General features: G+C 69.0%; 82 protein-coding genes and 2 pseudogenes (2 of these 84 cut by a window edge). 58 read left to right on the forward strand and 26 right to left on the reverse strand.

Annotated features, from left to right (window positions below; translation table 11 throughout):
• The 5 genes from RTK35_RS09890 to RTK35_RS09910 form a co-directional block, all read left to right on the forward strand.
• On the forward strand, positions 1-1,250 hold the 3' portion of the coding sequence (locus RTK35_RS09890) for an ABC transporter ATP-binding protein/permease (protein ID WP_044399638.1). Its footprint begins 559 nt before the window's first position; only the last 1,250 of its 1,809 coding nucleotides appear in the window; its start codon lies off the left edge, out of view; its stop codon occupies positions 1,248-1,250.
• Between the two features lie 136 nt (positions 1,251-1,386).
• Complete coding sequence (locus tag RTK35_RS09895) at positions 1,387-2,937, forward strand: DUF3369 domain-containing protein (protein ID WP_236214250.1); 1,551 nt, start codon at positions 1,387-1,389, stop codon at positions 2,935-2,937.
• Positions 2,934-4,598: an ATP-binding protein gene (locus RTK35_RS09900; protein ID WP_316907887.1), complete on the forward strand. Its 1,665-nt coding sequence runs from the start codon at positions 2,934-2,936 to the stop codon at positions 4,596-4,598. The genes RTK35_RS09895 and RTK35_RS09900 overlap by 4 nt, the downstream gene beginning before the upstream one ends.
• 12 nt (positions 4,599-4,610) lie before the next feature.
• Complete coding sequence (locus RTK35_RS09905) at positions 4,611-5,363, forward strand: transporter substrate-binding domain-containing protein (protein WP_316907888.1); 753 nt, start codon at positions 4,611-4,613, stop codon at positions 5,361-5,363.
• Between the two features lie 70 nt (positions 5,364-5,433).
• Positions 5,434-6,045, forward strand: a complete 612-nt coding sequence (locus tag RTK35_RS09910; protein WP_316907889.1) for a LysE family translocator — start codon at positions 5,434-5,436, stop codon at positions 6,043-6,045.
• An 89-nt stretch (positions 6,046-6,134) separates the two neighbouring features.
• Here RTK35_RS09910 and gcvT read toward each other — a convergent pair whose 3' ends face one another.
• From gcvT to RTK35_RS09935, 5 genes are all read right to left on the reverse strand, one after another.
• On the reverse strand, positions 6,135-7,259 hold the full coding sequence (gene gcvT, locus RTK35_RS09915) for a glycine cleavage system aminomethyltransferase GcvT (RefSeq protein WP_316907890.1): 1,125 nt from the start codon (positions 7,257-7,259) through the stop codon (positions 6,135-6,137).
• 73 nt (positions 7,260-7,332) lie between these two features.
• Positions 7,333-8,709 (reverse strand): L-serine ammonia-lyase, encoded by a 1,377-nt coding sequence (locus tag RTK35_RS09920; protein WP_316907891.1) that lies wholly within the window; start codon positions 8,707-8,709, stop codon positions 7,333-7,335.
• A gap of 154 nt (positions 8,710-8,863) precedes the next feature.
• Positions 8,864-11,731: an aminomethyl-transferring glycine dehydrogenase gene (gene gcvP, locus RTK35_RS09925; protein ID WP_316907892.1), complete on the reverse strand. Its 2,868-nt coding sequence runs from the start codon at positions 11,729-11,731 to the stop codon at positions 8,864-8,866.
• A 12-nt stretch (positions 11,732-11,743) separates the two neighbouring features.
• On the reverse strand, positions 11,744-12,118 hold the full coding sequence (gene gcvH / locus RTK35_RS09930) for a glycine cleavage system protein GcvH (protein ID WP_044399613.1): 375 nt from the start codon (positions 12,116-12,118) through the stop codon (positions 11,744-11,746).
• 508 nt (positions 12,119-12,626) lie between these two features.
• Positions 12,627-14,150 (reverse strand): sigma-54-dependent transcriptional regulator, encoded by a 1,524-nt coding sequence (locus RTK35_RS09935; protein ID WP_044399610.1) that lies wholly within the window; start codon positions 14,148-14,150, stop codon positions 12,627-12,629.
• Between the two features lie 198 nt (positions 14,151-14,348).
• On the opposite strand from RTK35_RS09935, the gene RTK35_RS09940 reads away from it, so the two are divergent.
• Genes RTK35_RS09940 through glgB form a run of 3 tightly spaced genes read left to right on the forward strand, consistent with a single transcriptional unit; the run spans position 14,349 to position 20,140 of the window.
• Positions 14,349-16,349 (forward strand): alpha-1,4-glucan--maltose-1-phosphate maltosyltransferase, encoded by a 2,001-nt coding sequence (locus RTK35_RS09940; RefSeq protein ID WP_316908049.1) that lies wholly within the window; start codon positions 14,349-14,351, stop codon positions 16,347-16,349.
• A gap of 10 nt (positions 16,350-16,359) precedes the next feature.
• Positions 16,360-17,961 carry a putative maltokinase gene (locus RTK35_RS09945; protein ID WP_316907893.1) on the forward strand — a complete coding sequence of 534 codons (1,602 nt, stop codon included), beginning with the start codon at positions 16,360-16,362 and terminating at the stop codon, positions 17,959-17,961.
• A complete protein-coding gene (glgB, locus tag RTK35_RS09950; RefSeq protein ID WP_316907894.1) occupies positions 17,954-20,140 on the forward strand; it encodes a 1,4-alpha-glucan branching protein GlgB in 2,187 nt (728 codons plus the stop codon). The genes RTK35_RS09945 and glgB overlap by 8 nt, the downstream gene beginning before the upstream one ends.
• A 49-nt stretch (positions 20,141-20,189) precedes the next feature.
• Here glgB and RTK35_RS09955 read toward each other — a convergent pair whose 3' ends face one another.
• The gene (locus tag RTK35_RS09955; protein ID WP_316907895.1) at positions 20,190-20,690 is read right to left on the reverse strand and encodes a DUF3203 family protein; all 501 of its coding nucleotides are present in this window, start codon (positions 20,688-20,690) and stop codon (positions 20,190-20,192) included.
• Positions 20,680-21,054 (reverse strand): Rho termination factor N-terminal domain-containing protein, encoded by a 375-nt coding sequence (locus RTK35_RS09960; RefSeq protein ID WP_316907896.1) that lies wholly within the window; start codon positions 21,052-21,054, stop codon positions 20,680-20,682. The genes RTK35_RS09955 and RTK35_RS09960 overlap by 11 nt, the downstream gene beginning before the upstream one ends.
• Positions 21,055-21,259: 205 nt before the next feature.
• Between RTK35_RS09960 and RTK35_RS09965 the strand changes: the two genes are divergently transcribed.
• Together RTK35_RS09965 and RTK35_RS09970 are read left to right on the forward strand one after the other, a co-directional pair.
• Positions 21,260-21,652: a DUF2513 domain-containing protein gene (locus RTK35_RS09965; RefSeq protein ID WP_142008639.1), complete on the forward strand. Its 393-nt coding sequence runs from the start codon at positions 21,260-21,262 to the stop codon at positions 21,650-21,652.
• 15 nt (positions 21,653-21,667) lie between these two features.
• Positions 21,668-24,133 carry a glycogen/starch/alpha-glucan phosphorylase gene (locus RTK35_RS09970; RefSeq protein ID WP_316907897.1) on the forward strand — a complete coding sequence of 822 codons (2,466 nt, stop codon included), beginning with the start codon at positions 21,668-21,670 and terminating at the stop codon, positions 24,131-24,133.
• Between the two features lie 12 nt (positions 24,134-24,145).
• On the opposite strand, the gene RTK35_RS09975 is transcribed toward RTK35_RS09970, so the two are convergent.
• Both RTK35_RS09975 and RTK35_RS09980 read right to left on the reverse strand, forming a co-directional pair.
• The gene (locus tag RTK35_RS09975) at positions 24,146-24,529 is read right to left on the reverse strand and encodes a hypothetical protein (RefSeq protein ID WP_316907898.1); all 384 of its coding nucleotides are present in this window, start codon (positions 24,527-24,529) and stop codon (positions 24,146-24,148) included.
• An 84-nt stretch (positions 24,530-24,613) separates the two neighbouring features.
• Positions 24,614-25,528, reverse strand: coding sequence for an AraC family transcriptional regulator (locus RTK35_RS09980; protein ID WP_316907899.1), 915 nt, complete (start codon positions 25,526-25,528; stop codon positions 24,614-24,616).
• 106 nt (positions 25,529-25,634) lie between these two features.
• Between RTK35_RS09980 and RTK35_RS09985 the strand changes: the two genes are divergently transcribed.
• From RTK35_RS09985 to RTK35_RS10005, 5 genes are read left to right on the forward strand one after another with little or no spacing between them, the layout of a single operon-like run.
• Positions 25,635-26,195 carry a carboxymuconolactone decarboxylase family protein gene (locus RTK35_RS09985; RefSeq protein WP_044399592.1) on the forward strand — a complete coding sequence of 187 codons (561 nt, stop codon included), beginning with the start codon at positions 25,635-25,637 and terminating at the stop codon, positions 26,193-26,195.
• A 30-nt stretch (positions 26,196-26,225) separates the two neighbouring features.
• Complete coding sequence (locus RTK35_RS09990; protein ID WP_316907900.1) at positions 26,226-27,302, forward strand: acyl-CoA dehydrogenase family protein; 1,077 nt, start codon at positions 26,226-26,228, stop codon at positions 27,300-27,302.
• Positions 27,299-28,135: an ABC transporter ATP-binding protein gene (locus RTK35_RS09995; RefSeq protein ID WP_044399587.1), complete on the forward strand. Its 837-nt coding sequence runs from the start codon at positions 27,299-27,301 to the stop codon at positions 28,133-28,135. Before RTK35_RS09990 ends, RTK35_RS09995 begins: the two co-directional genes overlap by 4 nt.
• The gene (locus RTK35_RS10000; protein WP_165666720.1) at positions 28,101-29,300 is read left to right on the forward strand and encodes an ABC transporter substrate-binding protein; all 1,200 of its coding nucleotides are present in this window, start codon (positions 28,101-28,103) and stop codon (positions 29,298-29,300) included. The genes RTK35_RS09995 and RTK35_RS10000 overlap by 35 nt, the downstream gene beginning before the upstream one ends.
• A complete protein-coding gene (locus tag RTK35_RS10005; RefSeq protein ID WP_044399579.1) occupies positions 29,297-30,046 on the forward strand; it encodes an ABC transporter permease in 750 nt (249 codons plus the stop codon). The genes RTK35_RS10000 and RTK35_RS10005 overlap by 4 nt, the downstream gene beginning before the upstream one ends.
• Positions 30,047-30,059: 13 nt before the next feature.
• Here the strand turns inward: RTK35_RS10005 and RTK35_RS10010 are convergent, their stop codons facing one another.
• The 3 genes from RTK35_RS10010 to RTK35_RS10020 all read right to left on the reverse strand — a co-directional run bounded on the left by RTK35_RS10010 (position 30,060) and on the right by RTK35_RS10020 (position 32,839).
• Positions 30,060-31,247, reverse strand: coding sequence for a GGDEF domain-containing protein (locus RTK35_RS10010; protein WP_316907901.1), 1,188 nt, complete (start codon positions 31,245-31,247; stop codon positions 30,060-30,062).
• An 86-nt stretch (positions 31,248-31,333) separates the two neighbouring features.
• Complete coding sequence (locus tag RTK35_RS10015) at positions 31,334-31,831, reverse strand: methyltransferase family protein (protein ID WP_410478642.1); 498 nt, start codon at positions 31,829-31,831, stop codon at positions 31,334-31,336.
• Between the two features lie 78 nt (positions 31,832-31,909).
• The gene (locus tag RTK35_RS10020; RefSeq protein WP_044399570.1) at positions 31,910-32,839 is read right to left on the reverse strand and encodes a carbon-nitrogen hydrolase family protein; all 930 of its coding nucleotides are present in this window, start codon (positions 32,837-32,839) and stop codon (positions 31,910-31,912) included.
• 85 nt (positions 32,840-32,924) lie between these two features.
• Here RTK35_RS10020 and RTK35_RS10025 point away from each other — a divergent pair, with 85 nt between their 5' ends.
• The 14 genes from RTK35_RS10025 (at position 32,925) to RTK35_RS10090 (ending at position 46,238) form a co-directional block, all read left to right on the forward strand.
• Positions 32,925-33,851 carry a LysR family transcriptional regulator gene (locus tag RTK35_RS10025; RefSeq protein WP_074972074.1) on the forward strand — a complete coding sequence of 309 codons (927 nt, stop codon included), beginning with the start codon at positions 32,925-32,927 and terminating at the stop codon, positions 33,849-33,851.
• Position 33,852: 1 nt separating this feature from the next.
• Positions 33,853-34,749, forward strand: a complete 897-nt coding sequence (locus RTK35_RS10030) for a LysR family transcriptional regulator (protein ID WP_316907902.1) — start codon at positions 33,853-33,855, stop codon at positions 34,747-34,749.
• A gap of 108 nt (positions 34,750-34,857) precedes the next feature.
• The gene (locus RTK35_RS10035; protein ID WP_074972077.1) at positions 34,858-36,063 is read left to right on the forward strand and encodes an MFS transporter; all 1,206 of its coding nucleotides are present in this window, start codon (positions 34,858-34,860) and stop codon (positions 36,061-36,063) included.
• A gap of 123 nt (positions 36,064-36,186) precedes the next feature.
• Positions 36,187-36,450: a hypothetical protein gene (locus RTK35_RS10040; protein ID WP_069565791.1), complete on the forward strand. Its 264-nt coding sequence runs from the start codon at positions 36,187-36,189 to the stop codon at positions 36,448-36,450.
• 72 nt (positions 36,451-36,522) lie between these two features.
• Positions 36,523-37,446 (forward strand): pyridoxal-phosphate dependent enzyme, encoded by a 924-nt coding sequence (locus tag RTK35_RS10045; protein WP_316907903.1) that lies wholly within the window; start codon positions 36,523-36,525, stop codon positions 37,444-37,446.
• Positions 37,447-37,545: 99 nt separating this feature from the next.
• Positions 37,546-38,382: an AraC family transcriptional regulator gene (locus RTK35_RS10050; RefSeq protein ID WP_316907904.1), complete on the forward strand. Its 837-nt coding sequence runs from the start codon at positions 37,546-37,548 to the stop codon at positions 38,380-38,382.
• A 47-nt stretch (positions 38,383-38,429) separates the two neighbouring features.
• On the forward strand, positions 38,430-39,023 hold the full coding sequence (locus RTK35_RS10055; RefSeq protein ID WP_107331124.1) for a LysE family translocator: 594 nt from the start codon (positions 38,430-38,432) through the stop codon (positions 39,021-39,023).
• An 80-nt stretch (positions 39,024-39,103) separates the two neighbouring features.
• Complete coding sequence (pcaQ, locus tag RTK35_RS10060; RefSeq protein ID WP_316907905.1) at positions 39,104-40,048, forward strand: pca operon transcription factor PcaQ; 945 nt, start codon at positions 39,104-39,106, stop codon at positions 40,046-40,048.
• Positions 40,049-40,174: 126 nt separating this feature from the next.
• Positions 40,175-40,897, forward strand: coding sequence for a protocatechuate 3,4-dioxygenase subunit beta (gene pcaH, locus RTK35_RS10065; RefSeq protein ID WP_044399542.1), 723 nt, complete (start codon positions 40,175-40,177; stop codon positions 40,895-40,897).
• Positions 40,898-40,909: 12 nt separating this feature from the next.
• Complete coding sequence (gene pcaG / locus RTK35_RS10070) at positions 40,910-41,515, forward strand: protocatechuate 3,4-dioxygenase subunit alpha (protein WP_316907906.1); 606 nt, start codon at positions 40,910-40,912, stop codon at positions 41,513-41,515.
• Between the two features lie 13 nt (positions 41,516-41,528).
• Positions 41,529-42,596 carry a cell division protein ZapE gene (gene zapE / locus RTK35_RS10075; RefSeq protein WP_233473234.1) on the forward strand — a complete coding sequence of 356 codons (1,068 nt, stop codon included), beginning with the start codon at positions 41,529-41,531 and terminating at the stop codon, positions 42,594-42,596.
• A 2-nt stretch (positions 42,597-42,598) separates the two neighbouring features.
• On the forward strand, positions 42,599-43,528 hold the full coding sequence (locus tag RTK35_RS10080; protein ID WP_074972087.1) for an AEC family transporter: 930 nt from the start codon (positions 42,599-42,601) through the stop codon (positions 43,526-43,528).
• Between the two features lie 245 nt (positions 43,529-43,773).
• Positions 43,774-44,616 (forward strand): IclR family transcriptional regulator C-terminal domain-containing protein, encoded by an 843-nt coding sequence (locus RTK35_RS10085; protein ID WP_044399529.1) that lies wholly within the window; start codon positions 43,774-43,776, stop codon positions 44,614-44,616.
• 272 nt (positions 44,617-44,888) lie between these two features.
• Positions 44,889-46,238 carry an MFS transporter gene (locus RTK35_RS10090; RefSeq protein WP_044399527.1) on the forward strand — a complete coding sequence of 450 codons (1,350 nt, stop codon included), beginning with the start codon at positions 44,889-44,891 and terminating at the stop codon, positions 46,236-46,238.
• A gap of 7 nt (positions 46,239-46,245) precedes the next feature.
• Here RTK35_RS10090 and RTK35_RS10095 read toward each other — a convergent pair whose 3' ends face one another.
• The 4 genes from RTK35_RS10095 to RTK35_RS10110 all read right to left on the reverse strand — a co-directional run bounded on the left by RTK35_RS10095 (position 46,246) and on the right by RTK35_RS10110 (position 51,877).
• On the reverse strand, positions 46,246-47,646 hold the full coding sequence (locus tag RTK35_RS10095) for an efflux transporter outer membrane subunit (protein ID WP_316907907.1): 1,401 nt from the start codon (positions 47,644-47,646) through the stop codon (positions 46,246-46,248).
• Positions 47,643-49,607 carry a MacB family efflux pump subunit gene (locus RTK35_RS10100; protein ID WP_316907908.1) on the reverse strand — a complete coding sequence of 655 codons (1,965 nt, stop codon included), beginning with the start codon at positions 49,605-49,607 and terminating at the stop codon, positions 47,643-47,645. Before RTK35_RS10100 ends, RTK35_RS10095 begins: the two co-directional genes overlap by 4 nt.
• A complete protein-coding gene (locus RTK35_RS10105) occupies positions 49,604-50,734 on the reverse strand; it encodes an efflux RND transporter periplasmic adaptor subunit (protein ID WP_074972096.1) in 1,131 nt (376 codons plus the stop codon). Before RTK35_RS10105 ends, RTK35_RS10100 begins: the two co-directional genes overlap by 4 nt.
• Positions 50,735-50,854: 120 nt before the next feature.
• A complete protein-coding gene (locus tag RTK35_RS10110) occupies positions 50,855-51,877 on the reverse strand; it encodes a FecR family protein (RefSeq protein WP_316907909.1) in 1,023 nt (340 codons plus the stop codon).
• A gap of 178 nt (positions 51,878-52,055) precedes the next feature.
• Between RTK35_RS10110 and RTK35_RS10115 the strand changes: the two genes are divergently transcribed.
• The 6 genes from RTK35_RS10115 (at position 52,056) to RTK35_RS10140 (ending at position 59,626) form a co-directional block, all read left to right on the forward strand.
• Positions 52,056-52,535 carry a sigma-70 family RNA polymerase sigma factor gene (locus RTK35_RS10115; RefSeq protein ID WP_044399498.1) on the forward strand — a complete coding sequence of 160 codons (480 nt, stop codon included), beginning with the start codon at positions 52,056-52,058 and terminating at the stop codon, positions 52,533-52,535.
• A gap of 112 nt (positions 52,536-52,647) precedes the next feature.
• Positions 52,648-53,982 (forward strand): lysine N(6)-hydroxylase/L-ornithine N(5)-oxygenase family protein, encoded by a 1,335-nt coding sequence (locus tag RTK35_RS10120; RefSeq protein ID WP_074972101.1) that lies wholly within the window; start codon positions 52,648-52,650, stop codon positions 53,980-53,982.
• A gap of 59 nt (positions 53,983-54,041) precedes the next feature.
• On the forward strand, positions 54,042-56,294 hold the full coding sequence (locus tag RTK35_RS10125; RefSeq protein WP_269473709.1) for an acylase: 2,253 nt from the start codon (positions 54,042-54,044) through the stop codon (positions 56,292-56,294).
• A gap of 224 nt (positions 56,295-56,518) precedes the next feature.
• The gene (locus tag RTK35_RS10130; RefSeq protein WP_182850206.1) at positions 56,519-56,938 is read left to right on the forward strand and encodes a hypothetical protein; all 420 of its coding nucleotides are present in this window, start codon (positions 56,519-56,521) and stop codon (positions 56,936-56,938) included.
• Between the two features lie 293 nt (positions 56,939-57,231).
• Complete coding sequence (locus RTK35_RS10135; RefSeq protein WP_316907910.1) at positions 57,232-58,623, forward strand: hypothetical protein; 1,392 nt, start codon at positions 57,232-57,234, stop codon at positions 58,621-58,623.
• A gap of 139 nt (positions 58,624-58,762) precedes the next feature.
• On the forward strand, positions 58,763-59,626 hold the full coding sequence (locus RTK35_RS10140; protein WP_044399492.1) for a LysR family transcriptional regulator: 864 nt from the start codon (positions 58,763-58,765) through the stop codon (positions 59,624-59,626).
• Positions 59,627-59,635: 9 nt separating this feature from the next.
• On the opposite strand, the gene RTK35_RS10145 is transcribed toward RTK35_RS10140, so the two are convergent.
• Together RTK35_RS10145 and RTK35_RS10150 are read right to left on the reverse strand one after the other, a co-directional pair.
• The gene (locus tag RTK35_RS10145; protein ID WP_316907911.1) at positions 59,636-61,726 is read right to left on the reverse strand and encodes an alkaline phosphatase family protein; all 2,091 of its coding nucleotides are present in this window, start codon (positions 61,724-61,726) and stop codon (positions 59,636-59,638) included.
• 98 nt (positions 61,727-61,824) lie between these two features.
• Positions 61,825-63,003 (reverse strand): CBS domain-containing protein, encoded by a 1,179-nt coding sequence (locus tag RTK35_RS10150; protein WP_316907912.1) that lies wholly within the window; start codon positions 63,001-63,003, stop codon positions 61,825-61,827.
• Between the two features lie 230 nt (positions 63,004-63,233).
• On the opposite strand from RTK35_RS10150, the gene RTK35_RS10155 reads away from it, so the two are divergent.
• The 4 genes from RTK35_RS10155 (at position 63,234) to RTK35_RS10170 (ending at position 67,121) form a co-directional block, all read left to right on the forward strand.
• Positions 63,234-63,950 carry a biotin/lipoate A/B protein ligase family protein gene (locus RTK35_RS10155; protein WP_172433848.1) on the forward strand — a complete coding sequence of 239 codons (717 nt, stop codon included), beginning with the start codon at positions 63,234-63,236 and terminating at the stop codon, positions 63,948-63,950.
• 249 nt (positions 63,951-64,199) lie between these two features.
• Positions 64,200-66,278 carry an LTA synthase family protein gene (locus tag RTK35_RS10160; protein ID WP_410478643.1) on the forward strand — a complete coding sequence of 693 codons (2,079 nt, stop codon included), beginning with the start codon at positions 64,200-64,202 and terminating at the stop codon, positions 66,276-66,278.
• Between the two features lie 151 nt (positions 66,279-66,429).
• On the forward strand, positions 66,430-66,681 hold the full coding sequence (locus RTK35_RS10165; protein WP_172433846.1) for a hypothetical protein: 252 nt from the start codon (positions 66,430-66,432) through the stop codon (positions 66,679-66,681).
• 131 nt (positions 66,682-66,812) lie between these two features.
• Complete coding sequence (locus RTK35_RS10170) at positions 66,813-67,121, forward strand: DUF2892 domain-containing protein (protein ID WP_044399468.1); 309 nt, start codon at positions 66,813-66,815, stop codon at positions 67,119-67,121.
• 70 nt (positions 67,122-67,191) lie between these two features.
• On the opposite strand, the gene RTK35_RS10175 is transcribed toward RTK35_RS10170, so the two are convergent.
• A complete protein-coding gene (locus RTK35_RS10175) occupies positions 67,192-67,746 on the reverse strand; it encodes a hypothetical protein (protein ID WP_044399465.1) in 555 nt (184 codons plus the stop codon).
• Between the two features lie 232 nt (positions 67,747-67,978).
• On the opposite strand from RTK35_RS10175, the gene RTK35_RS10180 reads away from it, so the two are divergent.
• The 5 genes from RTK35_RS10180 to RTK35_RS10200 all read left to right on the forward strand — a co-directional run bounded on the left by RTK35_RS10180 (position 67,979) and on the right by RTK35_RS10200 (position 71,522).
• Positions 67,979-68,680: a DsbA family protein gene (locus RTK35_RS10180; protein ID WP_172433845.1), complete on the forward strand. Its 702-nt coding sequence runs from the start codon at positions 67,979-67,981 to the stop codon at positions 68,678-68,680.
• A gap of 10 nt (positions 68,681-68,690) precedes the next feature.
• Positions 68,691-69,080 carry a nuclear transport factor 2 family protein gene (locus RTK35_RS10185; protein WP_074972158.1) on the forward strand — a complete coding sequence of 130 codons (390 nt, stop codon included), beginning with the start codon at positions 68,691-68,693 and terminating at the stop codon, positions 69,078-69,080.
• Between the two features lie 144 nt (positions 69,081-69,224).
• Positions 69,225-69,584: a response regulator gene (locus tag RTK35_RS10190; RefSeq protein ID WP_074972160.1), complete on the forward strand. Its 360-nt coding sequence runs from the start codon at positions 69,225-69,227 to the stop codon at positions 69,582-69,584.
• Entirely contained in the window at positions 69,584-70,186 is a 603-nt protein-coding gene (locus RTK35_RS10195) for a chemotaxis protein CheC (protein WP_139233677.1), read from the forward strand. Before RTK35_RS10190 ends, RTK35_RS10195 begins: the two co-directional genes overlap by 1 nt.
• Position 70,187: 1 nt before the next feature.
• Complete coding sequence (locus tag RTK35_RS10200; RefSeq protein WP_044399442.1) at positions 70,188-71,522, forward strand: ATP-binding protein; 1,335 nt, start codon at positions 70,188-70,190, stop codon at positions 71,520-71,522.
• Here the strand turns inward: RTK35_RS10200 and RTK35_RS10205 are convergent.
• A complete protein-coding gene (locus RTK35_RS10205; RefSeq protein WP_172433844.1) occupies positions 71,507-72,184 on the reverse strand; it encodes a DUF6901 family protein in 678 nt (225 codons plus the stop codon). The two genes, RTK35_RS10200 and RTK35_RS10205, sit on opposite strands and share 16 nt — an antisense overlap.
• 120 nt (positions 72,185-72,304) lie before the next feature.
• Between RTK35_RS10205 and RTK35_RS10210 the strand changes: the two genes are divergently transcribed.
• From RTK35_RS10210 to RTK35_RS10225, 4 genes are read left to right on the forward strand one after another with little or no spacing between them, the layout of a single operon-like run.
• Entirely contained in the window at positions 72,305-73,591 is a 1,287-nt protein-coding gene (locus RTK35_RS10210; RefSeq protein WP_236214549.1) for an ATP-binding protein, read from the forward strand.
• Complete coding sequence (locus RTK35_RS10215) at positions 73,584-74,933, forward strand: HD domain-containing phosphohydrolase (RefSeq protein WP_208275782.1); 1,350 nt, start codon at positions 73,584-73,586, stop codon at positions 74,931-74,933. Before RTK35_RS10210 ends, RTK35_RS10215 begins: the two co-directional genes overlap by 8 nt.
• Before the next feature lie 4 nt (positions 74,934-74,937).
• Positions 74,938-75,480 carry a response regulator gene (locus RTK35_RS10220; RefSeq protein WP_044399431.1) on the forward strand — a complete coding sequence of 181 codons (543 nt, stop codon included), beginning with the start codon at positions 74,938-74,940 and terminating at the stop codon, positions 75,478-75,480.
• Positions 75,480-77,123, forward strand: coding sequence for an EAL domain-containing protein (locus tag RTK35_RS10225; protein WP_316907914.1), 1,644 nt, complete (start codon positions 75,480-75,482; stop codon positions 77,121-77,123). Before RTK35_RS10220 ends, RTK35_RS10225 begins: the two co-directional genes overlap by 1 nt.
• Before the next feature lie 73 nt (positions 77,124-77,196).
• Here RTK35_RS10225 and RTK35_RS10230 read toward each other — a convergent pair whose 3' ends face one another.
• The 4 genes from RTK35_RS10230 to RTK35_RS10245 all read right to left on the reverse strand — a co-directional run bounded on the left by RTK35_RS10230 (position 77,197) and on the right by RTK35_RS10245 (position 82,975).
• Positions 77,197-79,791, reverse strand: a complete 2,595-nt coding sequence (locus RTK35_RS10230; RefSeq protein WP_316907915.1) for a TonB-dependent receptor — start codon at positions 79,789-79,791, stop codon at positions 77,197-77,199.
• Between the two features lie 691 nt (positions 79,792-80,482).
• Positions 80,483-81,508 carry a FecR family protein gene (locus RTK35_RS10235; protein WP_410478644.1) on the reverse strand — a complete coding sequence of 342 codons (1,026 nt, stop codon included), beginning with the start codon at positions 81,506-81,508 and terminating at the stop codon, positions 80,483-80,485.
• Entirely contained in the window at positions 81,505-82,026 is a 522-nt protein-coding gene (locus tag RTK35_RS10240) for an RNA polymerase sigma factor (protein ID WP_279801826.1), read from the reverse strand. The genes RTK35_RS10235 and RTK35_RS10240 overlap by 4 nt, the downstream gene beginning before the upstream one ends.
• 67 nt (positions 82,027-82,093) lie before the next feature.
• Complete coding sequence (locus tag RTK35_RS10245) at positions 82,094-82,975, reverse strand: formate/nitrite transporter family protein (protein ID WP_316907917.1); 882 nt, start codon at positions 82,973-82,975, stop codon at positions 82,094-82,096.
• 133 nt (positions 82,976-83,108) lie between these two features.
• On the opposite strand from RTK35_RS10245, the gene RTK35_RS10250 reads away from it, so the two are divergent.
• The 3 genes from RTK35_RS10250 (at position 83,109) to RTK35_RS10260 (ending at position 86,258) form a co-directional block, all read left to right on the forward strand.
• Positions 83,109-83,852 (forward strand): AAA family ATPase, encoded by a 744-nt coding sequence (locus RTK35_RS10250; RefSeq protein ID WP_044399406.1) that lies wholly within the window; start codon positions 83,109-83,111, stop codon positions 83,850-83,852.
• Positions 83,853-83,883: 31 nt separating this feature from the next.
• A complete protein-coding gene (locus RTK35_RS10255; RefSeq protein WP_142008736.1) occupies positions 83,884-84,315 on the forward strand; it encodes a hypothetical protein in 432 nt (143 codons plus the stop codon).
• A gap of 272 nt (positions 84,316-84,587) precedes the next feature.
• Positions 84,588-86,258 carry a methyl-accepting chemotaxis protein gene (locus RTK35_RS10260; RefSeq protein ID WP_316907918.1) on the forward strand — a complete coding sequence of 557 codons (1,671 nt, stop codon included), beginning with the start codon at positions 84,588-84,590 and terminating at the stop codon, positions 86,256-86,258.
• Here RTK35_RS10260 and RTK35_RS10265 read toward each other — a convergent pair.
• Both RTK35_RS10265 and RTK35_RS10270 read right to left on the reverse strand, forming a co-directional pair.
• Positions 86,191-86,556 carry a cyclic-phosphate processing receiver domain-containing protein gene (locus RTK35_RS10265; RefSeq protein ID WP_316907919.1) on the reverse strand — a complete coding sequence of 122 codons (366 nt, stop codon included), beginning with the start codon at positions 86,554-86,556 and terminating at the stop codon, positions 86,191-86,193. The two genes, RTK35_RS10260 and RTK35_RS10265, sit on opposite strands and share 68 nt — an antisense overlap.
• Positions 86,557-86,560: 4 nt before the next feature.
• On the reverse strand, positions 86,561-87,070 hold the full coding sequence (locus RTK35_RS10270; RefSeq protein ID WP_316907920.1) for a hypothetical protein: 510 nt from the start codon (positions 87,068-87,070) through the stop codon (positions 86,561-86,563).
• Positions 87,071-87,221: 151 nt separating this feature from the next.
• Here RTK35_RS10270 and RTK35_RS10275 point away from each other — a divergent pair, with 151 nt between their 5' ends.
• The 7 genes and pseudogenes from RTK35_RS10275 to RTK35_RS10290 all read left to right on the forward strand — a co-directional run.
• Positions 87,222-88,625, forward strand: a complete 1,404-nt coding sequence (locus RTK35_RS10275) for an aspartate aminotransferase family protein (protein ID WP_316907921.1) — start codon at positions 87,222-87,224, stop codon at positions 88,623-88,625.
• Between the two features lie 115 nt (positions 88,626-88,740).
• Positions 88,741-89,400, forward strand: a complete 660-nt coding sequence (locus RTK35_RS30510; protein ID WP_410478651.1) for a thioesterase II family protein — start codon at positions 88,741-88,743, stop codon at positions 89,398-89,400.
• Positions 89,401-89,534: 134 nt separating this feature from the next.
• The gene (locus RTK35_RS10280; RefSeq protein ID WP_316907922.1) at positions 89,535-101,978 is read left to right on the forward strand and encodes a non-ribosomal peptide synthase/polyketide synthase; all 12,444 of its coding nucleotides are present in this window, start codon (positions 89,535-89,537) and stop codon (positions 101,976-101,978) included.
• 97 nt (positions 101,979-102,075) lie between these two features.
• Positions 102,076-104,730: pseudogene (locus RTK35_RS30515) on the forward strand (amino acid adenylation domain-containing protein); the annotation flags it as partial.
• 69 nt (positions 104,731-104,799) lie between these two features.
• Positions 104,800-106,548, forward strand: a pseudogene (locus tag RTK35_RS30520) (condensation domain-containing protein); the annotation flags it as partial.
• A gap of 13 nt (positions 106,549-106,561) precedes the next feature.
• Positions 106,562-113,011 carry an amino acid adenylation domain-containing protein gene (locus RTK35_RS30525; protein WP_410478645.1) on the forward strand — a complete coding sequence of 2,150 codons (6,450 nt, stop codon included), beginning with the start codon at positions 106,562-106,564 and terminating at the stop codon, positions 113,009-113,011.
• Positions 113,011-115,343 carry the beginning of a non-ribosomal peptide synthase/polyketide synthase gene (locus tag RTK35_RS10290; protein WP_316907923.1) on the forward strand. It continues 9,991 nt past the right edge of the window, so the window shows 2,333 of its 12,324 coding nt (coding positions 1-2,333); the start codon lies at positions 113,011-113,013; its stop codon lies off the right edge, out of view. The genes RTK35_RS30525 and RTK35_RS10290 overlap by 1 nt, the downstream gene beginning before the upstream one ends.

Here is a 115,343-nt window from a genome sequence, read left to right on the forward strand (position 1 = left end):
GTGCCCTGGTGTCGCTGGTGGCCTTCACCGGCATCCTCTGGGGCCTGTCGGCACCGCTGACGGTGGGCGGGGTGGAGATCCCCCGGGCGATGGTCTTCGCGGTGTACATCTACGTGATCATCGCGACCTGGATCGCCTTCCGCCTCGGCCGGCCGCTGATCCGGCTGAACTTCCTCAACGAAAAGCTCACGGCGAACTTCCGTTATGCGCTGATGCGCCTGCGCGAGTACGCCGAGAACGTGGCCTTCTACCAGGGCACCGCCATCGAGCGCGGCACGCTGCTGGGTCGCTTCAGCGCGCTGATCGGCAACGTCTGGGCCATGGTCTACCGGAGCCTGAAGTTCGACGGCTTCAACCTGGTGGTCAGCCAGGTGGCGGTGGTCTTCCCGTTCATTCTCCAGGCGCCGCGCTTCTTCAGCGGGGCGATCAAGCTGGGTGACGTGATGCAGACCTCCCAGGCCTTCGGCCAGGTGCAGGATTCGCTGTCGTTCTTCCGTACCTCCTACGACACCTTCGCCCAGTACCGCGCGACCCTGGACCGTCTCACCGGCTTCCTCGATGCCAACCAGCAGGCCCGCGAGCTGCCCAAGGTGGACACCCATGAGGCCGCCGATGGCCTGCGCATCGAAAGTCTCGACGTGCTGCGCCCCGACGGGCACCGCCTGCTGGCCGACCTGGCGCTGGAGCTGGTGCCGGGCCAGGCGCTGCTGATCAAGGGGCCCTCGGGCAGCGGCAAGACCACCCTGCTGCGGGCGCTGGCGGGGCTCTGGCCCTATGCCGAAGGCACCGTGTACCGCCCCGGCGGGCACCAGGCGCTGTTCCTCTCCCAGCGCCCTTACCTGCCCCTGGGCGACCTGCGCACCGCCATCGCCTACCCCAATACCGCCGTGGCCGAGGATGACGAACGCCTGAAGCAGGCGCTGCGCCAGGTCAACCTCGCGCACCTGGCCGAGCGCCTGGAACTGAGCCAGGACTGGACGCGCATCCTCTCCATCGGCGAGCAGCAGCGCCTGGCCTTCGCCCGGGTGCTGTTCAACCGGCCCCGTGTGGTGTTCCTCGACGAGTCCACCTCGGCCATGGACGAAGGCCTGGAGCACGCCCTCTACTCGTTGCTGCGCGAGCACCTGGACGAGACGCTGCTGGTCAGCGTCGGCCACCGCGCCACCCTGGCGCAGTTCCATACCCACCGCCTGGACGTGGACGGGCAGGGCGGTTGGGCCCTGCGCGAGCAGGCCGGCGACCTCGCCTGACCCCTCGCGCCCCGGGAGTCAGACGGCTTCCGGGGCGTCCTAAGGCCGCCGCGCAGCGGCTTACACGCAAAAAATCCAGTCACTCCATCCGGGCCGTCTATGCTGCTGGCATTGGGCCTTGTCCAGGATGAGTGCTATGGACTTCTTCGCCGATTCTCCCTCCTCAACCCATTCACCGCCGCCTGCTCCCCGGCCGATCCCGCCGTGGTGCGTGCTGGTGGTGGACGATGATGCCGAGGTACACGCCGTCACCCGGCTCGCCTTGAGCGGCTTCGAGTTCCAGGGGCGACCCCTGGAGCTGGTTCCCGCCTATTCCGCCGCCCAGGCCCGTGACATTTTCAAGTCACGGGACGACATCGCCCTGGCGCTGATCGACGTGGTGATGGAAACCGAGCACGCCGGGCTGGACCTGGTGCGCTACCTGCGGGAAACCTGCAACAACCGCATGACGCGCCTGGTGCTGCGCACCGGGCAGGCCGGCCAGGCGCCGGAGGACCGGGTCATCCGCGAATACGAGGTGGATGACTACAAGGAAAAGACCGAGCTCACCACCCAGAAGCTGCGCACGCTGCTGTATTCAATGCTGCGCTCGTACCGCGACCTGGGGGTGATCGAGGCCCAGCGCCGGGGCCTGAGCCATGTGCTGGAGGCCTGTGCCAAGGTGCAGAACGCCGCGACCCTCAAGGTGTTCTCCTCCACGGTGCTGGAGCAACTGACCACCCTGCTGCATCTGGGACAGTCGGCGCTGTACTGCATGGTCTGCCCCGGGGAAGGGCACGAACAGACCCGCACCCTGGCCGCCACCGGCGAGTTCCACAGCTACCAGGCCGACGACTCGCTGCAAACCCTGCCTGGTGATGTCGCCGAGCGCTTCCGCCAGGTGCTGGAGGCCAAGGCCTCGTGCCACTACGACGACGCCTACGTGCTCTACCACAGCAACGAGCGCGGCGGCGCCAGCCTGCTCTACGTCACCCACCTGGAGCCGCTGAGCGAGCTGGACCGGCAGTTGCTGGAAATCTACATGCGCAACGTGGCCATCACCTTCGAGAACATCAACCTGCTGGAAGACCTGCAGGAAACCTCCAAGGAGCTGGTCTACACCCTGGCCAACGCCGTGGAGGTGCGCAGCAAGGAGACCGGCGCCCACGTGCAGCGCGTTTCGCTGTTCAGCGAAATGCTGGCGCGGCTCTACGGCCTGCCGGAGCGCGAGGTGTACCTGATCCAGCATGCCTCGCCGCTGCATGACATCGGCAAGGTGGCGATTCCCGACGCCATCCTGCACAAGCCCGGCAAGCTCGACCCCGACGAGTGGGTGGTGATGAAGAAGCACGTCGACTATGGCGTGGCCATCCTACAGCGCTCCCGCCGGTTGCTGATGCAGGTGGGCGCGCAGATCGCCGGCAACCACCACGAGCGCTGGGACGGCAACGGCTACCCCCAGGGCCTGGCCGGGGACGCCATTCCCCTGTCGGGGCGGATCATCGCCCTGGCGGATGTCTTCGACGCCCTCTGTTCGCGGCGCGCCTACAAGGAGCCCTGGCCCCGTGAGCAGGTGCTGGACCTGATCCGCTCCGAGCGTGGCCGGCATTTCGAGCCGCAACTGGTGGATCTGCTGCTGGAGCACCAGGACGCCTTCTTCGCCATCCGTGACCAGTACCCTGACGACCCGGACGAGCACCATCCATGACCGCCGCGCCACCTGTCGGCCCCGAGCAAGGCCAGGTCGTGGTCGGGCGCAGCCTTTCCGCCAGCCTGCTGCGCCTGACCCTGGTCTGTGCGGTGGCGCTGGGCCTGGTGGTCAGCCTGGTGCAGATCGCGCTGGACTATGAGCGCAGCCGTGACCTGCCGGACGCGGACGTGCAGGCCCTGTTCGGCCTGGTGCGCGACCCGGCCACCACCGTGGTGTTCAGCCTCGACCAGAGCACCGCCGACGACCTGCTCAAGGGCATGCTCGAGCAGCGCGGCGTGGTCGGCGCACGGATCATGCTGCCGGAAGGCAAGCTGTTCGCCGACCGTTCCCGCAGCCTGACGCAGACCGAAGGCCGCGCCCTCAACGACATGCTGTTCGGCATGACGCGCCACTACCAACTGCGCCTGTCCACCGAGAAGCTCGGCATCGGCGCTGCCGGTTGGCTGGGTGACCTGCTGGTGGAAGTGGACACCTTCCCCTACGGCGGCGAGTTCCTCCACCGCGCCGTGGTGACCCTGGTCAGCGGCCTGGTCTACGCTCTGGCCATCTCGCTGATCCTGCTGCTGATCTTCTATATCTGGGTCACCCGTCCGTTGCGCCAGCTGATCTTCTCCATTGCCCAGGTGGACATCGCCGCCCCGGAGAACGCCCGCCTCAGCGAGCCCGCCGGACACGCCGAGAACGAGATCGGCGTGCTGGTGCGCGCCACCAACCAGCACCTGCAGGCCCTGGGTGACAACCTGCGGCAGGTGCGCGAAGGGGAGGAGAAGCTCAAGGCCTACTCCGACCAGCTGGAGTCCACCGTCGCCGAGCGGACCCGCGAGCTGACTGAAAGTGTGTGCCAGCTGCGCGAAGCCCAGGGGCAGCTGATCCAGTCCGAGAAGCTGGCGGCACTGGGCGGCCTGGTGGCAGGGGTGGCCCATGAGGTGAACACCCCGCTGGGCATCGCCGTCACCGCCTCCTCGGTGCTGGGAGAGGTGCTGGGCGAGTTGCAGAGCCAGTTCCAGGCCCAGACCCTGACCAGCGACGCCTTCCGCAGCCTGCTGCAGCGCGCCCAGGACAGCAGCACCATGCTCGACCACAACATCGGCCGCGCCGCGCGGCTGATCGCCAACTTCAAGCAGACTGCCGTGGACCAGGTGTCCGAGGCCCGCTGCCAGTTCCAGGTGCGCCAGGTGCTGGAGGCCCTGATAACCAGCCTGCACCCCGAGACCCGCAAGGTGCCGGTGGAACCGGTGCTGGACTGCGACGCCGAGCTGACCATGCAGAGCCTGCCCGGCGTGCTCACCCAGGTGGTGGCCAACCTCATCATGAACAGCGTGCGCCACGCCTTCTCCGAGACCCAGGCCGCGCGAATCGTCCTGTCCCTGAAGGCTGAGGGCGACGAGGTGCTGCTGGACTACCGTGACAATGGCAGCGGCGTACCGGCGGAGCTGCACGAGCGCATCTTCGAACCTTTCTTCACCACCAAGCGCGGCGAGGGTGGGACCGGCCTGGGCCTGAACATCGTCTTCAACCTGATCACCCGCAAGCTCAATGGCCGGTTGAAGTTCGAGTCCGCTCCCGGTGCCGGGGTGCACTTCCAGATCTGGATGCCCCGCGAGCTGCCGAGCCAACTGGTGGAGGCCAATGGCGGGCCCGCCGGCCCGCGCCAATAGAGGAGGGGCGTGATGAAAGCATGGCTCCTGGCAGTCGTGCTGGCTGCCTGTGTTGGGCCGGTGGCGGCCGAAACGGTGGTGATCGCCGCCGAGGACGACTGGGCACCTTATTCTTCCAAGCGTTTCGACAGCAAAGAACCTGAAGGCTTTGCACCGGAGCTGGTGCGCGAGGCGTTCGCCACCCAGGGCGTGGCGGTGCAGTTCCTCACCGTGCCGTTTTCCCGCTGCCTGCTGCTGGCAGAGGAGGGCAAGCAGGCCGTGGCCTGCTTCGACGTCACCATCACCGACGCCAACCGCGACCAATACGTCTGGCACCCGACCCCGCTGTTCAAGGAAGGCCTGGCCATCTTCGGTCGCGCCGACGAACCCCGGCAGGACCTGAAGACCGCCGACCTCGACGGCCACAGCGTCGGCATCACCAACGGCTACACCTACCCGACGGCCTTCATGGAGAACCCGGCCATCGAGCGCTTCACCGCCAACTCCGATGCGCAGCTGCTGCAGATGCTGGCGGCGGGGCGTGTCGACTACATCCTGATGAACACCATGCCCGGCTTGATGCGCATCCAGCAGAGCGGTGAGTTTCGGGGCAGGGTGAAACAGGTGGGGTTGATGCAGGAGGATGGCTTCTGGCTGGCCTTCTCCAAGGTCAACCCGGATGGGGCGCGGCTCGCGGCTGTGTTCGAGAAGGGCCTGCAGGCGCTGCGCAGCACGGGGCGCTACCAGAAGATGCTCGCCGACTTCCAGCAGCGCTACCGGGAGTGAACGCCGGCCTCGCGCAGCCCAGGGCGGCTCGCTAGACTGGCGCCTCGCGCCTGCCCTGGAGCCCCACCCGATGGCCTTGCATACCTGGTTGATCTACCTGCTGGCCGTCCTCGGCCTGTCCCTCACACCCGGCCCCAACGCCTTGCTGGCACTGTCCCATGGCGCCCTCCATGGGCACCGTCGGGCGCTGTTCACCATCAGCGGAGGCGCGCTCGGCTTCGCCCTGCTGATGGCGCTGTCCATGTTCGGCATCGGCGCGCTGCTCAAAGCCTCCACCCAGGCACTGACCCTGCTCAAGGTGGCCGGCGGCCTGTACCTGATCTGGCTCGGCATCCAGCTCTGGCGCTCGCCCGGCATCCAGCTGGACGCCGGCACCGAGGTCGGCCGGCGCAGCAACCTCAGCCTGTTCCGCCAGGGCATGTTCTCGGCTCTGTCCAACCCCAAGGTGATCCTGTTCTTCGGCGCCTTCGTCTCCCAGTTCCTCGACCCCGCACGGCCCCTGTGGCTGCAGTGCGTGGTCATGACCCTGACCTTCGTGATCATCGAATGCGTGGTGGAGTACCTGCTCGCCCGCCTGGCCCACCGCGTCCGCCCCTGGCTGGCGCGCAGCGGCCGGCGCTTCAACCAGGTGTGCGGCGGGCTGTTCGGGATGGCGGGGCTGGCGTTGCCGCTGACGCGCTGAGGCGAGGATAAGAAAAGGCGGCGGTAGACCCGCCGCCTGAAGGCCCCGGGCCGGCGAGGGGCCGCCGGTGGGGCATCGAGGGTAAAGCGTCAGCCGCGGTAGTAGCGCTGCGGCACGAAGGGGGTGCGGGCGACCTTCATGGGCACGCGCTTGCCGCGCACCATGGCCCAGACGTCGGTGTCCAGCGTGGCCTTGTCGGCGGGCAGGTAGCCCATGGCCACGGGGCCGCCCAGGCTGGGGCCGAAGCCGCCGCTGGTGACGCGGCCGATCACCGCGCCGTCGGCATCGACGATTTCCGCGCCTTCACGCACCGGTACGCGTTCCTGGGGCAGCAGCCCGACGCGCTTCTGCGCCACGCCATCGCACTGCTGGGCGTAGATGCGCTCGGCACCCGGGAAGCCGCCGGCGCGGGCGCCATCGGCACGGCGCACCTTGGAGAGGGCCCAGCCGAGGCTGGCTTCGATGGGGGTGGTGGCGCTGCTCATGTCGTGGCCGTACAGGCACAGGCCGGCTTCCAGGCGCAGCGAATCGCGGGCGCCGAGTCCGATGGGCTGGACTTCGGGCTGGGCCAGCAGGGTACGGGCGAGGGCCTCGGCCTTGTCGGCGGGCACGGAGATCTCGTAGCCATCCTCGCCGGTGTAGCCGGAGCGGCTGACGTAGCACTCCACGCCTTCCAGGCGCACGCTGCCGAACTGCATGAAGGTCATCTTCTTCACTTCCGGGGCCAGGCGGCCCAGCACCTCGGCGGCAGCCGGGCCCTGGAGGGCCAGCAGGGCGCGGGCCTCGAACAGCGGTTCGATCTCGCACTGGTCACCGATGTGCTGGCGCAGGTGGGCCAGGTCCTGGTCCTTGCAGGCGGCGTTGACCACCAGCATCAGCTCGTCCGGGGCCAGGCGCGCCACCATCAGGTCGTCGAGGATGCCGCCGTTGGCATCGGTGAACACCGCGTAGCGCTGCAGGCCCACCGGCAGGTCGATGATGTCCACCGGCACCAGGGTTTCCAGGGCCTGGCCGGCGTCGCTGCCGCGCAGGCGGATCTGGCCCATGTGGGAGACGTCGAACAGCCCGGCCTGGTCGCGGGTGTGCAGGTGTTCCTTGAGCACGCCCAGGGGGTACTGCACCGGCATGTCGTAGCCGGCGAAGGGCACCATCTTCGCGCCGAGTTCGAGGTGCAGTGCGTGCAGCGGGGTCTTGGCGAGGGTTTCAGTGGTCATTCCGTCTTCCTGTAGGTGCGCCGCGCGCACCGATTGAGGGCCCGTGGGCGCTGGGCGCCCGACGGACCGGCACTCAGCATTCGATGATGTTCACGGCGAGGCCGCCGCGAGCGGTTTCCTTGTACTTGCTCTTCATGTCGGCCCCGGTCTGGCGCATGGTGCGGATCACCTTGTCGAGGGAGATGAAGTGCTGGCCGTCGCCGCGCAGGGCCATGCGTGCGGCGTTGATGGCCTTCACCGAGCCCATGGCGTTGCGTTCGATGCAGGGCACCTGGACCAGGCCGCCGACTGGGTCGCAGGTCAGCCCCAGGTTGTGTTCCATGCCGATCTCGGCGGCGTTCTCCACCTGTTGCACGCTGCCGCCCATGACTTCGCAGAGCGCGCCGGCGGCCATGGAGCAGGCCACGCCCACCTCGCCCTGGCAGCCGACTTCGGCGCCGGAGATGGAGGCGTTCTCCTTGTAGAGGATGCCGATGGCGGCGGCGGTGAGCAGGAAGCGCTCCACGCCCTCGTCATTGGCGCCGGGGACGAAGCGTGCGTAGTAGTGCAGCACCGCCGGGACGATGCCGGCCGCGCCATTGGTGGGCGCGGTGACCACGCGCCCGCCGGTGGCGTTCTCCTCGTTCACCGCCAGGGCGTAGAGGTTGACCCAGTCCAGCACCGTCAGGCTGTCGCGCAGGGCGGCTTCCGGGCGCTCGCTGAGCTGGCGGAACAGCGCGGCGGCGCGGCGCTTGACCTTGAGCCCGCCGGGCATGATGCCCTCCTTGCGGCAGCCGGCCTTCACGCAGTCCTGCATCACCTGCCAGATGCGCTGCAGCCCGGCGCTGGTCTCCTCGGGGCTGCGCCAGGCCTTCTCGTTCTCGCGCATCAGCGCGCTGATGGAGAGGCCGCTGGCGGCGCAGTGGGCGAGCAGTTCCTTGCCGGTCTTGAAGGGGTAGGCGAGGGGCGTCTGGTCCTCGACGATGCGGTCGCGCCCGGCGGCCTCGTCGTCCACCACGAAACCGCCGCCCACCGAGTAGTACTCGCGGGCGCGCAACTGCAGGCCGGCCGCGTCGAAGGCGCGGAAGATCATGCCGTTGGGGTGGAAGTCGAGGGGTTTGCGGATCAGCGCCAGGTGCTCCTTCTCCACGAAGCGGATGGCCTTCTCGCCACCCAGGCGCAGCTCGCCGCTGTCGCGGATGGCCTTCAGGCGGGCCTCCACGGCTTCGGTGTCGACGGTGTCCGGTTGCTCGCCCTCCAGGCCGAGCAGCACGGCCTTGTCGCTGCCGTGGCCCTTGCCGGTGGCACCCAGGGAGCCGTACAGCTCCACCTTGAGGCTGGTGGTGCTGGCCAGCAGGTGCTCCCGCCGCAGACCCTCGACGAAGCGGGCAGCCGCCCGCATCGGGCCGACGGTGTGGGAGCTGGAAGGGCCTATGCCGATCTTGAACAGGTCGAAGACGCTGAGGGACATGGTGTCGCTCCTGAGCCTGGTTCGTGCTCGTTGTTATTGGGTCAGCGTAGACACTCGGGGTGGCCGGGCCGTGCGGCCCGACCGTTGAAGCGCAAAGGTGTGCGTGGGAGCGAATTCATTCGCGAATGAACTCGCTCCCACCTTCACGGGCCGGTCAGGCGTCCTGGTAGGCCTCGATGGACGGGCAGGCACAGACCAGGTTGCGGTCGCCATAGACGTTGTCGACCCGGCCCACCGGCGGCCAGTACTTGCCTTCCACCAGGGTGGCGGTCGGGTACACGGCCTGTTCGCGGCTGTAGGGGTGGGCCCACTCGCCGACCAGCTCCGCCGCGGTGTGCGGAGCGTTCTTCAGCGGATTGTCCTCGGCGTCGAGCGCGCCGGTCTCCACGGCGCGGATCTCGTTGCGGATGCGGATCATGGCGTCGCAGAAGCGGTCCAGCTCTTCCTTGGACTCACTCTCGGTGGGCTCGATCATCAGCGTGCCGGCCACCGGGAAGGACATGGTGGGGGCGTGGAAGCCGAAGTCGATCAGGCGCTTGGCCACGTCATCGACGCTGATGCCGCTGCTGTCCTTGAGCGGGCGCAGGTCGAGAATGCACTCGTGGGCCACCAGGCCGTTGGTGCCGGTGTAGAGCACCGGGTAGTGCTCTTCCAGGCGACGGGCGATGTAGTTGGCGTTGAGGATCGCCAGCTGCGAGGCGCGACGCAGGCCGGCGCCGCCCATCATGCGGATGTACATCCAGGTGATGGGCAGGATGCTGGCGCTGCCGAAGGGCGCGGCGCTGACCGCGCCTTCCTTGCGCACCAGATGGCCGTGGCCGGGCAGGAAGGGAGCCAGGTGGGCCTTGACGCCGATCGGGCCGACGCCCGGGCCGCCACCGCCGTGGGGGATGCAGAAGGTCTTGTGCAGGTTCAGGTGGGACACGTCGCCGCCGAACTGGCCCGGGGCGCAGAGGCCGACCATGGCGTTCATGTTGGCACCGTCGATGTACACCTGGCCGCCGTTGGCGTGGATGATCTCGCAGATCTCGCGGATGCCTTCCTCGAACACGCCGTGGGTGGAGGGGTAGGTGATCATGATCGCGGCGAGGCGCTCGCGGTGCTCTTCGGCCTTGGCCTTGAGGTCGGCGATGTCGACGTTGCCACGGGCGTCGCAGGCGGTGACCACCACGCGCATGCCGGCCATGTTGGCGGTGGCCGGGTTGGTGCCGTGGGCCGATTGCGGGATCAGGCAGATGTCGCGCTGGTCGTCGCCACGGCTCAGGTGGTAGGCGCGGATGGCCAGCAGGCCGGCGTACTCGCCCTGGGAGCCGGCGTTGGGCTGCAGCGACACGGCGTCATAGCCGGTGGCGGCGCAGAGCATGGCTTCCAGCTCCTGGGTCAGCTGCTGGTAGCCCTGGGACTGCTCGGGCGGGGCGAAGGGGTGCAGGTTGCCGAACTCGGCCCAGGTGATCGGGATCATCTCGCTGGCGGCGTTCAGCTTCATGGTGCACGAGCCCAGCGGGATCATGCTGCGGTCCAGGGCCAGGTCCTTGTCGGCCAGCTTGCGCATGTAGCGCATCAGCTCGGTTTCCGAGTGGTAGCGGTTGAACACCGGGTGGCTGAGGATCGGCGACTGGCGCAGCAGGGCGGCAGGCAGGCGGCTGGCGGCGGTGCCGGCCAGGGCGTCGAACGCCGGCATGGCCTGGCTGTCGCTGAACAGCGCCCAGAGCTCTTCCACATGGGCCTGGGTGGTGGTCTCGTCCAGGGACAGGCCCAGGCGCTGGTCATCGATCTCGCGCAGGTTGATGCCCCGGGCGCGGGCCTTGGCGTGCAGCTCGGCGGTACGGGCGCCGGTGGCCAGGGTCAGGGTGTCGAAGAAGTGCTGCTGCTCGACGCTGTGGCCCAGCTGTGCCAGGCCCTCGGCGAGGATGGCGGTGAGCTGGTGCACGCGCTTGGCGATGCGGGTCAGGCCCTGGGGCCCGTGGTAGACGGCGTACATGCTGGCGATGTTGGCCAGCAGCACCTGGGCGGTGCAGATGTTGCTGGTGGCCTTCTCGCGGCGGATGTGCTGCTCGCGGGTCTGCATGGCCAGGCGCAGGGCCGGCTTGCCGTGGCGGTCGATGGACACGCCCACCAGGCGGCCCGGCATGTCGCGCTTGAATGCATCGCGGGTGGCGAAGTAGGCCGCGTGCGGGCCGCCGAAGCCCAGCGGCACGCCGAAGCGCTGGGCGCTGCCCAGGGCCACGTCGGCGCCGAACTCACCGGGCGGGGTCAGCAGGGTCAGGGCCAGCAGGTCGGCCGCGACCGCCACCAGGGCGTTGGCGCCGTGCAGGCGCTCCACCAGGTCGCAGTGGTCATGGATGTCGCCGTCGGTGGCGGGGTACTGCAGCAGCGCGCCGAAGTAGGCGGAAACGTCGCTGATCTCGCGCTCATCGCCCACCACCACCTCGATGCCCAGGGGCTCGGCGCGGGTGCGCAGCACGTCCAGGGTCTGCGGGTGGCAATGACGGGAGGCGAAGAAGGCGTTGCTGGCCTTGTTCTTCGACAGGCGCTTGCAGAAGGTCATGGCCTCGGCGGCGGCGGTGCCTTCGTCCAGCAGGGAGGCGTTGGCGATCGGCAGGCCGGTGAGGTCGCTGATCAGCGTCTGGAAGTTCAGCAGGGATTCCAGGCGGCCCTGGGAGATCTCCGGCTGGTAGGGGGTGTAGGCGGTGTACCAGGCCGGGTTTTCCAGCAGGTTGCGCAGGATCGGGCTCGGCGTGTGGCAGGGGTAGTAGCCCTGGCCGATGTGGTTGCGCAGCAGCTGGTTCCTGGCGGCAATGGCCTTGATGGCCGCGAGGGCTTCGGCTTCGCCCTGGCCGGGCAGGGCCAGGTCGAGCACGCTGCTGTCCTTGATGGACTCTGGGATGACGCTGGCGGTCAGGGCCTCCAGGTCGCTGTGGCCGAGCAGGTCCAGCATGGCTTGGATGTCGGCCTCACGCGGGCCGATGTGGCGGGCGATGAACTCGTTGGCGGTGTCGAGGGAACGGGTCTGGATGGGCATGGCGGGTGTTCCTCAGGCGTTCTTCACCAAAGCATCGTAGCCGGCCTGGTCGAGCAGGCCATCCAGTGCACCGGCATCGTCCAGGCGCATGCGGAAGAACCAGGCCTTGCCTTGCGGGTCCTCGTTGACCTGCTCGGGGGTGTCGGGCAGCTCGCCGTTGACTTCCACCACCTCGCCGTCCAGCGGCATGACGATGTTGCTGGCGGCCTTGACCGACTCCAGCACGGCGACTTCCTCGCCCTTGGCGTAGCGTTGCAGTTCGGGGAGTTGAACGAAGACCACGTCGCCGAGGGCGTCCTGGGCGAAGTCGGTGATGCCGACGGTGACCAGGCCGTCTGCGTCCAGGCGCAGCCATTCGTGATCAGCGGTAAAGCGCAATTGGCTCATTGGTAACTCCTCGATGCGGTGGCCCGGTTCTTTGCCGGGCGCTGATAGGGACCCCCGGCACGGAGCGTCGCCCCGTGCTGTCTGGGCGCCTCATAGCAAGGCGGATGCCATCGAATAAAAATTCAATAAAAACAAATAGATAGGATGTTTTATTGATGTGAAATCTTTTCGTGCGTGTAGCGAAATCGCTACGGCTCTCGCGGTGACCGACCGGCCATGTGCGCGCAATCCAGGCGTGATGGGGCTTCCAAAGGATTTGTTGCGAATTCGCTACGCTGTAGCGAAATCGATACGTTCTCATAGTAATTTAAATAAAATACAATAAAAACAATTAGATAGGATGATTATCTAATGTGGATTATTGGATTGGAGCGCTGCGAGCCCCCGAGGCTGCCAGGCGCGCGCTCGCAGCCCCAGGCAGGCGGCCGCCAGCGGAGGCGAAGGTCGCTCTTGAATGGTGGTTTTATTACTTGAAAATCAATCGCTTACGATTGATTCGCAAGGTCGTTCACGCGTTCTTGCCCGGGATGCCGTACTTGCGCAGACGGTGGGCAATGGCGGTGTGGGAGGTCTTGAGCCGGGCGGCCAACTGGCGGGTGGAGGGGTAGCTGGCAAAGAGCTTCTCCAGCAGGCCGCGCTCGAAGTTCTCCACGGCCTCTTCCAGGCTGTTCACTTCGCCGTCGCTCTGCCGGGCCACGGCGGTGCCGGCGATGTCCAGGTCGCCGATCTCCACGATGTTGCTCTCGCAGATGGCGGCCGCACGGAAGATCACGTTCTGCAGCTGGCGCACGTTGCCCGGCCAGCGGTTGCCCAGCAGCGCCGGGTAGGTGCCGGGCGCCAGCCGGCACGGCGGCCGCTGGATCTGGGTGCAGGCCTGCTGCATGAAGAAGCGCGCCAGCAGGAGGATGTCCTGCTCCCGCTCCCGTAGCGGCGGCACGTCCAGGCTGAGCACGTTGAGGCGGTAGAACAGGTCCTCGCGGAAGCTGCCCTCGGCCACCATCTTCTCCAGGTTGCGGTGGGTGGCACTGAGGATGCGCACGTCCACCTTCACCTCGCGGTCGCCGCCCACCCGGCGGAAGCAGCCATCGCTGAGGAAGCGCAGCAGCTTGGCCTGCAGGTAGGGCGACATCTCGCCGATCTCGTCGAGGAACACCGTGCCCTGGTTGGCCAGCTCCAGCAGGCCCGGCTTGCCGCCGCGCTGGGCACCGGTGAAGGCGCCCGGGGCATAGCCGAACAGCTCGCTCTCGGCGAGGTTCTCCGGCAGGGCCGCGCAGTTCAGCGCCAGGAACGGCTGGTTGCGCCGGGCGCTGACGGCGTGGCAGGCCCGGGCCACCAGCTCCTTGCCGGTACCGGTCTCGCCGGTGATCAGCAGGGGCGCATCCAGGGCCGCCACCCGCAGGGCACGGGCCTTGAGGGTGCGGATGGGCTGGGAGTCGCCCAGCAGCGAGTCGAAGCCCTCGGCGTGGTCGTGGTGCAGGGCCGAGAGCCGCTCGCCGATGCGGTTGGGCAGGTAGAGGGTCAGCAGTGCCCCGGTGAGGCGCTCGCCCTCGTTGATCGGCACCGCGTCCAGCAGCAGCGCCTGGCCCTTGAGCTGGATTTCCCGCAGCGGCAGGCGGAAGCCCTGCTCGCGCAGCACCTCGTGCAGGCTCTCGTCGCCGAACAGCTGGGCCAGGGTGATGCCGGCCGGCTCCTCGCCGTACAGCGCCACCAGCGCCGGGTTGGCCAGCAGCACGCGGCCATTGCCGTCCACCGCCAGCACCGGGTCGGTCATCGCCGCCAGCAGCGCATCCAGCTGCAGGCGGTGGCGCTGGCCGGGGAGGATGTCCACCACCGTCACGTCCTGTACGCCGTGCACCTTGTGCAGGGCCTCGCGCAGCTCGTCCAGCACCTCGGGGCTCAGGGTCGGCGCGTCGATGTAGACGTTCGGCGGCACCATCTCCACCGCATCCAGGTTGAGGTTGCGTCCGCCGAGCAGGGCGAGCACTTCCTGGGTGATGCCGACGCGATCGATGAAGGTGACGTGAATGCGCATGGAAACCGGGCCGTACGAAGGAGCGGGGATTATGCCGCTCCCGCCGGGCCGGAGCCATGCCCGGGTGGTGCCGGGGTGGCGCAATCAGTTCGAACTTTACCGACGGCCCGGGCTCGGAACTAGCAGATTCCCGCCAACCGGCGCGGCCGTGGGTCGGCCCGCTACGCGCCGGCCACAAGGAGCCCGTCCATGTTTCCCATGCACCCTGCCGAATCCGTGGCGCGCCTGACCGGCGCGCTGTCCCTGGAAGAAGCCCTGGCCTGCCCGCGCATCGCCATCGAGGCGGTGGAGCCAGTGGTGGATGGCGGCCGTTTCGCCGCCAAGGCCATCGCCGGCGAGCCGCGCACGGTGAGCGCGGTGATCTTCGCCGATGGCCACGACAAGCTGGCGGCCCACCTGCTGTGGCGCGAGTCCCGCGAGGCCCAATGGCAGCGGGAGCCCATGCAGCCGCTGGGCAACGACCACTGGCAGGCCCGCTTCGTGCCGCCCGGTGTCGGCCGCGTGGTGTTCGCCGTGGAGGCCTGGTGGGACCTGTACGCCAGCTATTGCGACGAACTGGCGAAGAAGCACGCCGCCGGCGTCTCCATCGCGCTGGAGCTGCGCGAAGGAGTGGCCCACCTGGAGCGGGTCGCCGCCCAGGCTCCGCCGGAGCAGGTGGAAGCGCTGCGCACGCTGATCGAGGCGGTGGAGGCCACCCAATCGGTGGAGGAGCGCGTGGCGCTGCTGCTGGCACCGGAAACCCGCGCGGCCGTGGACCGGGTCCAGGCCCACCCGCACCGGGTGTGCAGCCCGTTGTTCCCCCTGGAGGTGGAGCGCAAGCGGGCGGAGTTCGCCAGCTGGTACGAGCTGTTCCCGCGCTCCGCCGCCAACGATGGCCAGCGCCACGGCACCTTCCTCGACGTCATCGAGCGGCTGCCGGCGATCCAGGCCATGGGCTTCGACGTGCTCTACTTCCCGCCCATCCACCCCATCGGGCGCACCCACCGCAAAGGGCCGAACAACGCCCTGGAGGCCGGCCCGGACGACCCCGGCAGCCCCTACGCCATCGGCAGCGCCGAGGGTGGGCACGAGGCCATCCACCCCCAGCTCGGCAGCCGCGACGACTTCCTCGCGCTGGTGCAGGCGGCCCGTGAGCACGGCCTGGAGATCGCCCTCGACTTAGCCATCCAGTGCTCCCCCGACCATCCCTGGCTGGCGCAGCACCCCGGCTGGTTCAGCTGGCGCCCCGACGGCACCATCCGCCACGCCGAGAACCCGCCGAAGAAGTACGAGGACATCGTCAACGTCGACTTCTATGTCCGCGAGGCCCAGCCCGACCTCTGGCTGGCCCTGCGTGACGTGGTGCTGGGCTGGGTGGCGGCGGGCGTCACACTGTTCCGCGTCGACAACCCCCACACCAAGCCGCTGCCGTTCTGGGAATGGCTGATCGCCGAAGTGCGCGGTCGCCACCCGGAGGTGATCTTCCTCGCCGAGGCCTTCACCCGCCCGGCGATGATGGCGCGCCTGGGCAAGCTGGGCTTCTCCCAGAGCTACACCTACTTCACCTGGCGCACCACCAAGGCCGAGCTGGCCGAGTACCTGCTCGAACTCAACCAGCCGCCGCTGCGGGACTGCTACCGGCCCAACTTCTTCGTCAACACCCCGGACATCAACCCCTTCCACCTGCAGGGCCAGGGGCGCGCGGCGTTCCTCATCCGTGCCGCGGTGGCGGCCATGGGCTCGGGGTTGTGGGGGCTGTATTCCGGCTTCGAGGTCTGCGAGTCCGCCCCCGTGCCCGGCAAGGAGGAGTACCTCGACTCGGAGAAGTACCAGCTGCGCGCCCGGGACTACCAGGCGCCCGGCAACGTCGTCGCCGAGATCGCCCAGCTCAACCGCATCCGCCGGGAGAACCCTGCCCTGCAGAGCCACCTCGGCCTGCAGGTCTACAACGCCTGGAACGACCAGATCCTCTACTTCGGCAAGCGCAGCGCCGACGGCGACAACTTCGTCCTGGTGGCCATCAGCCTCGACCCGCACCAGGCCCAGGAGGCGCACTTCGAGCTGCCGCTGTGGGAGATGGGCCTGCCCGACGACGCCATGACCCAGGGCGAGGACCTGATGAACGGCCACACCTGGACCTGGCACGGCAAGGTCCAGTGGATGCGCATCGAACCCTGGCGCCTGCCATTCGGCATCTGGCGCATCCGCCCCCAGGACTGAGGACATCGCCATGCCCAGGCCCGAACCGGCTCCCGCGACCCCGCCCGACCTGCCCACCCTGACTCTGGACGGCAGCCTGGCCGACCTCCCACCGGCTGCCCTGGAGGCGGCCCTGCAAGGCTGGCTGCCGAGCCGCCGCTGGTACCCCGGTACCCGTGCCGATGCCGCCCGGCTGCTGTACCTGTTGCCCTGTGGCGACGCAGAGCTGCCGGCCGTGCTGGCGGAAGTGGAGGTGCCCGGCGACCCTGCCAGCTACCCCGTGCCCCTGGTCTTCGTGCCGTTGGAACAGGCCGCCGGCGCCTCCGATGCCCTGCGCGGCGCCGTGGCCCGCCTGCGCCTGGACGGGCGCGACGGGGTGCTGATGGAGGGCTTCGGCGTGCCGGCGTTCATCACCCGCTGGCTCGATGACCTGGCCCGCGAGCCCGTGCGCGCCGTGGCCGGCGGCGAGCTGCACTGGCTGCCGGTGGCCGCTGCCGGCGCCTTGCCCGGCTGGCAGGGGGCGCCGGTCAAGGTGCTCTCGGCGGAACAGTCCAACAGCTCGGCGGTGATCGACGGGCGCTACATGTTCAAGCTGCTGCGCCGGGTGCTGCCCGGCCTGCACCCGGAGGCGGAGATGGGCGCCTACCTCACCGCCCAAGGCTTCGCCCACGTCCCGGCGCTGCTGGGCCAGGTGCGCCGGGTGGACGCCGACGGCGCTGCCCGGACCCTGGCCGTGCTGCAGGCCTTCCGGCCGAACCAGGGCGACGCCTGGCAATGGACCCTGGAGCATCTCGACCGCGCCCTGCGCAACGCCCTGACGGCGGATGCCGGGGGTGAGCAGGCCGCCGAAACCGAACTGCGCACCCTGCAGGCCTTCGCCGGGGTGCTCGGCCGGCGCCTGGGCGAGCTTCACAGTGTGCTGGCACGCCCCGCCGACGAGGCCGACTTCGGCCCGCTGGAAAGCGATGCCGCCACCACCGAGGCCTGGGCCCGCAGCGTGGTGGCCCAGCTGGACGCGGCACTGGCGGCGCTGGAGGACCACCGCGCCGCCCTCGATCCCGAGACGGCGGCCCTGGCCGCAGGGCTGTTGCAGCGTCGCGATGCCCTGCGCCAGCAGGTGGAGAGCCTCGCCCGGCGCAGCGCCGGCGGGCTGCTGATCCGCGTCCATGGCGACCTGCACCTGGGCCAGGTGCTGGTGGAGGACGGCGACGCCTGTTTCATCGACTTCGAAGGCGAACCCACCCGCAGCCTGGCCGAACGCCGGGCCCGCCACAGCCCCTTCAAGGACGTTGCCGGCCTGCTGCGCTCGTTCGACTACGCCGCCGCCATGCTGGTGCGGGGTGACGGGGTGGCGGACCACGCGCCCCAGGCCGCAGCCCTGCGTCGGCAACTGGCCGAGCGCTACCGGCAGCAAGCCGGTCGCGCCTGCCTGGAGGCCTACCGCATCGCCGCCGCCGGGCTGCCCCACGCCTGGTTCGAGCGGGACGGCGAGCAGGCCGCCCTCGCGCTGTTCGGCATCGAGAAGGCCGCCTACGAAATCCTCTACGAAGCCCATTACCGCCCGCACTGGCTCGCCGTGCCACTGCGCGGCCTGGTGGCGCTGACCCAAGACCCCGGAGTGACCCATGAGTGAGACCCTTGTCGGCGCGGATGCCGAACGCAACGCCATCCAGGCCCTGGTGAGGGCCGAGCAGGGCGACCCCTTCGCCTGGCTCGGCCCGCACCCCGTGGCCGATGGTTTGCGGGTGCGTGCCTACCTGCCCGGCGCCCTCCAGGTGGAGCTGCTGGACGAGCAGGGCGCCGTGCCCATGCAGCCGGCCGCCACCCCCGGCCTGTTCAGCGCCCCCTGGAGCGGCCAGGGCCGCTACCGCCTGCGCATCCACTGGGCCGGCGGCGTGCAGGAGACCGAGGACCCCTACAGCTTCGGCCCCTGCCTGGGCGAGATGGACCTCTACCTGTTCGCCGAAGGCAACCACCGTGAACTCGGCCAGGTCTTCGGCGCCCAGCGGGTGGAGCACGAAGGCGTCGAGGGCGTGCGTTTCGCCGTGTGGGCGCCCAATGCCCGGCGCGTCTCGGTGGTGGGCGGGTTCAACGGCTGGGATGGCCGTCGCCACCCCATGCGCCTGCGTCACCCCACGGGCGTGTGGGAGCTGTTCGTGCCGCGCCTGCAACCGGGGGAGGTCTACAAGTACGAGATCCTCGGCAGCCATGGCGTGCTGCCGCTGAAGGCCGACCCGCTGGCCCTGGCCACCGAGCACCCGCCCGCCACCGGCTCGGTGGTGACCGAGCCCCTGGCCTTCCACTGGCACGACGAAGCCTGGATGGCCGAGCGCAGCCGCGCCCAGGCCCATGACCGGCCGCTGTCGATCTACGAGATCCACGTCGGCTCCTGGCGCCGCGAGGGCGGGCCGGAAGGGCCGGTGCTGCACTGGCAGGCCCTGGCCGAGCAGCTGATCCCCTATGCCCTGGAGATGGGCTTCACCCACCTCGAACTGCTGCCGATCATGGAGCACCCCTTCGGCGGCTCCTGGGGCTACCAGCCGCTGTCGCTGTTCGCGCCCACCGCCCGCCACGGCAGCCCGGCGGATTTCGCCGCCTTCGTCGACGCCTGCCACCAGGCCGGCCTGGGGGTGATCCTCGACTGGGTGCCGGCGCATTTCCCCACCGACGAGCACGGCCTGGCGCGCTTCGACGGCACCGCGCTCTACGAGTACGCGCACCCCTTCGAGGGCTTCCACCAGGACTGGGACACCTACATCTACAACCTCGGTCGCCACGAGGTGCACGGCTTCATGATCGCCTCCGCGCTGCACTGGCTGCGCGTCTACCACATCGACGGCCTGCGGGTGGATGCGGTGGCCTCCATGCTCTACCGCGACTACTCGCGCAAGCAGGGCGAATGGATCCCCAACCGCCACGGCGGGCGGGAGAACCTGGAGGCCATCGACTTCCTCCGCCACCTCAATGACGTGGTCGCCACCGAGGCGCCCGGTGCGCTGGTCATTGCCGAGGAGTCCACCGCCTGGCCGGGCGTGAGCCGCCCGGTGCGCGAAGGCGGCCTGGGGTTCGCCTACAAATGGAACATGGGCTGGATGCACGACAGCCTGCGCTACATCGCCGAAGACCCGCTGCACCGCAGCCACCATCACCACCAGCTCACCTTCGGCCTGCTCTACGCCTTCTCCGAGCAGTTCATCCTGCCCATCTCCCACGACGAGGTGGTCCACGGCAAACGCTCGCTGCTGGACAAGATGCCCGGCGACCGCTGGCAGAAGTTCGCCAACCTGCGGCTGTACCTCAGCTTCATGTGGACCCACCCGGGCAAGAAGCTGCTGTTCATGGGCTGCGAGTTCGGCCAGTGGCGGGAATGGAGCCACGACGGCGAGCTGGACTGGTACCTGCTGCGCTATGCCGAGCACCAGGGCGTGCGCGACCTGGTGGCCGCCCTCAACCGCCTGCACTGCGAGGAACCGGCCCTGCACCAGCTGGACGGCCAGGCCGAAGGCTTCCAGTGGCTGATCGGCGACGACTCGGTCAACAGCGTGTACGCCTGGCTGCGCCGCGACCGCGAGGGTGGCCCGCTGCTGGTGGTGCACAACTTCACCCCGGTACCGCGCCCGGGCTACCGGGTCGGCGTGCCCGTGGGCGGGCGCTGGCGGGTGCTGCTCAACAGCGATGCGGATGCCTTCGCCGGCTCCCATGCCGGCACCCTGGCCGAAGCCGCCACCGTGGAGGGCGGCAGCCACGGCCAGGCCCATGCGCTGGTGCTGGACCTGCCGCCCCTGGGCAGCCTGGTGCTCAAGCCGGCCTGAGCCTGCCGGCATCGTCGCCTGGGCGGCGTGCCGGCGGGGGCAGGGCGGGTCAGTCCGCCAGCAGGTTGAAGCGCTCGTCCCGGGCTCCGGCGCCGATCAGCGCCTGGGCCTGGTCTTCGGTGAGCAGGGCGGTGCCCGCCGTGCAGTGGATCACCGAGGCGCGCAGCCCCTCGTCGGTGGTGACCACCACGTCGCGGATCGGCAGTTCGCAATGGTTGCCGTTGAGTTCGATGGAACAGGTACCGGCGTCGACGTCGTAACTGATGCTCATGGGAGCCTCCTTCAGCAGGCCTTGGAGCCGCACCGGCTGTGGGCGGCTCTGGAACGGGGTACGGATGCCCTGGCGCGGGTCCAGCACGGGGTGGTCACCCGCTGGCCGGGCCAGCCGGGTTGGCGGGGTGGACGCCCGATAGAGCGCGGCGGCGCCCAGCACGGCCTGCAGCAGCCCCAGCGGGCCGCCACCCAGGGCGCCGCGCACCAGCAGCCAGCCACCGGCGCCGCACAGCGCCAGGCGGCCAGCCGGTGATGGACGGCGCGGCTCAGGCCGCATGGCGGATCGCCTGGATCAGCTCGGCCTTGCGCATGCGCGAGCGCCCGGCGATGCCCAGGTCCCGGGCGCGCATCATCAGGTCCGCGCGGGTGCTGTCTTCCAGGGACTGGCCCGGACGCGGCGCGCCCTGGCGGGTGGCGGCCGCCTGGCGGGCCGAGGATTGCCGCGCAGCGCGCTTGGTCGTGGCCGGTTTGCGGGTGCCGGAGCCGGACTTCTCGCCGCCGCCGGACTGCTTGTTCACCGTGGCCCAGGCGCGGGCCTCAGCTTCCTTGGGTGCCACGCCCTTGTCCTCGTAGCTCTGCTCGATGTGCTCGGCTTTGCGCTTCTGCTTGTCGGTGTAGGCGTCTTTGCTGCCGCGTGGCATGGCGGTCTCCTCCTGTTTCCGGGCCTCCGGGGCGAGGCCCGCTACAGGGTGGGAGCGGTGGCGCTGCGGGCGAGTTCCGGTGATCTGCGGCGCCGCTCGACCGATGGTCCCGCCGCCCTGAAAGCAGGTTGAACCTTCCGGCGCTGCGGGGGGACTCACCCAAGGGAGCCGCGAAACCCCGTGATTCGGCAGAAGGAACTTCACCATGAAACGAGACTGGGACCTCATCCGCAGCCTGCTGATGGCCGTCGAGGCGCTGGAGGGCGGGCGGCACTTCGCGCCGCGCGCCTGGGACGGGCACTCGGCCGCGCAGGTGGGCCATCACCTGCACCTGCTGGCCCAGGGCGGGCTGGTGGAATGTGCCACGCACCACCCCTGGAATGGCGAGCCGGTGATGATCGCCACCGGCCTGACCCTGGCCGGGCACGACCTGCTCGACCGCCTGGGTGACGACGCCACCTGGGCGGCGCGCAAGGCCGACCTGTTGGCCCGCGAAGGCGCCATCACCCTCGACGGCCTGCTGGCCCAGGGCTTGCCGCCCCGTATCCCCGAGGCCCGCCGCCTGCGCGTGGCCCACGCCGACGCCCGCATCGACTGACCCGGGAGAGCCCCCATGAGTGCAGAACAGGACGCCCCGGCCACCCGCCCGGAGGTGGACGCCTTTCGCCAGCGCATCCTCGACAAGCTGCGCTACGCCGTGGGCAAGGACCCTGGCAGCGCCTACCGCCACGACTGGTTCGAGGCCCTGGCCCTGGCCGCCCGCGACCATCTGGTGGACAACTGGGAGGAAGCCGGCACCGGGCAGGCGCGCCGGGACCACAAGCGCGTCTACTACCTCTCCCTGGAGTTCCTCATCGGCCGCTTGCTGGTGGACTGCCTGAGCAACCTCGGCCTGCTGGAGACCGCCCGCGAAGCCCTCGACGGGCTCGGCGTGTCCTTCGACGAAGTGCGCCAGGTGGAGCCCGACGCCGCGCTGGGCAACGGCGGCCTCGGCCGGCTGGCCGCGTGCTTCATGGAGAGCATGGCCACCCTCGGCCTGGCCGCCCACGGCTACGGCATCCGCTACGAGCACGGGCTGTTCCGCCAGGTCATCACCGACGGCTGGCAGCAGGAGCAGACCGAGACCTGGCTGGACTTCGGCAACCCCTGGGAGTTCGAACGGCCCGAGGTGAGCTACGGCATCGGCTTCGGCGGCAGCGTGACGACCCTCGAAGAGGAGGGCGGCGCCACCCGCCAGGTCTGGCAGCCCGCCGAGACCCTGCGTGCCATCGCCTACGACACCCCCGTGGTGGGCTGGCGCGGCGCTAGCGTCAACACCCTGCGCCTGTGGCGGGCCCGGGCCATGGAGGACCTGCAGCTGGAGCGCTTCAATGCCGGCGACCACTTCGGTGCCGTGGCCGACGTGGTGCGCGCCGAGAGCATCTCGCGGGTGCTGTACCCGGCCGACAGCACCGAGGCCGGCCAGGAGCTGCGCCTGCGCCAGGAGTTCTTCTTCGTCTCCGCCTCCCTGCAGGACCTGCTGCACCGCCACATGCAGGCCCACGGCGAGATCCGCAGCCTGCCGCAGAAGGCGGCGATCCAGCTCAACGACACCCACCCGGCCATCGCCGTGGCCGAGCTGATGCGCCAACTGGTGGACGAGCACCGCCTGCCCTGGAACGAGGCCTGGGGCATGACGGTGGCAACGCTGTCCTACACCAACCACACCCTGTTGCCTGAAGCGCTGGAGACCTGGCCCGTGTCGCTGATGGAGCGGCTGCTGCCGCGCCACATGCAGATCATCTACCTGGTCAACGCCTTCCACATCGACGCCCTGCGCGCCGCCGGCGAGCATGACTTCGCGCTGCTGCGCGCAGTGTCGCTGATCGACGAGGAGCACGGCCGGCGGGTGCGCATGGGCAACCTGGCGTTCCTCGGCTCCCACAGCGTCAACGGCGTTTCGGCGCTGCACACCGACCTCATGCGCGAGACGGTGTTCCGCGACCTGCACCGGCTCTACCCCGAGCGCATCAGCAACAAGACCAACGGCATCACCTTCCGCCGCTGGCTCTACCAGGTGAACCCCGGGCTCACCGCGCTGCTGGTGGAAGCCCTCGGCGAATCCCTGCTGGACCAGCCCGAGCACCAGCTGCGCAACCTCGAGCCCTGGGCCGCCAAGCCGGGCCTGCGCAAGCGCTTCGCCGCCCAGCGGCAGCAGAACAAGGCCGCGCTGGCGGCCCTGGTGCAGGAGCGCCTGGGCATCACCCTGGACACCACCGCGCTGTTCGACGTGCAGGTCAAGCGCATCCACGAGTACAAGCGCCAGCTGCTCAACCTGCTGCACACCGTGGCCCTGTACCAGGCCATCCGCAACGAGCCGGCCACCGACTGGGTGCCCCGGGTCAAGGTGTTCGCCGGCAAGGCCGCCGCCAGCTACCAGCAGGCCAAGCTGATCATCAAGCTGGCCAACGACATCGCCCGCACGGTCAACGCCGACCCCACGGTGCGTGGCCTGCTGAAGGTGGTGTTCCTGCCCAACTACAACGTCAGCCTGGCGGAGACCATCATCCCCGCCGCCGACCTGTCGGAGCAGATCTCCACCGCCGGGCTGGAAGCCTCCGGCACCAGCAACATGAAGTTCGCCCTCAACGGCGCACTCACCATAGGCACCCTGGACGGCGCCAACGTCGAAATGAGCCAACTGATCGGTGCCGAGCACATGTTCATCTTCGGCCTCACCGCCAGCCAGGTGGAGCAGCGGGTGCGCGCGGGCGACCTGAACATGCAGGCCGTGGTCGCCGCCGACGACCGCCTCGCCGCCGCCCTGGAGGCGATCCGCAGCGGGGTCTTCTCACCGGACGACCCGAGCCGCTACCAGGGCCTGGTGGACGGCCTGGTGCACCACGACCGCTTCATGCTCTGCGCGGACTTCAGCGCCTACTGGCACGCCCAGCGCCGGGTCGACGCCGCCTGGCAGGACCCGGACCGCTGGTGGCGCTCGGCGGTGCTGAACACCGCGCGGGCCGGGTGGTTCTCCTCCGACCGCACCATCGGTGAGTACGCAGCGGACATCTGGCAGGTGCCGACCCGGCGGGATTGATTCCTGCGGGTGTTACCAGAAGCCTGCCTGGCGCCGCTCGGCCGTGTAGTCCAGGGACAGCCCGAAGGCCTCGCGGAAGAAGGCCGCCAGGCGGGTATCCAGCACCGTCTCGTTGACCGAGGCCGGCGCCGCTTCCAGGCGCCGGGTCTCCCCCGTGTCGGCAAAGAAGCATTCATGGCGCACCCGTGCGGCCGCCGTGTCGCCCAGCAGGAGGTAGCGGCTGGGCCGCTCGCCGGGGCGTGCCACCTCCAGGCACAGGGCGGGCCCCACGCTGTTGGCTTCGTCGCGCACCACCGCTTCCAGCCCTGCCTGGCGGGCGTGGCGTGCGGCGTCTTCGAACAGCGGGCGGGCGATCTGTTGCAGGAGGGCATGCAGGTCGTGCGGGGGCTGATCCATGGGGCGGCTCCTCTCGGCGTGGCGGGTCCGAACGGTAGAGCTGCCTGGCCGGCGCGGGGTTTCAGCCGGCCGCCGGGTGGTCGCCTAGCCGCGCTGCCCCGACGACTTGCGGTACGCCCCCGGCTGCACCCCGGTGACCTTGTGAAAGGCGCGGGTGAAGGCCGCCACCGACTGGTAGCCGACGGCATCCGCCACCTCGGCCACCATCCGCCCGCTGTCCAGCAGGCGGCACGCCTGGCGCATGCGCAATGCCAGCAGCACGTGCCCCGGTGATTCCCCCGCCAGCTCCTGGAAGCGCTTGAAGAACGCCGAGCGCGACAGCCCGGTGCAGGCCGCCATCTCCTCCAGGCTCCAGGCCCGGCCGGGCTGGGCGATCAGCTGTTCCAGCAGCCCGGCGAAGGCCGGCTGGCGCGCCAGCGCGGCGAGTCCGCCGAGGCGGGTGTTGTCCATCACCTGCTGGCGCAGCACGTAGAGGAACAGCAGGTGGCTGAGGCGCTCCAGCAGGGCCGGCGAGGGCGCCGGAAGGCGCGCGCACTCCTGCAGGATCAGCTCGAACAGGCTGCGCGCAGCGGCCAGGGAGGGGTCGCCCCTGCGCAGCACGATCCACGGCGGCAGCGACTCGACGATCAGCGCCGACAGGCCCTGGCGGAAGTGGAAGAACCCGCACACCAGCCCCACGCCGTCCCCGGCGGCCGGCTCCAGGGCCTGCATGGTGCCCTTCGGCTGGGCGCGGGCGGCCTCCGCCGTCGCCTCGCCGGAAAGCCGGTAGGCCAGGTCGCGCAGCAGGAACACCGCGTCGCCGCTCTCCAGGCGCAGCGCCTCGTTGCCGTCGTCCAGGTGCAGCCAGCAATGCCCCTGCACCACCAGGTGGAAGCTGGCGCGTGCCAGGCCCTGGGTGCTGGCGTGCCAGCCGCCGCAGTAACGGCCGACGTGGAAGAGGCTGGTGTCGAGTTCGAGGTTCTCTAATAACCAATCGACCAGGGGGCTGGATGAATTCATCTAAGGGAAAGACTCAGGAGCAAGTGATAGCGACTTTAGAATATTGAACGGGTTTCTTATTACCAACAGACTTTTCGGCACCCGAACCGACCCAGGAGAAGACTCCATGTCCCGTGTGCCCGTACAGACCCTCGACAGCGCCCCCGAAGCGGCGCGCCCGTTCCTCGAAAACGCCCTGAAGAACTCCGGCTTCATCCCCAACCTGCTGGGGGTGCTGGCCAATGCGCCGGCGGCCCTGGAAACCTACGTCACCGTCTCGGCGCTGAACGGCAAGGCTGAGCTGAACCTGGCCGAAAGGGAAGTGGTGCAACTGGTTGCGGCAACTCGCCACGGCTGCGATTTCTGCGTAGCCGGGCACACTGCCGTCGCCACCAACAAGGCCAAACTGCCGGCCGAGGTGGTCAGTGCCCTGCGGGAAATGGCGCCCCTGCCCGAGGCGCGCCTGGAGGCCCTGGCGGCCTTCACCCAGGCCGTGATCGCCACCCGGGGCGATGTCAGCGACGCTGACTTCGCCGCCTTCCGCGCAGCCGGCTTCACCGACGGCAACGCCCTGGAGGTGATCCTCGGCGTGAGCCTGGCTACGCTTTGCAACTTCGCCAACGTCTTCGCCCGTACGCCGCTCAATGACGAGCTGGCCAGGTACCGCTGGCAACGTCCGGGGGCCTGAGCCCCGGACGCCGATGATCAGGAGATCGACATGCTGGACCCCAACCTGAGCCACTGGCTCGACAGCCAGGCCGAGGCGCTCGACACCGGCGCCTGCGACCCCGACACCCTGCTGCACGCGCTCAGCCAGGCCGGCCTGCCCAAGGTCGGCGTGGACCGCGCCCTGGGCGGCGATGGCGGCACCCTGCACGACGCCATCGAGACGGTCGCCGCCGTGGCTGGCCACTCGCTCACCGCCGCCTTCGTGCTGTGGGGGCAGCGCGCCTTCATCGAATACGTGCTGCACACCCCCAACGAGGCCCTGCGCGAGCGCCTGCTGGGCGACCTGCTGGCCGGCCGCGTGGCCGGTGCCACCGGCCTGTCCAACGCCATGAAGTTCCTCAGCGGCGTCGAGGCGCTGCAGGTGCGCAGCCAGGCCACCGAGAGCGGCTGGCGCCTGGACGGGCGCCTGCCCTGGGTGACCAACCTGCGCCGCCAGGGCTTCCTGGTGGCCGCCGCCGTGGAGGCCGGGGAGGGCCAGCCGCCGCTGGTGCTGGCGATCCCCGACGGTCTGGCGGGCCTGGCGCGCTCCGCCGACCTCGACCTGCTCGGCCTGGAGGGCAGCAACACCGCTGCCCTCGACCTGGCCGGGGTGGAACTCGATCGCGCCTGGCTGCTGCACGAAGACGCCCGGCGTTTCCTCCCGGGGGTACGCCCGGCCTTCCTCGGCCTGCAATGCGGCATGGCCCTCGGCCTGGCGCGGCGCTGCCTGGACGAGGTGCAGGCGCACCTCGGCGACGGCGGTGGCCGGGCCCTGCTGGAGGCCGAGCTGGGCGCGCAGCGCACCCGCCTGGAGGCCCTGGCCCGCGAACTGCACCAGGGGCTGGACGAAGGCCGCTTCCTCGCCCAGCCGGCTGCGCAGTTCCGCCTGCGCATCGGCCTGGCGGAGAGCGTCGCCGACGCCATCCAGCTGGAGCTGCAGGCCAGCGGTGGCAAGGCCTACCTGAGCGAGCACGGTGCGGGCTTCGCGCGGCGCTGGCGGGAGTCGGCCTTCGTGCCCATCGTCACCCCCAGCCTGGTGCAGCTGCGTACCGAACTGAACCGCCAGGCCCGCGAGGTGGTGGCGTGAGCGACGGGTTGCTGACGGCCGAGGGCATCCGCCTCGGCTACCTGCGCGGCAACCAGCGCCAGGAGGTGCTGGCGCGCTTCGACCTGCAGCTGGCGCCGGGGGAGGTGGTGTCCATCCTCGGCCCCAGCGGCGTCGGCAAATCCAGCCTGCTGCGGGTGCTGGCGGGCCTGCAGCAGCCCTGCGGTGGGCAGGTGCGGCTCCATGGCGAGCCGCTGGACGGCCCCCACCCGCGCGTGGCGGTGGCCTTCCAGGACCCGAGCCTGCTGCCCTGGCTGAACCTGGAGAAGAACGTGGCCTTCGGCCTGGATTTCGCCCGCCAGCCCAAGCTGGCTGCCGCCGAACGCAAGGCGCGGGTGGAGCAGGCCATCGCCGCCGTGGGCCTGGCCCACGCCCGTGGCCATTTCCCCGCGCAGCTCTCCGGCGGCATGGCCCAGCGCACCGCGCTGGCCCGCTGCCTGGCACGGCGCCCCGAGGTGCTGCTGCTGGACGAACCCTTCGGCGCGCTGGACGAGGTGACCCGCGCCGACATGCAGCAACTGCTGCTGCGACTGATCCACGAGCAGCGCACCGCCGCCGTGCTGATCACCCATGACATCGACGAGGCCCTGCTGCTCTCCGACCGCATCCTGCTACTGGGCGACACCCCGGCGCGGATCCTCGGCGAGTGGACCCCGGACCTGCCCCAGCCACGGGCGGAGCGGGTGGAGGAATTGGGGGCCTTGCGCGTCGACATCCTCAAGACCCTACGGCGGGCCAGCCGCGGAAACGGAACCCCAACCCCTGATACGGAGGCCCACGATGTGCCTGGACGATCCCTCTCATTCCCGACGTGACATCCTCAAGCTCGGCGCGCTGCTGACCGCCGCCGGCGCGCTGCCGCTGCTCACCAGCCTGCAGGCCCGCGCGGCCGCCGAGCCCGACGCGCCGGTGCGCATCGGCTACCTGCCGATCACCGACGCCACGCCGCTGCTGGTGGCCCACGCCAACGGCCTGTTCGAGGCCGAGGGCATCAAGGCCGAGCGCCCGGTGCTGCTGCGCAGCTGGGCGCAGGTGATCGAGGCCTTCATCTCCGGCCAGGTGAACGTCATCCACCTGCTGTCGCCGATGACCGTCTGGGCCCGCTACGGCAGCAAGGTGCCGGCCAAGGTGGTGGCCTGGAACCACGTCGGCGGCTCCGGCCTCACCGTGGCGCCGGGCATCGAGCAGGTGGCCCAGCTGGGTGGGCGCACCGTGGCGATTCCCTTCTGGTACTCCATCCACAACGTGGTGGTGCAGCAGCTGTTGCGCGACAGCGGCCTGGTGCCGGTGAGCAAGCCGGTGGGCGCGGCCCTGGCCGCCAACGAGGTCAACCTGGTGGTGCTGCCGCCCTCGGACATGCCGCCGGCCCTGGCCAGCAAGCGCATCGACGGCTACATCGTCGCCGAGCCGTTCAACGCCCTGGCGGAGAACCTCAAGGTCGGCCGGGTGCAGCGCTTCACCGGGGACGTCTGGCGCAACCACGCCTGCTGCGTGGTGTTCATGCACGAACACGACCTGAACAACCGCCCCGAGTGGTCGCAGAAGGTGGTCAACGCCATCGTCAAGGCGCAGCTCTGGACCCGCGAGAACCGTGCCGAGGCGGCGAAGCTGCTGTCCAAGGACGGCGCCAACCGCTACACCCCCCACGCCTCCGAGGTGCTGGGCAAGGTGCTGGCCCCGGCGGCCGGCGAGCGCGACGGCTACGTGAAGAGCGGTGCCATCCGCCATGCCGCGTGGGACGAGCAGCGCATCGACTTCCAGCCCTATCCCTTCCCCAGCTACACCGAGGAGCTGGTCAGCCGCCTGAAGGACACCCTGATCCAGGGCGACAAGTCCTTCCTCGCCGGGCTCGACCCCAAGGCCACCGCCGCCGACCTGGTGGACGACCGCTTCGTGCGGGCGGCCCTGGCCGGCGTCGGCGGGCTGGAGGCGTTCGGCCTGGGCGGCGGCTTCGAGCGCACCGAGGAGATCGCCGTTTGAACCTGAACCGCCTGTTCCTCGGCCTCGGCGGCCTGGCCGCCCTGGGCCTGCTGTGGTGGCTCGGCGTGGCGGCCGGGGGCGGGGACGACGGCCTGGCCGCGCGCTTCTCGCCCCAGCAGACCCTGGCCAGCCTGCAGGAGCTGCTGCACCGTGGCGAGCTGTACGAGCACGTGTGGGTGAGCCTCAAGCGCATCCTCGTCGGGCTGTCCCTGGCGCTGCTGGTGGGCGTGCCCCTGGGGCTGCTGGTGGGCAGCTCGCGCAACCTGGAGGCGGCCACCACGCCGGCCTTCCAGTTCCTGCGGATGATCTCGCCGCTGTCCTGGATGCCCATCGCGGTGATGCTGATGGGGGTGGGCGACCAGCCCATCTACTTCCTGCTGGCCTTCGCCGCCGTCTGGCCGATCCTGCTCAACACCGCGGCCGGGGTGCGCCAGCTGGACCCGCGCTGGCTGCAGCTGGCCCGCAGCCTGAGCGCCACCCGCCGGGAAATGCTGCTGAAGGTGATCGTGCCCGGCGTGCTCGGCCACGTGCTGACCGGCGTGCGCCTGGCCATCGGCATCCTCTGGATCGTGCTGGTGCCCTGCGAAATGCTCGGGGTCAGTGCCGGGCTCGGCTACTACATCCTCGATACCCGCGACCGCCTGGCCTATTCGGAGCTGATGGCCATGGTGCTGCTGATCGGCGTGCTGGGCTTTGCCCTGGATGCCGCCGCGCGGGGGCTCTACCAGCGCTGGTCGCACACCTGAGGCGCCGGGCGCTTCAGGCGTGGGAGGCGAGGCGGGCCTGGTTGCGACCGGCCTGCTTGGCCTGGTAGAGCAGCTGGTCGCAGCGCGCCAGCAGGTCCTGGGGATGGGCCAGCCCTGGCGCGCTGGAGAGGCCGCCGCCGAGGCTGATGGTGAGGTGGTCCAGGCCGTCCGGGCGGTGGCCATGGTCGATCCCCAGGTCCGCCACCTCGCGGCGCAGGCGCTCGGCGATGGCCAGCAGCTCCTGCGCGTCGCTGACCTGCAGCAGCACCACGAACTCCTCGCCGCCGTAGCGGAAGATCTCCGCCTGCCCACTGCGCAGCGCACTGCCCATGGCCTCCGCCACCTGGCGCAGGCACTGGTCCCCGGCCGGGTGGCCGTAGTGGTCGTTGTAGGGCTTGAAGTAGTCGATGTCGGCCATCAGCAGGGCGAAGGGGCGGCCGTTGCGGCCCATCTGCTGCCAGTGCTCGTCCAGGTGCTGGTCGAAGGCGCGGCGGTTGCCGACCCGGGTGAGGGCGTCGGTGCTGGCCATCTCCTGCAGGCGCTGGTTGAGCAGCGCCAGTTCCTCGCGCTGGCGGCGCTCCTCCTGCTCGGACAGGAAGGCCTGGCGCACCCCGGCGATGTTCGTCCAGCTGATGGCCAGGCTGAAGATCAGCACCGGCACGAACACCAGGGCGAAGATCATCACCGCCTTGGGGTTCCCCGGGTGGAGCAGCCACACGTTCCAGAAGATCACCCCGGTGATGATCATCGAGCAGGCGAGGATGCCCCGGAACGAGTAGCGCACCCCCAGGTTGCCGAGGACGATGAACACCACCGAGGCGTAGAGGAAGGTGGGCACGTCCGGCGAACTGCTGGCCTTGAGCAGCTCGAACCAGGCGACGGTGGAGACGATGTCGTGGAACGGCATCAGCATGTCCCGCACCAGCACGCTCCGGCAGTAGCGGAACACCAGGAAGATGTTGAGCAGCCCGATCAGGCTCAGGCCGCCGCGCAGCAGCAGCGAGTTCCAGGCCATGTCCGGGATCAGCAGCGCGTCGGCCAGGACGTAGGAGTCGTAGGCGATCATCGCGATGAAGTTGATCGCCAGCAGGAAGCGCCCGTGGCGTTCGAGCACGTAGCGGCGGAAGGCCGGCATCTGGCCGGGCGGGATGTGGCGCGTACGCGGCCGGGCAGGGGATTCGAAGGGTTCGAGTCGGGTCATGGGCCGCGCGGGGAGTGATGGCGAGCGGCCAGTTTAGGGGGCGCCCGCGATGCCGTCCATCGCCTCGCGAGCGCCTTTTCACGGGGCTACAGCCAGCGCCGGACCTGCTCGCGGTAGGCCAGGTAGTCGGCGCCGAAGAGCTGTTCGAGCATGCGTTCCTCCGGCGGGATCTGGTAGCGCTCGATGTACAGCATGAACAGCACCACGCCCGCCAGGGCGAAGGGCGCGGCGAGCCACAGGCCCCAGCCCAGCAGCATCAGGGCGAAGCCCAGGTACATGGGGTTGCGGGTGCGGTGGTAGATGCCGCGGATGACCAGGGCCGAGGTGCGCTCGGGGTGGATCGGGTTGACCGTGGTGCGGGCCTGGCGGAAGGCCAGGGCACCGGCCAGGCAGACCGCTACGCCGGCGGCCAGCACCAGCAGCGCGAGCAGCAGCCGCAGCGCCGGGGGCAGGGCGAAGGGCAGGCCCGGCGTGACCCGGGCCAGGCCGTCCATCAGCGCGGCGCAGGCCAGCCCCACCAGCGGCGGCGGGATGCGTCGCTCCAGCCAGCGGGCACGGGGGGGAGCGGTGGGTGTCTGGGTCATGGGGCTGTCCTTGCGAGGTGGGGGAGGCGGCATCATCAAGCCTGGAGTGGCTACAGAGTCAAGCACGCCTCCTGCGCCTCACTGGTCCCGTTCGAAGCGCACGCCGGGCTTGGCGCGTTCGTCCACCCGCAGTTCGAAGACGTCGGGGCGGGCGTAGTGGCCGACCACGTCGAAGTCGTAGCGGGCGCGGGTCAGCTGGTCGGTGTCCACCTCGGCGCAGAGCAGGCCGGTGGCGTTGCGCAGCGGGCCGGCGAGCACCTCGCCCAGCGGGTCGACGATCACGCTGCCGCCCTGGATCAGCGGGCGGTCGTCATCCCAGCCCGGCACCTCGATGCCCAGCTCGCGGGGCGAGGGCTGCACCTGGCAGGCGCTGATCACGAAGCAGCGGCCCTCATGGGCGATGTGGCGCATGGAGCATTGCCACACCTCGCGCTCGTCCACCGTCGGTGCGCACCACAGTTCCACGCCCTTGGCGTACATGGCGGTGCGCAGCAGCGGCATGTGGTTCTCCCAGCAGATGGCGGCGCCCAGGCGGCCGGCTGCGCTGTCCACCACCGGCAGGGTGGAGCCGTCGCCCTTGGCCCAGATCAGCCGCTCGGTGCCCGTGGGCATCAGCTTGCGGTGCCGTGCCACCAGGCCTTCGCCGGGCTCGAAGAACAGCGCCGTGCAGTACAGCGAGCTGCCCGCGCGCTCGATCACCCCCAGCACCAGGCTGGCGCCGGTGCGGGCGGAGAGGCCTGCCAGGGCCTCGGTCTCGGCGCCCGGCACGTCGATGGCGTTGGCGTGGTAGCGGGCGAAGGCCTCGCGCCCCTCCGGCAGGCGATAGCCCAGGCGGGTGCCGAAGATCTCGCCCTTGGGGTAGCCGCCCAGCAGCGCCTCGGGCATCACCACCAGGGCGGCCCCGGCGTCGCGGATGGCCTGTTCGTAGGAGAGGATGAGGTCCAGGGTGGCCTGCTTGCCTTCCGGCAGGGAGCCGATCTGCAGGGCGGCGACGGTGCGGCGGGGCATGGCGTGGGTCCTTGCTTGGTGAGGGATGACGGGGATGCTATAAGCCCCGCTTCCCGCAATGAATGGCGATTCGCTGCTAATCGATATGAAGCGCATGAATATCGAACAGGCCGACCTGAACCTGCTCAAGGTCTTCGAGGCCCTCCACGAAGAAGGCAGCGCCAGCCGCGCCTCGGTGCGCCTGGGGCTGACCCAGTCGGCGGTCAGCGCGGCCCTCGGGCGCCTGCGCCTGCTCTACGGCGATGCGCTGTTCCAGCGCACCGGGCGCGGCCTGGCGCCGACCCTGCTGGCGGACCAGCTCAAGCCGGTGATCAGCGAGGCCCTGGACCGGGTGCGCCAGAGCCTGGACCTGGTGGCCCCGGAGGGCGGCGACTTCAGCGGACGCTCGGTGACGGTGGGGCTCTCCGACGACTTCGAGATCGCCCTCGCGCCCCGGCTGCTGGCCCAGGTGGCACGGCGGGCGCCGCAGCTGCGGCTGATCTTCCGCCAGACCCACAGCCAGATCGTCAACGCCGCGCTGATGGAGCGCCAGGTGGACCTGGCGATCACCTCCGGCGGCATCACCAGCCAGGGCCTGAGCCGCGCCTTGCTGGGGGAGGGCGGCTACGCCTGCGTGGTCGACCCCGAGGGGTTCGGCGATGCCGGGGCGCTGGACCTGGAACGCTTCGTCGCCAGCCCGCACCTGCTGATTTCCTCCGGCGGCTTCATCGGCATCGTCGACGAGGCCCTGGCCGCCCTCGGGCGCAGCCGCCGGGTGCTGGCCTCCACCACCCACTTCGCCGCCTTGCCCTACCTGCTCAAGGGCACGCCGGCCCTGGCCACGGTGCCGGCCCATGCCGCCGAAGCGGTGGCCCGCGTCAGCGGGTTGCGGGTGCTGGCCTGCCCGCTTGCGCTGCGGCGCTACCCCATCGAGCTGGGCTGGCGACCTCGCGCCCTGGAGGACCGCGCCGTGGCGCTGGTTCGCGAGGCCATCGAGGCCTGCTTCCCCCTGACCCCGTCCCAAGGAGCCTGAGATGGACAAGTTGCTGGCCCTCAAGCTGTTCGTCGCCACCGTCGATTGCCGGGGCTTTTCCGCTGCCGCCCGCCAGTTGGGGCTGGCCACCTCCTCGGTGACCCGCGCGGTGGACGGGCTGGAGCGCGAGCTGGGCGCGGTGCTGCTGAACCGTTCGCCGCGCCAGGTCACGGTGACCGAGGCGGGCACCAGCTATTACCTCAGCGCGCGGCAGATCCTCGAACAGCTGGCCGAGGCCGACGCCGCCGTGAGCGATGGCGGGGACGAGCCCAGCGGGCCGCTGCGGGTCTCCGCGCCGGTATCCTTCGGCCGCCACCGGCTGTCGCCGCGCCTGGGCGCCTGGCTGCAGCAGTACCCGCGCCTGGAGCTGGACCTGGCCCTGACCGACGAGATCGTCGACCTGCTGGGGGAGCGTGTCGACGTGTCCATCCGCCTCGGCGTGCCGGCGCCCATGGACGGCGTGGTGGCGCGGCCCCTCGGGCAGTTCCGTCGCCGCGTGGTGGCCAGCCCCGGCTACCTGGCCCAGCGCGGCACGCCGGAGCACCCCCGGGAGCTGGCCGGGCATGACTGCCTGCGCTTCGACTTCGGCCGCGCCCGGCAGTGCTGGACCTTCCACGACGCCGCCGGGACGCGCCTGCAGGTGCCGGTGCACGGCCGTCTGCGCAGTAACAACATCGACGTCCTGCGTGACGCGGCCCTGGCCGGCGCCGGCCTGGCGCTGCTGCCCGACTGGCTCGCCGAGGTGGAGCTGGCGGACGGGCGCCTGTGCGAACTGCTGCCCGGCTGGTCGGTCAACCCGGACGACTCGCAGCCCCAGGTGACCGCCCTGTACCTGCCCAATCACCGGGGTTCGCGGCGTATCGCCGCGTTCATGGCGTTCGTGGCGGAGCAGGTGTGAAGCTCCGTTGCGCCGCACGCAACGCCACGTTGCGGCAGGGGCGGATTCAGTCGCTGGGGCGGGGCGCATAACCTTGGCGCCAGGTTCCCTGCCAACCCGAGGATTGCGATGAACACCCAGACCCTTGCCCACCCACCCGTTGCCCATGCCCTGGGGCGCGGGTTGGTGATGCTCTTCGCGCTGTGCTGCGGCGCCATCGTGGCGAACATCTACTACGCCCAGCCGATCATCGAACTGATCGCCCCGGATGTGGGGCTGTCCAGCCACGGCGCCAGCCTGATCGTCTCCCTGACCCAGGTCGGCTATGCCCTGGGGCTGTTCTTCCTGGTGCCCCTGGCGGACCTGCTGGAGAACCGCCGGCTGGTGCTGGCGACCCTGGCGGTGACTTTCTTCAGCCTGCTGGCGGTGGGCTTCACCGAGCGGCCGGGCGGGCTGCTGCTGGCCTCGGCGCTGATCGGCTTCAGCTCGGTGTCGGTGCAGATGCTGATCCCCCTGGCGGCGCACCTGGCACCCGAGGCCAGTCGTGGCCGGGTGGTGGGCGGCATCATGGGCGGCCTGCTGCTGGGCATCCTGCTGGCGCGGCCGCTGTCCAGCCTGGTGGCGGACCACTTCGGCTGGCGCACGGTGTTTTTCGCGGCGGCGGGCCTGATGCTGCTGATCGCCGGGGTGGTGCGCGTGGCGCTGCCCGACCATCGCCCGGCCCACAAGGCCAGCTACGGCCAGTTGCTGGCCTCCCTCTGGCACCTGCTCCAGCGCGAGCCGGTGCTGCGCCGCCGGGCGTTGTACCAGGCGTTGCTGTTCGCCGCGTTCAGCCTGTTCTGGACCACGGCGCCCGTGGAACTGGCGCGGGTTCACGGCCTGTCGCAGTCGCAGATCGCCCTGTTCGCCCTGGTGGGGGCCATCGGCGCCATCGCGGCCCCCATCGCCGGGCGCCTGGCGGACGCCGGGCACACTCAGCGCCTGTCGTTCCTGGCGATGGGGCTGGCGGTGCTGAGCTTCATCCCCGGCTTGCCGGGCCTGCCCCTGGGCGTGGTGGGGCTGGCGCTGACCGGGGTGCTGCTGGACTTCGCCGTGCAGATGAACATGGTGCTCGGCCAGCGCGAGGTCTACGCCCTGGACGCCAGCAGCCGCGGACGCCTCAACGCGCTGTACATGACCAGCATCTTCATCGGCGGCGCCCTGGGCTCGGCGGTGGCCAGCCTGGCCTACGAACAGGGCGGCTGGTTGCTGGTCGCCGGGCTTGGCGCGGGGCTGCCGGCGCTGGCGCTGCTGGCCTTCGTCCTGGTGGGCCGGCCCCGGGTGACTCCCGTCTGACTGGCGGACCAGTGCCAGCGGATTTCCTTGAACCAGCCGACAACATTCCGCTGCCGGCTGGCCTAGGCTCCTGTATCCCGACCCGCCGGGTCGGCTCTTGAAACGATCGCAGGGAGCGAACCGATGAAACTGGCCAAGGACGACATAGCCCGCTTGTTCACCCTCCATTTGCCGGACTACCGCTGCGAGGTCTCCCGCCACGGCGTGGCGGAGCTGGCCCTGCAATTCACCCACCGCGCCCTGGGCGACGTGTTCACCCTCTGCGTACCGGCCCGCGAGCTGGATGGCGCCCCGGCGGTGCGGGCCCTCAGCCGGGCCCTGGCGGAGGAGTTCGAAGGCGCCGTGGGCGCGCGCCTGTGCTTCGGCACCCTGCGTCGCCGGGCCTGAGCGCAATAACGTACAAGACCGCCCCGCTGGCGGGCGGCACCTTCGGCGAGTCCTTCCTGCCCGAGCGTTGCCATGGCCTTGCACATCGAAACCCCGTTGATCCACTCCCACCCGCTCTCCGCAGCCGCCGGGCGGCGCGTCCGGCTCAAGCTGGAGGCGCTGCAGCCGCCCGGTTCGTTCAAGATCCGTGGCGTCGGTGCCGCCTGCGAGGTGCACGCGCGGGCGGGCAAGCGGCGTTTCATCTGCTCCTCCGGGGGCAATGCCGGGCTGGCGATGGCGTTTGCCGGGCGCCAGCTGGGCGTCCCGGTGACGGTGGTGGTGCCGGAGAACACGCCGGAGCGCGCCCGCGAAGCCCTGCGCCGCGAAGGCGCGGACCTGCGGGTGCACGGCGCCGCCTGGCACGAGGCCAACGAACTGGCGCTGTCCCTGGTGGGCCCGGAGGACGCCTTCATCCACCCCTTCGATGACCCGCTGCTCTGGAGCGGCCACGCCAGCCTGGTGGACGAGGCCGTGCGCCAGGGCCCCCGGCCCGGCGCCGTGGTGCTCTCGGTGGGCGGTGGCGGCCTGTTCAGCGGCGTGGTGGAGGGCCTGCGCCGCAACGGCTGGGACGATGTGCCGGTGGTGACGGTGGAAACCCGGGGCGCCGCGTCCTTCGCCGCCGCACGGGAGGCCGGCACGGCGGTGACCCTGGACACCCTGGCCACCTGCGCCGGCTCCTTGGCGGCGCGCCGCGTGTGCGACCGTGCCGTCGAACTGGCCCGGCTGCACCCGGTGCGCAGCCATCGGGTCAGCGACCGCGAGGCACTGCAGGCCTGCGAGCGCTTCCTCGACGATCACCGCCTGCTGGTGGAGCCGGCCTGCGGCGCAGCGCTGGCCGCGCTCTACGGGGAATGCCCGGCGCTGGAAGATGTCGACGACGTGCTGGTGGTGGTCTGCGGCGGGGTGACCGCCAGCCTCGAACAGATCCGCGCCTGGTACGCCCAGGCCGCCGATTGAGCTGCACGAATCTTCCAGACAGCGCCGCTGGGCGGCCGATAATGGCGGGCCGCACCCCCTGCGGTGCAGGATGGCCCCCTGGCTGAGCGGAGCGCGCCCATGACGGATGGCAACTGGATCGACCTCAAGCAGGATGCCGGCACCGGCATCGAGACGCTGCGCGCGCACTTTCGCGGGCACGCCTACGACCCGCACTGGCACGACAGCTACCTGGTGGGTGTCACCGAGCAGGGCGTGCAGCAGTTCCATTGCCGGCGTGCCCGGCACACCAGCACCCCGGGCCAGGTGTTCCTGCTGGAGCCGGGGGAGGTCCATGACGGGCATGCGCCCACCGAGGATGGCTTCACCTATTCCATGCTCTACCTGGAGCCGGACTGGCTGGAGCGCGAGCTGCGCAGCCTGTTCGAGGACGCCCCGGCCCATTGCCAGCCCAGCTTCGCGGGCACCCTCGCCAGCGACCCGCAGCTGGCGCTGGCGACGCTGACCGCCTTTCGCGCCCTGCACCAGCAGGAGCTGCGCATGCTGCGCCAGGCCGCGGTGGACCAGTTGCTGGTGCGCATGACCGACCACCTGCACTGGCGCAGCCGGCAGCGCCAGGACCCGCGCCTGCCGCTGGTGGCGCTGCGGGCGCGGGACTACCTGCAGGCCCACCTGGGTGAGGACATCGGCCTGGACGACCTGGCGCTGGCCGTGGGGGTGGACCGCTTCCGCCTCAGCCGCGCCTTCAAGGCCGCCTTCGGCCTGGCACCCCACGCCTACCTGATCCAGCTGCGCCTGAGCCGGGCGCGGCAACTGCTGGCCCGGGGGCAGACGCCCGCCGAGGTGGCCAGCGCGCTCGGCTTTGCCGACCAGAGCCACCTGGGGCGCTGGTTCCGCCGTGCCTACCGGCTGACCCCGGCGGACTACCGTCGGCGCTGCACACGCCTTCCAGACTGAGCGGCCGGCGGGCCGGAAGATGGGGGCTCCCCACTCCGGAGCCCACCATGGACACGCTGTCACCCTTCGCACTCTTCGCCTTCGTCGCCTCCATCACCCCCGGCCCCACCAACCTGCTGGTGCTGGGCAACGCCGCGCGTTTCGGACTGCGCCGGGTGTGGCCCATCGTGCTCGGTGCCTGCTCGGCGGCCACCGCTGTCCTGGCCCTGGTCGGCCTCGGCCTGGGGGAGGTGCTGCTGCGGCTGCCGGCCCTGCAGCTGGCGATGAAGGTCGCCGGCTTCGCCTGGCTCTGCTGGCTCGCCTGGGGCCTGTACCGCAGCGCCGGCAGCGACCTCGGCCCGGACGCCGGCCGGCCCCTGGGCGTGGCCGGCGCGATGGGGCTGCAACTGGTGAACCCCAAGGTGTGGATGACTGCGCTGGTGGTGATGGGCGTTTACCTGCCCGGCGCCGGGGACCTGGCCATCCGGGTGCTGCAGCTGGCGCTGGTGTTCCTGCTGGTGTCGCTGCCCTGCATGGGGGCCTGGGCGCTGCTGGGAGCGGGCAGCGCACGGCTGTTGCCGGGGCACCGGGCGCAGCGGCGGTTCAACCGGGCCATGGCGGTGCTGCTGTTCCTGTCGGCCTGCCTGGCGCTGGGAGGCTGAACGCTTGGCCATAACCAATTGGTTGGCCTGAGCCCCATCTGACGCTAGGCTTGCGCGCATTGCCCTGCCTGGACCTGCCCGTGAACATCGACACCCGCATCAAGTTCCGTCACCTGGTGTGCTTCCTCGAAGTGGCGCGCCAGGGCACTTTGGCGCGCGCGGCGGACAAGCTGGCGGTCAGCCAGCCGGCCATCTCCAAGACCCTGCGCGAGCTGGAGGACCTGCTGGGCGCCAGCCTGTTCGTGCGTGGCCATGGCGGGGTCACCCTGAGCGAGGCGGGGGTGGCCTTCATGCGTTATGCCGGGCCCTGCGTGCAGGCCCTGCGGGACGGGGTGAACAGCCTGCGCAGCGGCGAGCACGAGTCGGCCACGCTGCGCCTGGGGGTGCTGTCCACCGTGGAGAGTCTGCTGGTGCCCGAAGCGGTGCGCCGCCTGCATGCGCGCCACCCGTCGCTGGTGGCCAGCGTGATCACCGGCCCCAGCGCCTGGCTGCTGTCGCAGCTGCACCTGGGCGAGCTGGACCTGGTGGTGGGGCGCATGACCGACAGCCCGCAGATCCAGGGGCTGGTGTTCGAGCACCTGTACAGCGAGTCGATGACCCTGGTGGTGCGCCCCGGCCACCCGCTGCTGGCGGCGCCCGTGGTGCGCGAGGCCCTGCAGGGCTTCCCGCTGGTGCTGCCGCTGGCCGGGACCACCATCCGCAAGTACGCCGATGCCTTCTTCGTGCAGTGCGGCGTGGAGCAGCCGCGCCAGCGCCTGGAGACCCTGTCGGTGGCCCTGAGCCGTCGCTACGTGCAGACCGGCGAGGCGATCTGGATCGCCCCCTACGACGCGGTGCAGCTGGACCTGCGGCGCGGCGAGCTGGTGGAGCTGGACCTGGGCATCCGCGAGCCCGGCGGCTCGGTGGGCATCTGCAGCAACGCCGCGCTGCCGCTGCCCCTGGCCGCCCACTGGTGCGTGGAGGTGCTGCGGGAACTGGGGCAGGACTACCGGGACGGCCACTACCCGGAGTCGGGCGGTGCCTGATTCGCCCATAACCCAGCGGTTATGCCTGGCGGTGTTCTTTTCAGTTCACGGGCCGTGTCCCAGCGGCGAGACTGCCAACCGCCCGCTGCCTGGCAGCCTCCACAACTCGAACAACAGGAGACCGACATGGCCGATCTTCCCTCGGAAAGCCGCTTTGTCATCCGCGACCGTAATTGGCACCCCAAGGCCCTGACCCCCGACTACAAGACCTCCGTGCCGCGCTCCCCGCGCCAGGCGCTGGTGAGCATCCCGCAATCGCTGTCGGAAACCACCGGCCCGGACTTCTCCCACCTGAAGATGGGCGAGCACGACAACGACCTGCTGCTGAACTTCAACCACGGCGGCCTGCCCATCGGTGAGCGCATCGTCGTCTCCGGCCGGGTCATGGACCAGTACGGCAAGCCGATCCCCCACACCCTGGTGGAGATGTGGCAGGCCAACGCCGGCGGCCGCTACCGCCACAAGAACGACCGCTACCTGGCGCCCCTGGACCCCAACTTCGGCGGTGTCGGCCGTGCCCTGACCGACAGCGAGGGCCGCTACATCTTCCGCACCGTCAAGCCGGGCCCGTACCCCTGGCGCAACGGCCCGAACGACTGGCGCCCCGCGCACATCCATTTCTCCATCAGCGGCCCGTCCATCTCCACCCGGCTGATCACCCAGCTGTATTTCGAAGGCGACCCGCTCATCCCGCTGTGCCCCATCGTCAAGAGCATCGCCAACCCTGATGCCGTGCAGACGCTGATCGCCAAGCTGGACATGGGCAACGCCAACCCCATGGACTGCCTGGCCTACCGCTTCGACATCGTGCTGCGCGGCCAGCGCAAGACCCACTTCGAGAACCGCTGAGGAGACACCCGCATGCCCATCGAACTGCTGCCGGAAACCCCTTCCCAGACCGCCGGCCCCTACGTGCACATCGGCCTGGCCCTCGAAGCCGCCGGCAACCCGACCCGCGACCAGGAGATCTGGAACCGCATGGCCAAGCCCGGCGCGCCGGGTGAACACATCGTGCTGATCGGCCACGTCCACGACGGTAACGGCCACCTGGTGCGCGACTCCTTCCTGGAGTTCTGGCAGGCCAACCACGAGGGCGTGTACGACACCGCCTTCGACCTGGAGAAGCCGTTCAACAGCTTCGGCCGTACCGCCACCACCTTCGACGCCGGTGAGTGGACCCTGCACACCATCAAGCCCGGCGTGGTGAAGAACGCCGCCGGGGTGCCCATGGCGCCGCACATCAACGTGTCGCTGTTCGCCCGGGGCATCAACATCCACCTGCAGACCCGCCTGTACTTCGAGGACGAGGCCCAGGCCAACGCGGCGGACCCGGTGCTCAACCTGATCGAGCAGCCGCAACGCCGCGAAACGCTGGTAGCGCGTCGCTGCGAAGTGGAGGGGCGCCTGGCCTACCGCTTCGACATCCGCATCCAGGGTGAAGGGGAAACGGTGTTCTTTGACTTCTAGGGAACCGGCACCCGTGCCCGATGCGCTGACCGAACCCATCGGCCAGCGCATCCAGCGGCACTTCGAGTCGGCGCTGGAGGCCCGGGGCTACCGGGCCGACCCCGCACAACGCACCGCCATTGCCCGTCTCGGCCAATGGCTGGAGGCGTTTGTGGCGGGGCGCAGCGGCTGGCTGCGGAGGCTGCCGGCCGGTCTCTACCTGTGGGGCGGCGTGGGGCGCGGCAAGAGCTTCGTGATGGACGCCTTCTTCGACGCGGCCCCGGTGCCGGGCAAGCGGCGGGTGCATTTCCACGCCTTCCTGCAGGAACTGCAGGGGCGCATCGCCGCCTTCGCCGGCCAGCCGGACCCGCTGGCCCTGGCGGCCCGTGCGCTGGCCGGGGAGGCGCCGCTGCTGTGCTTCGACGAGTTCCACGTCCATGACATCGGCGATGCGGTGCTGCTCGGGCGCCTGCTCAAGGTGCTGGTGGAGGAGGGCGTCGGCCTGGTGTGCACCTCCAACTACCACCCGGACGGCCTGTGCCCGAACCCGCTGTACCGGGAGCGCTTCAAACCCGCCATCGCCCTGATCGAGAAACGCTTCGAGGTGATCCACCTGGACGGCGGCGAGGACTACCGCCAGCGTGGCGGCGAGCGGGAGGCCTGGGGCGAGTACGCCTGGCCGCAGTCGGCCTTTGGCGAGGGATGGATCGCCGCCCGCCTGGGGCTCGAGGCGGCGGATGGCCAGGTGCTGACGGTCAACCACCGCCCGCTGCCGGTCCGGGCTGCAAGCGCTGACCGGGCCTGGATCGCCTTCGACAGGCTCTGCCGGGACCCGCGCTCCAGTGCCGACTTCCTCTGGCTGTGCCGGCAGTTCCGCCACCTCGCCATCAGCGAGGTGCCGTGCCTGGGCGAGGAGGCCATCGACGTCCAGCAGCGCTTCGTCAACCTGGTGGACATCGCCTACGACGCCGGCACGCGCCTGCTGCTGACCAGCGAGGCGGACCTCGACGCCCTGTGCCGGGGCAAGCCGCACATGGACTTCTCACGAACCCGCAGCCGGCTCGGGCAACTGCGCCCGCTGCACCCCGACTTTCCGGATTGAACATGCTGCAGATACTCGCCATCACCGCGCCGATCTTCATCCTTATCGGCCTGGGCTTTCTCTCCGCACGCTTCGGCCTGGTGACCCAGGTCCAGGCCCAGGGCATGGGCCGCTTCGTCATCACCTTCGCGCTGCCGGCGCTGGTGGTCCACGCGCTGCTGCAGCGGCCCCTGGGCGAGGTCCTCGACCTGGGCTACCTGCTGGCTTACGGGCTGGGCTCGCAACTGGTGTTCTGGGGCGGCCTGCTGTTCACCCGGCTGGTGCGGGGCGAGCCGTTGAGCGCATCGGCCATCACGGCGCTGGGGATGTCGGTGTCCAACAGCGGTTTCATCGGCTACCCCATTGTCGCCCTGGTGGTCGGCCCTACGGCGGGGGTGGCCCTGGCGCTGAACATGCTGGTGGAGAACCTGCTGATGATCCCCCTGGCCCTGGGCCTGGCCGAGATGGGCCAGCAGGGCGGCAGCCGCCTGCGCGATGCGCTGCGCGACACCTTCCTGCGGCTGCTGCGCAACCCGGTGATCATCGGCATCAGCGTCGGCCTGCTGCTGGCGCTGCTGGAGGTGCGGCTGCCCGCGGTGCCGGCGCGGGTGGTGGACATGCTGGCCTCGGCTTCCGCCCCGGTGGCGCTGTTCGTCATCGGCGCCAGTCTGCTCGGCCTGCGTGCCGGCGGCCTGCTGGCGGACGTGGCGCAACTGAGCCTCGGCAAGCTGGTGCTGCACCCGCTGGTGGTGCTGCTGTGCTTCCAGCTGCTGCCGCCGACGGACCCGATGCTGAAGGTGGCCGGGGTGCTCTTCGCCAGCGCGCCGATGATGAGCATCTACCCCATCCTCGGCCAGCGCTTCGGCCAGGAAGGGCGCTGCGCGGCGGCGCTGGTGGCCTGCACCGTGCTGGCCTTCGGCAGCATCAGCCTGTTCATCGGCCTGATGCACTGAGCGCTGCGCAGTGCCAGCCCCGGGCGCGCGGATGGCGCGCCGGGGTGGTGGCGTCTGCGGGGGGAGGTGGGCACTGCCTTGTGGGCAGGGCCCTGCCCGGAAGGGCGCGGCACCTGATCGAACCGCGCGCTCCCCGGCGGCGCAGAACGTACGGACGGCCGCGCCGGGGGTCAATTGCGATTATCGAACTTCGGTTCGATAATCGACCGCCTGCTGCGACCGCGACTCCACACAGGACAACAACAATGACCGAAGAAACGCGTGCTCCCCTGACCCCCCTGGCGCCGCCCATCGTCGCCTCGCCGGCCAAGCGCATCGAGGCCTTCACCGGGGACCCCAACTTCATGACCTCCCTGGCACGTGGCCTGGCGGTGATCCACGCCTTCCAGGAGCGCAAGCGCCACCTGACCATCGCCCAGATCAGCCACCGCACCGAGATTCCCCGCGCCGCCGTGCGCCGGTGCCTGCACACGCTGATGAAGCTGGGCTACGTCACCACCGACGGGCGCACCTATTCGCTGCTGCCCAAGGTGCTGACCCTGGGCCACGCCTACCTGTCCTCGACGCCCTTGGCGGTGACGGCCCAGCCGATCCTCGACCGCCTCAGCGAGCAACTGCACGAGGCCTGCTCCATGGCCACCCTGGAAGGCGACGAGATTCTCTACATCGCCCGTTCGGCCACGCCCCAGCGGCTCATCTCGGTGGACCTCAGCGTCGGCAGCCGCCTGCCGGCCTACTGCACCTCCATGGGCCGCATCCTGCTGGCCGCCCTGGACGACGCGGCCCTGGATGACTACCTGGAGCACGCCGACCTGCAGGTGAAGACCAGCCGCACCGTCTGCACCCCCGACGGCCTGCGCGCCAGCGTCGAGGAGATCCGCCGCCAGGGCTGGGTGATCATCGACCAGGAGCTGGAAATGGGCCTGCGCTCCGTCGCGGTGCCGCTGAAGGACTCCGCCGGCCAGGTGCTGGCCGCGCTGAACGTGGGCACCCACGCCGGCCGGGTGTCCCGTCAGGAGCTGGAGAACCGCTTCTTGCCGGTGCTGCTGGAAGCCAGCAAGGAACTCAGTACCCGCCTGTTCCACTGAGGTGACGCTGCGCGGCCGGGAAGGCCGCGCCCACCCGGCTGAACCTGTTCGACTATCGAACGCTTTGCCGATTATCGAATTGAACCCCCGGGGCGCTCTCCGTAACGTCTGCACAGCCCGCCGCCTGGCGGTCGGGCCCATAAGAACAATGAGAGACCGTTCCTGCCGCCACCGAGCGGCCGTGCACGCCCTCATTCCTGTCCAGTCCGAGCCGGTCCCGGTCGTCACCTTGCAAGAGGTCGCGGGTGCCAGGCCCCAGCAGGAATCCTTGCATGACCAGCCAAGCCCACGTGCCCGTTGCGGGCACCCTCGATGTCCAGCGCTTCATCAATGCCCAGCCGTTGTCCGCCTACCAGTGGCGCGTCGTCCTGCTGTGCTTCCTCATCGTCTTCCTCGACGGCCTCGACACCGCTGCCATGGGCTTCATCGCCCCGGCCCTGACCCAGGAGTGGGGCATCGACCGTGCCAGCCTCGGCCCGGTGATGAGCGCCGCGCTGATCGGCATGGTCTTCGGTGCCCTCGGTTCCGGCCCGCTGGCCGACCGCTTCGGGCGCAAGCTGGTGCTGGTGGGGGCGGTGTTCCTGTTCGGGCTGTTCAGCCTGTTCTCGGCCTTCAGCGCCAACGTCGACCAGCTGCTGGTGCTGCGCTTCCTCACCGGCCTGGGGCTGGGGGCGGCGATGCCCAACGCCACCACGCTGCTCTCCGAGTACACCCCCGAGCGCCTCAAGTCGCTGCTGGTGACCAGCATGTTCTGCGGCTTCAACCTGGGCATGGCCGGGGGTGGCTTCGTCTCCGCCAAGCTGATCCCGGCGTTCGGCTGGCACAGCCTGCTGCTGATCGGCGGCCTGCTGCCGCTGCTGCTGACCCTGGTGCTGCTGTTGTGGCTGCCCGAGTCGGCACGCTACCTGGTGGTGCGCAACAAGGGCGATGAACGCGTTCGCCGCGTGCTGGCGCCCATCGCCCCGAGTGAAGTGGCCGTGGCCAGCGGCTTCAGCGTGCCGGAGCAGCAGACGGTGCAGAGCCGCAACGTGTTCCGGGTGATCTTCTCCGGCACCTACAGCGCCGGCACCCTGCTGCTGTGGCTGACCTACTTCATGGGGCTGGTGATCGTCTACCTGCTCACCAGCTGGCTGCCGACCCTGCTGCGCGACAGCGGCGCGAGCCTGGAGCAGGCCGCCTCCATCGGTGCACTGTTCCAGCTGGGCGGGGTGCTCAGTGCGGTGGGCGTGGGCTGGGCGATGGACCGTTTCGACCCGCACCGGGTGATCGGCGTGTTCTACCTGCTGGCCGGGGTCTTTGCCTGGCTCGTCGGCCAGAGCCTGGGCCAGATGACCCTGCTGGCCACCCTGGTGCTGGTGGCGGGCATGTGCATCAACGGCGCGCAGTCGGCCATGCCGTCCCTCGCGGCACGCTTCTACCCGACCCAGGGCCGCGCCACCGGTGTGTCCTGGATGCTCGGCATCGGCCGCTTCGGCGCCATCCTCGGTGCCTGGATCGGCGCCACCCTGCTGGGCCTGGGCTGGAACTTCGAGCAGGTGCTCACCGCCCTGGTACTGCCGGCCGCCCTGGCCACCGCCGCCGTGCTGGTGAAGGGCCTGGTCAGCCACGCCGACGCCACCTGATCCCGCCTCAGCCCTCGGGCGGCTGCCAGCCGCCGCCGAGGGCCTTGTAGAGGCTGACGCTGGCCTGCAGTTGCGCGAGGCGCACCTGCACGGCGGCGTCTTCGGCCTGGAACAGGCTGCGCTGGGTCTCCAGCACCGTCAGCCAGGTCTCCGCTCCTGCCCGGTAGCGGCGTTCGGCCAGTTCGAACGCCTGCCGGGCGCGGTCGCGCTCTTCGGCTTGCCAGCGTTGCTGGTGGGCGCTGCCCTCCAGGGCCAGCAGGGCGCGTTCGACGTCGGCGAAGGCGTTGACGATGGCGCCCTGGTAGGTGGCCAGCAGCTCCGCCTGGCGCGCCTGGCGTTGCTGGTGCACGGCGTCCAGGCGGCCGGCGTTGAAGATCGGTGCGCTGAGGGCCACGCCCAGGTTGGTGTAGGGGTTGCGCAGCAGGTCGGGGAACTGGTCGGCACCGCTGCCCAGGGCGGCGGTGAGGCTGAGGCTCGGCAGCAGGGCGGCGCGGGCCACGGCGATATCGGCCTCGGCGGCGGCCAGGCGGGCTTCGGCGGCGGCGATGTCCGGGCGCCGGGCCAGCAGCGCGCTGGGCAGGCCGGGGTCGAGGGTTGGATTGGCGAGGCGTTCGAAGCCCTGGTCGCTGACCTGCAGCTGCTGCACGGGCTGGCCGAGCAAGGCGGCGAGGGCGACCCGGGCCTCCTGCTGCTGTTGCCGGAGGCGTGCGTGCTCGCGTTCGCGGGCGGCCAGCAGGCCCTGCTGCTGGGCCAGCTCCACGGTGCCGGCGGCACCGGCGGCATGCCGGGTCTGCACCAGTTCCAGGACCTGGCGGGCGTTGTCGCGGTTCTGCCGGGCGATCCGCTGCTGCTCCGTGAGGGCCTGGAGCGTGAGGTAGGCGCTGGCCACGGCGCTTTCCAGGGTCAGCTCCAGGGCGGCCTGGTCGAAGCGGCTGGCGGCGTAGCCCTGTTCGGCACTGGCCAGGGCGGCGGCCTTGCCACCCCACAGGTCGAGTTCGTAGCTGGCGTTCAGCAGGCCGCCAAAGCTGTGGTAGCGCGGCTGCTCGCGGCTGGCATCCAACTGGCTGTAACCCGGGCCGCGGAGCAGGCGTTGCTGGTTGGCGCTGAGGTCGGCCTTGAGTTCGGGCAACAGCGGTGCGCGGGCCTGGGTGACGGCGGCCCGGGCCTGGCGCAGGCGGGCGCGGCCGGCGGCCAGGTCGTGGCTGCCGGCGCGTGCCGTCTGGACCAGGCGCTCCAGGGCCGGGTCGTTGAAGTGACGCCACCAGTCGCGGACGCTGACGGCCGCATCCGGGACGGCTGCCTGCCACCGGGGTGGCGGGGTGAGGGCGGCGGGTTCGACCGGCGCCTGGCGGGTGCAGGCGGCCAGGGTCAGGCACAGCAGGGCGAGGAGGGGCTTGGCGTCGGTCATGGTTGGGTGAGTGCGGTTACCGGGTCGAGGCGCGCGGCCTTGCGGGCCGGCATGTAGCCGAACAGGACGCCGGTGGCCAGGGCGCAGCCGAAGGCGCCGAGGGCGGCGAGCAGGGAGAAGCCCAGGGCCACGTCGGTGAGCAGCAGCAGGCCGCCCACCAGGCCGGCCAGCAGCAGGCCGAGCCCGCCGCCGGTGATGGAGAGCAGCGAGGCCTCGGTGAGGAACTGGCGGAGGATGTCGCGCTGGCGGGCGCCGGTGGCGATGCGGATGCCGATCTCGCGGGTGCGTTCGCGCACGGTCATGAGCATCACGTTCATCACGCCGATGCCACCCACCAGCAGGGAGATGGCGGCGATGGCGGCGAGCATCAGCGAGAGGCTGTTGCGGGTGCTGGCCTCGGCCTGGATCAGGGCGGCGTTGTTGGTCAGCTCGAAGTCCCGTACGCCCCGGTGCAGGCGCAGCAGCAAGCGGTCCAGCGCCGCTTCGGTGGCCTGCACCCGGCTGGCATCGGCAGCGGCGACCACGACGAACGCCGGGTCGGGCTTGCCGAACAGGCGGATGCTGGCGGCGGAGTAGGGCACCACCACCTGGTTGTCGGCATCTTCGTCGCCGGAGCTGGCGCCCTTGGCCACCAGGGTGCCGATGACGCGGAATGGCACCTGGCCGATGAGCAGGTCACGGCCCACCGGGTCGAGGCCGGGGAACAGGGTGTCGCGCACCTTCTGCCCGATCACCGCCACCGGCGCCGCTTCGGCTTCTTCCCGGGCGTCGAAGTAGCGCCCGCTGGCCACCGGCCAGTTGAGGATCTCGGGGAAGTCCACGCCGTTGCCGCGCACGTAGGGGGTGATGTCGCGGTTGCCGTAGCGCACCAGCAGTTCGCCACCGATCACCGGCATGATCCGCCGCACCTGGGGCAGGGTGGACAGCGCGGCGATGTCGTCGAGGGTGATAACCCCTTCCGGCAGCCGAGGCGCTGGGGGGTAGCCGGAGAGGTAGATGATGTTGGAGCCGAAGGCGCCCATCTGCGCCATGACCTGGCGCTTGCTGCCCTCACCGATGGCCAGCATGACCACCACCGAGGCGACGCCGATGACGATGCCGAGCAGGGTCAGTGCGGTGCGGAAGCGGTTGACGCCCATCATCCGCCAGGCGGCGCGCAGGGCATCGAGCAGCTCGCCGGCCCAGACGCCGGCGGGGACGAGGCTGGGCTGCTCCAGGCGTTCGCGCAGCTGGCTGGCGGGCCGTGCCCGGGGGCTGATGGCGGGGTCGGTGCCGCTGTCGCTGAGGATCTGCCCGTCGCGCACTTCGATCACCCGTCGGGCCCGTGCCGCCACCTGGCGGTCGTGGGTGATCAGCAGCAGGGTGTGGCCTTCGGCGGACAGGGCGTCGAGCAGGTGCATGACGTCTTCGCCGCTCTGGCTGTCCAGTGCGCCGGTGGGTTCGTCGGCGAGGATCACGTGGCCGCCGTTCATCAGCGCACGGGCGATCGAGACCCGCTGCTGCTGGCCCCCGGAGAGCTGGTGCGGGCGGTTGTCGCTGCGGCTGCCCAGGCCCAGGCGCTGCAGCAGGTCGCGGGCGCGGGCGGCGCGTTGCGGGGCGGGGGTGCCGGCGTAGAGGGCGGGCACTTCGACGTTCTCGCGGGCGGAGGCGGCGGGGATCAGGTGGTAGCCCTGGAAGACGAAGCCGAAGGCTTCGCGGCGCAGCCAGGCCAGGGCGTCGGCGTCGAGCTGCGCCACGTCGCGCCCGGCGAAGCGGTAGTGCCCGTCACTGGGGCGGTCCAGGCAGCCGAGGATGTTCATCAGGGTGGATTTGCCGGAGCCGGAGGCGCCGACGATGGCGACGTATTCGCCGGCCTGGATGCACAGGGAGACGCCGCGCAGCACCTCCACCTCGGGGGCGCCGTTGCCGCCGTAGCGCTTGCGGACGTCCTGCAGCTCCAGCAGGGGCGGTTCGCCGTTCATCCTTCGTGGGCCTCGTCGCCTACCAGCAGCCGTTCGCCTTCGGCCAGGCCGGTGAGCACCTGGACGCGCATGCGGTCCCGCAGGCCGATGCGCAGCTGGCGTTCCTCGACGGCGCCGCGCTCGTTCACCACCCGCACGCGGTCGCCGTCGCGCAGGGCCGCCAGGGGGATGGTCAGGGCGTTGCGGGCGTGGCCTTCGACGAACTGCACCTGGGCGGTCATGTCGGTCATCAGGGCGCCGTCGGGGTTGTCCACGTCCAGCAGCACGGTGTAGAGCACCACGCGGCCGCCACCGGCGGTGGGGCTGCCGCCGCCCTGGCTGAGCTGCTCCAGGGGCCGTGGCGGCAGCGGCAGGATCTGCCGCACCTTCGCGTCCCAGCGCCGTCCGCCGCCGCCCAGGGTGCTGAACCAGGCGGGCATGCCGGCCTGGATGCGGCCGATGTCGGCTTCGGACACCTGGGCCCAGAGGGTCATGGGCGAAAGCTGGGCGATGCGCAGGATGAGCGGGGTCTGCTGCTGGGCGTTGAGGGTCTGGCCGACCCGCGCGTCCAGGGCCACCACGGTGCCGGAGAGGGGCGCATAGATGCGCGTGTAGCCCAGTTCGGCTTCGTCGCTGCGCAGGGTGGCGCGGGCCTGGTCGATCTGGGCGCGGATCATGTCGATGCGGGCGCGGGTGGCGCGGACCTGGGCCTGGGCCACCTGCAGGTCTTCTTCACGGCCGGCGCCGCCGGCGAGCAGGGTGCGCTGGCGGGCGTGCTGCTGGTTGGCCAGGTCGTGCTGGGCGCGCTGCTCGGCGAGCTGGGCTTCGAGGGTCTGGATGGAGTAGCGCCCGGCATCCACCTTGGCCTGCTGGGTGGACGGGTCGATCTCCACCAGCAGGTCGCCCTGGCGCACGCTGTCGCCGGGCTCCACGTGGAGCTTGAGGATCTGCCCGGAGGCCTGGGCGCCGACATCGACGTAGTGCCGGGGCTGCAGGGTGCCGAGGGCGCTGACGCTGCTCTCCAGGTCCGCCAGGGTGACGGCGACGCTGTCCGGGTGGGCCGACCGTGGGGCTTGGGTCCAGGCCACCAGGGCCAGCAGGGGGAGGGCGAGCAGGGGCGCGGCGAGCAGCTGTCGAGGTGTGGGCATGCGGGGCTTCCGGGCTGGCTGACGACCCGCGACCGCCGGTGCGACGACCACGGAGGGCTGCCTGGGAAACGGATGGAGGCCCGGGGGATTTAGTCCGGAGGGATAGCCAGGGGTGCCGGCTCAGCGGGCGTGGATCACCACGCGGCCGTCGTCCTGGGTAGCCAGGCGGATCGGCAGCACCTTGGGCAGGGCCTTGACCAGGCTGCCGATGTCCTGGGTGCTGTAGATGCCGCCGATGCGCTGCTCGCCGACGCCGGCATCGCCGAGCACCAGGGGGTGGTCGAGGTAGCGGTTGATCAGCGGCAGGGCGTCGGCCAGGGGCAGGTCGTCCAGCACCAGTTTGCCGTCGCGCCAGGCCAGGGCCTTGCCGGGGTCTGCCGCGCCGACGCGGGGCTGCAGGTCGCCGGGGCGGAAGGCGGCCTGCATGCCGGGGGAGAGGTTGCTGTCGTTGCCGTGGCGGGCACTGCGCACCTTGACCGAGCCTTCGGTGACGGTGACCACGACGTTGTCCTGGTAGGTCCAGACGTTGAAGCGGGTGCCGGTGACGGTGATCGAGCCGGCCCCGGCATTCACCACGAAGGGGTGCTGCGGGTCGCGGCTGACGTGGAAGTAGGCTTCGCCACGGGACAGGTCCACCCGGCGTTGGTCGATGAAGCTGGCATAGCTCAGGCGGCTGCCGAGGTTCAGCTCCACTTCGCTGCCGTCGTCCAGGGTGAAGCGCTGGATGCTCGCGTCGGCGCTGTAGCGGTGGTAGCTGTCCGGCACCCAGCCGGCCAGCCAGCCGCTGTAGGCCGCCAGGGGCAGGCCGACCACCGCCAAGGCCAGTGCGCGGGCGTGGCGGGCGAGGAAGCTGCGCCGCCGCACGGGTGTGGCCGGGCGCTGCTGCGGGGCCGGGGCGGGCCGGGGTGGCGTCGGGCGTGCAGCCTTGCCGAGAGGTGCGGTGCTGGGCGGCAGGTGGGCGCTGAGCTCCCAGATCTCCAGCATTTCCGCGTATTCCAGGGCGTTGGCCGGGTCGCTGTCGATCCAGGCCTGGAACTCGGCGCGCTCCTCGGCGGTGCAATCCTCGGCGTGCAGTCGCATGCACCAGTGGGCGGCGACTTCGACCAGGGGATCGCTGGGGGCGGGGGAGGTGGCTTTGTTCATCGGGCTTACCGGTTTGACCTGGGTTCCATGGTGATCTGAAGGCGATCCGTCGTTGAGGCTTAAATCTTGATGAGAATTATTATAAATTTAGTTCATTTCAGACTGCCAGCATCGTAGGACGATGGGCGTTGATCTCGCTCAACTGGTGTGGCCGCGTGGAACGCGGCCGGGGGACGCCTTGGAAAACTACTATCGGGAGCTGCTGCGTTTCCTCCAGTCCAGGCTCGGAGACCGCCAGGCAGCAGCGGATGTCGCCCATGACGCGTATTTGCGGGTGATGGAGCGTGCGAGTCAAGAGCGCATCGAGTCGCCACGGGCCTTTCTCTACCGCACGGCACTCAACCTGGTGGTGGACGAACACCGGCGCAGCGTCATCCGCCGCAACGAGCCGCTGGAGGTGCTGGACGAGGAGGAGCGCTTCCACGCGCCATCGCCGCAGCGCCTGCTGGCCCGCGATCAGCGCCTGTCGATGCTCGGGCGGGCCCTGGACGAATTGCCCCAGGCCTGTCGCGATGCCTTCCTGCTGCGCAAGCTGGAAGGCCTGTCCCACGGGGAGATCGCCGAGCGCCTGGCGATTTCCCGCAGCCTGGTGGAGAAGCACATCGTCAATGCGATGAAGCACTGCCGGCTGCGCATGCGCGAGTGGGAGGCCGGTTGAGCCGCCGGTAAATTTCCCCGCCCAGTCCTCGTTCCTTGTCAGCAGGCGGCCACCGGGCCGTCCCCCATGACAGCCGCGGTCCGCGACGGCCCGCCAGCAGAGGACACAGGACATGACCCAGCCCCTCAACACCGCCATCCACGACCTGATCGGTATCGGCTTCGGCCCTTCCAACCTAGCCCTGGCCATCGCCCTGCAGGAGCGTGCCGCCAGCGGGCAGGGCGCTCTGGACGCGCTGTACCTCGACAAGCAGGCCGACTACCGCTGGCACGGCAACACCCTGGTGAACCAGAGCGAGCTGCAGATTTCCTTCCTCAAGGACCTGGTGACCCTGCGCAACCCCACCAGCCCGTACTCCTTCGTCAACTACCTGCGCCAGCACGACCGCCTGGTGGACTTCATCAACCTCGGCACCTTCTACCCCTGCCGCATGGAGTACAACGACTACCTGCGCTGGGTCGCCGGCCAGTTCGCCGACCAGTGCCGCTATGGCGAAGAAGTCCAGGCGGTGGAGCCGCTGCTGGAGGGCAACCAGGTGCAGGCGCTGCGGGTGGTCTCCCGCGATGCCAACGGCCAGTCCCAGGTACGCACCACCCGCGCGGTGGTGCTCAGCGCCGGCGGCACCCCGCGCGTGCCCCAGGCCTTCCGCCACCTCAAGGGCGATGCGCGGGTGTTCCATCACGCCCAGTACCTGGAGCGCATCCAGCAGCAGCCGTGCGCCAGCGGCCAGCCGATGCGCATCGCCATCGTCGGCGGCGGGCAGAGCGCTGCGGAGGCCTTCATCGACCTCAACGACAGCTACCCGAACGTGCAGGTGGACGTGATCCTGCGGGGCTCCGCCCTCAAGCCGGCGGATGACAGCCCCTTCGTCAACGAGGTGTTCTCCCCCGAGTTCACCGACCTGATCTTCAGCCAGCCCACCGCCGAGCGTGAGCGGCTGATCCGCGAGTACCACAACACCAACTACTCGGTGGTGGACCTGGACCTGATCGAGCGCATCTACGGCATCTTCTATCGGCAGAAGGTCTCCGGCTCGCGCCGCCATGCCTTCCGCAACCTCAGCGCCGTGGAGCGGGCCACCGCCACCACCGATGGCATCGAACTGGTGCTGCGCCACATTGCCACTGGCGAGCAGAGCAGCCACCGCTACGACGCGGTGGTGCTGGCCACCGGGTACGAGCGCCAGGCCCACCGCGAGCTGCTGGAACCCCTGGCGCCCTGGCTGGGTGATTTCGAGGTGGCCCGCGACTACCGCCTGCGCACCGACGACACCTTCCGCCCCGCGCTGTACATGCAGGGCTTCTGCCAGGCCAGCCACGGCCTCAGCGATACCCTGCTGTCGGTGCTGCCGATCCGTGCCGACGAGATCGCCGCCTCCCTGCACCAGCACCTGGAGCCCGCCGGTGCTGCCGGGCGTACCGCGCCGAGCTACGCCATCGCCGGCTGACCACCCCGCGCCGGCTTCGTCCGGCGCGTTCCCTTTCTCCGCGAGAACCCCCGATGCTCATGCGCACCCTTGTCGCCGGGGCCGCAGCCTTGCTGCTGGCGCCGTGCCTGTCCCATGCCGCCGATGCCGGTGGCGACACCCTGATCCGCTGGACCGCCTACGGCGTGCCGCATATCCGCGCGGCTGACGAACGTGGCCTCGGGCGTGGCATCGGCTATGCCTACGCCCGCGACAACGCCTGCCTGCTGGCCGAAGAGATCATCACCGCGCGAGGCGAGCGGGCCCGCTGGTTCGGCGCGGACGGGCAGTCCTCCGCCGGCCTGGCCAACGTCCCGTCCGACCTCTTCTTCACCTGGCTGAACGCCCCTGAGCGGGTCGCCGGTTTCCGCCGTGCCCAGACCGACGAGGTGACCGAGCTGCTGGCCGGTTATGCCGAGGGCTTCAACCGCTACCTGGGCGAAGCCGATGCCGGCCGCACCCACTGCCTCGGCCAGGCCTGGCTGCGCCCCATCGAAACGGATGACCTGGTCCGCCTGACCCGGCGCCTGCTGGTGGAGGGCGGTGTCGGCCAGTTCGCCGAAGCCGTGGTGGGCGCCGCACCGCCCGGGCGGCAACAGGCTGCTCGGGACAGCGGCCACACCCTCGCGCGGGTCGAAGGCTTCCGCCTGGACCGGGGCAGCAACGCCGTGGCCGTGGGCCGCCAGCGCAGTGCCGACGGCCCGGCCATGCTGCTGGCCAACCCGCACTTCCCCTGGAGCGGGGCGCTGCGTTTCTGGCAGCTGCACCTGACCATCCCCGGCAAGCTCGACGTGATGGGCGCCGCGCTGCCCGGCCTGCCGGTGGTCAACATCGGCTTCGGCCAGCACCTGGCCTGGACCCACACCGTGGACACCTCCGCGCACTTCACGCTGTACCGCTTGGAGCTGGACCCGAAGAACCCGGCCCGTTACCGCGTCGACGGCCGCTACGAGCCCATGACCCGCACGCGCCTGCAGATCCGGGTGCGGCAGCCGTCCGGTGAGCTGGTCACCCAGTCCCACGACCTCTACGAATCCCGTTTCGGCCCGCTGCTGAACTGGCCCGGCAAGCTGGACTGGTCGGCCAGTGAAGCCTGGGCCCTGCGTGACGCCAACCTCGGCAACACCCGCGTGCTGCAGCAGTGGTACGCGATGAACCAGGCCCGCGACGTGAACGCCCTGCGCGCCAGTGTCGAGCGCCTGCAGGGCATTCCCTGGGTCAACACCCTGGCGGTGGATGACCGGGGCCGCGCGCTGTACATGAACCAATCCGTGGTGCCGCACCTGCAGCCCCGGCAGCTCGCCGAGTGCGTCATCCCGCAACTGGCGGAGCAGGGCCTGCCCGCCCTGCAAGGCAATCGCAGCGCCTGCGAATGGCAACGGGAAGCCGGGGCCGCCCAGGCCGGCATCACCCCGGCCGCGCAGTTGCCCGTGCTGCTGCGCGAGGACTTCGTGCAGAACTCCAACGACAGCGCCTGGCTGACCAACCCGGCGAGCCCCCTGGTGGGCTACTCGCCCCTGGTGAGCCGGGAAACGCCGATCTCTCACCGTGCCCGCTTCGCCCTGGGGCGCTTGCAAGGCCAGCAGCCGCTGCGGGCGGACGACCTGGCGGCAATGGTCACCGACAACCAGGTGGGCCTGGCCGGCGAACTGCTGCCGGAACTGCTGGCGCTGTGCAAGGCCCACGCCGGCGAAGCGGACCTGAGCCGCGCCTGCGCTGCCCTGGTCGACTGGGATGGCAAGGCGCGGGTGGACAGCGGCCTCGGCATGCTGGTGTTCCAGCAGGCGGCCCAGGCCTTCCTCGAACTGGACGACGGCTGGCAGCACCCCTTCGACCCCGCGCGCCCGCTGGACACCCCCAGCGGCATCGCACAGGCCGCCCGCGAACCGCTGCGCCAGGCCCTGGTGGCCGCCAACGAGGCCCTGGCCGCCTCGGGCGCCCCCGCCGATGCCCGCTGGGGCGACCTGCACCAGGTCACCCGCGGCGCCCGAACCTTCCCCATGCCCGGTGCAGACGGCCACCTGGGCGTCTATAACGCCATGCAGAGCGAACACCAGGGCGACCGCCTGGAAGTGGTCAGCGGCACCAGCTACCTGCAACTGGTCACCTTCGACGCCAACGGCCCCCGCGCCCGAGGCCTGCTGGCCTTCTCCCAGTCCAGCGACCCCGGCTCGCCCCACTACGCCGACCAGACCGCCCTGTTCGCCGATAACCCCTGGCAGCCGCTGCCCTTCAGCGACAGCGAAATCGATGCTGACCCGGCACTGGAGCGCAAAGTGCTGCAGCGCGAGTGATGCTTGGCGGCACGTTCTGGTAAAACCTCGACTCAGCCAGCGCTATGCGCTGGCTGAGTTTTTTGTGGGTACGCATTGGGCGGGACTTTGTTGGGGGTAGGCGCCTGATTAATACGTCCGGGCTACTCGGCGAGTGAATTTTCGAGCGTAATGGTGAAGGATTTTGCGGGTCACCAAAATGCGAGTCAGGTTATGTGACTTGAGTTCTTAATGGAGGATGAAAGGTGCTTGATTGTTTTGAAGTTTCCATCAAGCAAAAGCTGGATTTGAATGTTGTCCGTTCAGCGCTGGCAGAGTGTCTGGGTGTGCCTGTAGAAAATTTGGTTGATGAGTCCGAGTACTGGGGATTGCCTGATTCGGGGCGGGAGTCTTCGGTATCTCTGCGCGTCTATTTCAGTGATGTTGGTTATGGGGTTTTGATAACCGGTTTGAGCGTTCTGGATGTTCGTGATGAGAAGCTGTGGGCGCTGGCTGATTGCCTATCGAAGAAGTTGGGGGCAGACGTTGCGGTGGGGGATTACCGTGATGAAGTTGAGGGCTACCCGGACAGGGTAGTGGTCTTCTCCCCCGATGGCACAAAGGCATTCGGTATTGGTATCTCTGATCCTGAGGGCAATTTCGAAGTGGAGCTGTTGCCAGGGTGAATGGGGCCTTTGAACGTGGCGCTCCTTTAAAGCTTCAGAAAATTTGAAGTATCTCTACGCCTGTTCAAAAACACAGCGCAACTCGTGGCGCTGTTCAGCCTGTCGAGCCTGTAATATGCGAAGCGGCTTCTGTGAGCTGCTTGCAGAGGTCAGACAATGAAAAACAAGCGGGTGATCTGATCGCTTCTGGACAGCGTGTTCACTTCAAAGCCGGTGAAGGCCGACCGTAAGTACGGGCTACTTCAGGCCCTTCTGAAGGGAGCATTTATATGAATGGAAATACAAGGGACACAATGAAGAAATTAGCTTTTTTTCTGCCTATTGCAGCATCGCTTGCGATGATGGGCTGCGCCGGTCTTGCGCAGCAGTCTAGTACCAGGCTCGACCGGATAGTCAGTGGGCCTTTGCATGACGGCAGCATATTTCGCGAAGGCGACAAGCTTAACTTCGAGATCAGTGAGAGTCGCAGCGCCGAGGGCGATATGCCGCAAGCGGCACAGATCGAGGCCTCCTGCTCAAGCGATGAAGCTCGCTTGATCTATCTGGATGGCCCTCAGGGTCGCCGCTATGTAGGAGGTGTCGAGTACCAGCGCCCACAGCCGGTCACCGGTAAACTCAGCCAGGCGCTGCGCGAGAATGTGAGCTTCCGGCAGGCATGCGCCGATACACAGCAGCCAGACTGGCGAGTGGTGCGCGGCGGTGAGTCGAAGACCTGGATTTTAGTGGACGCCAATAGTCTCAGTAGCCAGTCCGGAATCATCCGATTCTGGGGTGGTTTCGACTATCCGAGTATCCGTCTGGACTTGCCCTACAACGCCCCCTATGGGCAAAAACGTGAGCACTTTGCTCTCGATTGCGCCGGGCAGACCTACAAACTGCTAGCCGGCTACGATCTCGATGTGGGCAATCTGGTGACCGACGGTAAAGTGTTCGACAACCCTATTGCTCAGCCCATTGCTTCAAGCACCGCGGACTATGCGTTGCTTTTTGCGCAGGTCTGCGCAGCGCCTGAGCGGCTTGGACAACTGGCCTCGTTCGAGCCACGGACCAAAGCCCCCGTATCCCTCGATATGCCGTCTGTACGCCCAGAAGTGCTGGGCGCGATTGACGCACTGAAGATGCCCGCGCCCATTAAGAAATTGAGCTACCTGAAGATCGGAGGTACCTCCACCTATCAGGGCAAGACATCTTCCTTATTGGAAGAGAAGTTCCTGTCTGATGATGCGCAAAGTGGTCAGATAAAGGAGGTCCTTCGCGGGAAAAGCTACGAAGCCAGCGAAGTTACCTGGCGAGGCCTGATCGAGTTGGCGAGCAGTTCCAAGTTCACGCGGATGACTGATACCAGCTGGCTCAAGGAGTTGGATTTTTCCGGAGATTGGCAGGCTATGCCGGTGGGGGCTCAGCTGAGCTACAGCACAGTTGAGCTGAAGCTGAACAGTGTTGTTGGCGAATACGGTGGCGAGCGCGAGGTGACCCGTTGCACGGTGGAGCGGAGCTTGTCGGCCAGCGAGTTGCATATTGGTTTGAGTGGCCAGGCCAAGGAGTTGAGTTGCCGTATAGGTGGCGACAAGTACGAGCGGGTATTTCACCATGTCTATCTGGTCGACTATGGCTACTTCCTCTCAATGAAGACCGATAAGAACGTCTTCTACTACGATGATCGTCGTCTTGTAGACGTTAAGTAGTTTGGTCTGCTGATGAAGGCTCCCTTACCGGCTAGCTGGTAAGGGGGTTGCTGTTTGCCGGCTCAGTCCGTTTGTTCTCAAACCTTGGTCTGTCTAGGGCCATTCAAGATAGCCACCCTTCAAAAGCCCGGGGATTGCCATGGATATCGACCTGGCACGTACCTTTCTCGAAATCGCCCGCAGCGGCAGCTTCGTCTCGGCGGCGGAGCGTTTGCATGTGACCCAGACCGCCATCACCGCGCGGGTGCAGAACCTGGAGGGGCAGCTTGGCTGCCGGCTGTTCGTGCGCAACCGGGCCGGGGCGCGGTTGACGCCGGAGGGGGAGGTGTTCGTCGGGCACGCCACGCAACTGGTGAAGACCTGGGAGGCCGCCCGGCGTGACCTGCCGCTGCCCAAGGGCTACCGCGACCTGCTGGCCATCGGCGGTGAGGTGAGCCTGAGCAACCCGCTGTTGCTGGGCTGGATGACCCGCCTGCGTGAACGGATTCCGTCCCACGCGGTACGGGTGGAGGTGGCCGCCGGCCAGCACCTGCAGCAGCAGATCGAACTGGGGCTGCTGGATGCGGCGCTGGTCTACCAGCCCGAGTACTGGCCGGGCATGCAGGTGGAGTTGCTGCTGGAGGAGAAGCTGGTGCAGATCCGCTCCAGCCGTGCGCCCGAACCCTACGTGCAGGTGGACTGGGGCCCGCGCTTCCGCCAGCAGCACGATGCGGCGCTCCCTGACCTGGCGCGGGCGGCGGTTTCGGTGAACCTCGGGCCGCTGGCCCTGCAGTTCATCCTGCAGAACGGCGGCTCCGGCTATTTCCGCACGCGGGTGGTGCAGAGCTACCTGGACAGTGGCGTGCTGGAGCGGGTAGAGCGGGCGCCGGAGTTCACCTACCCGACCTACCTCGTTTATTCCCGTGACCGTGATTCGGCGCTGTTGCAGCAGGCCATCGGCGTGCTGCGCGAGGTGGTGGCCGACGACATCGACTGGTCCCAGCGCTGGGATGCGGTGCTCTGAGCGGCGGGTTCAGGCCCGCCGCGCGAGGGGATGGGCGTCGCTGACGTCGTCGCGGTCTTCTAGGAACTCGGTGGGTGCGGTGCCATTGGCATTGAGCTGGAACACCCGCGTCGGCCGCCCATCGCTATCGAAGAACACCTGGCCCAACCCGGCGCCGTTCCACAGGCGTTCCCCCGCGCGGCTGTGGGCCGGTGTGTGGGGCACCACCTTCATGCGGCGACGCTGGGTGAACCAGTTGAGCGGCGAGCGGGGCGCGTAGAGCCAGCGGTTGAGGCGGTCGAACAGGTCCAGCAGGCGGTGGGGGAATTCGTTCTTCACGCCGCTGCTGGTGATCTGCCAGATCTGCGGGCCCTGCTGGCGATGGCGGATGAGCACGCGGTAGACGAAGGAGTAGTGCACGTCGCCGGAAAGGATGGTGTAGCTGCCCGGCGTGCGTGAGTGACGGAAGATGTTGAGGATCACCTGGGCGGCACCGCGATGGGCCATCCAGTTTTCCGCGTCCACCAGCAGCGGGTGACCGAGCCAGGTGAAGACCCGCTGCACGGCCTCGATCAGCTTCACGCCGAACACCGGGGCCGGGGATACGACGATGGCCGAGGGATGCCCCAGCAGCGCCTGTTGCAGCTCGCACAGGGCCTCCCAGTCCAGCAGGCCGGACGGCCGCTTGAGGTCGACTTCGCTGCGCCAGCGGCGGGTGCGGGTGTCCAGCACCCGTAGCGGTGGCTGGGTGTCCAGCTCGTACTGCCAGCCGTTGAAGGCCAGCAGGCGGCCGATCAGGCCGTCGAGCTGCGTGCTGTCCAGCCGGCCATGGGGATCAGGGCTGGCGCACAGCGCGGCGAGTTCATCCTGCAGGTCATCGAAGGCGTCTGGATCGTTGCCCCAGCCCTGGCAGAGCAGGTAGGCGAGCAGGGCATTGCCGATGATGCGGCGGGAGAAGGGGTGGCCGTAGGCCGTCTGCTCCCACTGGGCGGAGAGGTTCCAGTCATCGGTGATGTCATGGTCGTCGAAGATCATCAGCGTCGGCAGGTGCGCCAGCACCCGCGCCACGCCCGGCAGGCCGGCGACGAAGCCTTCGAGGCGCGTGGCTTCGAGGTGGTAGCGTTCCGCCTCGGGCGCGTCCAGTGCACCTCTAAAAACTACCTGCGTTGCCATCGCGGCGTTAAAAACAGGCTCAAAATGCTCATTTACCCCGCGTAAACTGCGCTTTTTCGCCTGTTTTTGCCTTGCGCTGTCTGCCTCGCTTACGTTTTTAGAGGCGCCCTCCAGTGCGGACATCTGCGGTGCCACCAGCGTCCAGGGCACCGGCGACCAGACCAGCAGGTACATGGCCAGCACTTCGGCGAGGGTGACGAGGTGGTTCTCGGCGTTGCTGCTGGTGAAGATTGGCTTGCGCGCGCCGCCGAAGAAGCGCTCGCGCAGGGTTTCGTTGCTCTCCAGGGCCGGCAGCAGGTCGGCGCGCCGGTAGTAGCTGGCGGGGTGCTGGTAGAGCGCTTCGCTGTCGCTCACCACGGCGCCCTCCAGGTACTCCCCGTAAAGGCCCAGGCGCTCGATGAGCGAGTGGATGGCGAACAGCATAGGCCCGGCCACGTCGTCGGCGTAGATCTGGTCCCCGCTGAGCATGAGCAGCGCCGGGCGTTGTTCCGGCAGGGGCCTTTCGGCCAGCAGGCGGTCAGCGCAGAGCAGCCCGTCGGGGGCAGGGTGATGAGGCTTGCGGCAGGAGCCGTGGAGCAGGTGGTCGATGCGCGAGCGCAGCACGAAGTCGGGCCGGGTGGCCTCGCCGTAGAGCAAGTGCGGCGCCCACTCGGCAATGCCCTGGCCGTCGATCAGCAGGTCGTAGGCGATGGGCGTGTCCTGGGGCAGGGACGCCTCCAGTTGCAGGTCGATCAGGTGCACATGCGCGTGCCGGCCCACCGCAAGGATGCGGCATTGCCGGGCGTCCAGGCCGTGGCGCTGGGCCTGGCCGTCGACCTCCAGCAGCAGGACGGGTTGTAACGGGCGCGTGGCCACCAGCCAGAACACCAGGCGCCGGGGTTCGGCGCGGCGCAGCAGGGGGCCGGCCAGGACGGTGGGCAGGGCGGTCAGGGGAGCATCGGCAGGCATCGGTACCACGGTTTTGGGAAAGCGGTTGGGCATAGTACGACAGCGAAGCGGCCTGTTCATCGCCGCTTGGACCGCATCGAGCCACCCGGGTGCCGTGGTCAGGCGGACTTGCGTGATACCCCGTGTGTCAGCGGCGCCGGGGCCGCATCCTTCAACCAGTGCCGGTAGAGCCCGCCGATGAGGTCGCTCTGGGTCACCAGGCCCACCAGACGGCCTTGTTCGTCCTGCACGGGCAGGCCGTGCAGGCCCTGGTCGGAAAGCAGGGAGACCAGGGCGCCGATGTCGGTGTCGGGGCGTACGCTGCGCACCTCCCGTGTCATCAGCTGGCGCACGCGTACCTGCTGCGGGCGCAGGCGGGCGAGCAGCGAGACGGACGGGTCGCGATGGCCGTGGTGCAACAGGTCGGTGGGGGTGACCACGCCCACCAGGGCGCCGTCGGCGTCCAGCACCGGCAGCAGCTTGATGCGGTGCTGGCGGAACAGCTTCCAGGCGTCGGCGAGGCTCGCGTCGGGGGACAGGGTGCGCAGGTCGCGGGACATGATGTGTTCGGCCGTGACCCGGCCCATGCCGCGCCGCAGGGCGACCCGTTCGGTCTGGCGCAGCAGGCGTTCGAGGTCGTCGCGGGTGATGTCGACGAACTCGCCGAAGTCCGCCAGGGCCTGGTCGAGGTCGGCTTCGGCGAAGCCGGCCCGCTCGCTGGGCAGCGGGTCGTCCGTGAGGTGGCTGTCGTTGCGCGGTTGCGCCGGGGCGTTGACCAGGGCGCCGCGGGTCAGGCGGTTGTAGGCCAGGGCGCTGATGATCAGCACCGCCGAGCCCATCAGCACCGGCCAGGCCACGCCGAAGCCCAGGGCTTCGAATGCCGGGCCGCCCAGGGCCACGGCCACCGCCAGGGCGGTGCCCGGCGGGTGCAGGCAGCGCAGGCTGTACATGGCCAGGACGGTGAAGGCCATGCTCAGGGTGGCGGCCAGCACCGTGTGGTCGATCCACAGGCCGCAAGCGGTGCCCACCAGGGCCGCCACCAGGTTGCCGAGCAGCACCGACCAGGGCTGGGCCAGGGGGCTGCTGGAGACGGCGAACAGCAGCAGCGAGCTGGCGCCCAGGGGCGCGGCCAGGCGCAGGGTGACGTCGAGGCTGAACAGGTGGCTGGTGACCAGGCAGCACAGGGCGAGGCCGACGCAGGCGCCAAGGGAGGCGCGCAGCCATTCGGTGGGTGGTGCGGTACGGGGGACGGGGGCGAGGCGCCTGGACCAGCGGCGCCAGCGACTTTCCGGGGGCATGACGAGTCTCGTAAAAAAGGGGGCCGGAGCGGCCCCCAGGGAAGTCCCACTGCGTGCGCGGGATCGGTGGCCTCGCCGGAGCGCGACGAGGCGAACGGGGCGCATCCTACGGGGGCGTGATCCATCGCTGCCAATGAATGTTATTGCAGCTTGAGTGCAATTTTTTTGAATTCAAATGCCCGGCAAGGCGAGCCGTGGCGGCGTAGCATGCGATGCGAACCAGGTAGAGGATGGGCGTGATGCGGCGGCTTGACGTGGAGGCGGGGTTGGCAGCGGAGCGTGCGCTGCTGGAGCAGGTGCACCGAGGGGAACGGGACGCGGGCGTACTGCTCTGGCGGCCGTTGGACCGTGCCCTGGTGATGCCCGCGCGCATGAGTCGTCTGCCGGGCTTCGAAGTGGCGCGGGCGCGCTGCGAGGCGCTGGACTGGCCGGTCTCGCTGCGGGATACCGGCGGCGAGCCGGTGCCGCAGTCACCTGGCGTGCTGAACATCGCCCTGGCCTATGCGGTGCCGACCGGGGAGAGCGAGCTGACCCGGATCGAGACCGCCTACCTGCGCCTGTGCCGCCCCTTGTGTGACTGGCTGGCGGGGCAGGGGCTGGAGCCGGGCATCGGCGAGGTGCCCGGGGCCTTCTGCGACGGGCGCTACAACGTGCGGCTGGGCCCGCGCAAGCTGGTGGGCACGGCCCAGCGCTGGCGCCGCCGCAGCCAGGACGGGCGCCACGTGGTGCTGGTGCATGGGGCGATGCTGGTGGAGGACGAGCGTGAAGCGATGGTGGCAGTGGTCAATGCCTTCTATGCGGGGTGTGGCCTGCCGGATCGCTGCGAGGCCGCAAGCCACGTGGGTTTGGCCGAACAGCTGGAGCGTCCCTGGGATGCCCTGTCGACCTTGTTGCCCGGTATGCGGCGGACGCTGGCGGAAGGCGGAGTTGCCCTGCCGGAAGCCTGATGTGAAAAAAGTTGCTTCAGGGCCTTCCCAGCCCCCACCGGGTAGGCACTATCATCGCCGCTCCCCAGTGCCCGCACTGCAGGCTGCCTGAAGGCGCCGCACCCGCCGCCGCTGTGCCGGACCCGCTCGGAGCATCCGCTACAACCGCCAGGACGGCGCCGCATGGGTTCCTGCCAGCCACTGCGCGTGACGCCTTCACCCAACCCGCCGGGCCCGTTCGCATTCTCTCGATGGATGGACACCGCCCCCATGAGTTCAAGCCGTAGCCCGATCGGGCCGTATCGCCCCACGCTGCGCAGTCACCTGGCCTTCACCGTCTATTCCGGCCTGGTCTTCCTGGTTCTCTACACGCTGCTGCGCGGGGCCTTGCTGATCTACAACCGCGAACTGATCGGCAGCACCCCGGCCTCGACCTTCGTCGAGGCCTTCATCAACGGCTTCCGTTTCGACCTGCGCCTGACCATCTACGCCCTGGCGCCGCTGCTGCTGTCCATCCCCTTCGTCACGGCCATGTCGCTGCGCCGGCTGCACCTGGCCTGGCTGACGGTGTTCGCCAGCCTGACGCTGTTCTTCGGCATCCTCGAACTGGACTTCTACCGCGAGTTCCACCAGCGCCTGAACAGCCTGGTGTTCCAGTACATGAGCCAGGACCCGAAGACCGTGATGAGCATGCTCTGGTACGGCTTCCCGGTGGTGCGTTATCTGTTGGCGTGGGCCTTGGTGACCTGGCTGCTGTTCAGGCTGTTCAAGCGCCTGGATCGCGCCACCCGGCCCGCCGGTGCCGCGCTTGAGGCCTCGCCCAGCCTGGGCGGGCGCAGCCGGGTAGCGCCCTGGTACGTACGTGTCGGCGTGTTCGGCCTGTGCCTGGTGCTGGCCGTGGTCGCCGCCCGTGGCACCCTGCGCCAGGGCCCGCCGCTGCGCTGGGGGGATGCCAATACCACGGATTCGGCCTTCGCCAACCAGTTGGGCCTGAACGGCACGCTGATGCTGGTCAACGCCGCCCAGGCGCGTTTCTCCGTGACCAACGAGAACGTCTGGAAGGCCACCCTGCCGGATGAGCAGGCGCTCTCGGTGGTGCGCGAGATGCTGCTGACCCCGCAGGATCGCCTGGTGGACCCGGCCACCGCTGCCGTGCGTCGTGTGCTGACGCCCGAGGCCGAGCGCACCCTGCCGATCCGCAACGTGGTGGTGATCCTGATGGAGAGCTTCGCCGGCCACTATGTCGGCGCGCTGGGCGGCAAGGGCGACATCACCCCGAACTTCGACCGCCTGAGCAAGGAAGGGCTGCTGTTCACCCGCTTCTTCTCCAACGGCACCCACACCCACCAGGGCATGTTCGCCACCATGGCCTGCTTCCCCAACCTGCCGGGCTACGAATACCTGATGGAGCAGCAGGAGGGGACCCACAAATTCACCGGCCTGCCGCAGCTGCTGAGCGCCCGCCAGTACGACGACCTCTACGTCTACAACGGTGATTTCGGCTGGGACAACCAGATGGGGTTCTTCGGCAACCAGGGCATGCGCAACTTCATCGGGCGCAATGACTTCGTCAACCCGGTGGTGTTCGACCCCACCTGGGGCGCCTCCGACCAGGACATGTTCGACCGCGCCGCCCAGGAGCTGCGTGACAACTACGGCAAGAAGCCCTTCTACGCGCTGCTGCAGACCCTCTCCAACCACACGCCCTATGCGCTGCCCAACCCGCTGCCGGTACCGGCTGTGACCGGCTTCGGCTCCAATGACGAGCACCTGACGGCCATGCGTTACTCCGACTGGGCCCTGGGGCAGTTCTTTGAGAAGGCCAAGCAGTCGCCGTACTACAAGGACACCCTGTTCGTGGTGGTGGGCGACCATGGTTTCGGCGCGCCCGAGCAGCTCACCGATATCGACCTGTACCGCTTCAACGTGCCGCTGCTGCTGATCGGCCCCGGCATCCAGGAGAAATTCGGCGCGCGCACCGACGTGGTGGGCAGCCAGATCGACATCGTGCCCACCATCATGGGCCGGCTGGGGGGCGAGACCCGCCACCAGTGCTGGGGCCGCGACCTGCTCAGCCTGGCGCCGGAGGACAAGGGCTTCGGTGTGATCAAGCCCTCCGGCAGCGACCAGACCGTGGCCATCGTCAGCGGCGACCGCGTGCTGATGCAGCCCCGTGGTGGTGAGCCGCAGCTGTTCCGCTATCAGCTCAACAGCGAAGGCCAGAGTACCGGCCGCATCGAGGACCCGGCAGCGGTCAAGGCCCTGAGCGAGCGCCTGGAAGCCTTCCTGCAAGTGGCCACCAAGAGCCTGCAGGGCGATACCGCCGGCCTGGAGGACCCGAAGCGCTAGCCGGCCGTTGCCAAACGACCTGCCTGTGCGCTTCGTCGGTTGCCGCGCGTTCAGCGCGCGGGCGGGCCTAAGGTGAAGGTCCGGCGTCCACCCGGCGCCGGACCCACCGGGAAGGCTCCACCGGGCCTTCCGCTCCAGAGGAGGCCGCGCCATGAACGCCAGCAACCGCTGCACCTACCGTGACCATGTGATCACCGCCCACCTGATCGAGCACCCCGGCATTCCCACCCCCTGGGCCGGCGGGGTGCACATCACCGCGCCGGACGGCCACCGCACCCGACGCATTCCGCTCCCCGCCGATGCCGCCTTCCTGGCCGAGGAGGACAGCGCCCGCCGCGCATCCATCGCCCACGGCCGCTGGCTGGTGGACCGCAGCCTGGACCAGGGCATGCGCCTCGGCTGAGGCGCTTCGTCCCGTTGCCTGAACCGGAACGGGCTTCGGGCGGTCGTTGAGAAGGAGGGCGCCGGATTCGCCGGTGCTGCCTGTCTGGACAACTGCCCGGCATGACTTTGCCCGGGCCAGGAGGATCGACCATGGTCGCTTTCGAGCCGCAATCCCGTGATACCGCCACCCCTGATGCCGGCAACGTGCAGGGCTGGGAGCGGATGTTCTGCATCGGCACCGGCGTGGCCATGCTGGGTTCCGGCGTGCACCGGGGTGGGCCGGCAGGCTGGTTGCGCGCCGCCCTGGGCTCCGTGGTGCTGGCGCGGGGCCTGAGCGGTCACTGCCCGGTCAAGCGGGTGATCGCCGAGCGCCATTCAGAGCTGGAGGCACTGCGGGCTCGCATCGAGGAAGCCGCCGGCAAGCTGGCAGCCTGGGAGAAGGCACAAGCGAAAGGGTGATGGCGGCCCCCCAGGGCCGGAAAAGAAAACGGCAGCGCCAGGGCGCTGCCGTTACACCTCTGGCGGGTGCTTACTTGCCGTAGTTGCGGCGGAACTGGGCGATCAGCTTCTCGGGCTTGGGCTCTTCCTTGATCAGCACGTACACCACGCGCTGGCCATCGGGGCCGCCGCCGATGTCGACGTAGCTGAAGGTGGGCTCGCCGATCTTGTACATGTCCATCATGTCGCCGTAGCGGCTGAACACGTAGATGATGCCGTCTTCGTCGCGCAGCTCGCCGTAGAAGGGCTGGGCCGGCGGCAGGCTGACATCCAGGAAACGCTGGGCGCTGGTCTTGGCTTCCTTGCCCTGGTCCTCGGCCTTGAGCACCAGGATGATCTCGCGACCGAAACCGTCCTGCTTGCCGGTGTCCTTGCGCACGGGGGCGGCGCCGTTGGCGACGTAGTTGCGGTAGGTGGCGTAGTCGTCGAAGACGAACAGTTCCTTCTCGGTACGGATCTGGTACCAGTCCTCGTTGTTCAGGGCCTCCACCTTGGCCGGCGCGGCCGGCTGGGTGGCGCAGGCGCCGAGCGCCGCGGCCACCAGGGCCAGGCTGAAGCTGCGGATGAAGGTCTTGGTGTTGGGCATTGCGGTTCCTCCCCGGTAATGGTGAGACGCGAATCTGCCCGAGTCCTGTGACGGCCACATGACAGCCAGGTGCACGCGCTGTGACAGCCTCGCCGATACCGGGAACAGAGGCTGCACCTGATCGGTGGCTGCAACAATCATTTGATCCTTTCGGGTTTTATCTACCGAAGCAGAGCCAATACAGTGGCGCACCCCGGCCAGAAGGCCGTCTTTCCCGATCTCGGAGGTGCCCATGGCCACTGCCACCCTGCATTACTTCCATGACCCGTTCTGCGGCTGGTGCTACGGCGCCGCGCCCCTGGTGGCGGCTGCCCGCGCGGTGCTGCCGGTGCGCGCCCACGGCGGCGGCATGCTCGCCGGCCCGGCCCGCCAGCACGGCGGCGAGCAATGGCGGGGCCATGTGCTGCCCCATGACCGCCGCATCGCCCAGATGACCGGCCAGGTATTCGGCGACGCCTACCTGGACGGGCTTCTGCGGGACCCGGAGGCGGTGTTCGACTCGCTGCCGGCCATCGCTGCCGTGCTGGCGGCCGACACCCTGGCAGGCAAGGGCCTGGACATGCTCGCGCGGCTGCAAGTGGCCCACTACGGCGAGGGACGACGCATTGCCGAGGCGGCGGTGCTGGTGGCCCTGGCGGCTGAACTCGGCCTGGAGCCGGAAGCGTTCCGCAGCGCCCTCGACCAGGCGCTGGCCCATGACGTGGCCGGGCACATCAGCGAAACCCGTCGCCAGATGGCGCGCCATGGGTTGAGCGGGTTCCCGTCCTTCCTGCTGGAAGTGGACGGCCGCTTCGAGCGGGTGGATGCCTCGGCCTTCCTCGGCCAGCCGGCCCAGTGGCGTGCGTGGCTGGCCCAGCGTCTCCAGGCGCAGGGGGCTGCCTCGGTCGCCGAGGCGGTAGATGGCCCGAGCTGCGGGCTCGACGGTTGCGTGTGAGGTGAGAACGATGAAGAGCAACCTGCAGATCATTGCCGACCACTACGAGGCTTCGGCACGCGGCGACCTGGCCGGCATGCTGGCAGAGGTCGCGTCCAATGTGCGTTGGACCGAGATGGACGGCTTCCCCTGTGCTGGCACCTGGGTCGGCCCAGAGGAGGTGGTGGCCCAGGTGTTCAGCGTGCTGGCGCGGGACTGGGAAGGTTACCGCTTCGAACTGGATGCCCTGGTGGATGGCGGTGCCAGCATCGTCGGCATCGGCACCTACCGGGGCGTGCACCGCACCACCGGCAAGGCCATGGCGGCGCGTGTGGCCCACCACTGGCAACTCGAAGGCGGCCGCATCACGGCCTTCGAGCAGTTCACCGACACCTTGCGGGTGGCCCAGGCCATGGCCTGACGCCTCGGGGTGGCGCATTCGTCGAAGCCGGCCACACTTGGATTCACGAGCAAGGGGTTTGACCGTCCGACGATTGACGCCATCAAAATGACATCGCTGGACTACGCTCACTCACAGGGACCTCTCTCCACTGGAGGCACGTGTATGAAAGTCCTGATAGCCGATGATTCCAGCCTCTCCCGCAAGCTGGTGCTCAAAGCCCTCCCCGAGCTGCTCACGGAGGAGGTGAGCCAGGCCGCCAACGGCCAGGAAGTGCTCGCCGCCTACGAGGCCGGCCAGGCGGAGATCATCTTCCTCGACCTGACCATGCCGGTGATGGACGGTTTCGAAACCCTGGAGCACCTGCGCAAGTCCGAGGCGGAGGCCATCATCATCGTGGTCAGCGCCGACATCCAGCCCCTGGCCCGGCAGCGGGTGATGGAGCTCGGCGCGGCGGCCTTCATCAAGAAGCCGATCACCAGCGAAGCGATGCAGGCTGTTCTCCATGAAATCGGAGTCGTGTAATGGACATGCTCACCGAGGACCAGCGCGACGCGCTGCAGGAGCTGATGAACGTGGCCATGGGACAGGCCGCCGACCAGTTGGCACGCTTGACCGACACCTTTGTGGTGCTCTCGGTGCCGCGCATCCACAGCGCCTTCAGCCTCAGCGATGCCCAGGTGCCGGAAGAGCTGGGCGGCTGCCAGGTGGTGGACGTCACCCGCCAGTCCTTTCTCGGGCAGATGCGCGGCGAGGCGTTCGTCTGCTTCGGCTGCCACGGTGCCGACCAGCTCGCCGACCTGATGGGCTATGACGAGCACGACACCCAGCAGCGCGAGGAGCTGATGCTGGATGTCACCAACATCCTCAGTGGCGCCTGCATCAACAGCCTCGCGCAGCAGTTCGAGATCCCGGTGAGCTATGGCGCCCCCTCGGTGTTCTCTCGCCATGCGTCCTTTCAGGACGCCTTGGGCGCCAAGTCCCTGCAGGACCATCGGGCGCTGATCATGGAGATCCGCTTCGAGGTCGAGGCCTGCGAATTCAGCTGTGACCTGCTGCTGTGCATCGCCGAGGAGACGGTGGGCAGCGTGCTGGCGGTCATCGACCGGTTGCTGAGTGAGCTGTGACATGAGCGCCCCAGGCTCCCCGGGTCCGTCCTCCTCGGTGCTGGAAACCGTGCTGGAGAACATCAACCTGGGGGTGCTGGTGGTGGACGCGGATTGCCGCGTGCTGTTCTGGAACCGCTTCATGGTCATCCACGGTGGGCGCATGCCGGAGGATGCGGTCGGACGCTCGCTGTTCGAGCTGTTTCCCGAGCTGCCCGAGCGCTGGTTGCGGCAGAAGGTGCGCGGGGTACTGACCCTGCGCAACCTGGCCTTCACCACCTGGCAGCAGCGCCCGCACCTGTTCCCCTTCGGCGGCACCCGGCCGATCACCAGCCAGCTGTCGAGCATGTACCAGAACTGCACCTTCTTCCCCTTGGAGAACGAGCAGGGCGAACCGGCGGCGGTGTGCATCACCGTTGCCGATGCCACCGACACCGCCGCCCGCCAGCAGGACCTGGAGCGCCTCAATGCCCTGCTGGAAGTGGAGAAGGAGCAGCAGGCGCAGTTGATCCGCCGCCTGGAAGAGGCCCAGGCGCAACTGCTGCAATCGGAGAAGATGGCCGCCATCGGCCAGCTTGCCGCCGGTGTGGCCCACGAGATCAACAACCCGGTGGGCTTCGTCTATTCCAACCTCAACAGCCTGCGCGGTTACCTGGAGCAGCTCATGGGGCTGGTGGACGGCTTGCAAGCGAAGATCGAGACCTGTGGCGATCCGGCCCTGGTGAGCGAGTGCCGGGCGTTGAAGCAGGCCGCCGACTACGACTTCCTGCGCGAGGACACGCCGATCCTGCTCAACGAGTCCTGCGATGGGCTGGAGCGGGTCAAGCGCATCGTCAAGGACCTGCGGGATTTCTCCCACGTGGACAACGGCGAGTGGCAGATGGCCGACCTGCACCATGGGCTGGACAGCACGCTGAACGTCATCTGGAACGAGATCAAGTTCAAGGCCAAGGTGGTCAAGCACTACGGCCAGCTGCCGCCGGTGCAATGCATCGCCTCGCAGATCAATCAGGTGTTCCTCAACCTGATCGTCAATGCCGCCCAGGCCATCGTCGATCACGGCACCATCACCCTCACCACCGGCACCCAGGGCGACGCGGTGTTCATCGACATCCAGGATGATGGACCCGGTGTGCCGGAAGACCTCCGGCGGCGCATCTTCGAACCCTTCTTCACCACCAAGCCGGTGGGGAAGGGCACTGGGCTCGGGTTGTCGGTTTCCTACAACATCATCGAGCGCCACCACGGCACGCTCAGCGTGACGTCGCCTGCCGAGGGCGGGGCCTGCTTCCGCGTCGTGCTACCGGTGCGCCAGCCGCCCGGTGAGCTGCCGGCCTCGCCTCAGGTCTCCAGGTAGGGCGCGAACAGCTCGCCCAGCATCTCCTCCGGTGATTGCAGGTTCTCCAGGGTTTCGGCCGCCAGCACATCCAGCAGGACCAGGCCATTGACGCTCTGTTCCGCGCGACTGGCGGAACGCAGGCGCTCGGCCAATCCCAGGTTCACCTCGCGCAGGGCCCGGTACATCGCCAGCAGGCCGTCGATGTCGTAGTTCGCGCTCAATCCATGCCGCTGACGCAGGTACTGCCCGATGAAATAGGTGCCCAAGGCCCGGAACAGGGTCTCCCCAGCACCGCTGAAGGGCTGGTGGAAGTGCGCCATCGGGGCCAGCAGCCGGGTGCGCGGGCATCCCGAGGTTGCACCGATCAGGCCGATCAGCGAGCTGAGCACCCGCTGCAGTGAGGTCACCTGCTCCAGGTGGCGGCCGTGCCAGTCTATGCTCACTTTCACCATGTCGAACGAGCGCCTTCCCTCCAGCACACGCAAGGGGCCCGTCAGGGCCAGGGCGAAGGGGCAGTAGGGGGTGACCTCGGCACGCAGGGGGCAGTTGCGGCACTGGCAATGCTCCAGCCGCGCCCATTCCGGGGCGGGGTCCGGCTGGGGGGAGGGCGCCTCCAGCGACACTTCAGCACCGTCCTCGAACGTCAGGTGGTAGTGCGCTAGGGAATTCGTCGCGTGCATGGGACCTCCCGGCGTGAAACGGTTTCCGACGAAGTGACAGTAGACTGACGTCAAATTGCCATCATCTACAATCCGCGTGCCTATACTCAGCTTAGGCCCGATGTGAACAGGTGCTCTCCCATGAGCTCGACGGTTCTCCAGCAACAGATGGTCGCAGCGGTGGAGCAGATCCCCGCCGGCTTCCTGCTGCTGGACGGGTCGCAACGGGTCCTCTACTGCAACCCCTTCATCCACCAGCGCTGCTCGCGTGACCTCTCCGGCATCGTCGGCATGCACCTGGTGGAGGCCTTTCCTGAAGTCGACACGCCGCGCTGGCACGGTCTTTTCGACCAGATCCGGCAGGGTGGGCAGCCGGTGCAGACCATCTGGCACGACCAGCCCTACCTGATCCTGCTCAGCACCCAGCCGGACGATGACGAGCCGACACCGCTGCCGATGCTCCAGGCCACCCTGCTGTACCGCATCGAGTCCGACCCCGGCGAGGCGCTCTACGGCCTGGCGATCTTCGACAGCAGCCGCGCGGCGGCCAATCCGGCGTTGCAGCATGCCCTGATCGCACTGCGCAGCAAGCATGGTGAACTGCACGAGCTGAGCATCAAGCTGCAGGCCGCCAACCGCCAGCTGCTGCAGTCGGAGAAGATGGCCGCCATCGGCCAGCTCGCCGCCGGTGTGGCCCACGAGATCAACAACCCGGTGGGCTTCGTCGCCAGCAACCTCAAGACCCTGGTGGGTTACGTGCATCAGCTGCTGCAACTGGTGGACCAGATGAGCGAGTGGGGCGGTCTGGAGCTGGAGCGCTTGAAGAGCCAGTTCGACTACGACTTCATCCGCGACGACATCAACGGGCTGCTGAGCGAGTCCGCCGATGGCGTGGAGCGGGTCAAACGCATCATCTCCTCGCTGCGCGACTTCTCCCACAGCGGGGACGAGCGCTTCGTGCCCGCCGACCTGCACGAGGGCATCCGCAGCACCCTCAACGTGGTCAACAACGAGGTGAAGTACAAGGCTGAGGTGGTGTGCGACTTCGGCGACCTGCCGTTGGTGGAGTGCATACCCGCACAGATCAACCAGGTGGTGATGAACCTGCTGGTCAACGCCGCCCAGTCCATCGAGAGCTTCGGGCACATCGTCATCCACACCGAGCGCATCGGCGACGAAGTGCTGATCGAGGTCAGCGACAGTGGTTGCGGCATCCCCGAGAGTCAGCTGATGCAGATCTTCGACCCGTTCTTCACCACCAAACCCGTCGGCAAGGGCACCGGGCTGGGACTCGCGCTATCGTTCAGCATCGTGGAGAAGCACGGCGGCAGCCTCACCGTCACCAGCGAGGTGGGCCAGGGCTCGACCTTCCGTATCCGCCTGCCGATCCACCAGGGAGAAACCAGTGGAGGAGCACACCATGACTGACGTACAAGACAGCCTGCCGCGCCCGCGCGTCATGCTCGTCGACGACGAGGAGAACATCCTCAACAGCCTCCGACGGTTGCTCCGGGGTCAGCCCTACGACCTGGTCATGGCCCACAGCGGTGACGAGGCACTGCAACTGTTCGAGGCCCAGCCCATCGACCTGGTGGTGTCCGACGCACGCATGCCCGGCATGGACGGCGCCACGCTGCTGGCCGAGATCCACAAGCGCGACCCGGGCTGCATGAGCGTGCTGCTCACCGGCTACGCCGACATCAACACCATCATCACCGCCATCAACGAAGGGCAGATCTACCGCTACCTGAGCAAGCCCTGGAACGATGAAGAACTGCTGCTGACCATCCGCCAGGCCCTGGCCTACCAGTTCGCCGAGCGCGAGCGCGAGCGCCTGCAGCGACTGACCCAGGAGCAGAACCAGCAGCTCAAGAACCTCAACGACAACCTCGAGAAGCGCGTCCAAGCACGCACCGCCGAGCTGCAGCAGACGGCCGACATGCTCGACCTCGCCTACGAGGAGCTGCGCCGCAGCTACGTGCTCAGCACCGAAGTGTTCTCCCTGCTGGTCAACCAGCGCCTGCCCCGGGAGAAGCAGACCAACCAGCAGATCATCGCCCTGATCCGCGCCTTCGCCGCCGACCTCGGCATGCCCGAGGACCAGGCCCGCGACCTGAGCATGGCCGCCGCCCTCTACAACATCGGCAAGCTGAGCCTGCCGGATGCGCTGATCACCGGCCCCTCGGACCTGATGCACAGCAAGGACCGTGACCTCTACCGGCGCTACCCCTCTCAGAGCGAATCGGTGCTGATGGCCCTGGAGCCGCTGCACGACGCCGCCCGCCTGATCCGCCACCACCAGGAGCGCTGGGACGGCTCCGGCTTCCCCGACCACCTGCGGGGCAACGACATCCCCCTGGGCTCGCGCATGCTCAAGCTGGCGGTGGACTTCGTCGAACTGCAATGCGGCCTGGTGCTGGAGCGCCGCCTCAATCGCGACGAAGCCCTGCTGTTCATCCGCAAGTACGCCGAGCGGCTCTACGACCCGGAACTGGTGGAGCGCTTCGTCACCATCTGCTCCACGGTCATGCCCGACGTCACCATCGGCGACCCAGGCGTGCGGGCGGTGGACACCCGGCATCTGGAGCCCGGCATGGTGCTGGCGCGCAACCTCCACGCCGACAACGGCATGTTGCTGCTCAACGAAGGCAAGGTCCTCTCGGACCTGCTGATCCGCAAGCTGATTGCCTTCGAAGGCATCGAATCGGCTTCCTACACCTTGTTCGTCCGTGAGCCTGAAGCGGCCAAGCCCCGCGCTCACCTGGAGTGATGCCATGTCCAGATTGCTGCTGCTGGATGACGAGCCCGCCGTGGTCAATGCCATCTGCCGCGAACTGCGCGGAGAGGGCTGGCAACTCGACGCCTTCACCGACCCCCAGGTAGCCCTGGAGGCGTTGTCGCAGAACACCTACGAGCTGATCCTCTCCGACCTGCGCATGCCCGAGCTGGACGGCATCGCCTTCCTCCAGTTCGCCAAGCAGCTGCAGCCCGACGCCCTGCGCCTGCTGCTCAGCGGCGACAGCGACCGCGAAACGCTGGTGCGCGCCATCAACCGGGCCGAGGTCTACCGCTTCATCTCCAAGCCCTGGGACGCCTACGAGCTGCGCAGCACCCTGCACACCTGCCTCGAACTGCAGCACAGCCAGGTCGAGCGCAAGGCGCTGCTCGAACGGGTCAGGCAACAGCAACACGCCATCGACGCCCACGAGGCGCACCTGCGGAAGATGCGCCAGGAACACCCCGAGATCTTCGCCGTCGCCCGGAGCGAGGACGGCGCCATCCTGCTCGAGGACGAGAGCGAACCGGAGCCTCGCTGATGGACATCCAAACCCCTGCTTCCGCCTCCCTGGCGGACAGGATTGCCGCCCAGGGACCCTGCGCCCCGGGTGCCTTGCTGGCATTGATCGACCTCGACGACTTCCACATCCTCAACGCCCACCACGGCCTGGAAACCGGCGACCTGGTGATGCTGCACCTCGAGGACCGCCTGCGAGAGGCCCTGCGTGACGGCGAATGGCTGTGGCGCAACGGCCCGGACAGCTTCCTGCTGGGCGTGCCGGATGGCCGCGACACCCCCGACCGCCTCGGCGCCTCCCTCTGCGCCCTGGTGGAAGCACCGCTGGAACTGGCCGGGCAGGTGTTCCACCTGCGTGCCAGCGTCGGCCTGGCGGTGGCCTGGGTACGCGACCGCACCTTCGCCAGCCTCTACAGCCGCACCGAGCTGGCCCAGCGCGAAGCGCGCCGCGAAGGCGGCGGGCGCTACCGCTACCTCGACGAAGCCCGCCTGGTGGCCGCCCGACGCGAGGCCGAACTCTGCGGCCAACTGCGCGCCGCCCTGCGGGAAGAGCAGCTGGTACTGCACTACCAGCCACAGATCCATTGCCAGACCGGCGAAATATGCGGCTACGAAGCCCTGGTGCGCTGGCAGCACCCCACCCGCGGCCTGCTGGGGCCGGACAAATTCATCCCGGTGGCGGAGCGGCTGGGGCTGATGGTGGGGCTCGGGCAATGGGTGCTGGGCCGCGCCATCGCCGATGCCCGCGCGCTGCTGGCGGAGAAGCACGCCACCCTCGCGGTGAACCTGTCGCCCTCCCAACTGCGGGACCGTCAACTGGTGGGTTTCGTCCAGCGCACCCTGCAGCGCCACGGCCTGGAGGCCTCGCGGCTGGAGCTGGAGATCACCGAGTCCTGCCTGCTGGACGACGAAGCCCTGGTGCGCGAGCAACTGGCCGGCCTGCGTCGCCTTGGCGTACGCCTGGCCCTGGACGACTTCGGCACCGGCTTCTGCAACCTCGGCTACCTCCAGACCCTGCCGGTGGACCGGGTCAAGGTGGACCGGTGCTTCCTCAGTGGCACCGGCGAGGACGCCCACGCCCTGGCCTTGTTCCGCGCAATGATGGCCATGCTCCAGCACCTGTCCGTGGAAGTGCTCTGCGAAGGTGTGGAGCAGGAAACCCAGATGCGCCTGCTGCAGAGCCTGCGCTGCAACCAGTGGCAGGGCTACTTCGCCGCCCGGCCGATGCCCCTGGACGCCGTCGTGCCCTGGCGCGGCCAGGCACGGCGCTGGTTCCCCCAACCGGCCTGCGCCGACCACCCCGACGCCCCCACGCTGCTGCTGGTGGACGACGAACCGGCCGTGCACGGCGCCCTGCGCCGCGTATTGCGGGGTCGTGGCTGGAACGTGCTGTGCGCCGGCAACGCCGAGGAAGCCTTCGCCCTGCTGGCCAGCCAGCCCGTGCAGGTGATCATCTCCGACCACGCCATGCCGGGCATCACCGGGGTGGAACTGCTCAGCCGCGCGCGCCAGCTCTACCCGGCGTGCCGGCGCATTCTCCTCACCGGCCACAACGACGCCCAGACGCTGATGCAGGCCATCAGCCAGAGCGCGGTCTGTCGCTTCATCAGCAAGCCCTGGAACGACGCCCACCTGGTACAGGCGGTGGAGTTGGCGTTGCAGTAAAGGGGGAAGAGCAGCATGGATGCCGCGCTGAAAAAAGGGGCCCTTGGGCCCCTTTGTCGTGTCGAGCGGTTGCTCAGATATCCCACACCAGATTGACCGCGAAATTACGCCCCGGCTGGGTCAGCCGATCGAGGTTGGCCGGGCTGGTCACGCCGGCCTCGCCGACACCGTCGTAGCCCCGCACGTCATCCCACAGCCAGTACTTCTTGTCGGTGAGGTTGTAGAGGCCCGCGTTCACCGTCAGGTCGTCGGTCAGCTTGTAGTAGCCGGTCAGGTCGAGCACGCCGAAGCCCGGGGTCTTGAACTGGCTGCTGCGGCCATCCGGGGCGTTGAAGTCGCCCTGGTCGATGCGGGTCTTGCGCTTGACCAGGGTCCAGCTCAGCAGGGTCCCGTAGGTGTCCTGCTCGTAGCCCAGGCCGAACACGCCGGTCAGCGGGTTGACGCTGTTCAGCGCCGCGCCGGTGTCGTCGTCGCGGCCCCGGGCGTAGGCGATGGAGGCCTGGCTGTAAAGGCCGGTCGGGGCACCGAAGGCGTCCAGGTTCAGCCGGCCCTTGGCCTCGATGCCACGGATGCTGGCGTGGGCGATGTTCACGCTCTTGAAGGTGGTACCGCTGGTGGCGACGCTGGCGTTCTCGTCGATGAAGTCGCGGTACTCGTTGTAGAAGGCCGCCACGTCGAAGCTGCCGGCATCGAACTGGCCGCGCAGGCCCGCTTCCACGCCGCGGCTCTTCTCCGGCTCCAGGTTGGGGTTGGGCTCGACCACGTAGCCGCCGGCGATGTTCTCGAAGCGGCCGTAGAGCGCCTTGGCGCTCGGCGTGCGGAAGCCCTCGGCGTACTGGCCGAACGCGGTGTAGTGCTCGTCGAACTCATAGGTGACGCCGAACTTGGGCGAGACGCGGTCCCAGGTCTGGGCCTTGTCGCTGAAGGCGGTGACGCTGGCGTTGCTGATGGTGGCGAGGAACTCGTTGGTCAGCTCGGGCTTCAGGCGGGTGTAGTCGTAGCGCAGGCCCGGCAGGAAGGTCCACTGGTTCCAGCGGATCTGGTCCTGCAGGAACAGGCCGTAGGTCTGGATGGTCGGGTCCGGGAAGTCGCTCTGCGCAGCCAGTACGTCACTGGCGCTTATCTGGCCAACGCGGTTGGTGCAGGTGCCCACCGAGGCGGCGCACACGGCGGTGCCGCTGCGCAGGCCGGTGACTTCCTCGCGCTTGAGGCTGGCACCGTAGGTCAGCAGGTGCTCGGTCTCGCCCAGGGAGAAGGCCTTGTCGAACTGCGCATCGAGCACCCAGAGGCGGTCCTTGTAGGTGGTCTCCCGGTAGCGCATCACGTCACGCGAACTGAAGCCTGTTGGTACGTAATGCTCTTCAGTGCTCTGGTCGGTCTTGGCCAGTTGGTAGTTGAGGCTCCACTTCAGGTTGTCCGCCAGCAGGCTGTCCAGGGCCAGGGTGTGCTCCAGGCCGAAGCGCTCGCGGGTGATGGTGTCGTTGCCTGTCCGGGAGCGGTACCAGTTGAAGGCGTTGTTGCCGATGAACGGCCCGCCCACGGCGCTGAGCTGGTTGGTGTCGCGGTCGTCCTTGTACTTCTCGTAGGTCAGCTGAAGGCGGTCGGTGTCGTTGTAGTTCCAGCCCAGCTTGGCCAGCAGGTTGGTGGTGCGCACGTCTTCCGGGTTGGCTTCGGTGCGGCCCAGGCCGGTGCCGCCATGGCCGCCGTAGGACTCGGTCTCGTGGCCGTTGCGCTGGGAGAGATGCAGCAGGGCGTCGAACTGCTCGTGACGGCCGGCGACGGTGCCGGAGGTGAGCCAGCTGTCGTCGGCGGAGCTGTAGCCGGTCTTCAGGCGGGCGCCGGTGTCGCGGCCGGGCTTGATGATGTCGTCGGCGTCCAGGGTGAAGTAGCTCACCGCACCACCGATGGCGTTGCTGCCGTACAGGGCCGAGGCCGGGCCCCGGAGGATCTCCACGCGCTTGACGATCTCCGGGTCCACGTAATTGCGGTGGGTCTGTGCGTAGGGGCCGTAGAAGAAGCTGTTGGGCACCTCGACACCGTCCACCTGGGTCAGCACCCGGTCACCGTCGATGCCACGGATGTTGTAGCCGGTGATGCCGGCACGCTGGCCGGCGCCGCCTACCGAGACGCCGGGCTCGCCACGCACCAGGTCCTTGATGCTGTTGACGTTGCGGCGGTCCAGCTGCTCGCGGCTGGCCACGCTGACGCTGGCGGGCACCTCGCTGGCACGCTGCTCCTGGCGGGTGGCGGTCACGGCCAGGGGTTGCAGTTCCATGGCCAGGCCCGGGGTCGCGGTCTTGAGCAGCACCACGCTGCGTTCGCCCACCAGCTTGTAGTCCAGCCCGGTGCCGTTGAGCAGGCGCTTCAGGGCCTGTTCGGCCGGCAGCCGGCCGTTGACGCCCGGGGACTGGAGGCCGCTGGCCAGGTCCGCCGAGAGCCCCACCTGCCAGCCACTGGTGGCGCTGAAGGCATTGAGCGCATCCACCAGGGGCTGGCGGGCGATGGTAAAGCTGTAGCCGCCCTGGCTGGCCAGTTGGCCGGTTGCCTGAGGCGCAGCGCCTTGGGCGCTGGCGGGTGCGCTGCCCAGAGCGATGGACAGGGCCAGCAGCGAGAGGCTGGCAGGGTGGGCGAGGCGACGCAGGGCGGGGGAGGTGGAACGCGTGGTCATGGGTTCGGCTCTCTTCGGTCCGTCTGATGATGCGCATCTAATGCGAATCAGTTGCATTGGCATCTGACCAGACGAACGTCCCGCCGCAATCGCGTAAAAAAACTTTCAGCCGGCTTTGCCGCAGAGCCGTCCCGCGCCTGGAACGGGCCTGAGCGACTTCCCGGAAACGGCAGCCGCGCCGCTGGCGCATCGCGGATCAATCCGCTCCCACCGGGTGCCGCCAGGTGGGTTGGGACATTCCCTGCATGGCTGCCACGTACGGGGCATCGATGCGGTTCGCCGGGCTCACCGCATCCTACGGGCTTCACACAAAAGGCAGCGCGCCATTGGCTCTGCGCGGATGACCCTGCCCCCAGACTGGCGTGTCGCCGGTCGGGGCGTAGGGTTGATGGTGCTTTTTCCATCCACCAATTGCGTTCGCCGAGACCCCGCAGGGTGGACCGATGAAGCGCGGCCTCCCCCTACGTCCTGGCAAGAATCACCTTTGCCGTGATGAGAAATCAGAAGCCCTATCGACCTCGCCTCGCTACGGCAAATGGACATGAAACTTCCCACGCAGGCTCCAACGTAGCCCGGGCTTCAGCCCGGGGAATCCGCGCGCAAGACACCCGGCCCGTGCCGCCAGCAAGCGCGCAGGGGCCCGCATCCGAGACAGTCATGTGGTGTGGAGAAGGGCGGCAGGGCGCCGGGATCAGTCGATGACCACCAGCGCGGGGTACTCGTGCAGGCGTGCGGCGGTGATGTCCGCCAGGGCGCGGACCACGGCGATGGGGTCGTCGAGGCGGTAGTTGCCGGTCACCGCGCGTTCGCCCAGGCGCTCGTCGGTGTTGATGATCCAGCCGGGGTAGTAGCGCCGCAGCTCCGCCAGCACCTCACGCAGCGGGCAGTCCTGGAACACCAGGCGACCACGCACCCAGGCCAGGTCCTCGGCTGTCAGGCGGCGCCGATCACTGAAGCCATCTGGGCCGATGCGCACGCTGTCGCCAGCGGCGAGGCTCATGCGCGCATCGCTGCGGCGGGAGCGCAGGTCCAGCTCGCCGCGTTCCACGCTGACCTCGGCTTCGTCCCCCAGGTAGCGCACGGCGAACGTGGTGTCGCGTACCGACAGGCTCACGGGGCCGGCTTCCACCTCGAACGGGCGGCTGGGGTCCCGGGCCACGTTGAAATAGGCCTCGCCCTGCAGCAGGCGTGCGCTGCGCTGGGTCGGGTCGATGTCGGCGGCGAAGGCCGTACGGGTGTTGAGCAGTACCCGCGAGCCGTCGGCCAGCTCCACGGTCTGGCGCTGGCCGGTGGCGGTCAGGTGGTCGGCCTGCACGCGCAAGACCAGCTCGTTGTGAAAACCCACGCCCACCGCCAGCAGCACCGCGGCTGCCAAACCCCACAGCGGACGCAGCCGGCGGCCGGAGCGGGGACGGGCGAGGGTGGGTTCCAGACGGGCAGCGGCTTCACCGAGCAGCGGGGCGTTCCACATCCGCCGCGCGGCCTCGAAGGCGCGGGCGTGCTCGGGGGATTGCGTACGCCAGCACTCGAAGCGCTGGCGGCACGCGTCGTCGGCTTCCTCCAGCAGGATCAGCCAGTCCAGCGCCTCGCCCAGGCAGGCCGGGTCCACCGGTGGGTGGGCATCGGAAGCAGGGCGGTGATCGTCGGGCACGGGCGCGTCCTCGGGGCGGGGGGCGCCTATTCTTGTCGAACCCGGGCAGGAGCGAAACCCCGTCATGCGGGCGGGTCCAGCCGGCTCATCAGGGTGAGGCAGAGGGTCATGATCAGTTTCAGTTCCTTCTGCACCGTGCTGGGCGAGACGCCGAGCTGCTCGGCGATCTCGCCGTAGCTCAGGCCATGCAGGCGGCTGAGCACGAAGATCCGCTGCTGGCGGGGCGTCAACTGGCCGAGGGTGTCGCCCAGGCGCTCCAGCAGGCGCTCGGCATGCAGGCTGTCCTCGGTGGAGGAGGTGGGGGCCGCCACGGCCTCGATCACCGCCTCGGGCACGTCCTCCAGCAGCGTCCGTGACTGCATGCGCACGCGCCGCAGGTGATCCAGGGCCAGGTTGCGCCCGGTCTGGAAGAGGAACGGCTCCAGGTGGTCGATGGGCCGCTCGTGGAGGGTCCGCGCCACCCGCAGGTAGGTTTCCTGCACCAGGTCCTCGGCCACGCTGGGGCTCTTCACCATGCGGGCCAGGGTGCGCAACAGCGGCATGCGCTGGGCGAGGAATACGGCATCGAGGTTGGAAGGGGTCACTGCGACATCCGGCCACCAGAAAGTCGCAAATGATAATTGCTTTTATTTGTGTTGGGTAGCGGCCCGCTCAGTCCCGCTTGCGCTGCCTTGGCGCCTCCGCCTCGGCCGTGTGCGCATCGTGCAGGCGGCGCGTGTCGCTGCGCACCTGGGCGTGGCTGATCAGGGCGAAGATCAGGCTGCCGCCGACGATGTTACCCGCCAGAGTGGGGCCGGCGAAGTCGAGCCAGAAGGCCGCCCAATCGAGGTGCCCGGCGAACACCAGGTAGGACACCTCCGCCGAACCGACCACGATGTGGGTGAAGTCCCCCAGGGCCATCAGGTAGGTGACGAGGATGATCAGCAGCGGCTTGGCGCTTTCCTGGGAGGGGATCATCCACACCAGGGTGGCGATCATCCAGCCGGAGACGATGCCCTTGGCGAACATCTGGCCGTTGTCGTTCTCCATCACCTTGCGGCCGATGTCGAGGAAGGCACGGTCCGTGGCGCCGTCGAAGATCGGCAGGTGCAGCATCACCCAAGCCACCAGCAGGGTGCCGGCCAGGTTGCCCGCCAACACCACGCTCCACAGGCGCAGCAGGCGGCCGAGGTTGTGCAGGGTCGGTTGGCTCATCACCGGCAGCACGGCGGTCAGGGTGTTCTCGGTGAACAGCTGCTGGCGCGCGAGGATCACCGCCAGGAAGCCCGCCGAGTAGCCCAGGCTGGCGATCACCTGGCTGGAGGGGCTGTCCGGCAGGCGCGCATGCAGCAAACCCATCGCCATCAGCGACAGGCCCATGGTCAGGCCCGCTGCCAGGGCCGACCACCACAGCGCGGCGGCCTTGCGCTCCAGTTCCTGGTCGCCCTGGGTGCGGATGATCTCGTGGAGCACCGCCGCCCGGGGCGGCTGGTTCTCGTTCACGTCCTGGCGTTCGCGGGGGGACAGCCCCGGTGTCTTGCCGTCTTCGCTCATGGCGGGCTCCTGCAGGTGATGCAGGGTTGATCCTCGCAAGTGGCGTTTGGTTCGGCTGCGTTTCGTGCCGCTCGGCGGCTGGTGGAAGGAGTCGCCGCTGGCTAGGATGGCGGCCTGTTTTCGGAGGCCCGCGATGGACACGCGCTACCTGATCGACATGCGCCTGAAGGCCGACAAGGCCGAGGGCCGCAGCGACTACCCCTATTCGCTCCCGGCGGTCAGGCACCTGGGGCGCCTGGAGTTCAGCCCCACCGTGACCTTCCTGGTGGGGGAGAACGGTTCGGGCAAGTCCACCCTCATGGAGGCGCTGGCCGTGACCCTGGGCTTCAACCCCGAGGGCGGCACCCGCAACTTCAACTTCGGCACCTGGGCCTCCCACTCCGAACTGCACCAGGCCCTGCGGGTCGGCAAGGGCGTGCGCCGCGCCCGCGATGGGTTCTTCCTGCGGGCGGAGAGCTTCTTCAACGTCGCCACCGAGATCGAGCGGATGGACGCCGAACCCGCCCCGGCGCCGCCGGTGATCGACTCCTACGGCGGGCTCTCGCTGCACGAGCAGTCCCACGGCGAATCCTTCTTCGCGCTGATGATGAATCGCTTCGGCGGCAAGGGTGTCTACCTGCTGGACGAACCCGAGGCCGCGCTCTCGCCCCAGCGCCAGCTGGCGATGCTGGCGCGCATCCACGATCTGGTGAAGGACGACTCGCAGTTCGTCATCGCCACCCACTCGCCGATCCTCATGGCCTACCCGGGCGCCTGGATCTACCAGTGCGGGCCCCAGGGCTTCGAGCGGGTGGACTACGACGACACCGAACACGTGCGGGTGACCCGGGGCTTTCTCGCCAACCCCGCACGCACGCTGCGCACCCTGCTGGATTGAGCCTGCCCACCACCTACGGACGGACCCGACCATGGACGACCTGTTCCCCAACCCCTTCCTGCTGGCCGGTGGCGCGCTGAGTGCGCTCGCTGCGCTGCTGCACCTCGGCTGCATCCGCTATGGCGCACCCTGGTACCGCTTCTTCGGCGCCGGTGAGCGCATGGCGCGCCTGGCCGAGGCCGGCAGTCCGTTCCCGACGCGGGTGACCCTGGGCATCACCCTGGTGCTCGGCCTGTTTGCGCTGTACGCGTTCTGTGCCGGGCTCGGCCGGCCGCTGCCCCTGAGCCGCCTAGCACTGGGCGGGGTCGCCGCCGTCTACCTGCTGCGCGGAGTCGCCGGGCTGGCGCTGATACCTGTCGGGCTCGGCCGCAGCCCGGCGTTCTGGCTGTGGAGTTCGCTCATCTGCCTGACCCTGGGTGGCCTGCACCTGGCGGGATTGCTGCAGGCCTGGCCGGCGCTCTGAGGCCGCCTCCAGGCGCGCCAGGCTGACGGCCCGTAGCGCGTGATGGCGGTGTGCCCACCCAGCCTTCAGCGGGAAATGCCGCCCCGCTGCGTCAGGTCGTTCGACCCGCCTGGCGCCGCTTTTCCTACAGGCTCGGCAGGGCCTGCGCCGCAGACGGCCCGGCATCGGCCGGCTGCCCTCGCTTCGGTTCCAGCCCCTTCGCGTCGCCTCCTGAACAGGGCTGGGCCCTGTGCTAGAACCCGGAGCCAGTTCACTGACCGGAGGGGTGGGAAATGAAGGGATTGTCCATCAAGCAGAAGATCCTCGCGCTGGCCATGCTGCCATTGCTGTTGCTCGCGCTGGCCGGCGCCTGGACCGGCTTCGACCAGGCCCGCGACCTGCGCGACCTGGGGCGTGACACCCTGCGCCAGTCGCTGCTGGATGCGCGCCGCGACCAGTTGGCCAACTACATGGAGCTGGCCCTGTCCGCCGTCGAGCCGGCCCTCGCGCGGGGCGAGCCGGAGCGGGCCAAGGACCTGCTGCGCGCCCTGCGCTTCGACGGCGACAGCGGCTACTTCTTCGTCTACGACACCCACGGCGTGCAGGTGGTCAGTGGCGACAACCCCTCGCGGGAAGGCAACGACTACTGGAGTTCCAGCACCCCGGACGGACGCGCCCTGGTGCAGGAGTACATCGAGGCCGCCAAGCGCGGCGGCGACTACCTGGAATACGGCTGGACCAAGCCGGGCCAGGACGCCCCATCCCCCAAGCTCGCCCACGTCGTCCCCGTGCCCGGCACCGACTGGGTGCTGGGCACCGGCTTCTACATCGACGACCTCGACGCCCTGGTCGCCGCCCTCGACGAGGAGTTCGCCGGAGCCCTGCGCGAGAGCCTGATGCGCGGCGGCTTCTCCGTGGTGCTGCTGCTCGGGCTGGTGGTGGGGCTGGTGATGCTGCTGGTGCGCAGCATCCATGCACCGCTGGGCCAGGCCGTCTCCACCATGGAGGACATCGCCCGGGGTGAGGGCGACCTGACCCGCCGGCTGGACGAATCCAGCGGCCATGAACTCGGCGCCCTGGCCACCTCCTTCAACCGCTTTGCCGAACAGGTGCGCCACCTGGTGCGGCAGACCCGCGAGTCCTCCGACACCCTGGGCCGCGCCAGCGAAGAGCTGGAAGCCTTCATGGCCGGCATCGGCCAGGGCATCGACACCCAGCACCGCGAGAGCGACCAGCTGGCCACCGCCACCGAGGAAATGTCCGGCGCGGCCCAGCAGATCGCCGGCAGTGCCTCCAGCGCCGCCGAGGCCGCCCGCGATGCCGAGCACCGGGTGGACGAGGCACGCAGCCTGGTGGGCGGCGCCACGGCGGAGATCCGCGGGCTGGAAGGCCAGGTGGCGGAAGGCGTCGCCACCATCCGCCAGCTCGGCAGCGAGTCCGAGAACATCGGCGGGGTACTGGACGTGATCCGTGGCGTGGCCGAGCAGATCAACCTGCTGGCGCTCAACGCCGCCATCGAGGCGGCCCGCGCCGGCGAGCAGGGGCGGGGGTTCGCCGTGGTGGCGGACGAAGTGCGCACCCTGGCCGGCCGCACCCAGAGCAGCACGGCGGAAATCCAGGGGATGATCGAGCGCCTCCAGGGCGGCGCCCGCGAAGCCATCGCCGTCATCGAGCAGATCCGCCAGGGCTGTGCCCGCAGCGTCGCCGAAGTGGCCCAGGTCGGGCAGGCCCTGGAGGCCATCAGCGAGGCCGCCGGCATCATCAACGGCATGAACGCCCAGATCGCCGACGCCGCCGCCGAGCAGACCCGGGTCTGCGAGTCGATCAACCACAACGTGCACCAGATCGTCACCATCGCCCAGCACACCGCCGAGAGCAGCCACACCGCCAACGGCATCACCCAGCGCCTGGCCGAGATGGCCGGCGGCCTGCAGCGCCTGGTAGGACGCTACCGCGCCGATTGAGCGTTGCGCGCCGCCAGCGCCTCGATGGCCCGCACCCCGGCGCGCATCCGCGCCACGGCGGCGGAATTGGCCGAATGCACATGGATGTGCGGCGGCACGAACCCCCGCGCAGCACCACCGCTTCCTCGATCCACAGGATCACGTCATAGCCGGTGCCACGCTGGTCATCGCCCAGGTCGTGGTCCAGGCTCAGTTCGCTGACCTGGCCGGTCTCCAGCAGCGCGATCACCTCATCCGGCCACCAGGCCCGGACCCAGCCCTCGGGCGTCGCGCGTTCGTCGTCCAGATAGACCTTCATTGCATCAGAGCTCCGTTACCCATTGCTCGCTGGCTTCGCTCAAGGGTGGTGGCGGCTGGTTCAGGCGTACCGCCTCCTCATCGCCGCAGTTGAAGAACACCAGGTAGTCACCGCCTTCCAGGGTGATTCTGAAACCCTCCAGCAGGCACGCCTCATGCTGCTGGTAAACGACGTGCAACCCCTCGACTCCGATCACCTGCCGGCCGATGAGATGCCTGGCGTCCAGCGTGGCGAGCAGGTCCTCGGCCCTCCAGTCGCAACGGGCGTCGTCGCTGATGTCGAACCCCTCGAGCACCTGGAGTGCGCGGCTCGCCGCCATGACACTCTCGCCGTCGGAGGCCAGTGACAGCGTCACTGCCTTGCCGCCTTCGCAGGTGAACTCCACCTCGCCGACGGCTTCCGGCTCGGGAGCACCGTTGAACAGGTAGCGGGCATTGCGGACCCGGACCAGCTTCCGCCCCAGCAGTGTGCGAACCGTTTCCAGGCTGGCGCGTGCCTGCTCCAGGGTTTGCATCGTGTCGTCCCACCTCGTTTCGAGGCGCGCAGTGTAGCGGTTCGTCCGCCGCTAAATCCCCATCACCCTGCAACGTCTTCTGTGCACACGGCCGGTATGCGCCACACGCACCGGCCCGGAGCCAGATGCCACTTTCATCGAGGGTCGAAGGATGCACGTCGCCACCAGCCTCACCACCAGCCAACCGCACGCCGTTGCCGAAGACGAGACGCTCTACCAGTTCGAAACCTCACCGCTGCTGGCCCGCCAGGCCCGGCAGGAGTCCAATGCCCGCAGCTACCCCCGGCGCATCCCCCTGGCGCTCAAGCGCGCGCATGGCCTGTATGTCGAGGACGTCGAGGGCCGCACCTTCATCGACTGCCTCGCCGGTGCCGGCACCCTGGCCCTCGGGCACAACCACCCGGTGGTGATCGACGCCATCCGCCAGGTGCTCGCCGACGAGCTGCCGCTGCACACCCTCGACCTCACCACCCCGGTGAAGGACCAGTTCGTCCAGGACCTCTTCGGCCTGCTGCCCGAGGGCCTGGCCCGCGAGGCGAAGATCCAGTTCTGCGGCCCCACCGGCACCGACGCGGTGGAGGCGGCGCTGAAGCTGGTGCGCACCGCCACCGGGCGCAGCACCATCCTCTCGTTCCAGGGCGGCTACCACGGCATGAGCCAGGGCGCCCTGGGGCTGATGGGCAACCTGGGGCCGAAGAAGGCCCTGGGCGCCGTGCTCGGCAATGGCGTGCAGTTCGCCCCCTATCCCTATGACTACCGCTGCCCCTTCGGCCTGGGTGGCGAGGCCGGCGTGCGCGCCAACCTGCATTACCTGGAAAACCTGCTCAGCGACCCCGAGGCCGGCGTGCTGCTGCCGGCGGCGGTGATCGTCGAAGCGGTGCAGGGGGAGGGCGGCGTGGTGCCGGCGGACATCGAGTGGCTGCGCGGCCTGCGCCGCATCACCGAGAAGGCCGGCGTGGCGCTGATCGTCGACGAGATCCAGAGCGGCTTCGGCCGCACCGGCAGGATGTTCGCCTTCGAGCACGCCGGCATCGTGCCCGACGTGGTGGTGCTGTCCAAGGCCATCGGCGGCAGCCTGCCGCTGGCGGTGATGGTCTACCGCGAGTGGCTCGACGCCTGGGGCCCGGGCGCCCATGCTGGCACCTTCCGTGGCAACCAGATGGCCATGGCCGCCGGCTCGGCGGTGATGCGCTACCTCAAGGACCACGACATCCCCGCCCACGCCGCCGCCATGGGCGAGCGCCTGGCCGGCCACCTGCGCGAGCTGCAGCGCGACTACCCGCAGCTGGGCGACATCCGTGGGCGCGGGCTGATGCTCGGCGTCGAACTGGTGGACCCCTCCGGCACGCCGGACGCCCTCGGCCACCCGCCCACCTACAGCGCCCTGGCCTCGCGCCTGCAGGCCCAGTGCCTGAAGCGCGGGCTGATCCTTGAACTGGGTGGCCGCCACGGCAGCGTGGTGCGCTTCCTGCCGCCGCTGATCATCACCGCCGACCAGGTGGACGAAGTCGCCCGCCGCTTCGCCCGGGCCCTGGCCGCTGCGTTGCAGGACTGAGCCAGGTGATTCGCCGGTTCGACGCTCTACCATCGCTGGGCTCTCGCCCGTTGAGCGCAGGAGAGTGGCGTGCAGAATCATCATTTCCTACACAGCCAGGCGGCCGCTGAAAAAGGTGTCCAGAGCGTGCTGTGAACGAGGTGCACCAATACGCCTGATCTGTCTTTCGTTGCAGGATGTTGACGCAGACGCCTGTGTTGCCTGGGCGCAGTGTGTTCCCGCTCGGGTGACGGTGGAGCTGATCAAAGTTCATCGGAGTGATTTTTTCGAAGGTTCTGGACAGCGTGACCTGGCCAGCCTGGCGCAGCAAATCGCCCGGAGGTTGGAGTCATGTGTGCGTTTTGGAGACTACGCGGTTTTCGGGCATGGCGTCTGTGCGCTGCTGGCGTTCGAGCTTCTGCACGCACTGAGGGTCAGAAGGGCTCTGCTGCCCCGTTGCCTGTTGGTGTCTGGTGTGGCTGCGCCCGGTTGCTTCGCATTCGATGGCAGCGTCTTGGGCCTGCCCGGACCTGTCTGGTGCTCCTCGCTGATCTACCGACAACGCCCTCGCACGCCTCTTGCCTGCCCCATTCATATCCTGTGTGGGGTGGATGACCGCGTCACTGGGCGCCAGCTGCGCGACTGGGGCGATGAAACTTCGGTTGGCGTGACACTCAGGCGATTCGAGGGTGGACACCTCTACTTCGAAATGCAGGTGTCCGAGATGGTTGCCCATCTGAGCAAGCTGCTCGCGCATCCGGAAGGAGCGTGTCAACGCAGTACCTCTGCCTACTGATGGACGGTCAGGAGTTCCGCGTTCGGGATTCACTGCAGGCCTCTGGGAATCGCTAATTTTCAACATCTTCCGTCCGTTTTTCATGGACGACCGAGCCTTGAACGCTCGTTGCCCACGTGCACGGAAGAAGACCGATGAATGCAGAAGACTCCCTGAAACTCGCGCGCCGCTTTATCGAGCTGCCCTTGGAGAAACGCAGGATTTTCCTCGCCAGCCTGCGCCAGGAAGGCATCGATTTCTCGGTGTTCCCGATTCCGTCGGGGGTGGAGTCCGTTGAGCGCGACAAGCTGTCCTACGCCCAGCAGCGCATGTGGTTCCTCTGGCACCTGGACCCGCAAAGCGGCGCCTACAACCTGCCGGCGGCCGTGCGCCTGACCGGGCCGCTGGACGAGGCCGCCCTGGAAGCCGCCTTCGCCAGCCTGGTGGCGCGCCACGAGACGCTGCGCACGGTCTTCCGGCCAACCGAGGATGACAGCCTGCGCCTGGTCGCCTTCGACGCCCCGCTGGTCATCGAGCGTGACGATCTCAGTGCGCTGCCCAGCACCGAGCGCGAGGTGGCGGTCGCCCGGCAGGCACAGGAGCAATCCCTGCAACCCTTCGATCTGGCCAACGGGCCGCTGCTGCGGGTGCGCCTTCTGCGGCTGGCGGAGCGTGAGCACGTCCTGCTGCTGACCCTGCACCACATCGTCTCCGATGGCTGGTCGATGGGCGTGCTGATCGAGGAATTCTGCCGGCTCTACGACGCTCACGAGCAGGGGCGGGAGCCCGAGCTGGCGCCGCTGCCGGTGCAGTACCGCGACTATGCACTGTGGCAACGGCAATGGCTGGAGGCGGGTGAGCAGGAGCGCCAGCTCGGCTACTGGCTCGCGCAGCTGGGCGATGAGCACCCGGTGATGGAGCTGCCCACCGACCATCCACGCCCGGCGCAGCCGAGCTACCAGGGGCTGCGCCATGAACTGGCCCTGGAGCCGGCGCTGTCGGAGCAGCTGCGCGAGCTGGCCAGGCAGCACGGGGTAACCCTGTTCATGCTGCTGCTGGGCAGCTTCAACGTCCTCCTGCACCGATATACCGGGCAGACCGACCTGCGCATCGGCGTGCCCATCGCCAACCGCAACCGCAGCGAGATTGAAGGGCTGATCGGCTTCTTCGTGAACACCCAGGTGCTGCGCACCCGCCTGGACGGGCGCACCTCCCTGGGAGACCTGCTGCGCGACATCAAGGAGACCGCCCTCGGCGCCCAGGCCCACCAGGACCTGCCTTTCGAGCGCCTGGTGGAGGCGCTGAAGCTGGAGCGCAGCCTCAGCTACAACCCGCTGTTCCAGGTCATGTACAACCACCAGCCCGAGGTGGCGGATGTCACCACCCTCAAGGTGGGGAGCGGACTGGAACTGGGCGTGATCGACTGGGAGAGCCGCACCACCCAGTTCGACCTGAGCCTGGACACCTTCGAGAAGGCGGGCCGCCTGCATGCCTCCTTCACCTACGCGAGCGACCTGTTCGACGCGTCCACCATCGAGCGCCTTGCGCAGCATTGGGCCAACCTGCTGCACGGCATGGTGCGGAACCCGCAACAGCACGTCGGCGAGCTGCCGTTGCTGGCCGAGCCCGAGTACCGCCAACTGGTGGAGGGCTGGGGGCGCCAGGAACAGGCCCAGCCCGTCACGCAATGCGTTCATGAACTGTTCGAGGTGCAGGCCGCCCGTGATCCGGACGCGCTGGCGCTGGTCTGCGAGGGCCAGCGGCTGACCTACGGCCAGCTGAACAGCCGTGCCAACCGCCTGGCCCATGTGCTGGTGGAGCGGGGTGTAGGGCCTGAGGTGCTGGTCGGTGTCGCAGTGGACCGCAGCCTGGAGCTGGTGGTCGCGATTCTTGCCGTGCTCAAGGCCGGCGGCGGCTATGTGCCGCTGGACCCGCAATACCCCCGCGAGCGCCTGGCCGCCATGATCGAGGACAGCGGCTGTCGGCTGCTGCTGACCCAGACCGCATTGCGCGAGCGCCTGCCGATCCCCGATACGCTGCCGACCCTGTGCCTGGACCGCGATGAAGATGGGGCGCATTCCTCGTCCGATAACCTCGGCCCGCGTGCGCACCTCGGCAACCTCGCCTACGTGATGTTCACCTCGGGCTCCACCGGCCGGCCCAAAGGCGTGGCCATCAGCCACGGCGCCCTGGCCGGGCACGCCCATGCGGCGGTGCACTACTACCGCCTGGAGCGCGGCGATTGCGTGCTGCAGTTCGCCACCTTCAACTTCGACGCTTTCGCCGAGCAGCTGTACGGGCCGCTGATCCATGGTGCCTCGGTGGTCATGCGTGGCACCGAGGTGTGGGACAGCGAAACGCTGTACCGGCAGATCCTCGAACAGCGCATCGCCGTCATGGACCTGACCACCGCCTACTGGAACATGATGGCCAAGGCGTTCGCCGCGGCCGGGCCGCGCGACTACGGCGTGCTGCGCCAGGTGCACAGCGGCGGCGAAGCCATGCCGCCGGAAGGGGTGCAGGCCTGGCGCCAGGCCGGGCTCGAACAGGTACGGCTGCTCAACACCTACGGGCCGACCGAGGCGACCGTCACCGCCACCACCTTCGACTGCAGCGACTTTGTCGAGGGCCGCCAGGCGCTGCCGCGGGTCCTGCCGATCGGTCGCGCCTTACCCGGGCGCAGCACCTACCTGCTGGATGGCAATGGCCAGCCGGTACCCGTGGGTGTGGTGGGCGAACTGATGATCGGGGGCGAGCTGCTCGCCCGGGGTTACTTCCAGCGCCCCGGCCTCACCGCCGAGCGCTTCATCCCCGACCCGTTCTCCACCACCGGTGGCCGCCTCTACCGCACCGGTGACCTGGCGCGCTTCAACGAGGCCGGCGTCATCGAATACGTCGGCCGTGTCGACCATCAGGTGAAGATCCGTGGTTTCCGCATCGAACTGGGCGAGATCGAGGCGCGCCTGCTGGAGCTGGACACCGTCGGCGATGCCACGGTGCAGGCCGTGCAGGGCGAATCGGCGCTGCAACTGGTGGCCTATGTCGTGGCGGCGGACAAGGCCCTGGCCCAAGCGTCTGGCGATGCCCAGCACGACGTGCGCGAGGGCATCCGTGAGCAGCTGCGCGGCAGCCTGCCGGACTACATGGTGCCGGCGCATATCCTGTTCCTCGATGCGCTGCCCCTGAGCCCCAACGGCAAGCTGGACCGCAAGGCCCTGCCGCTGCCGGATGCGAGCCAGCTGCAACAGGCCTACGTGGCACCGCGCAGCGAGCTGGAGCAGCGCATCGCCGGTCTCTGGCAAGACGTGCTCAAGCTGGAGCGGGTCGGCCTGACCGACAACTTCTTCGAGCTGGGCGGCGACTCGATCGTCTCCATCCAACTGGTCAACCGGGCCCGCCAGGCCGGTATTGCGTTCACCTCGCGCGATCTGTTCCAGCACCAGACCGTCCAGGCCCTGGCCGCCGTGGCCCGCCTCGGCGAGGCCGGGCCGGGCATCGACCAGGGGCCGGTTACCGGTGAGCTGCCCTTGCTGCCGATCCAGCACGGGTTCTTCGACGAGGCCATCCCCGATCGGCACCACTGGAACCAGGCGTTGCTGTTGCGCCCGCTCGAGCCGCTGCAGGCCGCCGCGCTGGAGCAGGCGCTGCACGCCGTGGTCGTGCATCACGATGCGCTGCGCACGCGCTTCGAACAGCGCGGCGAGGCCTGGCGGGCGGAACTGGCCGGCCTCGCGGCCGGCCTGCCGTCCCTGCTCTGGGTGCGTGACGACGTGGCGGATGACGACCTGCAGGCGCTGTGCACCGATGCCCAGCGCAGCCTCGACCTGCGTGACGGGCCGCTGCTCCGCGCGGTGCTGGCCACCCTGCGGGACGGCACCCAGCGCCTGCTGCTCGCCGTGCACCACCTGGTGGTCGACGGCGTGTCCTGGCGCATCCTGCTGGAGGACCTGCAGCGGGCCTACCAGCAAAGTGCCCAGGGCGAGCGACCGTCCCTGCCGGCCAAGACCAGCGCCTACAAGAGCTGGGCCGAGCAGCTGCAGGGTTACGCCCAGAGCGAGACGGCCAGGCGCGAGCTGGGGTACTGGATCGGCCAGTTCGAGGGTGCGACCACCGAACTGCCGTGCCGCAACCCGGAAGGCGGCCTGCAAAGCCGCCACGCGCGGGTGGTACGCAGCCGGCTGGACCGGGCGCGCACCCGGCAGCTGCTGCAGCAGGCTCCCGCGGCCTACCGCACCCAGGTCAACGACCTGCTGCTCACCGCCCTGGCCAGGGTCGTGGGCCAATGGGCGGGGCAGGAGCATGTCCTGATCCAGCTGGAAGGGCATGGCCGCGAAGACCTGTTCGACGGCATCGACCTCAGCCGCAGCGTCGGCTGGTTCACCAGCCTGTTCCCGGTACGCCTGAGCCCGGCTCCGGGCCTTGCGGATACCCTCAAGCGGGTCAAGGAGCAGCTGCGGGCCATCCCCAACAAGGGCATCGGCTTCGGCATCCTGCGTTACCTCGGACAGGCGGCGGACCGCGAGGCGCTGGCGCGGTTGCCGCAACCGCGCATTACCTTCAACTACCTGGGGCAGTTCGACGGCAGCTTCGACAGCCGCGAGGGCGCGCTGCTGGTGCCCGCCGGCGAGCGTGCCGGGGCCGAACAGAGCGCGGATGCGCCCCTGGACAACTGGCTGGGCGTGGAAGGGCAGGTCTACGACGGCGAGCTCGAACTGCGCTGGACCTTCAGCCAGGACATGTTCGACGAAACCGACATCCGCCAGTTGGCGGACGGCTACGGCCTGGAGCTGCAAGCCCTGGTCGAGCACTGCTGCCAGGCAGACGCAGCGGGCCTCACGCCCTCGGATGTCCCCCTGGCCGGCCTGGACCAGGCCCAGCTGGACTCGCTCGGGCTGCCCGCCCAGGCGGTGGAAGACCTCTACCCGTTGTCGCCCATGCAGCAGGGCCTACTGTTCCACAGCCTCTACGAGCAGGGGGATGGCACCTACATCAACCAGTTGAGCGTGGACGTCGACGGGCTGGACCCGCAGCGCTTCCGCGACGCCTGGCAGGCGGCAGTGGACAGCCACGACATCCTGCGCACGGCCTTCCTCTGGCAGGGCGATCTGCCCCATCCGCTGCAGGTGCTCCACCGCCAGGTTAGCCTGCCCTTCGTGGAGCTGGACTGGCGTGGCCGTCGCGATATCGATGTGGCGCTGGCGCGTTTCCTCGAAGAGGACCGGGCACGTGGCTTCGACCTGTCGCAGCCGGGCCTGCTGCGCCTGGCGCTGATCCGCACGAGCGACGAGCGCCACCACCTGGTGTTCACCAACCACCACATCCTGCTGGATGGCTGGAGCAGCTCGCAGCTGCTCGGTGAGGTCCTGCAGCGCTACAGCGGAGAGGCGCCTGCCCCCGTCGTCGGCCGTTACCGTGACTACATCCGCTGGCTGCAACAGCAGGATGCGGTGGGTGACGAAGGCTTCTGGAAGCAGCAGGTCGCCGAGCTGCAGGAGCCAACCTTGCTCGCCCAGGCCAGTGTCCAGCCCCAGGACCTGCTGGAGGCGGGCGGCCACCGCCTGCTCGATGCCGCGCTGGACCCGCAGCGCACCCAGCGCCTGAACGCGTTCGCCCGCCAGCAGAAGGTCACGGTCAACACCCTGGTGCAGGCCGCCTGGCTGTTGCTGCTGCAGCGCCACACCGGTGCCGAGGTGGTGGCCTTCGGTACCACCGTGGCCGGGCGCCCGGCCGAGGTGGCCGGCATCGAGCAGCAGGTCGGCCTGTTCATCAACACCCTGCCGGTGGTCGCCGGCTCCCGGCCGGACCAGCGCGTGGCCGACTGGCTGCAAGCGGTGCAGGAGAAGAACCTCGCGTTGCGGGAGTTCGAGCACACGCCGCTGGCCAGCATCCAGCGCTGGGCCGGGCAGGGCGGTGAGGCCCTGTTCGACAACATCCTGGTCTTCGAGAACTACCCGATCGCCGAAGCACTCCGCCAGGGCGGGACGCTCGGGGTGCGTTTCGGCGCAGTCGGCAACTTCGACCAGACCCACTACCCCCTGAGCGTCGGCGTGACCCTGGGAGAAACCCTGGCCCTGCATTGCAGCTATGCACCCGCCCGTTTCTCCGAGGCGGCCGTCGCCCGCGTTGCCGGGCAACTGCTGCACCTGCTGCAGGAATTCTGCGTATCGGCCGAGCGCCGGCTGGGCGAAATCGCCCTGGTCACCCCTGAGGAACGGGCGCGGTTGCAGGAACAGAACCTGCCGCAGCCCTATGCGGTCGAGACGCCGGTGCACCGACGTTTCGCCGAACTCGCCGCAACGCAGGGGCAACGTACCGCGGTGATCTTCGCCGGGCAGCGCTTCAGCTACGCCGAGGTGGAGGGCCGTGCCAACCAGCTGGCCCACGAGCTGGTGGCCCAGGGCATCGGGCCGGAAGTCCGGGTCGGCGTCGCGCTGCCCCGTGGCGATGGCCTGATCGTCGCCCTGCTGGCGGTGCTCAAGGCCGGGGGCGCCTACGTGCCGCTGGACAGCAGCTACCCGCGCGAGCGGCTGGCCTACCTGATGAAGGATTCCGGGCTCGCGTTGCTGCTGAGCGACTCGCAGCTGCTGCCCGCGCTGCCCGCCGACGCCGACCTCAAGGTGCTGGAACTCGACCGCCTCGACCTCTCGCAGCATCCGCGCCAGGCACCGGAAGTACAGGTCGACCCGCACCACCTGGCCTACGTGATCTACACCTCCGGTTCCACCGGACAGCCCAAGGGCGTGTGCGTCGCCCATGGCCCGTTGAGCATGCACTGCCAGGCGATCGGCGAGCGTTACGAGATGCGCGCCGACGACTGCGAATTCCACTTCATGTCCTTCGCCTTCGATGGCGCGCACGAGCGCTGGCTCACCAGCCTGACCCACGGCGGCTCGCTGCTGATCCGCGATGACAGCCTCTGGACCCCGGAGCAGACCTACCGTGCCATGCAGGCCGAAGGCGTGACCGTGGCGGCGTTCCCGCCCGTGTACCTGCAGCAACTGGCCGAGCACGCCGAGCGCGAGGGCAACCCGCCCCGGGTAAGGATCTACTGCTTCGGCGGCGACGCGGTGCCCACTGCCAGCTTCGAGCGGGTGAAGCGGGCGCTGGACCCCGACTTCATCATCAACGGCTATGGCCCGACCGAAACCGTGGTCACCCCGCTGATCTGGAAGGCCGGGCGGGACCAGCCATGCGGCGCGGCCTATGCCCCCATCGGCAGCCGCATCGGCGATCGCAGCACCTATGTGCTGGACGCCGACCTCAACCCCGTGCCCCAGGGCATGACCGGCGAGCTCTACCTCGGTGGCAGCGGTCTCGCGCGCGGCTACCTGAACCGCCCGGGCCTGACCGCCGAGCGCTTCGTCGCCGACCCCTTCGGCAGCGCGGGCGGCCTGCTCTACCGCACCGGCGACCGGGTGCGCCAGCGTGCCGATGGCACCTTCGACTACCTGGAACGCATCGACAACCAAGTGAAGATCCGCGGCTTCCGCATCGAGCTGGGCGAGATCGAGGCGAGCCTGCAGGCCCTGGAGGGCGTGCGCGAGGCGGTGGTGGTGGCCCAGGAAGGCGAGGCCGGCAGCGGCAAGCGCCTGGTGGGCTATGTCGTCGCCAGCGACGACTCGGCCGGTTTCGTCGAGGGCCTGCGCGAGCAGCTCAAGGCCAGCCTGCCGGCGCACATGGTGCCGTCCCACCTGATGCGCCTGGAGCGCCTGCCGCTGACGCCCAACGGCAAGCTCGACCGCAAGAACCTGCCCCGCCCGGACCTCAGCCAGCTGCAGCAGGCCTATGTGGCCCCGCAGAGCGAACTGCAACGGCAGTTGGCACGGATCTGGGAGGAGGTGCTCAAGCTGGAGAAGATCGGCCTGAACGATAACTTCTTCGAGCTCGGCGGTGATTCGATCATCTCCATCCAGGTGGTCAGCCGCGCGCGCCAGCTGGGCATCCGCCTCACCCCGAAAGACCTGTTCCAGCACCCGACCATCCAGGCGCTCGCCGGCGTGGCGCGCCAGGGCGAAGCGACCCTGGTCATCGACCAGGGGCCGGTGCGCGGCGAGTCGCCGCTGCTGCCGGTGCAGCGGATGTTCTTCGACAACGACATCCCCCAGCGCCATCACTGGAACCAGTCAGTGATGCTCAAGCCGACCCGCCCCCTGCAGCCGGAGGCGCTCGAACAGGCCCTGCAACGCCTGGTGGAGCACCATGACGGGCTGCGCCTGTCCTTCAGCGAAACCGAGGCGGGCTGGACGGCCCGCTACCAGGAGCCGCAGGCCCAGGGCGAAGCGCTGTTGCAACAGGCCCGGGTCGCCGACGCCCAGGCGCTGCATGAGCTGGGCAACGCCGTGCAGCGCAGCCTGGACCTGCAGCAGGGCCCCTTGCTGCGTGCGCTCCTGGCCACCCTCGATGACGGCAGCCAGCGCCTGCTGCTGGTCATCCATCATCTGGTGGTGGACGGCGTGTCGTGGCGCATCCTGTTCGAAGACCTGCAGCTCGCCTATCGCCGCATCGAAGGCGGCCAGGCGGTCGCGCTGCCGGCCAAGACCAGCTCCACCAGGGACTGGGCCGAGCAGTTGCAAGCCCACGCTCGGAGCAGCGCCATGCAGGCGGAGCTGGGTTATTGGCAGGCGCAACTGCAGGGCGCGTCCGTGTCCCTGCCATGCGACCACCCGCAAGGTTCCCTGACCCACCGCAGCGCCGTAGCGGTCCGTCGCCGTCTGGATGCCGGGCTGACCCGCCGCCTGCTGCAGGAGGCCCCGGCGGCCTATCGCACCCAGGTCAACGACCTGCTGCTGACGGCGCTGGCTCGTACCATCGCCCGCTGGACGGGCGAGGCGGGGGTGCTGGTCCAGCTCGAAGGGCACGGACGTGAAGACCTGTTCGATACCATCGACCTGACCCGCACCGTAGGCTGGTTCACCAGCGTGTTCCCGGCCCGGCTGAGCGCCGAGGGTGACCTCGGAGCCTCGCTCAAGGGCATCAAGGAACAGCTGCGGGCGATTCCCAACAAGGGGATCGGCTTCGGCGTGCTGGCCCATATGGGAGAACCCCAGGCCCGCGCCGCGCTGGGCCAGTTGCCCGTACCGCGCCTGACCTTCAACTACCTGGGGCAGTTCGACGGCAGCTTCGATGAGGCCGATGCCGCCCTGTTCGCCCCGACCGCGGAGTCGGGAGGCGAGGAGGTCGACCTGGAGGGGCCGCTGGGCAACCAGCTGGCCCTGGACAGCCAGGTATTCGGCGGCGAACTGGACCTCAGCTGGACCTTCAGCAGCGCGCTGTTCGAGGCCGACACCATCGAGCGCCTGGCCGATGACTACCTGAACGAGCTGCGTGCGTTGATCGAGCATTGCTGCGATGCCGCGAACCAGGGCGTGACCCCGTCCGACTTCCCCCTGGCCCGCCTGACGCAGGCCCAGCTCGACGCGCTGCCGGTGGCCGCTGCGGCCATCGACGACCTCTACCCGCTGTCACCGATGCAGCAGGGCATGCTGTTCCACTCGCTGTTCGAGCAGGCCCGCGGCAACTACGTCAACCAGACCCGCCTCGACATCGAGGGGCTGGAGCCCGCGCGCTTCCGCGCAGCCTGGCAGGCAGTACTGGACCGTCACGACATCCTGCGCACCGGGTTCTTCTGGCAGGGCGACCTCGAACAGCCGGTGCAACTGGTCTACCGCCAGCTCGACATCCCCTTCAGTCTGCTGGACTGGCGTGACCAGGCCGGCCTGGAGGCGACGCTCGATACCCTGGCCGAGGAAGAGCGCGCCCGTGGTTTCGAGTTGGACCAGGCGCCGCTGATGCGCCTGATCCTGGTGCGCACCGACGATGATCGCCACCACCTGATCTACACCAACCATCACATCCTCATGGACGGTTGGAGCAGCGCCCAGCTGTTCGCCGAGGTGCTGCAGCACTACGGCCAGGGCACGCTGCCTTCGGTCCCGGGCCGCTACGGCGACTACATCGCCTGGCTGCAGCGCCAGGACGCGGCCGCTGCAGAGGCCTTCTGGAGCCGCCAGCTGAGCGTGCTGGACGAGCCCGTGCGCCTGGCATCGGTCTTCCCGAGGCCGGATGCCCACGACGCGACGGCCGCCCATGGCCTGCATGGCATCCAGCTGGATGCCGGGCAGACCCGCCAGCTCGGCGCATTCGCGCGGGCCGCCAAGGTCACCGTCAACACCCTGGTACAGGCCGCCTGGCTGCTGCTCCTGCAGCGCCATACCGGCAAGGCGGGCGTGGTCTTCGGCGCCACCGTCGCCGGCCGCCCGGCGGACCTGCCCGGCAGCGAGCAGCAGATCGGCCTGTTCATCAACACCCTGCCGGTGGTCGCCAGCCCGCGCGGCGAACAGCGGCTGGTCGACTGGCTGCAGGCGCTGCAGGCCCAGAACCTGGCGCTGCGCGAGTTCGAGCACACCCCGCTGTTCGATATCCAGCGCTGGGCCGGGCAGGGCGGCGAAGCCCTGTTCGACAACATCCTGGTGTTCGAGAACTACCCGATCGCCGAGGCCCTGGAGCAGAGCGCTGCCCATGGCGTGCGTTTCGGCGCCGTGGACAGCCAGGAGCAGACCAACTACCCGCTGACCCTGATGGTCAGCCTCGGCGAGCGCCTTTCGGTGCAGTTCAGCTACCAGCGCGAGGCCTTCGCCCATGACGCCATCGAGCAACTGGGGCGCCATCTGGGCCGCCTGCTGCAGCAGATGCCCGACGCCGCCGAGCGGCCGCTGGGCGAGCTGAGACTGCTGGATGCGGCCGAGCACGAGCGTGTGGTCAGCGCGTGGAACGCCACCGGCGCCGACTACCCGCAGGCGCCCTGCATGCACCAGCTGTTCGAGGCCCGGGCCCGCGCCACGCCTGACGCCATCGCCCTGCGCTTCGATGGGCAGGCACTGAGCTACGGCCAGCTCAACCGCCAGGCCAACCACCTCGCGCACCGGCTCATCGGGCTCGGCGTGGTGCCGGACCAGCTCGTCGGCATCGCCCTGGAGCGTGGCGTCGAGATGGTGATCGGCCTGCTGGCCATCCTCAAGGCCGGCGGCGCCTACGTGCCGCTCGACCCGCAATATCCCCAGGACCGCCTCGCGCACATGGTGGAGGACAGCGGCCTGCAACTGCTGCTGACCCAGCCGGCCCTGGCCGGGCAGTTCGCCCTGCCGGCTGGCGTGCGCACGCTGCTGGTGGAGCCGGCGGCCAGCCTGGAGGAAAGCCCGGTCGACCCGCAGGTCGCGGTCGGTGGCGAGCACCTGTGCTACGCCATCTACACCTCCGGCTCCACCGGCAAGCCCAAGGGCGTGATGGTGCGTCACCAGGCCCTGGTCAACTTCGTCGCCAGCATGGTGCGGGAACCCGGCATCGAGGCGGCCGATCGGGTGTTGTCGCTGACCACCTTCTCCTTCGACATCTTCGGGCTGGAGCTCTATGGCCCGCTGTTCCAGGGCGCCTGCGTGGTGCTGGCGGACCGGCACAGCGCCCATGACCCGGAGCGCCTGCTGCAGCTCATCGAACAGCAGCGGGTCAGCGTCATCCAGGCCACGCCGTCCACCTGGCGCATGCTGCTGGACCACCCCCGCGCCGCGATCCTGGCCGGCCGCACCTTCCTCTGCGGAGGCGAGGCCCTGGCCGATGACCTGGCCCAGCGCATGCTGGCCCTGGGCGGTGCCGTGTGGAACCTCTATGGCCCCACCGAGACCACCATCTGGTCGGCGGCCCACCGGTTGACCCCGGAGCAGCCGCACCCCTGGCTGGGGCGGCCGATCGCCAACACTTCGCTGTTCATTCTCGACGGTGACTTCGCGCCGAATCCGGCGGGGGTGATCGGCGAGCTGTACATCGGTGGCGATGGCCTGGCCCGTGGCTACCACGACCGCCCGGCGCTGACCGCCGAACGCTTCCTGCCGGACCCGTTCGGCAACGGCACCCGCCTGTACCGCACCGGGGACCTGGCCAGGCACCGGGCCGACGGCGTGATCGAGTACCTCGGCCGCGTCGACCACCAGGTGAAGATCCGTGGCTTCCGCATCGAGCTGGGCGAGATCGAGGCGCAACTGCTCGCCCATCCGCTGATCCGCGAGGCGGCGGTCGTCGCCCAGGAAGGCCCGCTGGGCAGCCAACTGGTGGCCTACCTGGTGCCCCACGAGGCACTGGAGGCGGCGGAGCTGCGCAGCCCGCTCAAGGCGGCCCTGGCGTCGGCGCTGCCCGACTACATGATCCCCGCCCATTGGCTGGTGCTCGAACGCTTCCCCCTCACGCCCAACGGCAAGCTCGACCGCAAGAGCCTGCCCAGGCCGGACGGCAACCAGCTGCTGCGTGCCTACGTGGCGCCCGAGGGCGAGCTGGAGCGGCGCGTGGCCGACATCTGGCGGGACGTGCTCAAGCTGGAGCGCGTCGGCCGCGACGACAACTTCTTCGAACTCGGTGGGCATTCACTGTTGGCGACCCAAGCGACCGCACGGCTACAGATGGAGCAGGGGGCTGCCGTGCCCCTCGACCTGCTTTTCAGAACCTCATCCCTGTCCGAATACGCGCAGCAGCTGGCGGAACACCTGACGCCTCACTCCAGCGACGACCTGAATGAGATGCACGACTTTCTCGCGGACCTGGAGGCCCTCTGACATGACCCCGCTCGACAACCTCTCCCTGGTCCAGCGTTTCATCCGCCTGCCGCTGGCACAGCGCCAGGCCTTCCTGGACAAGCTGCGCAGCAAGAACATGAGCTTCTCGGCGCTGCCGATACCGGTGACGCGCCACGAGTTCCCCTCGCTGGAGCTGTCCTACGCCCAGGAGCGCCAATGGTTCCTCTGGCGCCTGGACCCCGAGAGCGCCGCCTACAACATGCCCACCGCCCTGAGGCTGCGGGGTGCCCTGGATATCGAGGCGCTGCAACGCAGCGTCGACGGCCTGCTCGAACGCCACGAGGTCCTGCGCACGGTGTTCGTCGAGGACGGGCAGGGCCTGCGCCAGGTGGTGGTCGAGGCCGGCCGCCTGGCGATCGAGGTCCAGGCCCTCGAAGGCGCTGTCGACGAGGGGGCGATCAAGGCGTTCGTCGATGACGAAGTCGCCCGCCCGTTCGACCTGCAGCGGGGGCCGCTGGTGCGGCTGAAGCTGCTGAGGCTGGCCCAGGACGACCATGTGCTGGTCCTCACCCTGCACCACATCGTTTCCGACGGCGCCTCCTCGCAGGTGATGGTCGAAGACCTGATCGAGCTCTATCTCGCCCATGCCAGCGGTCGCGCAGCGGTGCTGGCGCCGCTGCCGATCCAGTATGCGGACTACGCGATCTGGCAGCGGAAGTGGATGGAAGCCGGCGAGCAGCAACGCCAGTTGGCCTACTGGACCGAACGGCTGGGCGATGCCGGCAGCGTGCTGTCGCTGCCCGCCGACCGTGCCCGACCGCTGGTCCAGAGCCACCGCGGTGCGCGCCTGGACCTGCAGCTGGAAACCGCGCTGGCCTCGGCGTTGCGCGAACTGGCCCAGCGCCAGGGGCTGACCCTGTTCATGGTGCTGCTGGCATCGTTCCAGGCCCTGCTGCACCGCTACAGCGGGCAGGCGAACATCCGCTTCGGGGTGCCGATCGCCAACCGCAACCGCGTGGAGACCGAACGCCTGATCGGCTTCTTCGTCAACACCCAGGTGCTGGATGCGGATATCCGCGGCGACATGCCTTTCACCGATCTGCTGGCGCAGGTCAAACAGGCCGCCCTGGGTGCGCAGGCGCATCAGGACCTGCCGTTCGAACAGGTGGTGCAGGCCCTGGCTCCCGAGCGTCAGCTCAGCCATGGCCCGCTGTTCCAGGTGATGTTCAACCACCAGACCGATGCGGCGGGCCAAGCCCTGCAACTGCCGGGCCTGAGGGTGGAGAGCCTGGACTGGAACTCCCACACCGCCCAGTTCGACCTGACCCTGGACACCCTTGAAACAGCCGGCGAACTCACCGCCTCGCTGACCTACGCCACCGACCTGTTCGATGCGGGCACCGTCTCGCGCCTGGCCGACCATTGGCTCAACCTGCTGCGCGGCATCGTTGCCGACCCGCAGTGCCGCGTCGGCGAACTGCCGCTGCTCAATGCCGAGGAGCGCCAGGCGAACCTGCAGCAGTGGAACCCGGCGGCCCGTGATTTCGACGTCACCCAATGCGCCCACCAGCGCATCGCCGAGCAGGCGCGCCTGCGCCCGGAGGCCATTGCCCTGCGCTTCGACGCACAGACCCTGAGCTATGGCGAACTCGATGCCTGGGCCAACCGCCTGGCGCACCAGCTGATCGAGTGTGGTGTGGGCCCGGATGTGCGGGTGGGTCTCGCTGTCGAGCGCAGCTTGGAGATGGTGGTGGGCCTGTTGGCGATCCTCAAGGCCGGTGGCGCCTACGTGCCGCTGGACCCGAGCTACCCCGAGGACCGCCTGGCCTACATGATCGAGGACAGCGGTATCCGCCTGCTGCTGACCCAGCCGGCCTTGCTGCAGAGCCTGCCGATCCCGGCGAAGGTAGAGGCGCTGATGCTGGAGGGCGCGGCGGGTTATCCCGAGCACGAGCCGCCTGTGGTGATGTCGCCGGCCAACCTGGCTTATGTGATCTACACCTCCGGCTCCACCGGCAAGCCGAAAGGCACGTTGCTGCCCCACAGCAACCTCATGCGTCTGTTCCAGGCCACCGAAGGCTGGTTCGACTTCGGCCCCCGGGACGTCTGGTCGCTGTTCCACTCCTATGCCTTCGATTTCTCGGTCTGGGAAATCTTCGGCGCGCTGCTCTACGGCGGCGAGCTGGTGATCGTGCCCCATGACGTGAGTCGCTCGCCGCAGGACTTCCACGCGCTGCTGGTGAATGCCAGCGTCACCGTGCTCAACCAGACGCCGTCGGCCTTCAAGCCGCTGATGCAGATCGCCTGCGCCGCCCAGGATGAGCTGGCGCTGCGCTACGTGGTGTTCGGTGGCGAGGCCCTGGACGTGCACAGCCTGCGCCCCTGGTTCGAGCGCTTCGGCGATACCGCGCCGCAACTGATCAACATGTACGGCATTACCGAGACCACGGTGCACGTCACCTACCGACCGCTGTCCCTGGCGGACCTGGAACATGACGCCAGCAGCCCCATCGGCGAGCCGATCCCGGACCTGTCCTGGTACCTGCTCGACGGCGAGCTCAATCCCGTGCCCCGTGGCTGCATCGGTGAGCTCTATGTAGGTCGCGCCGGCCTGGCGCGGGGCTACCTGAACCGTGGCGACCTGACCGCACAGCGTTTCATCCCCGACCCCTTCGGCGAGCCCGGTGCGCGCCTGTACCGCACCGGCGACCTGGCCCAGTACCGCAGCGACGGCGTCATCCAGTACGTGGGGCGCATCGACCACCAGGTGAAGATCCGTGGTTTCCGCATCGAGCTGGGCGAAATCGAGGCGCGCCTGGCTGCACTGGATGCCGTGCGCGAGGCCGTGGTGCTGGCCCATGAAGGGCCGACCGGCACGCAACTGGTGGGCTATGTGCTGCCAGCGAGTCCGCTGGAGGATGCCGCAGCACTGCGCGACGCCCTGAGAACCGAGTTGAAGGCCGAGCTGCCGGACTACATGGTGCCGACGCACCTGCTGTTCGTGGAGCACTGGCCGCTGACCGCCAACGGCAAGCTGGATCGCAAGGCGCTGCCGCAGCCGGACGCGAGCCAGGCGCAGCAGCACTACGTGGCGCCGCAAAGCGAGCTGGAGCAGCGCCTGGCGCTGATCTGGCAGGACGTGCTCAAGCTGGAGCGGGTAGGGCTCAACGACAACTTCTTCGAGCTGGGCGGGCACTCGTTGCTGGCCACCCAGATGGTGTCGCGGATTCGCCAGGAGCTGGGGCTCGACCTGCAGCTGCGCCAACTTTTCGAGAATGCCGACTTCAAGGCCTGCGTGACGGTGCTGGAACAGTCCGCAGGTGTGCAGACCCCGTCCATTCCACGGGTGGATCGTGGGCAGAGCCTGCCGCTGTCCTATGCCCAGCAGCGCCAGTGGTTCCTCTGGCAGATGGAGCCGGGCAGCGCCGCCTACCACATTCCTGCAGCGCTGCGGATCGAGGGCGAGCTCGACATCGAGGCATTGCAACGGGCCTTCGCGGACCTGGTGCAGCGTCACGAAAGCCTGCGCACCACCTTCGTCCAGAGTGATGGACAGGCCCGTCAACTGATCCACCCCGACCTGCCGCTGGTGCTGTCACCCGAGGTGGAAGAGGGCGCAGACGAGGCGTACATCCGCGCCTTCGTGCAGAAGCAGGTCAGCGAACCCTTCGACCTCGAAAAGGGCCCGCTGCTGCGGGTCGGCCTGCTGCGCATCGCCCCGCAGGAACATGTGATGGTGCTGACCCAGCACCACATCGTCTCCGATGGCTGGTCGATGCAACTGCTGGTGCAGGAGCTGATGGACGGCTATGCGGCCCATGGCCAGGGCCTGGCAGTGCGTCAGGACGCCTTGCCCATCCAGTACGCGGACTATGCCGCCTGGCAACGCCAGTGGATGGAGGCGGGCGAGCGCGAGCGCCAGCTGGCCTACTGGACCGCCGCCCTGGGCGACGAGCACCCGTTGCTGGAGCTGCCCACCGACCGCCCACGCCCGGCCCAGCAGAGTTTCGCCGGTGCCCGCCTGGCCATCGAGCTGCCGCCGACATTGGCCGGGCAACTCGCCCAGCTGGCGCAGCGCGAGGAAGTGACCCTGTTCATGGTGCTGCTGGCCTCGTTCCAGGCGCTGCTGCACCGCTACAGCGGGCAGGCGGATATCCGCATCGGCGTGCCGATCGCCAACCGCAACCGCGTGGAGACCGAGCGCCTGATCGGCTTCTTCGTCAACACCCAGGTGCTCAGGGCCCAGGTCGATGGGCAGGTGCGCTTCGCCGATCTGCTCGGGCAGGTCCGGGATGCGGCGCTGGGCGCGGAAGCGCACCAGGACCTGCCCTTCGAACAGTTGGTGGATGCCCTGCGCCCGGAGCGCAGCCTGAGTCACAGCCCGCTGTTCCAGGTGCTCTACAACCACCAGAGCGCCGGTCGTGAGCCGCTGCCGTCGCTTCCCGGGTTGACGCTGAAAGCGCAGGACTGGGACAGCCACACCGCCCAGTTCGACCTGACCCTGGACACCCTGGAAGCCGCCGGCGAACTCACCGCCTCGCTGACCTACGCCACCGACCTGTTCGATGCGGGCACCGTCTCGCGCCTGGCCGACCATTGGCTCAACCTGCTGCGCGGCATCGTTGCCGACCCGCAGTGCCGCGTCGGCGAACTGCCGCTGCTCAATCGACGTCACCCAATGCGCCCACCAGCGCATCGCCGAGCAGGCGCGCCTGCGCCCGGAGGCCATTGCCCTGCGCTTCGAGGCACAGACCCTGAGCTATGGCGAACTCGATGCCTGGGCCAACCGCCTGGCGCACCAGCTGATCGAGCGTGGCGTGGGCCCGGATGTGCGGGTGGGCCTCGCTGTCGAGCGCAGCTTGGAGATGGTGGTGGGCCTGCTGGCGATCCTCAAGGCTGGTGGCGCCTACGTGCCGCTGGACCCGAGCTACCCCGAGGACCGCCTGGCCTACATGATCGAGGACAGCGGTATCCGCCTGCTGCTGACCCAGCCGGCCTTGCTGCAGAACCTGCCGATCCCGGCGAAGGTAGAGGCGCTGATGCTGGAGGGCGCGGCGGGTTATCCCGAGCACGAGCCGCAGGTGGCGATGTCGCCGGCCAACCTGGCCTACGTGATCTACACCTCCGGCTCCACCGGCAAGCCGAAAGGCACGCTGCTGCCCCACAGCAACCTCATGCGGCTGTTCCAGGCCACGGAAGGCTGGTTCGACTTCGGCCCCCGGGACGTCTGGTCGCTGTTCCACTCCTATGCCTTCGATTTCTCGGTCTGGGAAATCTTTGGCGCGCTGCTCTACGGCGGCGAGCTGGTGATCGTGCCCCACGATGTGAGCCGTTCGCCGCAGGACTTCCACGCGCTGCTGGTGAGCACCGGTGTCACCGTGCTCAACCAGACGCCCTCGGCCTTCAAGCCGCTGATGCAGGTGGCCTGCGCCGATTCGCGCCCCTTGGCACTGCGCTACGTGGTGTTCGGTGGCGAGGCCCTGGACGTGCACAGCCTGCGTCCCTGGTTCGAGCGCTTCGGCGATACCGCGCCGCAACTGATCAACATGTACGGCATCACCGAGACCACGGTGCACGTCACCTACCGGCCGCTGTCCCTGGCGGACCTGGAGCATGACGCCAGCAGCCCCATTGGCGAGCCGATCCCGGACCTGTCCTGGTACCTGCTCGACGGCGAGCTCAATCCCGTGCCCCGTGGCTGCATCGGTGAGCTCTATGTAGGTCGCGCCGGCCTGGCGCGGGGCTACCTGAACCGTGGCGACCTGACCGCACAGCGTTTCATCCCCGACCCCTTCGGCGAGCCCGGTGCGCGCCTGTACCGCACCGGCGACCTGGCCCAGTACCGCAGCGACGGCGTCATCCAATACGTGGGGCGCATCGATCACCAGGTGAAGATCCGTGGTTTCCGCATCGAACTGGGCGAAATCGAGGCGCGCCTGGCGGCGCTGGACGCTGTGCGCGAGGCCGCGGTGCTGGCCCATGAAGGGCCGACCGGCACGCAACTGGTGGGCTACGTGCTGCCAGCGAGTCCGCTGGAGGATGCCGGCGTATTGCGCGACGCCCTGAAAGCCGAGCTGAAGGCCGAATTGCCGGACTACATGGTGCCGACGCACCTGCTGTTCGTGGAGCACTGGCCGCTGACCGCCAACGGCAAGCTGGACCGCAAGGCGCTGCCGCAACCGGACGTGAGCCAGGTGCAGCAGCACTATGTGGCGCCGCAGAGCGAGCTGGAGCAGCGCCTGGCGGTGATCTGGCAGGACGTGCTGAAGCTGGAGCGGGTAGGGCTCAACGACAACTTCTTCGAGCTGGGCGGCGACTCGATCATTTCCATCCAGGTGGTGAGCCGCGCCCGTCAGGACGGTATCCGCATCACGCCCAAGGACCTGTTCCAGCACCAGACCGTCCAGGCACTGGCCGGCGTTGCGCAGGTGGGCGACGAGGCATTCGTCCTGGACCAGGGGCCGGTCCTGGGCAGCACGCCCTTGCTGCCGATCCAGCACGCCTTCTTCGCCGAGCCCATCCCCGAACGCCATCACTACAACCAGTCGGTGTTGCTGGCCCCGGCCAGCCCGTTGCAGCCCGGGGTGCTGGAGCAGGCCCTGCGCAGCCTGGTCAGGCATCACGATGCCCTGCGCCTGAGCTTCGTCGAGGGCGTGGAAGGCTGGGAAGCGACCCACCGTGACCTCGACCGCCAGGAACAGGACTGGGCACACGCCAGCCTGCTCTGGGAGGCCGGCGTCGCGGACGCCGCCGCCCTGGAGGCGTTGCTCGAGCGGGCCCAGCGCAGCCTGGACCTGCAGGACGGCCCGCTGCTGCGCGCGGTGCTGGCCACCCTGGCGGACGGCAGCCAGCGCCTGCAGCTGGTGGTCCACCACCTGGCGATCGATGGCGTCTCCTGGCGCATCCTCTTCGACGACCTGCAGACCGCCTACCGCCAAGTGCAGGGCGGCGAGCCGGTACGGCTGCCGTCCAAGACCAGCTCGGTCAAGGCGTTCGCCGAGCAGATGCAGCGCCATGCCCGCAGCGAAGCCTTGCAACGGCAGCTGGGGTTCTGGCAGGAGCACCTGCAGGACGCTTGCGCCGAGCTGCCCTGCGAGCGCCCCGATGCCCCCCGTGAAGCGCGCCTGGCGCGCACCCTGTTCACCCAGCTGGATCGCGAGGCGACCCGTCGCCTGTTGCAGGAGGCCCCCAAGGCCTACCGCACCCAGGTCAACGACCTGCTGCTGACCGCCCTGGCACGGGTGATCTGCCGCTGGACCGGGCAGCCGAACACCCTCATCCAGCTGGAAGGCCATGGCCGTGAGGAGCTGTTCCCCAACATCGACCTGACCCGCACCCTCGGCTGGTTCACCAGCCTGTTCCCGGTGAAGCTCACGCCGGCAGATGCCCTGGCGGCGTCGATCAAGGCGATCAAGGAGCAGCTGCGGGCCGTTCCCGACAAGGGCACGGGCTTCGGCGCGCTGCGCTACCTGGGGGACGATGGCGCCCGTGAAGTGCTGCGGGCATTGCCCGAGCCGCGCCTGACCTTCAACTACCTCGGCCAGTTCGACGGCAGCTTCGACGACAGCCAGGCGGCACTGTTCCGCCCGGCCCGCGAGGGTTCGGGCGCCGACCACAGCCCGCTGGCGCCCCTGGGCAACTGGCTGAGCCTCAACGGCCAGGTGTACGACGGCGAGCTGAGCCTGGGCTGGACCTTCAGCCGCGAGCAGTTCGACGAGCGGACGATCCAGCGACTGGCCGATGACTATGCCGCCGAGCTGGAGCAGCTGATCGAACACTGCGCCCAGCCGATCAACCAGGGCGTGACGCCCTCGGACTTCCCCCTGGCCGGGCTTGGCCAGGGGCAGCTGGATGCGCTGCCGGTCTGCGCCCGCGAGGTCGACGACCTCTACCCGCTGACGCCGATGCAGCAGGGCATGCTGTTCCACAGCCTGTATGAGCCGGGCACCGGCCACTACATCAACCAGATGCGCCTGGACATGCAGGGGCTCGACCCCGAGCGTTTCCAGCGGGCCTGGCAGGAAGCCGTGGAAGCCCACGACATCCTGCGCAGCCGGTTCATCTGGGAGGGTGGTCTGGAGCGGCCGCTGCAGGTCGTCCAGCGCCAGGTCGAGGTGCCCTTCGCACGGCACGACTGGCGTGGCCGCGATGACCTGACCACCGCGCTCGATGCCTTGGCGACCGCCGAACTCGAGCAGGGCTTCGACCTGGCCCGTGCGCCCTTGCTGCGCCTGGCCCTGGTGCAGGTCGGCGAAGGCGCCTGGCACCTGGTCTACACCCACCACCACATCCTCATGGATGGCTGGAGCAATTCGCAGCTGCTCGGCGAGGTGCTGCAGCGCTATGCGGGGCAGCAGGTGGTGCGCCAGGGCGGGCGCTACCGCGACTACATCGCCTGGCTGGCGGGCCGCGACCCCGTGGCCAGCGAAGCCTTCTGGCGTGGCCAACTGGCGGCCCTCGACGCACCCACCCGCCTGGCCGGGCAGGACAACCCGCGTGCTCCCCTGGTCGATGGGCCCAGCCACGGCAGCTTCCACCGCTCGCTTTCGCGGGAGGAATGCCAGCGCCTGGGCGAGTTCGCCCGGCAGCAGAAGGTCACGCTCAATACCCTGGTGCAGGCCGCCTGGCTGTTGCTGCTGCAACGCCATACGGGGCAGGACGGCGTGGCGTTCGGCGCCACCGTGGCCGGTCGCCCGGCCGAACTGCGGGGCATACAGGAGCAGATCGGCCTGTTCATCAACACCTTGCCGGTGATCGCCAACCCGCGTCCCGAGCAACCCCTCGTCGACCTGCTGCAGGCGTTGCAGGCGCAGAACCTGGCGCTGCGCGAGCACGAGCACACGCCGCTGTACGACATCCAGCGCTGGGCGGGGCAGGGCGGGGACGGCCTGTTCGACACCTTGCTGGTGTTCGAGAACTACCCGGTCTCCCAGGCGCTGCAGGACAGCGCACCGGACGGGCTCGGCTTCGGCGCCCTGGGCAACCGGGAACAAACTAATTTCCCGCTGACCCTAGCCGTTCATCTGAGTGACACCCTCAACCTGCACTTCACCTATGCCAGCGCTTGCTATTCCCGCGAATCGATCCAGGGCCTCGGTGACCAGATGGTGCACCTGCTGATGCAGATGCCCGGTTCGAACGCCCAGCGTCGTCTCGGCGAGTTCGGCCTGCTGGACGCGCCGATGCACACCCGCGTGGTGGAACAGTGGAACGCCACCGAGACCGCGCCTCGGGAAGCGCGCCAGGTGCACCAGTGGGTAGCCTTCCAGGCACAGCGCCAGCCCCAGGCCGTGGCCGTGCTGGCAGAGGGGCAGAGCCTCACCTACGGGCAGCTCAACGCCCAAGCCAACCGCCTGGCGCACCTGCTGATCGAACGCGGCGTGGGCCCCGATGTGCTGGTGGGGCTCGCCTTGCAGCGAGGGCCGCTGATGGTGGTCGGGCTGCTGGCGATCCTCAAGGCCGGTGGCGCCTATGTGCCCCTGGACCCGGCCTACCCGCAGGACCGCCTGGCCTACATGGTCGAGGACAGTGGCATCGCCCTGCTGCTCAGCGAGCGCGCCTTGGAGGCGCGGTTCGCCGACAGCGGCGTGAGCTGCCTGGCGCTGGACGGCCTGGACGAAGCGCTGGCCAGCCGCGCCGAGCGCGACCCGGCGGTTTCGCCGGACGGGCAGAACCTGGCCTATGTGATCTACACCTCCGGTTCCACCGGGCGCCCCAAGGGCGTCGGCATCCGCCACGGCGCACTGAGCAACCACATGGCGTGGATGCAGGACCGCCTGGCGCTGCAGGCCGAGGATCGCGTGCTGCAGAAGACCGCGATCAGCTTCGACGCCTCGGTCTGGGAGTTCTGGCTGCCGTTGATGAGCGGTGCGCAGCTGGTCCTGGCGAGCCCGGACCTGAACCTCGACCTGACCCGTCTCTGGGCCGAGGTGGCGCGCTGGCGGATCAGCGTCCTGCAGCTCGCCCCCTCGCTGCTGCAGGCCCTGCTGCCCCTTGCCCGGCGCGAGCAGCTGGCCACCCTGCGCCTGTTGCTCTGCGGCGGCGAGGCCCTGGGCCAGCACCTGGCGGACCAGGCAATGGCGCTGTTCGACGGTGAACTGCACAACCTCTACGGGCCGACGGAAGCCACCATCGACAGCACCAGCCACCTCGTGGCAGCCGCCGAGGGTGACGAGCGTCGCACGGTCCCTATCGGCCGCCCGCTGGGCAACGTGCGCACCTATGTTCTCGACTGCGCGCTGCAGCCCTGTGCCATCGGCGCCGTCGGCGAGCTGTACATCGCCGGCGATTCGCTCGCCCGTGGTTATCACCAGCGACCGGCGCTGACGGCCGAGCGTTTCATCCCCGACCCCTTCGCCCGCAGCGATCGCGAGGGCGGGCGGCTGTACCGCACCGGGGACCTGGTGCGCTACGCCGCAGACGGCGTGATCGAGTACATCGGGCGCATCGACCACCAGGTCAAGGTCCGTGGCCTGCGCATCGAACTCGGCGAGATCGAGGCCCGCCTGCGGGCCCAGCCGGAGGTGCGCGAGGCCGTGGTCCTGGCCCCGGACGGCCAGACCCTGGTGGCCTATGTGGTCGCCGAGGAAGGTGCGCTGGAGCCGGCCGAAGCGCTGCTCGGCGAACGCCTGAAGGCGCGCCTGGCCGATCACCTGCCGGACTTCATGGTGCCCGGCCAGGTGGTCTTCCTGGACCGCCTGCCGCTGACCACCAACGGCAAGCTGGATCGCAAGGCACTGCCGGCTCCGGATGCCCGCCCGTTGCAGGTGGCCTACGTGGCGCCTGGCAGCGAGCTGGAGATGAAGGTCGCCGCCATCTGGCAGGACGTGCTGAAGCTCGATCAGGTCGGGCTCGGCGACGATTTCTTCGAACTGGGTGGGCATTCGTTGCTGGCGGTGAACGTGGTTTCGCGCTTGCAACTGGAGCTGGGCATGAGCCTCACCCCGCAATTGATATTCCAGCACCCGGTACTGGGGGACTTCGTCGCCCAGCTGCAACGGACCGGGGCGCCAACGAGCACATCGACATTCAGCAGGCTCGAGGCCCTGCTCGATGAAATGGAGGAGGTTTGATGGACAACACGGTTGCTTTACGCATCGCCAGGCGCTTCATCACGTTGCCACTGGAGAAGCGCAGGCAGTACCTGCAGAAGATGCGTGAAGAAAACGTGTCGCCGGCGAACCTGCCGATCCCGCCGGTAAGCGATGCGTTCGACAGCCTGCCGCTGTCCTTCGCCCAGGAGCGCCAATGGTTCCTCTGGCAGCTCGACCCGGACAGCACCGCCTACCACATGCCCACGGCCCTGCGCCTGCAGGGCGTGCTGGATGTGGCGGCGCTGGAGCGCAGTTTCAACGCCCTGATCGCGCGGCACGACAGCCTGCGCACCACCTTCGTCCAGGACGGTGAGGCGACCTTCCAGCGGATCGGCTCGCCGGCACCGCTGACGCTGGCGGCCGAGCCCCTGGCGCAGGTGCCGGATGCCCAGCAGCTGCGCCAGCTGATCGAGGAACAGACCGAGCAGCTCTTCGACCTGCAGAACGGGCCGCTGCTGCGCGTCCGCCTGTTGCGCCTGGCCGATGACGATCACCTGTTGATCGTGGTGCTGCACCACATCGTCTCCGATGGCTGGTCGATGCAGGTCATGGTGGAGGAGCTGGTCACCTTCTATGCCGGCTTCAGCCGTGGGCAGGTGCCCGAGTTGCCGCCGCTGCCGATCCAGTATGTCGACTACGCCATCTGGCAGCGGCACTGGATGGAGGCGGGCGAGCGAGAGCGGCAGTTGGAGTACTGGACGGGCCTGCTCGGCGGGCGGCAGCCGGTGCTGGAACTGCCCACCGATTTCCCGCGCCCGGCGGTAATGAGCTACCGCGGCGCGCGCCTGGAGGTCGGGCTGGACGACGGCCTGTCATCCGGGTTGAAGCAGATGGCCCAGCGTGAGGGCGTCAGCCTGTTCATGCTGCTCCTGGCGTCCTTCCAGGCCCTGTTGCACCGCTATAGCGGGCAGGACGACATCCGCGTCGGCGTGCCCACCGCGAACCGCAACCGGGTGGAGACCGAGCGCCTGATCGGCTTCTTCGTCAACACCCAGGTCCTGCGCAGCGAGGTCGACGGCCAGGCGCCGTTCCGCGCGCTGCTGCAGGACGTCAAGCAGGCGGCGCTGGAGGCCCAGGCCCACCAGGACCTGCCGTTCGAACAATTGGTGGAGGCGCTTCAGCCGGAGCGCAACCTCAGCCATACGCCGCTGTTCCAGGTGCTGTTCAACCACCAGACGGAGGGCCCTGCACGCGGAGCGCCGGTGGGTGGGCTGCGGGTCGAGGGGCTGCAGGGCGAGACCCGCACGACGTCGTTCGACCTGACCCTGGAGACGCTCGAACATCCCGACGGCATCAGCGCCTCCATGACCTACGCCACCGACCTGTTCTGCGCCGCCACGGTGGAGCGTATGGCCGGCCATTGGCTGAACCTGCTGCGCGGCATCCTGGCCAGGCCGGAGCAGGCCGTCGGCGAGCTTCCGCTGCTGGATGCGAGCCAGCAGCAGGCGATGCTGGTGGAGCTGAACGACACGGCGGTTGCGCTTCCGGAGGCGCGTTTCGTCCATGAACTGTTCCAGGCCCAGGTGGCGCGTGATCCCGACGCCATCGCCCTGGTGATCGGTGGGGAACGACTGGGCTACGCCGATCTCAACCGCCGCGCCAATCGCCTGGCCGGCCGACTGGTCGAGCTGGGCGTGGGGCCGGACGTGCTGGTGGGGCTCTCGGTGGAGCGCAGCGTGGACATGCTGGTGGGGCTGCTCGCCATCATCAAGGCCGGCGGCGCCTACCTGCCGCTGGACCCGGCGTTCCCCGAGGACCGCCTGGCCTACATGATCGAGGACAGCGGCATCGAGCTGCTGCTGACCCAGCGCGCGCTGGCCGAACGCCTGCCGGTACCGGCGACGGTGCGGGCACTGCTGCTGGACGAGCTGGGCGACTCGCTGGATGCCTTCCCCGGCGCTGACCTGCCGACCCGGCTCGAGCCGGAAAACCTCGCCTACACCATCTACACATCAGGCTCCACCGGGCGCCCCAAGGGCGTGATGGTGCGCCATGGCGCGCTGACCAACTTCGTCGCCAGCATGGCCCGCGTACCGGGCGTCGTGGCCAGGGACCGGGTGCTGTCGCTGACCACCTTCTCCTTCGACATCTTCGGCCTGGAGATCTACGTGCCGCTGATGGTCGGCGCGCGCATCGTGCTGAGTGGGCCCGAGGTCGCCCAGGACCCCTACGCGGTACTGGACCTGGTGGAACGCGAGCAGGTGAACGTGCTGCAGGCGACGCCTTCGTCCTGGCGCATGCTGCTGGACAACGAGCGGGCGGAGGTCCTGCGTGGCTGCACCTTCCTCTGTGGCGGCGAGGCGCTGCCGCG

It is taken from the genome of Pseudomonas sp. zfem003, from assembly GCF_032621675.1.
Taxonomy (GTDB): domain Bacteria; phylum Pseudomonadota; class Gammaproteobacteria; order Pseudomonadales; family Pseudomonadaceae; genus Metapseudomonas; species Metapseudomonas otitidis.

Bases quoted from the DNA above. Each gene is read 5' to 3' on its own strand.
- RTK35_RS09895 (WP_236214250.1), top strand. From the start codon at position 1,387: ATGGACTTCTTCGCCGATTCTCCCTCCTCAACCCATTCACCGCCGCCT.
- RTK35_RS09900 (WP_316907887.1), top strand. From the start codon at position 2,934: ATGACCGCCGCGCCACCTGTCGGCCCCGAGCAAGGCCAGGTCGTGGTC.
- RTK35_RS09905 (WP_316907888.1), top strand. From the start codon at position 4,611: ATGAAAGCATGGCTCCTGGCAGTCGTGCTGGCTGCCTGTGTTGGGCCG.
- RTK35_RS09910 (WP_316907889.1), top strand. From the start codon at position 5,434: ATGGCCTTGCATACCTGGTTGATCTACCTGCTGGCCGTCCTCGGCCTG.
- gcvT (WP_316907890.1), bottom strand. From the start codon at position 7,259: ATGACCACTGAAACCCTCGCCAAGACCCCGCTGCACGCACTGCACCTC.
- RTK35_RS09920 (WP_316907891.1), bottom strand. From the start codon at position 8,709: ATGTCCCTCAGCGTCTTCGACCTGTTCAAGATCGGCATAGGCCCTTCC.
- gcvP (WP_316907892.1), bottom strand. From the start codon at position 11,731: ATGCCCATCCAGACCCGTTCCCTCGACACCGCCAACGAGTTCATCGCC.
- gcvH (WP_044399613.1), bottom strand. From the start codon at position 12,118: ATGAGCCAATTGCGCTTTACCGCTGATCACGAATGGCTGCGCCTGGAC.
- RTK35_RS09935 (WP_044399610.1), bottom strand. From the start codon at position 14,150: ATGCGCATTCACGTCACCTTCATCGATCGCGTCGGCATCACCCAGGAA.
- RTK35_RS09940 (WP_316908049.1), top strand. From the start codon at position 14,349: ATGCACCCTGCCGAATCCGTGGCGCGCCTGACCGGCGCGCTGTCCCTG.
- RTK35_RS09945 (WP_316907893.1), top strand. From the start codon at position 16,360: ATGCCCAGGCCCGAACCGGCTCCCGCGACCCCGCCCGACCTGCCCACC.
- glgB (WP_316907894.1), top strand. From the start codon at position 17,954: ATGAGTGAGACCCTTGTCGGCGCGGATGCCGAACGCAACGCCATCCAG.
- RTK35_RS09955 (WP_316907895.1), bottom strand. From the start codon at position 20,690: ATGCGGCCTGAGCCGCGCCGTCCATCACCGGCTGGCCGCCTGGCGCTG.
- RTK35_RS09960 (WP_316907896.1), bottom strand. From the start codon at position 21,054: ATGCCACGCGGCAGCAAAGACGCCTACACCGACAAGCAGAAGCGCAAA.
- RTK35_RS09965 (WP_142008639.1), top strand. From the start codon at position 21,260: ATGAAACGAGACTGGGACCTCATCCGCAGCCTGCTGATGGCCGTCGAG.
- RTK35_RS09970 (WP_316907897.1), top strand. From the start codon at position 21,668: ATGAGTGCAGAACAGGACGCCCCGGCCACCCGCCCGGAGGTGGACGCC.
- RTK35_RS09975 (WP_316907898.1), bottom strand. From the start codon at position 24,529: ATGGATCAGCCCCCGCACGACCTGCATGCCCTCCTGCAACAGATCGCC.
- RTK35_RS09980 (WP_316907899.1), bottom strand. From the start codon at position 25,528: ATGAATTCATCCAGCCCCCTGGTCGATTGGTTATTAGAGAACCTCGAA.
- RTK35_RS09985 (WP_044399592.1), top strand. From the start codon at position 25,635: ATGTCCCGTGTGCCCGTACAGACCCTCGACAGCGCCCCCGAAGCGGCG.
- RTK35_RS09990 (WP_316907900.1), top strand. From the start codon at position 26,226: ATGCTGGACCCCAACCTGAGCCACTGGCTCGACAGCCAGGCCGAGGCG.
- RTK35_RS10000 (WP_165666720.1), top strand. From the start codon at position 28,101: ATGTGCCTGGACGATCCCTCTCATTCCCGACGTGACATCCTCAAGCTC.
- RTK35_RS10010 (WP_316907901.1), bottom strand. From the start codon at position 31,247: ATGACCCGACTCGAACCCTTCGAATCCCCTGCCCGGCCGCGTACGCGC.
- RTK35_RS10015 (WP_410478642.1), bottom strand. From the start codon at position 31,831: ATGACCCAGACACCCACCGCTCCCCCCCGTGCCCGCTGGCTGGAGCGA.
- RTK35_RS10020 (WP_044399570.1), bottom strand. From the start codon at position 32,839: ATGCCCCGCCGCACCGTCGCCGCCCTGCAGATCGGCTCCCTGCCGGAA.
- RTK35_RS10025 (WP_074972074.1), top strand. From the start codon at position 32,925: ATGAAGCGCATGAATATCGAACAGGCCGACCTGAACCTGCTCAAGGTC.
- RTK35_RS10030 (WP_316907902.1), top strand. From the start codon at position 33,853: ATGGACAAGTTGCTGGCCCTCAAGCTGTTCGTCGCCACCGTCGATTGC.
- RTK35_RS10035 (WP_074972077.1), top strand. From the start codon at position 34,858: ATGAACACCCAGACCCTTGCCCACCCACCCGTTGCCCATGCCCTGGGG.
- RTK35_RS10040 (WP_069565791.1), top strand. From the start codon at position 36,187: ATGAAACTGGCCAAGGACGACATAGCCCGCTTGTTCACCCTCCATTTG.
- RTK35_RS10045 (WP_316907903.1), top strand. From the start codon at position 36,523: ATGGCCTTGCACATCGAAACCCCGTTGATCCACTCCCACCCGCTCTCC.
- RTK35_RS10050 (WP_316907904.1), top strand. From the start codon at position 37,546: ATGACGGATGGCAACTGGATCGACCTCAAGCAGGATGCCGGCACCGGC.
- RTK35_RS10055 (WP_107331124.1), top strand. From the start codon at position 38,430: ATGGACACGCTGTCACCCTTCGCACTCTTCGCCTTCGTCGCCTCCATC.
- pcaH (WP_044399542.1), top strand. From the start codon at position 40,175: ATGGCCGATCTTCCCTCGGAAAGCCGCTTTGTCATCCGCGACCGTAAT.
- pcaG (WP_316907906.1), top strand. From the start codon at position 40,910: ATGCCCATCGAACTGCTGCCGGAAACCCCTTCCCAGACCGCCGGCCCC.
- RTK35_RS10080 (WP_074972087.1), top strand. From the start codon at position 42,599: ATGCTGCAGATACTCGCCATCACCGCGCCGATCTTCATCCTTATCGGC.
- RTK35_RS10085 (WP_044399529.1), top strand. From the start codon at position 43,774: ATGACCGAAGAAACGCGTGCTCCCCTGACCCCCCTGGCGCCGCCCATC.
- RTK35_RS10090 (WP_044399527.1), top strand. From the start codon at position 44,889: ATGACCAGCCAAGCCCACGTGCCCGTTGCGGGCACCCTCGATGTCCAG.
- RTK35_RS10095 (WP_316907907.1), bottom strand. From the start codon at position 47,646: ATGACCGACGCCAAGCCCCTCCTCGCCCTGCTGTGCCTGACCCTGGCC.
- RTK35_RS10100 (WP_316907908.1), bottom strand. From the start codon at position 49,607: ATGAACGGCGAACCGCCCCTGCTGGAGCTGCAGGACGTCCGCAAGCGC.
- RTK35_RS10105 (WP_074972096.1), bottom strand. From the start codon at position 50,734: ATGCCCACACCTCGACAGCTGCTCGCCGCGCCCCTGCTCGCCCTCCCC.
- RTK35_RS10110 (WP_316907909.1), bottom strand. From the start codon at position 51,877: ATGAACAAAGCCACCTCCCCCGCCCCCAGCGATCCCCTGGTCGAAGTC.
- RTK35_RS10120 (WP_074972101.1), top strand. From the start codon at position 52,648: ATGACCCAGCCCCTCAACACCGCCATCCACGACCTGATCGGTATCGGC.
- RTK35_RS10125 (WP_269473709.1), top strand. From the start codon at position 54,042: ATGCGCACCCTTGTCGCCGGGGCCGCAGCCTTGCTGCTGGCGCCGTGC.
- RTK35_RS10135 (WP_316907910.1), top strand. From the start codon at position 57,232: ATGAAGAAATTAGCTTTTTTTCTGCCTATTGCAGCATCGCTTGCGATG.
- RTK35_RS10140 (WP_044399492.1), top strand. From the start codon at position 58,763: ATGGATATCGACCTGGCACGTACCTTTCTCGAAATCGCCCGCAGCGGC.
- RTK35_RS10145 (WP_316907911.1), bottom strand. From the start codon at position 61,726: ATGCCTGCCGATGCTCCCCTGACCGCCCTGCCCACCGTCCTGGCCGGC.
- RTK35_RS10150 (WP_316907912.1), bottom strand. From the start codon at position 63,003: ATGCCCCCGGAAAGTCGCTGGCGCCGCTGGTCCAGGCGCCTCGCCCCC.
- RTK35_RS10155 (WP_172433848.1), top strand. From the start codon at position 63,234: ATGGGCGTGATGCGGCGGCTTGACGTGGAGGCGGGGTTGGCAGCGGAG.
- RTK35_RS10160 (WP_410478643.1), top strand. From the start codon at position 64,200: ATGAGTTCAAGCCGTAGCCCGATCGGGCCGTATCGCCCCACGCTGCGC.
- RTK35_RS10165 (WP_172433846.1), top strand. From the start codon at position 66,430: ATGAACGCCAGCAACCGCTGCACCTACCGTGACCATGTGATCACCGCC.
- RTK35_RS10170 (WP_044399468.1), top strand. From the start codon at position 66,813: ATGGTCGCTTTCGAGCCGCAATCCCGTGATACCGCCACCCCTGATGCC.
- RTK35_RS10175 (WP_044399465.1), bottom strand. From the start codon at position 67,746: ATGCCCAACACCAAGACCTTCATCCGCAGCTTCAGCCTGGCCCTGGTG.
- RTK35_RS10180 (WP_172433845.1), top strand. From the start codon at position 67,979: ATGGCCACTGCCACCCTGCATTACTTCCATGACCCGTTCTGCGGCTGG.
- RTK35_RS10185 (WP_074972158.1), top strand. From the start codon at position 68,691: ATGAAGAGCAACCTGCAGATCATTGCCGACCACTACGAGGCTTCGGCA.
- RTK35_RS10190 (WP_074972160.1), top strand. From the start codon at position 69,225: ATGAAAGTCCTGATAGCCGATGATTCCAGCCTCTCCCGCAAGCTGGTG.
- RTK35_RS10195 (WP_139233677.1), top strand. From the start codon at position 69,584: ATGGACATGCTCACCGAGGACCAGCGCGACGCGCTGCAGGAGCTGATG.
- RTK35_RS10200 (WP_044399442.1), top strand. From the start codon at position 70,188: ATGAGCGCCCCAGGCTCCCCGGGTCCGTCCTCCTCGGTGCTGGAAACC.
- RTK35_RS10205 (WP_172433844.1), bottom strand. From the start codon at position 72,184: ATGCACGCGACGAATTCCCTAGCGCACTACCACCTGACGTTCGAGGAC.
- RTK35_RS10210 (WP_236214549.1), top strand. From the start codon at position 72,305: ATGAGCTCGACGGTTCTCCAGCAACAGATGGTCGCAGCGGTGGAGCAG.
- RTK35_RS10215 (WP_208275782.1), top strand. From the start codon at position 73,584: ATGACTGACGTACAAGACAGCCTGCCGCGCCCGCGCGTCATGCTCGTC.
- RTK35_RS10220 (WP_044399431.1), top strand. From the start codon at position 74,938: ATGTCCAGATTGCTGCTGCTGGATGACGAGCCCGCCGTGGTCAATGCC.
- RTK35_RS10225 (WP_316907914.1), top strand. From the start codon at position 75,480: ATGGACATCCAAACCCCTGCTTCCGCCTCCCTGGCGGACAGGATTGCC.
- RTK35_RS10230 (WP_316907915.1), bottom strand. From the start codon at position 79,791: ATGACCACGCGTTCCACCTCCCCCGCCCTGCGTCGCCTCGCCCACCCT.
- RTK35_RS10235 (WP_410478644.1), bottom strand. From the start codon at position 81,508: ATGACGGGGTTTCGCTCCTGCCCGGGTTCGACAAGAATAGGCGCCCCC.
- RTK35_RS10245 (WP_316907917.1), bottom strand. From the start codon at position 82,975: ATGAGCGAAGACGGCAAGACACCGGGGCTGTCCCCCCGCGAACGCCAG.
- RTK35_RS10250 (WP_044399406.1), top strand. From the start codon at position 83,109: ATGGACACGCGCTACCTGATCGACATGCGCCTGAAGGCCGACAAGGCC.
- RTK35_RS10255 (WP_142008736.1), top strand. From the start codon at position 83,884: ATGGACGACCTGTTCCCCAACCCCTTCCTGCTGGCCGGTGGCGCGCTG.
- RTK35_RS10260 (WP_316907918.1), top strand. From the start codon at position 84,588: ATGAAGGGATTGTCCATCAAGCAGAAGATCCTCGCGCTGGCCATGCTG.
- RTK35_RS10265 (WP_316907919.1), bottom strand. From the start codon at position 86,556: ATGAAGGTCTATCTGGACGACGAACGCGCGACGCCCGAGGGCTGGGTC.
- RTK35_RS10270 (WP_316907920.1), bottom strand. From the start codon at position 87,070: ATGCAAACCCTGGAGCAGGCACGCGCCAGCCTGGAAACGGTTCGCACA.
- RTK35_RS10275 (WP_316907921.1), top strand. From the start codon at position 87,222: ATGCACGTCGCCACCAGCCTCACCACCAGCCAACCGCACGCCGTTGCC.
- RTK35_RS10280 (WP_316907922.1), top strand. From the start codon at position 89,535: ATGAATGCAGAAGACTCCCTGAAACTCGCGCGCCGCTTTATCGAGCTG.